Here is a 115,343-nt window from a genome sequence, read left to right as displayed (position 1 = left end):
TTTAATCTATTTTCGATCATTCCCTGCTCATCAGGAAGCAGGTCCGTACTGACCACATCATAGCCGGCGCCCTCCATAATTTCTTTAATTAAAGGGCCGCTTTCATCCATGCGCAGGCCGGCATACCCTTTATCACTCAGCGTAATTACCGCTGTCCTCCAGCTTTCAGGCATAATCATAGTTCCCGCTCTTTCCGCCGCTCTTGCGGCACAAATGAATATCTCCGATTTCCATGGATTTATCCATGGCCTTGCACATATCATAGATTGTCAGCAGAGCTGTACTGACCCCTGTCAGCGCTTCCATCTCCACTCCTGTCTTTCCTGTTACCTTCACTATACAGCGGCATAATACCGCATATTCCTGGGGCAGCAATTGAAAGGTAACTTTGCAATTTGTGAGCGGAAGTATATGGCACATGGGGATCAAGTCTGCAGTCCTCTTAGCTCCCATAACCCCCGCCGTAGCCGCCACTCCCAGTACATCCCCTTTTCCTGCCGTTCCCCTGCATACAGCCTCATAAGCCTTCCTGTGCAGGACTATTTTCCCTGTGGCCTCTGCCTCGCGGATTGTCTCTGCCTTATCAGTCACATCCACCATTCTGGCATTTCCATATTCATCAAAATGTGTCAAATCCATATTTCTGCCCCCTGAACCCTACAGCTATTTATAAAGCCGGCAGCCAGTTAAATCTACGGCATAGCCGCCTATATGCCTTCTTTTACTGTCTTTTATTCTAGCACACCCGCCGGCGGCCTGTAAATCAGGATTTCTCAGTCCTTGCCGATTATTTAACCCAGCGGCAGGTTTCTTGTATAACGATTTTCCTGAGCATCCATATGCACATAATATTGGGAATAACCATGAATAAATTAAAAAGATCCGATACCGTCCAAACAAAATCAAGTGACATAACCGCACCCAAATATACGGCGGCTATATAGAAGATTCTATATGGAATAATCTTTTTACTTCCCCAGAGATACTGCACGGCACACTCCCCATAATAACTCCATCCTATGATTGTGGCAAAGGCAAATAAGACCAGGGAAAGAGACAACATTTTGCTTCCATCTACCGGAAGCTCTGAAAAGGCAATAAAACAAAGGCGGTCCTCTGCAGCGTCTCTATAAAATGCAGGATTCTTCAACATACTGCTCACAATAGCAATTCCTGTAATTGCACACATAACCACTGTGTCCCAGAAAGGCCCTGTCATAGATATAAGTCCCTGCCTGACGGGGGAAAGGGTCCTGGCAGAGGCAGCGGCCATGGGAATTGAGCCTAGTCCTGCCTCATTGGTAAACAGCCCCTTGGATATCCCTGTCCGCATCCCCACCAGGACGGCAGTTCCTGTGATGCCGCCCACAACAGACTGGGAAGAGAACGCAGACTCGACGATCACCTTTACGGTCTCGCCTAAATAGGCCCTGTTTATCCATATGAGGGCCAGGCATCCCCCCAGATAAAATACACTCATCAGCGGCACCAGATATGTACAGACCTTGGCAATCTGCCTGGCTCCCCCAAGCATCACCAGGCCCGCCAGGACAGCCGCCGCCATGCCAGTCACTTGCGGGGGCACTGCATAATTTTCTGTCACTGCCGCATGGATAGAATGCGACTGGACACTGCTGCCCATGCCTAGAGATGCCAGAATTGTGCTTACCGCAAACAAAACTGCCCCGCTTTTTTGGTGCAGTACCTTATCCATCACATACATGGGGCCTCCCACATAAGTGCCATCTCCCCGCACCACCCTATATTTCACTGACAGGAAACACTCAGAATAACAGGTGGCAATGCCGAATACCCCTGTAATCCAGCACCAGAATACTGCCCCAGGCCCCCCTACAGCGATGGCCGCCGATATCCCCACAATATTCCCCGTCCCAATTGTCGCGGCCAGCGCTGTAGAGAGGGCAGAAAAAGGGGAAACACCTTCTCCCTGGCCTTCATCTCTGGAGAAACTCAGCCTAATCCCTTTTGGTATCTTTTTCTGTATAAACCCAAGCCTGAACGTAAAATATAAATGGGTACCCATAAGAACTGCCAGCATCGGCAGTCCCCAAAGGTACCCGTGGACCGATTTTATAAACTGCGCCAATAATTCCATGCCACACGCTCCGCCTACATTCTCCTTCTATGTATATGGCACGATACTGCTCTTTATACTCTCTCCCCAAATGTCCATCATGATCTATGGCCGTACATACGCCGGGCCTTATGTTAAACCCTGCAATGGTTTTTATTTTTCTGCAATCCTGCGGTATTCGGAAGGTGAAACACCAGTCTCCTTTTTAAAAATAGCTGAAAATGTATTTGCCCTCCTGAAGCCGCACTGTCTCGCAACCTCTGATATACTCTCCTCACCATATTCCAGCATGATCTTAGCATAAGAGATTCGCAGCTTAACAAGGTAGCTCAAAGGAGGCTCGCCCATGAACTTTTTAAAGGAGGAGATAAAGTAATTTTTAGATAATCCTGCCATTCCCGCCAGCGTCTCAATATTTAGCTTTTCACGGTAATGCTCATTCATATATGCGGCCACTGAGTAAAGTCCCTGCTGGTACTGCCACTGCTCCTCTTTGCGCATCCTGCTCTTACCAAAGACTGAGCTGACCAGCTCAAGGCAAATCAATTCCATCAGGCTCTGCAGCTTCCTGTCCCGGATTGTCTCAGCCTCTTTCTCTTTCTTTTTACATACTTCTTTAAATAACTTAATGTAAAGGCTCAGCTCCTGGGTTAATTCAGCTTTTCCGTCGAATTCCATCCCTGTATATGGGGTCATGGCTATTATGTCTTCCATATACTTCCTCTCTACCACTATACTGTCATGGGAAACCCCAGATATCCTAAGCTTGGAGGCATGCTCCTCCCCACTTTGGACAGGGTAGATATATCCAGGCTCTCCAAAATATACGGCCCCTTTATACATAAGCATTGGGAGAGGCCCATAGGGAATCAGGAATTCATACGCATCATGTGCGTGGCTGTAAGGCTCTGTTACATGGCCTGCCTCTGCCTGCATCTCCGCGATTGATACATACCTGTAAAAATAATGATTGCAATTGTTATGGATAAATTCTTTTTCTGTGTGATGTGCCATAAATAACTGGTTCATATATTCTTCCATGCTCTCCCTCCTTACTATTCTTTTATATTTTCAGCATACCATAGAACTACTTTATAGTTGTAAAAAAGTTCTTCCAGATATTCAGATTTCATCAATATATTACGATAACCAGCAAAATATACGTTTTACTTCTTTTTCTATTCCCTTCTCTACTTTATAATATATAAAAGATAATCTAATTTTTTAAAAACAGCAAATTTGGTTTTATGGCCGTTTATCTGCCAGGCATTGTGAGGATTCTCCGTATAGATTTTTGGTGCCCCCCCTTGCCCTGCATGTCTCATGCTCCCGGAAAGGCAAGTTTCTGGGAGAAATACATATACGGGAAGTGAGGGGCATGGTTATTATAACTCCATAATAAAAGGAACCGCTGTTCCACGGGCAATCGCCTATGGGACAGCGGTTTCTTTTATTTCTGCTGGCTGTATTTTTTCACTATGGATATTGATCAAAAATGCGTCCATGCCTAAAATACACCGTATTTTATACTATGCACAATCTGATGTTTTCTCAAACTGAGAGTTGTACAGATCTGCATAAAATCCACCTTTTTCTATCAGCGTTCTGTGATCCCCCATTTCCACGATATCCCCGTCTTTCATAACCAATATAAGATCCGCATCCCGTATTGTGGAAAGACGGTGAGCGATAATAAAACTGGTACGCCCTTTCATCAATGTATCCATTGCCTTCTGAATCTGGATCTCTGTCCTAGTGTCAACGGAACTAGTAGCTTCATCTAATATCAGAATCTTTGGGTCGGCCAGAATCGCCCTGGCAATTGTAAGGAGCTGTTTCTGACCCTGGGACACATTGCTGGCCTCTTCATTGAGCTCCATATCATACCCTCCGGGTAATGTCTGCACAAACCGGTGGACCCTGGCTGCTTTGGCGGCCTCTATAACTTCTTCATCCGTGGCATCCAGTTTTCCATAACGGATATTATCCCGGATACTGCCGTGGAACAGCCATGTGTCCTGGAGCACCATTCCGAACATCTCCCTGAGCTCGCTTCTGTTAAAGTCCTTCACATTGTGGCCGTCTATCAATATGGCGCCGTCATTCACATCATAAAAACGCATCAACAGCTTGATCATTGTCGTCTTACCCGCGCCTGTGGGGCCCACAATAGCAATCTTCTGCCCCTCTTTTACTTTGGCGGAAAAGTCATTGATAATAATTTTGTCCTGGCTATAGCCAAAGTGGACATGCTCAAACTCCACATTCCCCTTCAGCCCTTCTACAGAAACCGGGTTCGGCACAGTCTGGTCCTCTTCCTCCTCTTCCAAAAATTCAAACACTCTCTCAGATGCCGCTGCCGTAGACTGCAGCAGGTTTGCAACCTGGGCCACCTGCTGTATAGGCTGGGTGAAATTTCTCACATACTGGATAAAAGACTGAATATCCCCTACCTCTATCACATCTTTGATTGCCAGATAACCACCTAGAATAGCAACTGCAACATAGCCAAGATTTCCAACAAACTGCATGATTGGCATCATCATGCCAGATATAAACTGTGATTTCCACGCAGATTCGTACAGCTTATTATTCGTCTCCTCAAATTCGTTGATCACATCGTCTTCTTTATTGAATACTTTAACAATATTATGGCCTCCATAGACCTCCTCCACCTGCCCGTTGACATTTCCCAGGTATTCCCGCTGCCCGCGGAAATATTTCTGTGAACGCTTCATAATCACCGAGAGCAGCCCCACAGATATAGGCAGTATCAGAAGAGCCACGACTGTCATCAGGGGACTGATGGACAGCATCATCACAAGGACCCCTATTATCGTTGTAACAGAAGTAATCATCTGGGTAGCGCTCTGGTTCAGGCTCTGCCCAAGGGTGTCTATATCATTCGTCACCCTTGACAGCACTTCACCATGAGTCTTTGTATCAAAATAGTTCATTGGCATACGGTTGATTTTCTGGGAAATTTCTTTTCTCAGCCGGTAGGTCATCCGCTGGGATATACCTGTCATAATATACCCCTGTATAAATGAAAACAGTGCACTTATCAGGTAAAGCCCCAGGGTAAAAAGGAGAATCCTTCCAATCTTCCCAAAATCCATTCCACTGCCGCCAGAAACTTTATTCACTAGTCCGTTAAAAATTTCTGTCGTTGCTTTACCGAGTATCTTTGGCCCTACTATATTAAATATAGTTCCGCCTATAGCAAATATAATGACAAACAAAAGCTGGATCTTATATATGCTCATATAACCCATCAGCTTCTTCAGGGTGCCTTTTAAATCCTTAGGCTTCTCTCCAGGCGCCATGCCTCCCATGTTGCCCCGGCCTCCCATGATACGCTTCTCACTCTTACTCATGGCCTTCCTCCTCCTTTCCTTCCATACCAGCCTTTAATTCTGCCTCCGACATCTGGGAGGCTGCAATCTGCTGATATACTTCACAAGTCCTTAAAAGTTCTGCATGAGTTCCTATTCCAGCTACTTTGCCATCATCCAGCACGATAATCTGCTCTGCATGAAGAATCGTACTGATACGCTGGGCCACAATTAAAACTGTGCTTTTTGCGGTCCTTGCTTTCAATGCCTTTCTAAGCGTCACGTCTGTTTTATAATCCAGAGCAGAAAAACTGTCGTCAAAAATAAAAATATCTGGATGTTTCGCTATGGCCCTTGCAATAGAAAGTCTTTGTTTCTGCCCCCCGGAGACGTTGGCCCCTCCCTGGGAAATACCACTTTTATACTTTTTAGGTTTTGTATTTATAAACTCTGTTGCCTGTGCAATTTCTGCTGCTTCTTCCATCTCCTGCTGTGTACCCTCCGGGTTTCCATACATAATATTAGAGGAAATATCCCCGGAAAACAGTATCCCCTTCTGAGGCACATATCCCAGCTTGTTTCTCAGCTCATGCTGTGTAACACTGCGGATATCAAGGCCATCCAGAGTAATGGCGCCTTCTGTCACATCATAGAACCTGGGGATTAGGTTTACCAGCGTAGATTTGCCGCTTCCTGTACTTCCGATGATAGCTGTAGTCTCTCCCGGACGCGCCTCAAATGTAATATCACTTAGGACATCCTCATCTGCCCCTGGATATTTAAAGGACACATGCTCAAACCTCAGCACTCCTTTCGTTTCTTCCGGCAGTCTTTCTGGCTTTTCCGGGTCATGGATCATGGTCTCACTTGTCAGCACTTCATCCACCCGCTCCGCTGACACTGCAGCCCTGGGAAGCATAATAGAAATCATGCAGAGCAGCAGGAAGCTAAAGATAATCTGCATTGTATACTGGATAAATGCCATCATATCGCCTACCTGCATCTGGCCGCTCTCAATTCCATGCGCCCCCGTCCATACAATGAGTACGGAAATCCCATTCATAATCAGCATCATAACTGGCATCATAAACGTCATGGCCCTGTTGACAAATAAATTCGTCCTTGTCAGGTCCTGATTGGCCTTATCAAACCTTTCCTCCTCATGCTTCTCTGTGCTGAATGCCCGTATAACAGAGAGTCCCGTCAGGATTTCTCTTGTCACCAGGTTCAATTTATCTACTAATTTCTGTAGTATTTTAAATTTCGGCATAGCTACCACAAAGAGAAGGATTACAACCAGTGCAATCAAAATAACAGCAAGAGCGATAATCCAGGACATGGAGACATTGGTCTGGAATACTTTATATATGCCCCCCACAGCCATAATCGGTGCATAAAGCACCATCCTCAGCAGCATGACAATCAGTGTCTGGATCTGTTGGATATCATTGGTGCTTCTTGTAATCAAGGATGCTGTTGAGAAATGGTCGAATTCATTATTAGAGAAGCCTACAACTTTCCTGAATACCTGCTGCCTTAAGTCCCGGCCCGCGGATGCGCCCACCCTGGAAGCCGCAAAGCCAACCAGTACACTGGAGAGCATACCTAAAAATGCCAGTGCCAGCATCTTCCCTCCTGTCCTGAGCAGATACCCTGTCTGGATGCTGTCAGTATCTATGTTAAGCCTGCTGTATGCATCTTTAATGTAGAGCGTAGCTGCCTGCTCAACCATGGTTTCCGGCATATCAGACATCTCCTTATTCATGCTGTCTAAGATTTCTGTCCTCTGCTCCTTAGGCACCATTTCAAACAACTCATAAAGATTTGCCCCGTCAATTTCCTTGAGCTGGCCATCAATCTGGGCCTGAAGCTCTTCCTGTTGTTTTTGCGCCATTTCAGGCTGCGCTGCCATGGCAGCTTGCTGCTCTGGGGACATCTGGCTTTTGGCCTCTTCCATCTGCTTATCTGCCTGCTCCTGGATGGCTGCCTTCATGCTGTCTTTCATAGATGTCTCCATCTCTTTTGTTGTGTCGCTTCCTGAGTCAATACCCGTCACAAACAACATCGGTTTTCCCAGGATATCTGACAGTTCCTGAATCCGTCCCTCATCCTGACTTATACTGTCCTTCAGGATATAGACGCTTCCAGTGTAATTATAACCTGTATCTTTGTCTTTTAACTGATATGCATCCAGGATAGACTCTGCACTGCTGCTGTCCACAAAGAGCAGCAGCTTATCCATATCCTCCTGGGTAAGTGCTTTTGGAATAGATTCGTCTATCCCCCCCTGCTGTATCCCCACGTTTACAATGTCCGAGGTGTAGGCAGGCAGAGATAAATCACAATAAGCCTGCACAATGAGAACCGCAAGTATTAAAATCATCGCCTTCCAGTATGTTCCCATATACTTGAATAATTTTTTCATAGCTCCCGTCCTTTCATGTTATAATCCAAGTTGTCACGTATCTGAACCAGCATGCGCCTCAAAAGGAGTTTTTCCTCCTGGCTCATCCCACGAAATATAATATCATCCATTTCCTCTGCCACAGCCTTAATATCCTCCAGACAGGCCTTACCTCTGTCCGTCAGTCCCAGGCGCATAATTCTCTGGTCATTATCGTCTGGTTTCCGTTTGATGTAATCTAGTTTTTCCATCTTCTGTATAGCCGTTGTAATAGAGGAAGGGGTCACATTCAGCTGGCTTGCCAGCTCTCTCTGGGAAAGCTCCCCCATATGGCTTAGTATAAATAGAATTCCCGCCTGCCCTGCTTTCAAATCAAATCTGCCAAACAACATTTTAGCCTGATTCATACTTAAATGTGTAATCTGCGTTATAATCCCGATTGTGGGAATATGATTCATATCACATTTCATAGTTATCTCCTTTCTGCCCAGAGTGTATTTAAATATAGGGGAACCTGGCCGTCCACACCAAGGATAGGCATCTATCAGTACCAATTATCCCACCCGGATCCACAGCCATTAGTTAGATATCTAACGGTTATTTTAGTAGTATTATATAATTAAGTCAATATAAAGCTATATATTTCACAGTTTTTTAATATTTTTGTCCAAATATTAATTAACTATCTAATTATTAAGGCCAACCCCCAAAACAGGCGGCGCGCCCTTTTTGGCGCAGAACTAGCCGTCCCGATGCAGGCATAGGGGGCATCAAACCAGTATCACTGCAAGCATCAGAGTATTGCATCCTGGCAGCAGCCGCCAAATGGATACGTAAGCATGTCCCCTTGGCCCATTGCCTCCAGGTATAAAATTAGGAGGGCAAAAGCACTCTTGCTTTCACCCTCCTGACAGTTAAAGGCCCCGCTGCAAGCAGTGGGAGATTAGACCCTGGCGGCAGCCGCCAAATGGAGATGTAAACATGTCCCTTTGGCTCGTTGCCCGCAGGAATAAACCCGGAGATGTTCAAATATATTCTGCTATTTATAAAATGTATCTTAAATCTATATTTCCAATACAAATTATTTTAACTGAACACATATTTTTTCAGCCTGTCCATGGCCTCCTTTACAAGGGCAAAGGGCAGTGCCAGGTTGACCCGGATACAATACTCTCCGTAAAACGGCCTTCCATCCTGCCATATGACCCCAACCCGGATTCCTTCTTTTAGCACGTCGTCCAACGTCACGCCTTGCTCCGCGCACCAATTTCGGCAATCCAGGAAAAGCATATATGTGCCCTCTGGCTTAGCCAGAGAAACCCCCTGAAAATTTGAGGTTATAAACTCATATGCATAATCTATATTCCCCTTCAGCGTTTGGCACAGCTCATCCACCCATTCCCTGCCCTCGTCTTTGTAGGCTCCAACCAGGGCATGCATAGAAAGAACGTTGCATTTATTATAGTGGGTGGAGGCAGATACCTTCTCCATCCGATCCCGCAGGCACGGATTATAGATTACATGATAAGATCCTGTAAGGCCTGCCAGGTTAAAGGTTTTGGAGGGCGCGTACATACTGACTGTACGGTTTTTCGCATCTTCAGAAACTGTATGCAAAGGTATATGTGTAAATCCAGGCATAGTAAGGTCGGCCCATATCTCATCTGCTATGACAACACATTCATATTTCTGGTAAATCTCCAAAGCCTTTTCCAGCTCCCCCCTCTCCCAGACTCTCCCAGACGGATTATGGGGAGAGCAAAATACAGCACAATGGATGTGGTGCTCCCGAAGTTTCGTCTCCATGTCCTCATAATCCATGCGCCATATCCCCTGGCTGTCCTGTTTCAGGCCGCTGAGTATGATCTTCCTTCCCAGACCTTCTATTGTCTTTGTAAATCCTATATAGGCGGGTGCATGAATCAAGACTGCCTCCCCCGGGGCAGTAAACGCCTGGAGGGCCGAGGCCACTCCGCCCAGCACCCCGTTTTCATATCCTATCTCCTGGCGGGTCATATCTGTCACCCCAAACCTGTCCCTGTGCCAGCGTATAATGCTGTCATAGTATTCATCAGACAGATTAAAATATCCAAAATGGGGATGTGTAAGGCGTTCTCCTACTTCTTTCAGAATTGAAGGGAGGGTAGGGAAATTCATGTCTGCCACCCACATCGGTATTCTGGAAAACTCTTTATCAACCTCTGCTCCTGGTACAGGAATGTCCTCCACGGCAATGGCATCCTGGCCAGTCCTATCCATAATTGTAGTAAAATCATATTTCATTTTTTTCAGTTTCCTTTCATTAAAATTCATGCCCTTTGGGCATATGCTTTCAAAGAAGGACACAATACGCCAGATTTGGGAGCTGCAATATCTGCAGCTCCCAAATCTGTTGTGTGCCGGATAAGCCACTGCCCTTCCGTTTATTTATACCTCACGGGTATATTCTTTCAGCCACTTTCGCTCCTCTGCAGTCAGATGCGGGCCAATCACCTCATACACCTGCCTGTGGTAATCATTTAAATAATCTCTCTCCCGCTTTGTGAGCAATTCTGCATTGATTCCATCCAGGTCAATGGGAGACATCGTGATATTTTCGAAAACCATAAACTGTCCATTTTCATTCTTCTCAGCTTTCTTCACAAGAAGCTGGTTCTCCGTCCTGATTCCGTGGGAACCTTCTATATAAATCCCAGGCTCGTCTGTGATAACCATCCCTTCCTCAAAAGGATGTGTCTCATGCTTTTCCGGGACAATGTACCACCTGAATCCAGTGGGGCCTTCATGGACGCTGAGAATGTATCCGACTCCGTGGCCCGTCCCGCATTTAAAGTCCAGTCCCAAGTCCCATACAGGCTGCCTTGCAAGTATATCCAGGTTATACCCCCTGCATCCGTACAAGAACTTTGCCAGGGATAAATCAATCATAGACCTGACTACTGTTGTATAGTGTGTTTTGAGTTCGTCATCAAGCTCCCCCAACACATAGGTTCTTGTGATATCTGTTGTCCCTTCATAATAATGTCCGCCCGAATCTACCAGCAGCATCCCTTCCTGCTTCAGTTCATAATCCGTCTCGGGTGTTGCCGCATAGTGCATCATAGCTGCATGCTCTTTGTAACCGGCGATGGTTTCAAAACTTAAGTCAATAAATCCTTCCTGCTCCCGTCTGAGCCGCTCTAGCTCATCGGCCGCACTGATTTCAGTAATTTTTGTTTTGCCAACGTTGGTTTTAAGCCAATACATAAACTTTGTGCAGGCAATTCCATCTTTGATGTATGCATTTCTTGTGTTCTTAATTTCCACATCATTTTTCATGGCTTTCATTAATACAGCCGGATTTTCTGCCTCCACTTTTGCAACTTGTAATGGAATACTTTTATAGAGCATATAGTTCATCCTCTCAGGGTCCACCATAACTGTCTCCCCTGCCGGCAGGCCCTTCACATATTCATAGACCTCATTGTATGGATGAACCTCAACCTGTACATTCCCGAATGACTGTTTTATCTCACCATTTAATTTCTTTTCATCCATAAACAAGTATACTTTATCCATTGTGACAGCTGCATACCCCAATATGACCGGTGTATATACCACATCATTCCCTCGGATGTTAAACAGCCATGCCACCTCGTCCAGAGTTGCAATGACATGGATGCTTGCGCCATTCTCCCGCATCACTCCACGGATCCTCTCCAGTTTGGACTCAAAACTTTCTCCTGCATATTTGACATCCAGAAGAAATGCCTTCTCCTCAGACATGGCCGGCCGGCCCTCCCAGATAAGATCAATCAGGTCTTCTGAATCATGAATTTGGATATTCTTTTCTGCAAATGCCTTCTCTAAAGCTTTGCCCTCAACTACAGGGATCACCCTGCCGTCAAAACCTACCGTGCCCCCTGCCGGGACTTCAGCGGCAAGATACTCCTCCACTGTGGGGTATCCCTCCTCATTCATTTTAAATAGCCGGATTGGACTCCCCTTTAACTGTGCCTCAGCCTGTATAAAATACCGGCCGTCAGTCCATAAGCCAGCGTCGCTCTGGGTGATGACAACCGTCCCTGCAGACCCGGTAAATCCTGAAATATAACGTCTGGCCTTAAAATATTCCCCCACATACTCACTCTGATGGAAATCTGCTGAAGGTACGATATAGGCATCAATATTTTTTTCAGCCATTAATTTTCTTAGTTCCGCGACACGTTCAGTAACATTCATTTTAAATTCTTCCTCTCTTCTCAACTCTTATAAACCAGCTCACCGCTCATATAAACTTCTTCCAAATCGTTGACAGCTTTAATATCCTCCGCCACATTTCCCCTTACAATAATCATGTCTGCCTCAAGGCCTGGCTTTAACTGGCCCATAACATCTTCCATGCCCAGCACTTTTGCAGGATTAGAGGTGGCAGTCTCAATGGCCTGGATGGGCGTGATCCCATATTCAACCATCAGCTCCATCTCTCTGTTGATGGGAAGCGGGGGCGCCTCATAGAGCACCATATCACTTCCGGTACATACTGTCACACCAGTGTCATAGAATTTCTTAAAATTATCTTTATACGCATTATAAGCCGGGCCAAAGAATGCCATATCTTTAATTGCTTTTGCGGCGATCCTGTCTGCACTGTCAAATCCTGCCTCCAGTTTCTCCTTACAGAATTCATAGAGCACAGTATATGCTGTAATGGTTGGAACCCAGGCCTGCCCGTTTGCTGCCATCTGCTTTACCTGCTCATATGTAAGAAATGTTCCGTGCTCGATCGTGTCAAAGCCTGCATCAATGGCCATCTGGAGGGCCGGCTGGAGTCCTGCATGTACTGCACACTTTACGCCCACCCGGTGAGACTCATGTACGGCGGCATTTAATTCTTCCTGCGTAAACTCAGGGGTACTTGCCCTGCCGCTTGTCAGTATTTTCACCCAGTCAGCGCCGTCACGGAGCTGTTTCCTGATCTCCTTCCTGATCTCCCACTCTCCGTCCACCTCTTCAATCCCGTCGTCATGCCCATGCCCTCCGGTCATACACATGCCCGCATCAGAGTGGATAATCCTAGGCACCTTCACGTATCCCTTTTCTCCGGCCAGACGCAGCTGCTTTAACAGATTATGGGGTGAAGAAAGATCCCGAACTGTTGTAATCCCCAGGCTCAGCGCAATCTTTGCCTGCTCCTGCGCATAATATGCAATCATATAATCATCAAAATTGTACTGATCTGGCTGGCTGTAGTAATATCCAAAATGTACATGCATATCACAAAGTCCCGGAAGCAGTGTGGCGTCCCCGTATTCCTTTACCTCTTCCCCGGGATATTTCTTTGTCATCTCCGCCTTAGTCCCCACATCCTGGATCTTTCCGTTCTTCCCAACTACGGCTGCTGCATCCTTGATGTGTGTTTTTCCGTCCCCAGTAAGTAAATGCTTTCCACAATAAATCATTTTGCTTTCCATCCTTTCCGGACAATCCTGCCGGAACATCCCCAATGCCAGGCAGGTTTGATGATTGTATGCAACCTTTTGTCCATAATTTAACAATACCATATTTTATACAATATTTCAATCATAGTTAGGGTCTTAGTCTATAGAAAAAGGAGCTTTACAGCTCCTCCCCGCCTGCCTCATTTTTACCAGGTTTTCTCATAGTACGCACGTTCACCCCGTTTACCTCAATATGGTCGTCCACTGCGATAACCAGGCACTGCCTTCCATCAACCACCCGGGTAGTTACCAGGTCCATCCGTTCTGGATTGACTTTAATTACAACATCGGGGGTTTCAATGTTTAACTTCTTTGTCTCAGTAATATTAGCGGCCATCAAAGAGGCCCTCTCTCCTGCTGTCTCCTCGAAATTTTTATCGAACTCTTCCATTTTTTCGGAAGATACTCCGCTCTTTTCAAAAACCTTCCTCACATCTGTCTTGTCCAGGGCAAGAGGCTCCGGCTCTTCCTTGTGCTCTTCTATCATTTCATTGAGAGTCTCATGGATATTTCTGACCGTCTCATAGTCACCATCCTCGCCCAGGGTATCCTCTATGAGCATCTGGAAAGTCTCCTTCTGGCTATCGGCGGACATTGGCATACTGGCTCCCAGCACCTGCTCTATCATATCCTCCTGCAAGTCTGAAGTCTTTTTCGTATAGTAGAGCACTCCGTGGAGATCCATATTCCGGTCTGTGAAAGCCGGGAACAAGAATCCTTTATCCGGGGCATCTACAATCCAATCCCTGATCCGGTCCTGGATCCGGTTATCTTCCGCATTATAACAAAGTCCGGGTTTTGACAGGCTCACCGGGCAGATACTGCAGAGCAGATATTCATATACATTGTCCGACGCGTCAAACATCTCCATTCCGTCAGATGCCTTTCCTGGAATATCATACACCCCATGGATTAAGACGATATAGTAGTTTTCTTCATATATGTAGCTGTCTATAATCTTATCATAAAACTCTTCTAAAAGAACATCATCCTCCAGCCTGCTGCCCTTAAGTTTCATCAAAAATTCCTGGGTTCCCCCGGGCATCTCTGCATCCAGAGGAAATTCCATGCTCAGCATATTACGTCCCACTGTACCCGAAAGAGTCTTTTTAAAAATATCAAAATACTTGAAGGCTTCTTCCTCAGGCAGGGATAGAAAAGCATCTTTTGATTCCATCCTTTTGTTTTTCTCATGATCCACATAGCAGCCGCAAATCCTTGTAATGGCACAATTAGCCGGGGTAAATTGTTTTTTTATTTCTAGTATTTCTTTTTTATTCATTTATCTTCCTTCTTTCTTACATTTATAGATTCTATTATTTTACAACGAATCTTTCTTCCAAAAAAGCATTGATTTCTTTTTTAATCTGTGTTAGAGTACTTCCACATTTAGGAACTTAAGGGAGGGTTTTCCAATGGGTATATCTCAGATTTTACCAGCCTACGCCAAATATGTAACTGCCAATATTCTTGGGATGATAGGACTATCCCTCTATATTCTCGCCGACACCTTCTTCATAGCGCGGGGTATCGGGCCAGACGGCCTGACAGCGCTGAATCTGGCCATCCCTGTCTACAGCTTTATCAATGGACTTGGCCTGATGATAGGGATGGGAGGGGCTACCCGCTATTCCATCTCCAAAGGAAACCACGATACAGACTCTCGAAGGTTCATTTTTTCTCAGGCATTTTGCTTTATGGCTGTACTTGCTGCACTTTTCTTTCTGGGGGGACTGTTCCTGCCCGACCAGCTGTCCGCCCTCTTAGGCGCTGATGAGTCTGTACTGCCCCATACCTCTATATATCTCAGAATCATCTTACTTTTCGCCCCCCTGTTCATGTGCAATAACTTATTGCTGTGCTTTGTGCGCAATGACGGCAGTCCCAGCCTCTCCATGTGTGCCATGCTCACTGGAAGTTTTTCCAATATTATACTGGATTATATTTTTATTTTCCCCCTTCAGTGGGGCATGTTCGGGGCCGCCTTTGCCACAGGTCTGGCTCCGGCCATCAGTATGCTGGTTATTTCTGTCCATTTCTTAAAGAAAAGAAACCAGTTCCGCCTGTATCCCAGTCCCATCCGGCTGCGCCGCCTTATAGATATCTCCGCCCTGGGGGTTTCTTCACTGATCACTGAAGTTTCTTCCGGCGTGGTCATGATTATATTCAATATGCTCATATTAGATATTGGAGGGAACCTGGGCGTTGCGGCCTATGGGATCATCGCCAATATCGCCTTAGTACTGACCTCCATCTATACAGGGATCTCCCAAGGCATCCAACCGATTATCAGCGGCCTCTTCGGCAAAAAAGAAAGCCGGGGCATTCTTGCTGTCCGGCGCCTTGCACTGTGTACTTCCCTCCTGTTTTCCTTAGTCTCTTATCTATGTACTTATTTCTTCGCAGTCCCCATCGTGGATCTGTTCAACAAGGAACATGACCTGAGGCTGGAGGAGATTGCAGTGGATGGCATGCATATATATTTTCTTGCATTTTTCTTTATCGGGATTAATATCATGACTGCCGCGCTCTTAAGCTCCGTTGACAGGCCCCGCTCTGCGTTTATTTTGTCTGCCCTGCGGGGATTCCTCCTGGTAATACCTGCGGCCTTCCTTCTCTGTGCCCTGCTGGGACTTAAGGGCATCTGGCTGACTCTCCCCGTGACGGAGGGTATTGTGGCCCTCGCGGCTATATTTATGAACCGCCGCCTAACCCTGTTTCCTACAGCTTCGTAGTCCATTTAGAGCAGTCCCATACCTTCTGTACAATGTCCTGATAAAACTCTGGTTCGTGGCAGATAAGAAGCAAAGTCCCCCGGTATTCCTTGAGGGCTGCTTTTAATGCCCCTTTGGCGTCTACATCCAGGTGGTTAGTAGGCTCATCGAGCATCAGGACATTTGTTTTTCTATTCATGAGTTTGCACAGGCGCACTTTGGCCTGCTCTCCTCCACTGAGCACTCTCACTTGGCTCTCGATATGTTTTGTAGTCAATCCACATTTTGCCAGTGCAGAACGCACCTCATATTGGGTATAGGAGGGAAATTCATTCCAAATCTCCTCAATGCATGTGGCTCTGTTATCTCCGCCGGCTTCCTGCTCAAAATACCCAATCTCCAGATTTTCTCCCAATTCACAGGATCCTTTAAGTGGTTTAACAAGTCCCAGGATGCTTCTGATCAAGGTAGTCTTTCCGATTCCGTTGGCGCCGGTTAACGCCACCTTTTGCCCTCTCTCCAATGAAATACAAAGGGGCCGTGAAAGGGGTTCCTCGTATCCTACCACCAAATCTTCTGTCTCAAAAATATATTTTCCCGGGGTACGTGCCGGCAGGAAATGAAATTCCGGCTTAGGCCGCTCTGCCGTAAGTTCTATCACTTCCATTTTATCCAGCTTTTTCTGCCGGGACATTGCCATATTTCTGGTAGACACCCTAGCCTTATTTCTGGCCACAAAGTCTTTCAGCTGGCTTATTTCCTGCTGCTGCCTTTTATAAGCAGCCTCAAGCTGTGCCTTTTTCACCTCATAAACCCGCCGGAAATCCTCATAATTCCCTACATATCTGTCCAGTCTCTGGTTCTCCATATGGTAAATAATATTTACTGATTCATCCAGAAAAGGAATGTCATGAGAAATCAGTATAAATGCATTGTCATATTCTGTGAGATACCGCTTCAGCCAGGCAATATGTGCCTCATCCAAATAGTTGGTAGGTTCATCCAACAGAAGAATGTCTGGCTTTTCCAGCAGCAGCTTCCCCAGCAATATCCGGGTCCTCTGGCCTCCGCTTAACTCTGCCACATCCCTGTCAAGTCCCAGCTCCAGCAGTCCCAGCGCGCGTGCCACTTCTTCCACTTTTACGTCAATTACATAAAAATCATGGAGGGTCAATGTATCTTGTATCGTACCTAGCTCATCCATCAGGCATGGCAGTGAATCTTCATCGGCAGCGCCCAGCTGGTCGCAGATCTCATTCATTTTCTCCTCTAATTCATAAAGATAAGCAAATGCCGACTTCAGTACATCCCGGATAGACATCCCCCTCTCAAGCACCGTATGCTGGTCCAGATAGCCTACCCGCACGTCTTTTGCCCATTCAATTTTCCCTTCATCAGGTTTAACTTTCCCAGTCACTATATTAAAAAATGTGGACTTCCCCTCCCCGTTTGCCCCTATCAGCCCGATATGCTCACCCTTTAGCAAACGGAAAGAAACGTCCTCAAAAATTGCCCTGTCCCCAAACCCATGGGACAGATGTTCCACATTTAAAATACTCATAACGCAATAGCTCCTTTATCATTCCTGCAAAATGCATTATCAGTATAACAGTAAAGCCTCCTTGTGTACACCCTGAAAGCATATTAAATTACCTGCTCAAAGGATGCCTGGCTGGAGATAAAATCAAATATCTCTTTTCCGTTTTCCCAAAGCTGGTACCGCACTGGGCAGGCAGGATTCTCCTTAATCATCCGGCTCATCACCCCTCTGTGAGGTGCATGAAGGGCAAACCCCTTTTCCTCTGTCCTGCAGATCCTAAGCATATATTTATCTTGCCTGACCGTCATGACGCCTTTCCCGTAATCTAGGATCCGTCCGCCGCGGTATGTTGCCAGCCTGTATTCCCGGCCTCTGTAGTGGATAGCACAAATACACCCTTTTAGGGGAACCCCAAGAATTGGGACATCAGCCACAGCCGCCATAATGCTATTTTGGCAGGCAGCCCCAAACCCACACTGGCTCCATAAATATGTCCGGGGAAAGGATTCTCCCCAGTCTGACTCGACATACCCATATCCTCCGCTAAATACAGCTTTTTCCCCATTGATTTCCAGGCTGCCTGCCAGACTGTGGGACATACTTAAAATGCCATGGCTGCATTGAAGGAAGGGAAAAAATCTAAAAAATCCCATAATATCCCCATTGATTCCGTGGAATTCCCCAAAACGCAATTTTCCCCTAATCCTGGCTCCCTGGGAATGTCTGCTTCCAGATATAGGCTTTCCGCCTGACAGATCCACAGAAATTCCTTTTTCCGAAAATATATTTCCCCCTATATTTACATAAAAGTGGCTTCTGTTTATTTTGCACGCCTCTATAGGATACTCAAAATTCCATGCACCATGATCCTCAATGACCTGAATAGAGGCAGTCCACCTTCCCCGGGCATCTGCGTGTACAGCGGGAATAAATGCGATTGTCCTGCCTTTACTCTGATGCTTTAAATACCAGCCCTCAAAATAAGGGTAGTGCTTTCCTATGCCATGAAAATATTCTTTATTCATCTCCCTATCCTCTTTCTATACTATTTACCGCTTCAGTACCCTGCATGGAATATCCTCCTGGGAGGGTTCATCCAGCCGCCTGCCCCTGTAATCGAAACGGGAGCCATGGCAAGGGCAGTCCCAGCTTTTCTCTGCATTGTTCCACTTAAGCAGGCAGCCTAAATGTGGGCACCTGGCCGGCACCATATAAACATTTCCCGATGGCTCTTTGTACACTCCGTACTTTCTGCCCTTATATCCAACCACTGCACCTTGCCCTGGATGCAATGGCTTGATTTTGTCTCGTGGTATCCACATTGCCTGCCTGAAAAATCCTGCAGCTGCATATCCTATATTTTCAAAGAAATTTCCTACTGAGGCCGAAATATTAAGCCGTTGGGGAGAAAATACATCTCCATAGGTGCATTCCCTGCCACAAATATAACTGCTGATGATCATAGCCGAAACCATAGATCCTGTCATGCCCCATTTCCCAAATCCAGTTGCCACATACCAATTTGGCCGTATACGGCTGAAACGTCCAATATAAGGGATTCCATCCAGGGACATACAGTCTTGCGCAGACCAGCAGGCGGCTTCCTCACATCCAGGCCAGTACAAATCGGCCATACGCCCTAAATATTCATAAGGACTTTCTGCAGGCTGCTGTCCCGTCCTGCCTCCTCCGCCTCCAAGCAGCAAGTAGTCCCCCATATTCCGAAAGGAAAGTCCATCTCTATCTATCCCATAATACATGCCGTCCAGGGCCTCGGCATTTTTTACAGCCATGACATAGCTTCTCTCCTGGTGCATCCTCATAAAGTAGTAACCCGGCACATTTACAAAAGGATAATGGCATGCAAATACTATATTCTGTGCTTTGACCGTTCCTTTATCTGTCAGCACATGTTTGTTTTTCACATGCTTTACCTTTGTATGTTCATATACCTGCAAATCCTCCGCAATCTTGTAAAGAAATTTTAAAGGATGAAAACAAGCCTGCCCGCTAAACTCTAACACGCCCTTAACCGGAAAGGGGAGTCTGGCTGACTCCTTATATTTTACAGGCAGTCCAAGCCTTCTGGCCGCCTCATACTCCCTGCAAAGCGCCCTTGTATTTTCTGTTGTGTACAGACAGGCCGGGCAGTCCTGCCACTGGCAGTCTATACCATACTTTTCAGCCAGAATTCTGTATCTCTCTATGGCCTCCTGATTCGCCCCTGCATACTGCCCTGCCATCTTACTACCTACACTTTGGAGCAGCCTGTCATAAATCATGCCATGCTGGGAAGTAATCTTTGCTGTCGTATGGCCCGTCTGCCCTCCCCCGATTCTGCCTGCCTCCAGTACCACACAGGACACTCCCGCCTGCTCTAGCATATGGGCTGTCAGGATTCCTGCCATTCCAGCCCCTATCACCACAGTATTCACACTGATATCTCCCGCCAGAGGTTCCCTTTCCCTGGCAGAAGCAGTCATATCCCATAAGGATTTTCTCACCATTTTGCTCACCTCCCAGATAGGATGTGCTGGACTGGGAAAATTATGCAGAATCATGGCCGGAATACATTTTTCAGAATATTCTGAAAATGGATGACAAAAGGGTCAGTCCCTTTTACAAAAGGGACTGACCCCACTATTAACCCCGCACCCCCAGAATTCTTTCTGCATTGGTAATGCGTTCTTCTGTCGGCGGCTCTACTCCCTCCAATGGATACTCCATCCCCAGTTCTTTCCATTTATATGCCCCAAGGGTATGGTATGGGAGTACTTCCACTTTCTCAACATTATTTAATGTTTGGATAAAACGGCTAAGCCTAACCAGATATTCGTCTTTGTCACTTAAACCCGGAACCAGCACATGCCTTATCCATACCGGTTTCTTTATGTCTGACAGGTATTTGGCCATCTCTAAAATATTTGTATTACGGCACCCTGTCAATTCCCGGTGTTTTTCGTTATCAATATGCTTTATATCCAAAAGTATTAAATCTGTATATTTCATCAAGTTCTGAAACTTTCCCCAGAATGGTTCCTCATACGTAAATGGATTTCCACTTGTGTCCAACACTGTATGGATTCCTTCGGCCTTGGCCAAAGCAAAAAACTCTGTCAAAAAATCTATCTGCAGAAGCGGCTCGCCTCCGCTTACAGTAATGCCTCCTTTTGCCCCCCAATAGGCCCGGTATTTTTTCGCCTGGGCAAGCAGCTCTTCCGCCGTATATAGAGAGCCGGCCTTCATATTCCAGGTATCAGGATTATGGCAGAACTGGCACCTCATAGCACAGCCGCCCATAAAAACTAAAAACCGTACTCCGGGGCCGTCTACAGAACCAAAGCTTTCCAGAGAATGAATATACCCTCTCCTATCTTTTTCCTCCGTCATTATTTCCCTCCTAATTCACAGACCGCATGGAAAGGGGAACCCTTATCCCATACCTGGCTATCCGGCAGACATCCACTCCTGTTAAGAGATCATATCTGCCAGGAGAAGGTATACTTAAAGGATCCCCCTACTGCTCTTATCCGCTGTTATATCTCTGCTGCTTTCCCTGATTCCGGCTACATACTTGCATGGCAGGTTCTGGAAATCACATCCATCTGCTGCTCCCGGGTAAGGTCAATAAACTTAACTGCATAGCCAGAAACACGGATCGTAAAGTTTGCGTACTCCTCTTTCTCCGGGTGTTCCATTGCATCAATCAGCTTTTCTTTCCCAAAAACGTTCACATTCAGATGATGGGCCCCCTGATCAAAATAGCCGTCCAGCACATGAGTGAGATTATCAATACGCTCCTGCCCATCATGTCCCAGAGCTCCTGGATTAATTGTCTGGGTATTAGAAATACCGTCCAATGCCTCCTCATAGGGCAGCTTCGCAACAGAATTCAAAGATGCCAGCAAACCATTCTTTTCTGCGCCGTAGGATGGATTCGCTCCTGGCGCCAGCGGCTCCCCTGCCTTTCTTCCATCTGGAAGCGATCCCGTTGCTTTCCCATATACTACATTAGATGTGATTGTCAGGATAGATGTTGTAGGCTCAGAATTTCTATAAGTATGGCATTTCTTTAATTTTCCCATAAATGTTTTCAAAAGCCATACTGCAATCTCGTCGGCCCGGTCATCGTCATTGCCATATCTGGGGAAATCCCCTTCCGTCTCATAGTCCACGGCAAGCCCACTCTCATCGCGGATTACTTTTACCTTAGCATATTTTATAGCGCTCAGTGAGTCAACTACATGAGAAAATCCTGCGATCCCTGTTGCAAAGGTTCTTCTCACATCTGTGTCGATGAGAGCCATCTCTGCAGCCTCATAGTAATACTTGTCATGCATATAATGGATCATATTTAGCGTATCTACATATAATTTGGACAGCCAATCCATCATCTTGTCATATTTGTCCATCACCTCATCAAAGTCCAGATATTCAGAAGTAACTGGTTTATAAGCAGGCCCTACCTGCTCTCCTGTCCTGCTGTCCACACCGCCATTGACTGCATACAGCAGGCATTTTGCTAAATTGGCCCGGGCCCCAAAGAACTGGATTTCCTTACCTGTCTGGGTAGCAGACACACAGCAGCAGATAGAATAATCATCTCCCCAAACCGGGCGCATGACATCATCATTTTCATACTGAATGGAACTTGTGGTAATAGAAATATGTGAGGCATACTTCTTAAATGTCTCTGGCAGGCGGGAGGAATACAGAACTGTAAGGTTCGGTTCTGGAGACGGCCCCATATTCTCAAGGGTGTGAAGGAACCGGAAGTCATTCTTTGTCACCATAGACCGCCCATCCTGTCCCAGTCCAGCTACCTCTAATGTGGCCCAAACGGGATCGCCTGAAAAAAGTTCATTGTAAGAAGGTATTCTAGCAAATTTCACCATCCTGAACTTCATAACAATATGGTCAATCAACTCCTGTGCCTGTTCCTCTGTAAGGATACCCCTATCCATATCTCTCTGGATGTAAATATCCAGGAAAGTAGAAATCCGGCCCACACTCATGGCAGCCCCATTCTGTGTTTTAATTGCCGCCAAGTATCCAAAATACAGCCATTGAACTGCTTCTGCAGCATCTTTTGCTGGTTTTGAGATATCATATCCATAAACAGCTGCCATTTCCTTCATTCCATGGAGCGCTTTCAGCTGGTCGGCCACCTCTTCCCTGAGCCTAAAGTCCGTACCTTTCATCCCATGACGTTCTGTCTCATCGAAATCTTCCATCTTCTTTTCGATTAAATGGTCCACCCCATAAAGTGCCACACGGCGGTAATCTCCCACAATCCTTCCTCTTCCGTAAGTATCTGGAAGTCCTGTAATAATCTTATTATGCCGCGCACGCTTCATCTCAGGTGTATAAATATCAAAAACTCCCTGGTTATGGGTCTTGTGATATTTTGTAAAAATATCGTGCAGTTCTTTGCTGGGTTCATATCCGTAAGTCCTGCATGCCTGCTCCGCCATATTGATTCCGCCATATGGCATGAATGCTCTTTTCAAAGGTTTATCTGTCTGGAGTCCCACTACCTTTTCCAGGTCCTTCATCCCTTCGTCAATATAACCGGGGCCATACGCAGTCAGGCCGGATACAACCTCAGTCTCCATATCCAGGACTCCGCCTTTGGCCCGCTCCTCTTTCTGGAGTTCTTTTAGTCTCCCCCACAATTTCTTTGTAGCCTCAGAAGGTTCTGCCAGGAAACTTTCATTGCCGTCATATACTGTATAATTATTCTGGATAAAGTCCCGGACATTTACATCGTCTTTCCAGAGCCTGCCTTTAAAACCTTCCCATTGTTCATACTGTGCCATTTTATATCATCCTCCTTGTGGTGAAATCAGGTATATCTTTTTTACACGCACAGTATATCATCACATAATAGAAAAAACAAGATTTTAATTGATAATAGATATCATTACTCTCATTGTACCCAATTTTATACAATGCCGTATACTCCAAGGCCACACCTTAGATATTCTAATAGTGCATGACAACAGGGGTATCGGCTGAAATCATACTATACAGGGAGCCTGCCATATCCAGAGGCATATTGATACAGCCGTGGGATCCAATACTCCAATACAGGTCTCCCCCAAACGCAGGCTGCCATGTAGCATCGTGGAAACCTACCCCTCCCCAGGTCACCTGCATCCAGTAGGACACAGGCGTCCTGTATTCCGGCTTTCCTGTTTCCGGCACAATATTCCCCACTAAAGTTGTATCCAGTGACATAAGTAAAATATCATAAACCCCGGCAGGAGTAGAATGTTCATAAGGTTTCCCCGTGACAACCGGAGTCTCCAGCATCACATTCCCCTCAGAAATATACCACATATACTGTGCACTTAAATCCACCTCAATATACGTAGTCCCCCAGTCCTGCTCTCCATGCACAGCCGCTCTCTGCTCATATACAGGTTCCTTTGTGACAGTTTCCCCGGCTTTTATGGAAGCAATCAGGGCTTCCGCCTCTGTAGCTTCATCAATGGCCCAGCCATATGTCCCGCCGCTCACCTCCGCCACTTTCCCCGCAGGGGTTGTCAACGTCCTTGTTTTATTCAGGCTTTCATATTTTGCCGCAAATTCAGCCATATATGCACGCACCATATCCTCCTGAAATACAACATTCATGTTTTCGTCACAAGAAAGCCAAGTGGAGATCAGGCTCTTATCTACCACATCCTTCTGAGGGGGCATATCATATGTGATATTAGCATTACAATATTGGTTCATCACATCACATGCCGCTTTTACTTCACTGGACTCAGAAGTGAACGCAGGCCTCTGGTAGCACCCCTCGTCTTCCAGATCCAAATCTGCCTGAAGATTTTGAACCTTTTCTTTTACTTTAGCCTTCATTTGTTCCTGGTTTACTTTCGTCCCAAGTACTTCCGGCCGTACCACAAACCTGTCGCCGTCAAATTCAGGCCTCGCATTTTCGGGATCTGTTTTCCCTTCGTTTTTGTAACAGTCCAAAGCCTCTATCTTTTGATTCAGCAACACTTCATCTATGTCGACCCCTGTCTTGATTGTAATATTATTTTCCTTCCCGAACATAGACGGCCACAAAAAAGCATTCTGCTTTTCCAGCGCCCCCTTTAGCTCCCCGCTCTTTTTATATCTCATAGAAAGCTCTTTCCCCGCTATGTTCTCTTCCTACCCTTCCTTCGTGCGGATAGTCATCACATATTCCCCCACCTGCTCTTCAAAGTACCCCTCTGCCTCTTTTATCGTTTTCATAGAAAAATTAATCCCGTTTATTTCCGTTCCATAATAAAAGTGTGACATAAAGTAAACAGAAACCGCTAAGTAAATACATAGCAGAGAACCCGCCAGGATCCCCAGTACAAGTATCAGTATTTTTCTGCCTTTCATTGTCAGTGCCCTCCTCATAAGTAATCTATCCCTGCAATTCCCACCTGATTTCCCAGGATATACTTCTATCTTACATTAAATAGACGGATTTTCAAGCATAAAGGACTCATATTTTCATTATTTTATCTAATTGCCTAACGATTTATTTCCATATAAAATAGAAGTATACCCTCCTGCCAAACATATGCATACTTCTAACCCTCATAGTGGGTTTATTTACCAGGCAGATCGTTCTAATGCAGTCCACATTTACTTGAGAACACATCACGGGCACGGCATTTTCTTTTTCTCTGTTCTGCCTCCCTATGAATAAGGCGGGATATAACTACAAAATAATATTTATTATGTTGAAAGGTGATTTTAACTATGCAGATTAGAAAATCAACTCTGGCTGATCTGGACACGATTTTAAAAATGTACGAAGATGCCAGATCATTTATGGCAGTCCACGGCAATCCTTTACAGTGGGGTAATTCCTACCCTCCAAAAGCACTGGTGGCCCAGGATATTGAGGAAGGAAACAGCTATGTCTGCCAGGACAGCGGCAAGATTGCGGCAACTTTTTATTACAGAGAAGGCCGGGATGATACCTATGCAAAAATCTATGAAGGCCAATGGCTGGATGATTCCCCCTATGGAGCCGTACATAGAATCACCTCCAACGGCGCCCTAAAAGGAGCCGCCTCTTTCTGTATCGCCTGGGCACTCAGGCAATGCGGGAACTTAAGGATTGATACCCACAGAGATAATATAGTTATGCAGCACCTGCTGGATAAGAATGGATTTTCATATTGCGGGATTATTTATGTGGCAGACGGGAGCCAGCGGCTGGCCTATCAGAAGAAACTTTTGCAGAATTAAGAATACCTTTTTAAATGTATAAGGACTGATGCCAGATGTATTTTTACATTCTGCATCAGTCCTTTTTCCTGCGCGCCCAGCTCTATTATGCTATTTCCCTTTAAGGCCCCAGAATATTTTTTCTACTGTGGCAGGCAATTCACGGATCTGGACGCCTGTTGCATTCCAGATTGCATTTGTAATAGCAGGCGGGGGCGTATTAATCACAATCTCCCCTATAGATTTTGCTCCAAAGGGGCCTGTCGGTTCATAGCTGCTCTCAAATTCTACCCGGATAGCGCCTACATCCAGGCGGCTCGGAATTTTATACTGCATAAAGGAATTGCTGTAATTCTTTCCCTTTTTACTGTACACAATATCTTCATAGAGAGCCATGCCAATTCCCTGGGCAATCCCTCCTTCTGTCTGTACTCTGGCCAGGTTAGGATTTACAACAGTCCCGCAGTCAACCGCTGCCGCATAATCTATCAGTTCAATCCCTCCAGTCTCTGTATCTATCTCTACCTCTGCAATTCCCGCCATAAAAGGAGGAGGGGAAATAGGGGAGGTGAATGCCTCACTGGCATACAGTGCCTCCTCATTATTGCACATGGCCCGGTTCCCAATATCTGCCCTTGTAATACATTCCCCTGTTTTCAGGTTAATCACTTTGTCTCCGTCAAACTCCACATCCTCTGTATCACATCCCAGATACCTGGCCCCTGCCTGACAGATTTTCCCCCGCAATGTCTCACAGGTTTTCACCACAGCCATCCCTGTCACATAGGTGGTACTTGAAGCATAGGAGCCACAATCATAAGGGGAGGTATCTGTATCGACCCCATGCACCACAATATCCCCCATCTCACAGTCCAGGCATTCTGCAGCCATCTGGGCCAGAATCGTATCACAGCCTGTTCCCATGTCCGTGGCTCCGATCAAAAGGCTGTAAAATCCGTCATCATTGACTTTAAGGCTTACGGAAGCAGTATCCACTGCCGAAATCCCGGAACCCTGCATCGCCATGGCCACGCCGATGCCCCTGACTTTTCCATTCCCCATGTCCCTCCGGGGATATTTACTGTCCCAGCCAATCATCTCTTTGGCGCGTTTCAGGCAGCGGTCCAGGGCACAGCTATTAGCGGTCTCTCCGTAGTAAGCGGGCATCTGCTGGCCTTCCCTTACCATATTTTTCTCCCGGAGCACTGTAGGATCCATACCCAGCTTTCCCGCCAGTTCATTGACAGCCGACTCTACTGCAAAGATTCCCTGGGTTGCCCCATATCCCCGGTATGCCCCGGCAGACATTACATTGGTGTACACAACATCATATACAAACCTAAATGCCTCTGCCCTGCCATACAGAGGAATAGACTTATGCCCCGACAGGCCCACGGTTGTGGGGCCATGTTCCCCGAACGCCCCTGTATTGGACAGCGTATAGACATCGATTCCTTTAATAATCCCTTCACTGTCAGCGCCCACACGTACATGAACTTCCATTTCATGGCGTGGGGAAGAAGCAATAAAGGACTCTTCTCTTGTGTAGATAATCTTAGCCGGCTTGCCTGTCTTCCATGTCACCAGGGCCGGATACACTTCTGCCACCACAGTCTGTTTTGCGCCAAACCCCCCGCCGATTCTCGGTTTTAAAACCCGCACCTTGGACTTTGGTATATCCAGCGCCGTTGCCAGAATGCGCCGTACATGGAAGGGCACCTGTGTAGAAGAAACAATATTCAGCCGGCCATATGTGTCCAGATATGTAAAGGTACGGAACGTCTCCATCATCGCCTGCTGGTTCGCCTTTGTGTGGTAAACCCTGTCAACCACATGGGCACAGGCGGCAAGAACCGACTCAATGTCCCCTGAGGAATCCTCCTCATGGGCACAGAGGTTCCTCTTATTATCTGCGCCTACCGGGCACAGGCTCCTCCAATTATCCTCGGGATGTACAAGAATGGGATTATCCTTAGCTTTCCTGAAATCCAGCACCGGCTCAAGCACCTCGTACTTGACCTTAATCAATTTAAGCGCCCTGTCAACTGCTTCTTTGCTGGAACCCGCCACTACCGCGGCTGCATCCCCTGCAAACCGCATACGCTGATCCAGAATCAGCCTGTCATAAGGACTTGGCTCTGGATACGTCTGCCCTGCCATAGTAAAACGCTTATCAGGGCAGTCTTTATAAGTAAGGACACATTCAATTCCCGGCACTGCCTCAGCCCTGGACACTTGGATATCTTTTATCAGGGCGTGTGCATGGGGACTTCTGAGCACCTTTACGATCAGGCAGTCTGCAGGGGCAAGATCGTCTGTGTAAACGCCCTTCCCTGTCACCAGGGCTTCATAATCTACCTTTGGAACGGGTTGGTTCACAACTCTCATGCCTGCACCTCCTTCTTATGCTGGATATATTTCTCAATGGCACGCAGCTGCCCCATATAGCCTGTGCACCTACATAAATTGCCAGCCAGATAAGCCTTGATCTCTTCTTTGCCTGGACTCTCCAGCTCCCGCATCATGGCTAAGACATTCATAATGAATCCCGGAGAACAAAATCCACATTGTTCCGCCCCTTCATTTGCCAGAAACCTGCCAAACTCTTCCGCTTCCTCCTGTACGCCCTCCAGGGTGGTAATCTCTCTTCCCTCAGCGCTTGCCGCCAGGATGGAACAGGAAAGGCGGGATTTTCCGTCAATCCAGACAGTGCAAAGGCCGCAGTTTGTCGTTTCACAGCCACATTTCACACTATGGCACCCCAACTGGCGCAGTACATCCAGAAGAATTGTGTCTCCTTTTGCCTCAACTGATACTTGTTTCCCATTTAGAATAAATCCCACATCCATTTTACCGCCCCTCCTCTATCATAGAACGCATGGAGCGCAGAATCAAAATCTCTGCCAGTTCTCTGCGGTACTTCGCACTGCCACGCATGTTAGATCCATAATGAAAGCCGCCCGCCGCCTCTGCCGCATACGCCCTCAATTGCTGGTCTGTAATATCTCCGGGAATCTCCCACGGCTTTTCTAATATCTCCGCCTTCATCGGCCTGGCTCCTACGGAAAAATACCAGGTCTCCTTCCCATGGACAGGCCCGGCCACAACTGCACAGGCCAGCACCGGGAAATCTGTCTTTGTCTGCCGGATAGAGGAGTACCGGAGTTTCCTGTCACTCTTACGTATAATAATAGAAACAAGGATATCCTTATCCTTCTTCCGTTTTACAAATTCGGACAGGCGGATGGTCCCACCGTTATATAGTTCCACAAATGTATCCAGGGCCAGCAGGCAGGTCAGCACATCAGAAAACCCGAATCTCCCATAAATACTGCCTCCAACGGTAGCCTGGTTTCTGAACTGCACACCAACAATATGCCTTACCGATTCTGCCACCCCATCCCCATACATCATACGCAGGCCCTCATGAGCCTCCAGCTGCCTCAGAGTACACATAGCGCCTATTCTGAACACATGCTCTGTCTCTTCTATCTGATCCAGGCCCAGTCCAGATAAATCTATCACTGTATTAACCTTGGCATTTCCCAGCCTCATCCACATCATACCGCCCATAACCCTGGCATTTCTGGCCTGATTCAGTTCATAGGCTTCTTCCAGGGAATTGGCTCTCACATATTTATTTATCGTAAGCAAAATGCTTTCTCCTTCCTTTTCTTAAGTATGCCCGGAATATAAGCTATACGCCCTCCCCCAGACGCAGGCTTTCCAAAGATTCTGCAAGTTCTTCCCCGGCATAATCAAACAAATAATTTTTCCCCTCCTGGGTTCCCTGCAAGAACTCGCTCCTAATCTCCCTGAGCATAAGCTCTATCTCTTCCCTCAGCCCATCTGCAGAAACCCTCAGTGCTCCTTGGCCCAGAATAATCACCTGCTCCAGGGCATCTGATGTGGCTACAGTAACACTATACTTCCTGCCTATCCTGCGGACTGTTTTCTCAATATATTGATCCGCTGTCTCGGCCTCCTTTGTATAGACCACATGAATATTGTGATATTTCAACACTTCTCCTGGGTTCCCTTCTACCTTGTATGCATCGAACACAAGGATTACTGTACATTTTTTATATCCTTGGTAATTACATAAAATATCCATCAGTTTATCTCTGGCTGCCTCTATATTCGTATCGGCCAGCTGCTTAAGGTCATCCCACGCAAAAATAATATTATATCCGTCAACCAGAAGGTATTCCTCCTGGCCCTGCTTTCTCCGATCCCCAGTCCCACTTTTCATATTTCCATGCTCCCCATCCCCTGCGGCAGCCTGTACAGTGATTGGATGGGTATTCATATTCTTCTTCACTGGATCTGGAGTCCGCACATAGATGGCGTCCAACTCCTCCTGTGTCAGCTCTATCCTGGATACAGCGGCAGGCTGCCTGGCCTCAGGGCCCTGGCCGTCATACTCTGCACCTGCTAAAGGAAGACTGCTTTCCATATGCATGTATTCCTCTACCTGATCCCACTTTACAACAAATCCTGCCCCGTGGGCACAGAATACCGACCCTGTAGGATTCTCCAGGTCTGACTCTGAATCATATCCCATGATCTCTATAACTTCTTCCTGGTTATGGCAGGGTTCATACCCCTTCAGACTGCAGAACATCCTTCCCTGGCCTCCAGTATAAGAGAGTAATTCGGTCTGATAGCCGCTCATTTCTGATACAGGCGCCCTCCCATTGAGGATAGATAATTCCCCCTCCACAGAAGGCTGCCCAAAACTTCCCTGCATTTTCTGGATATCTGACATCGCTCTGCCTATATTGGCAGAAGGCACTTCCAGACGGAATTCATAATAAGGCTCCAGCACAATACTTTTTGCCTTTTTCAGTCCCTGCCTCACTGCCCGGTAGGTTGCCTGCCTGAAATCTCCGCCCTCCGTATGTTTCAGATGGGCCCTCCCGGAAACCAGTGTGATCTTCATATCCGTGACAGGCGAACCTGTCAGTACCCCTTTGTGTTCTTTTTCCTCCAAATGTGTAAGAATCAGATGCTGCCAGTTTCCATCCAGCATGTCTTCACTGCAGGCAGAGGTAAACTGCAGGCCTGTCCCAGGCTCCCCCGGCTCCAGCAGCAGATGCACCTCCGCATAATGGCGCAGAGGTTCAAAGTGCCCCACGCCTTCCACAGTATTTTGTATGGTTTCTTTATAAACAATATTACCAGGCCCAAACTCTACACGGATTCCAAACCTTTCCCATATGATTTCTTTTAAGATCTCAGTCTGTACCTCTCCCATCAACTGGGCATGTATCTCCCCCAACTTTTCTTCCCACACAATATGAAGCTGCGGCTCTTCCTCCTCCAGCTCCCTTAAATTCCCCAGCATTTTATGTACATCGCATCCTTCCGGCAGCTTAATCTGGTATGTAAGGACAGGCTCCAGCACAAACATATCCGTACTCTTTTCCCCTCCAAGGCCCTGTCCAGGATAGGTGGAGGCAGGCCCTGTCACAGCACAGATTCCCCCTGTCCCAACTTCCCTCACAGATTCATATTTGGCCCCAGAATAAATCCGGATCTCGTTTACCTTTTCCTCAATTCCAGGCAGGATATCCTTTACTTTAAGCATCCCGCCAGTTACCTTTAAATAAGTAAGCCTGATCCCATGCTCGTCCCTGGAAATTTTATATACCTTTGCCTTAAAGGGCCCTCTGCTTAAATCGAATACGCCCTCCTCTGTTTTACAGGCGCCCCCCTCACCCTTTATATAGGATTGATATGGAGTCCAGGTAAACTGCCTCATCCCTTCCAGCAGTTCTTCCACCCCTTCCGCCCGGAGTGCAGAGCCAAAGTAACAGGGGAATATTTTTCTCTCATAAATCCCGCTGGCTACAGATTCCCGGCATATATCCCCTGCCTCTAAATATTCCTCCAGCAGCCTCTCATCACACACTGCCAAGTTCTCCAACCACTCTGCATCCTTATAGTCCACATCCGAGGCTGAAGAAAAATCTATACACCCTTCATCCAGGCGCTTCTTCAGTTCCTTCATTATAGATTCCCGGCATGTTCCCTCCTGATCCATTTTATTAATAAAGAGGAATACCGGAATCCTGTACTGCCGTAAAAGCCTCCACAGAGTCACTGTATGTCCCTGTACACCGTCAGTGCCGCTGATTACAAGCACTGCATAATCCAACACCTGCAGGGTACGTTCCATTTCCGCCGAAAAATCAACGTGCCCGGGAGTATCTAACAAGGTTATTCCCAAATCCTTCCAGGAAAAAACCGCCTGTTTAGAAAATATGGTAATTCCCCGCGCACGCTCCAGCTCATAAGTATCCAGAAACGCATTTTTGTGATCCACCCGGCCGGGACTGCGGATACTCCCGCTTACATAAAGCATACCTTCTGACAATGTAGTTTTTCCTGCATCCACGTGGGCCAGAATGCCTATACATATATGTTTTGACGATTCTTCCTTCAATAGATTTTCTGTATTTTCAGACGTATCTTCCATAGAAAATACCCCTTTCTTTTCTATAATTATGTAAATATAATCATAGCACAGAAATGGACATAAGTCGACAAACCCTTATCTGCAAATCATATATAAAAATTTTTAGCTTCATTCTTGTGGATAAAATAATACCATTCATCACTCAGTATTTAAATAAAATATTCTCCATCTGTTTATGTGATTTGTGCTTAGGTATTTTGATATCCTTATATGTGATAGTAATTTCGGGGATTCCGTTTGCAAATACATTGTTTATCTGTGTTTCAATGCTTATATCTTCCAAAGTTTTATATGCATAGACTAATAAACCGTACATATATGATTTAATACTAATAGTCTTATTTGTATTTATAGAATTAATAGTAAGCTTCGTTTTTAGTATTTCAATTCAAGATTGATTAACTTAGTTCTCCTCCAATAAATGAACAATACTTATCTCGGATTTTCTTTTGTCTTTCATCACTAATTGGTAATACCTTTCCATTAAACAGCTCCAATTTTGTAAATCCCATACATTTTATATAAGTAAAGTTAACCAAATACGATTGATGGATTCTGAGAAAAACCATCTTAGAGTTGCGGAACCACTCCTCCACAACATTTAATTTTCCATAAAACCGATCTATTCTTGTCTCCATTACTAAATGAATAACCCTATTATCACTTTCAAAATACATAATCTCCTTAACTGGCACTCTATATATCTCTTTATTAAATTTGTATTGAAAAAAAATACTATTATCCATTATTTTTTGATATGCTTTTATAAAAGTGCTACAAAACCGTTCCCTATCTACAGGTTTATCTAAGAATCTGAACGGTTGTACCTCAAACAGTTGTTTTAAATAACTGTCATAACTAGACACATATATTAAAATTGTATCCAAATCTTTTTCTCTGATTTTTTTAGCTGCCGATATCCCATTAACTTCTTTCATCCGAATATCCAAATATATCATATCATATTTATTACCCAGTTCTATTGAATTACATAAGGTTTTCCCATCAAAAAAAATGTCTATGTCCATATCTATTTTATACAACGTTTCAATCTCTAATAATAATGCTTCTAGTTCAGCTGCCATATTAACATTGTCATCGCAAACGGCAATTTTAACCATTATAATCACCTAACCATCCCATGTTTCAAATTTTCAATTTTACTACACAATAGAAACATTTTGCTCTATTAAATAATAATCCTCACCTTTTCCTTGTCATTCAACACATTCCATTGGAATACCCCATTAATATTATAGAATAACTTTACTTGGCGCACTGATATACGTTGAAAATGTGCTTTTGCTCGTAACTTTTTATTTTCTCACGATTATAATAGAAAGAATAATACGTTTTTGTTTCAGTTTTTTCTTTCTTAACATATAACCCATATAATGAATTTTTTATGTATATATGTCATTTTATTGACAGGTTTTATTTTATCATATACAGTATATAGGGAGGTTATACGATGGAATATACAATCACAAAATTAGCAAAATTAGCTTGCATAAGTAGTCGGACATTGCGCTATTATGATGAAATAGGGTTATTAAAACCTTTAAATATCAATTCTTCTGGATATCGTATATACGGCGAGAAAGAACTCAAACGTTTACAGCAAATCCTTTTTCTGCGCCAATTTGGACTTGAACTAACTGCGATTTCTCAAATACTAAATTCTGATGGATTTAATATGATTGAAATGTTAAAAAGTCATTTATTATTACTAGAACAGCAAAAAAGAGAAATTGATACTATTATTGAAAATATACATAAAACCATTGAAAACGAGACTAATAACATTCCAATTCAGGATTATGAACGTTTTATAGGATTACAAAAGCGGTTTCGCGAAGGAGATTTTTCAAAATACCAAAATGAATTAGTCCGTTTATATTCAGCACAGCAATTAGATACATACAAAACCAAAACATCATCTATGACATTCTATGAAATATCTGAGATAAATGCTTTGGAAAGATATATTAAATATAATCTAGAAAAAATGATGAAAAATAAAACAGGGGTTCCTTCTCTATTAGCTCATGACACTTTTATCCGCCATAAAGAATGGTTGAGCTATATGCTTTCTCCCCTCACTCCCGAAATATACCTATCGATTGCCGAAAAATATGTTGCTGACACACGTTTCAAAGAATATTATGATATACATACTAATGGCTGTGCTCAGTTACTATTTGATATTATTACATATTATGTTAAAGAATCTATTTATAATTAAAATCATGAATTCACAAAAGGTAAAAGGACTGTAACACTACAGTCCTTTTACCTTTTTTACTTGAACAAATCCGCCTAATTAATCGTCTGTTACCTTAATCCCCATACTCTTTGCAGTTCCTTCTATCATAGACATTGCCGCCTCTAAACTCGCAGCCGTTAAATCTGGCATTTTAATTTCAGCAATGTCTTTTAATTGTGTCTTTGTGATGGTGCCGACAATATCTCTTTTAGTTGTTCCAGAACCTTTACTTATACGGGCTGCTTGCTTTAATAATGATGATGTGGGAGGGGTTTTTAATTGTATAGAATAAGTACAATCTTCATAAATCGTTAATTCCACTGGTATAATTGTTCCTACTTTATCTCTCGTCAAATCATTATATTCTTTACAAAATCCAGCTAAATTAATGCCTGTTGGACCTAACGACGTGCCCACCGGTGGAGCAGGTGTTGCCTTTCCTGCATTTAATTTTAATTTTACTACACGTTTAATTTTTTTTGCCATAACTAATTTCCTTTCTCTTTCCTCAATTTACTTATCCGCTTTTCCAAATCATTAATATATTAATTATTTTCTTTTTTCTGCTTTAATTGAGAAGGCAATTCATTTATCTAAGCATTAGATATAACAGACTTTTACAATTCAACTCTTGGTTTTTATCCTGTCTCTTATATATTAGAATCAGAACTACCTTTTTATATGTCTTTACTGAGAATTACAATAACCGGGTATATTCTTACTCCGATGATAGCACTCCCTGCTCCCCATAATATCTTAATGTTCTGGAATACACTCCTAGTAACTGGCAAATATCCTTATATAAATATACCATACACTGCCACATTCCTATTCATTGTAGTGTTTAGGACAACTCAACTATAAACCTTTACGCTACGTAAATGTCAATAGTGTTTTTATAATTTTATAAAATGTAATAGTTGATTCCCAATTGTAAGGTTAAATTTTTGTAACCGAACTAAATCTTACATGATATTCTGTGTGTGTTATGGATACCTCTATTCTAAAAACTAATTATGTAGTAATTTATGGCAAAGGTAAATTCTCTAAAACTGAAATAAGTCTTATAAATGCAGACATCAGGATATAAACAAAATTTACCTCTTCATTTAACGCTTCTAAATTCTTATTTTTCTCTAAATCCTTTCTTCTAATATATCGTATATCCACCATCAACCATTATATTTTCCCCAGTTATCATCTCATTACGTTCATCACATAAAAAGAGAACGGTTCTCGCTATATCAGATGATCTGGCATATCTATGTAAAGGTATGCGTGGCAAATAATCCATCTTTACAGAATGATTCAATAAAAAATCTTTGCTCTTTTCTGTCAATACGTAAGTCGGTGACACACAGTTAATTAATATATTATATTGAGCCAGTTCTAAAGCTGCTACTTTTGTAAGTCCTACCAGACCAAATTTACTTATGCAATATGGTGTCCTTAAGCCATTAGCTACTACGCCATGTTGTGACCCGATGCTCACGATCCGTCCATTCTTCCTATGTTCGATCATATTCTTCGCAATTCTCTGTGTTAAAAAAAACGTACCCTTTATATTGACATCAATCACATTATCCCAATCTTCTTCATTTATTTCTACTAAAGGCTTAAAAATATTATTCCCAGCACAATTAATTAAGATATCACATGTTTGTTTAACTCTTTGTATATCTTGTACACACATAAGGTCTAACTGCAAAATATCAATTATACCATCTCCTATCTTATCTAAACTACTCTTACTAATAAAAAGTTTCTCCTTTTTATCAGGATGATCACTCAATATCAGATCTGCCCCCCGCAAAAAAAATTCTTCAGCTATAGCAAATGCTATATCACTTGCCGCCCCTGAAATAAAAACTCTTCTTCCCAGAAAATTTCTATTGTTATCCATCATGCCCTACTTTCTCGCTATTACTTCACAATAACCTAATTTTTCCTGTGCTATCTCGACTAAATTCTGAATTTTAGTTGCCAATTTTGCATTTAAGCAGAATAAATATTCATCAGGCTTCCATACATCATATGTTGGTAAGACCTGAGCACTCCAATCCTCTATCTGTACTTCACTAAACCTACTTTCTGAAAGTATTTTTCTGTACTCTTCTATCCCAATATAATTACTCTGGATTAACTCAGCAATTAAATTTTTTTCGGCGGCGCTTAATATCTTATTTATATACCAATCAGTAAACACGAATTTCTTTTTGGGTTTAAGAGAGTTATAGACATTATTTATTACACATTTACGCTCCATATGCATAATACTCTCAATCGCATAAATACCATCAAAAAAAGAAGCTGGGAATTTCATCATACATGCATCCATTCTGTAAAATACTATTTTTCTATGAGATTTTTTCTGATATTCTATACAATCTGCCAGTTGCTTCTCTGATATATTAATTCCTATAACATTACAATTAATTATATTACCAATCTCATATGCAGCATTTCCTGAACCACACCCCACATCAAGTAATATATCGTTCTCCTTTACCTCTAAACTATTTGCTACCTTCTTTATGACTTTTTTCTGTGCTTGAATAATAGTATCATCATTTTTTTCATAATATCCAACATGATAGTCCTTAGTTGAATTTCTTTTCCATATATCATCTACGGAATTATAAAATCGCTCTACTTTCTTCATTTATTTTTCCCTCAAAATCCATAAATTGTATAATAACTAAATTTATATGTATCATTTAAAATTACTTATAATTTCTATAGCATTTAAACCATACATATCCTCTACTCCCCTGTAAATCAAATATGCGAGCAAATATCGATCAATATTTTTAACTCCTATTTTTTTGTTATACAAGTAGAAAAAAATTGTAAATAAACGGGAAGCTAAAAAGTCAAGATTTTCATTCATATATTTTCTAAATAGTAAATTATCATTAATAGTTAAATGAAATTTACTTCTAAGCAAAATATCTGGATTTCCTAAATTAGATTTATTGGGAAATTCTAATTTTCTTACCTCAAAACTTCTAATTGCCTGCATTTTCAATAAGGTTAATTCCTTTTCAATATTTTGCAAAATAGGCTTTTCATTGCCTTCTAAAATCTTTTTGACAATAGGCTTATAGATAGAATATCGTTCTTCAAACACCTCTTTTACTGATTTCATATCTACCCATCTAGTAAAAAATCCATTTACATGTGAAGCGAAGGATAGATATCCTCTTTCTATACAACCATAGTTCCACACAGCTGCTTCAATTAAAATATGTAATGCATGAACTAATTTCTCGGCATATGGTATTAAAACATTTTGTAATGCTATCCCGTTCATTATAAGATAGAAATTCATTAAAAATTTATTTCCTAATACCCCAAAATTATTTTCAGCTTCATTGAATTCACATTCAATAATTGTTCTTCCTAAATTATGTAAGTTAAAATTTTTTTCAAAATATATCACAGCTTCATTTTCGTTTTCAGAGATAACTCTATTAGTAAAAAAAAATTGATTATTTTTTATCCCACTTTCTCTTACTTTTTCTCCAATTCTGTATACTCCCTCATATATTTTAGCTTCATTTTCTTTTAATAATATTGCTTCCATTGTTCATCCTCCATGGTACATTACTTAACATTTTATATACTCCACATCCACTTTCTTTATAAGAGATACCAGTGTAACTGCACCTCCAAATCCCTTAGTAATTTATAATTTAACAATATCATGTCTCAAATCATCTCCATTAATTTATACACAATACTCTTTATCATTTTTTTGTAGATACTGCACCAAAAGTGCAACATATATTTCCTCATAAGGAGTAATTCCCAATCTATTATTATTAACATGAATGTAGTTAAAAATAATAGATAGATATTCACTAGAACAATTTATTAACCTTTTTTGCTGTTCTAATAACATAGATATTTTTAAATCCCATATGTCTTCATCAATATCTCTGTCATATCCCTCTATTTTTTCAAGAACCGATATAACCTTTTCACCTTCTATTACTATTTTATCTTCTAAATTTCTCCTAATTATATTAGACGATATACCGATATAGTCAGACCAAATTTTGATATAGACATTACATATATTTGTTTTATCATACTCTGTTACTAGTCGAATATATTTCATGAAACATATAATTGAATAAAAATATTTGAGCTCCTTAAATTTTCCTCTAGAAACTAGTCGTAAACTCATTTCACTCGATAAAACAAAAATCTTTTCTGAATTCTCAAGTACCAAACCAACTCCATACTTTAGTGTTTCTGGAATATAATTATCTTTTATAATACTTTTATTTACAAATATAGCATCTGGAATCTTTGCTTTTTCCCGCATTGCCAAAACTCGTTGTTGTTTTATAATCTCTTCCTTATCCCAAATTGTTATATTAATTTCTTCTACACTGTTAACTTGATCCTTGATTATTTTCTCAATACAAAACATTACTTCTTCTGGGCAATTAATTCTTAATCGAATATGTGGCCCACCTGACCAATAACGTATGAAAAACCATTCCAAATCATCGTCTATTTTTTTACAATTTTTTATAACTATTCTTAAATAGCTATTAATAAACTCATCCATATCACCATAATAATATATATTCCATTGATACCATTTTCTCATTAGATTCTCCCTATAAATGCCCTGATAATATGACTATATATCTCTGGCTGATCAATTTTAATCCAATGTTTACATTCATCAATATAGTGGCATTCACAACTATTACCAAGCCGCATAATAAAATCTTTTAGAATAGTAATATTTACCATTGTATCCTGCCTGCCAACTAATATTAAACACTTGTGTGATTTTAAATTTTCCACGTACTGCTGCCAAAAAAATGAATAATATTCTTTGCATAAGCGCTCACCTGTAATATAAGAATTTTTATGATATTTTTTGTAATTCCCATCCATACATTTTACATTATTTATTCTACTCATTGTTCCGGAATACATAATAAACGAATTTTTACTTTCGCCAACCTCTTCTTGTAACTCTAGCATAAACTTCTTTAAATCTCTTATAGTAGATATCTTCTTAATTTGTTCCAAATAGTTTTTACTTACTTTATATCCTTTTAATTCAGAAATTAGTTCTAACTGGTATTTAATAATACTTTTATTCGATTCCATTACATCGATTATAGGACTTTCAAAAATAACTTTTTTTACATAGCACCCATATCTTTGCACATATTTCATAGCGCAAAACGATCCGATGCAATGAGTCAGTATATTCCAAGACTTAATATTTAATTTTTTTCTGATTATCTCATAGTCTTCAATAATTTGTTCTATCCCCCACTGCTTCGTTTCCTCTATAGATTCAGAACGCCAAACACCATATTGCTCTGGTGCTATAATAAAAAACTCATTTTTGAAATATTCTTTTTGAAATTCCATTAAATCAATAACACCAATTCCTGGCTTCCCATGAATATAAAGTATAGGTTCTTTTTGGGGATCTCCAAATATTTCTACATATAGCTTATGCCCATTAATTAAATAATATTTTCCCATCATTGCACCTCTATTCAATAAGAAATTCCATTATCCTTCTTCCCTTACAAAAAGTATTATTTATATTGGGAAGTACTTCCTGAAGCATTACATTATGTTCACATTGACTTATTATTTTTATAAATGCTTTTTGATGAAAAAAACTTTTGAAATTAATATATTGTGGCTTTCTTAATTTTGTATTTTTAACTTCATTCATCCATTTTTCAAAATCAGATACTACATATTCTTCTTCAAATGAATCTAACACGCTAGATGCCTTAACAAATACTTCATTATTAATTCCTCTATGTCTCAATACATCTAAATTAGTAAAAAAATCCTCCATACTATCAATATTATTAAATTCCCCTGCTTTTACGCACCATGTTTTTCTGTCAATTATAATATTTTTATAAGATAGTCTAGGGAGAATACTTATATTTGTCTTTCCTTTTTGCTCACATATTACTTTACTCCAAAAAGAGTATTCCACACCATTTGCTCTAGAAAATAGTGATAAGAAAGAGTACATTTGGGGGGCAATCATGGAAAAAAGAAAACCAAGTGGCACTATTTCAATTCTCTTATCACTTTTCTTTTCATATAATCCAATTAAATTATCGTTTAGATTTCTATGAACAACTATGTCATTTAATCGAATTTGCCGCACCCCCACATTGGGGCAAGATCTTGGATATGTAAATTCCGATTTCAAGACATTAGTATGCACATTAATATTTAATCCAAAGATTGCGTTTATATCCATCAAAATAACGCTATTTTTCTTTTCAAATTCTTGATACTGCTTCTCTATATATCGCTTTAATCCTCCCATATTATAATCCTGAAATAAATTTAAATACCTCGAAAAATGTCTATACATTCCAGGCCCCATTTTATTAATTATAAAGCTAACTTTATCATTTTCATGGATAGGTTGTACATACATAGAATATTGACTTTCATTTAATAATTCTTTAGGGATTCTATCGATTAAATTTTTCATCCAGCTCTGGTCAATAGATACCTCCTCCTTTTGTCCAGATTCAATTAATTGGAATAAATAATCATAAATCTCTTGCCTTAATTGATGAATATTATGATATAAATTTGTAGATTTAATTTTCCTCCATAATTCTAATTTATCTTCCTGACAATATTTCTTATAAAAATCAAATATGGATATATATTCACCCTTTTCTTCTTCATAGATCAATTGCAAGGCAATTTTTTGTAATATGCTGTCATCAAAAACTGACATGAATAATTTTATCTCTGAAAAGGTATTATTGTTATTTAAAATAGCCTTCTCTTCAATAGTTAAATCTACATTTTGAAATGCCATATCTTCAAAAACTGGTGTATACTTTTGCATGCCTTCTATCGAAAAGACATTCCATACTCTATCAGTTATTTCTCTGATTTTTATCATTTGTTTTAAAGATAAACTATTTTTATTTTGTATCTCAAGTAATTCGCGAAAAATACTATGGCATTCCCTTGCCACCTTACTTTGCATACATTTTGTAACTTTATATAATCTATTTAAATAATAATAATCTTGGTTTGGTGTCACTAAGTAATTTTGCAGCAAGCCAACATCTACAAGTTGCTTTATTATTTTTAAAACATTTGGTTTAGAAGTATTCCATTTTTCAAAAAATGAGCAACAAATTTCTTTATATGTATAAATGGTCTTTTTTGAATAAAGAGAAACTATATGCTCTACCACAATTCCCATATCAAAAACGTTAATGTTTTCAAATTCTCTAGTCAATTCTAAGCATTCGATATTTCTATTTATTAAATATGCTTTTCCGTTTTGGGATATAAGTGTGCTATTAATTGAAAAATAACTATTTATAAATCCTTCCTCTGTTTGAAGTATTTTATTCTCTATATATTTTAACAAGGAAATATTACATCGAATTGATTTTTTTAAAATGAAATTGTCATTATAATGATTCATTGTCCCTGTACTTCCATATGATACACCAGCAAAACTAGCAAACGGACTTGGTTTATATGCCATACGGCTAATATAATTAGTTAGTGATATCTCAGTATTCTTAAGTTTTCTACTTGTTATTTCCTCCTGCTTTGTATACTCTAGCATTCTATTATATAAATCAAAATTAGCTACCAATAGTCCTTCTATAAACTCGTTATTAACAGTACAGAAACTTTTAATTTTTTTCCTTATACAACGAATTTCATTTTTAAAAATAATATTAAGCTTTTCTTTTTCAAGCTGCATATTATTTTGCATATCAATCCATTCGTTTATTAAGGATCCTATCTCCGATGGTAGTAACTGCAATAATTCATATTTTTTTACTTTTCGTGTACGTCTGTTGTGTATATCCCGCTTTATGTTTATGCATACTTTTTTTATATCTTGATCAGATATCTGTTGAATAAATAAGTATAATTTTTCTGTCAATTCATTCTCCAACAGCTGTAACTCCAATTCTTTTTGCTTATATTTTTTTCTGTATTCTAACGTTTTGAACATCGAGTAAAAATCCAATTCATCTAGTGTAATTCCAGCAATGCGAACCAAAAAAACCTTTCCCTTTTTATTATTCATAATTTCCTTTCTCTCATGAAATTCCGATTCCAATTAGTACTGACTCACTAGTTCCATCAATCTTTATAAAATCTTCTAACTCATAATCAGCGGTTCCGCCATGTGCCGTCGCATCGTAACCTAATGCAGTGGCTGCAAGAGATATATTTTGCACAATTTCCCCACTCTCTATCATTATAAATCTATATGCCCTCTCTCCATATTTAAAAAAGGCTCTATCAAATATAGCTGTAATCACAAAAACTATTGATGCGTGTTCTAACCCTATTGTTGATGTAAATAAGGTTTCTAAATTAATTTTTTCACTTCTCATTGTTTCTAGTTGATGTTTAAAGCTACTATAATGGTATAATCCATGTGGTATTTCTGAATCCACAGATAACATATAAATTTCACAAGGATACAAAGCACCAGCTGAAGGAACACTTCGACGTATATTTTTGCTATCTATAATTCCATAGGCGGCCCAGCATAATGTCGAAATATCATTTAAAGTCAATTTAATGTTATCAGTCTTGGTATTATGTGATTTTCTACGAATAATACAGTTATAAAGAGAATCCTCTATCTTCTCCACCTTTGGTAAACTTATCTTTTCACAAAGCGGATAATTTTTTTCCGAATTACGTATTGCTTGTGAAAATGTCTTATTCATTACTAGGGATGATGCTTGTATAATGCTCTCTTCTGTCAGCACTGTGGATAGCTTAGAATTTATATGGTATTGTTTTGCCAGAGATTGCTTATTACATTTTTTGTTTGCATAATAATTTGCCAATATGCGGACATTTGCTTCATTCATTAATTATCGCCTCCCTATTTACCCGACATAAATATAAATCTTGGATATACATTATAGGTTTCACGCTAGAATCAAACGCACATTTAACACTATATATACCACTTTCAAAATTATCACCGCATAACAAAAAATCTGCTTTAAAATTCTCACCCATATTAAAATAGAGACTTCTAATTACCTGATACTTAGCTTCAATACCATTATTAACTTCTTCTATAGATTTTCCCACATCTACAAGAAAATTCCTTTGTTTTCCTATATCTACTACAGCTATATTTACTATCCAATCATATTTTTTATATGTTGTATAACGTTCAAGTGTAATTTCTTGGTTCTTTATCGCACTTTCAATACATACTTTTTTGGCACTATATATTCCACTTTCTAGATCACAACCAACTGTCCAGAAATAATCTTTATCACAGCGTACTTGCTTTATATACATTTCCTGTGCAAAATATCGAGCCAAATATTGTTCTACCGCTTTATTTTTAGCAGCCTCTGCTGTTTCTCCATACCCAATTATGCCACAGATCTCGGGTGATGCACTTCCTATTGCGGAATAAATAAAAACATCACTTGCATAGTATGTATTCAGCGGTATCAGTTTTTGTATAATACCATATTGTTCATCTACTATTCTTTTATATATTTCCTTCATATTTTCCGCCCACATTCAACCAATTATTACTTTTATATTTTTCTTCTTTAGTTTGACATACTTGACAATTTAAATCCTTTGTAACAGGATGCCATTCTATTTCATCATTATAAAAATCATATTCTAAAATATTATTAATTATCTTTAAAGCGTTCTGATTTTTCTCTTTTCTAATTAAAAACTTTAAAATGTGTAATTGAGCTATCTTTACTCCAGTTTTGATTGTTATATCCGGTATCTTTTGTTGGGAAGCTGGAAAGTAAGAATTTATTTGTCTATATTCTGTATTATTTTGATTTCGTATCATACTTAAATAGATACAATTTAAGCACGGCGTCATATGAGGTATAACTAGTGGCCCCACAGAAATTTTAAATGGTTCCAAACGAATTATAAGAAAAGGAATTTTTTTAATAATTAGTTCAGTATTAAATGACAGCATTGACAACATATTATCCTCACGCCCGACAATAATTCCAAAATTTGCACCCTTTTCTTCTACGATAAAATTATCAGATAATTCTTTTTTTACAAACTCTTTTAAGTCGTAATCACTAAATAAAGTAATTTTCAAATTTTTAATAGCTTTATCTAAATTATTCACATTAAATCTGTATCTTTTTTCAAAGCATGTCCATTCATTACTTCCACTTTCCAAACCACCAATCATCCTAATAAAACAGAAAAACTTATTAAACTCGGTATCTGAATTAAACTTTTCTTGCAAAGCATCCAAATTCATCCTATTATGTTGAATGATATTCCAATACCGTTCTTGAGTATTTACGTCAAGATCACATACTTCAATTAATCGTCCATTAATCTTAAAAAACCCTCGCCCTTCAACATTTTTCCATTGTATATTACTATTTAATACCATATCTTCCTCCTAACTTTTACGGAAACGGGTGCGGAATAATTCTATTCTGCTCCGCTCCAAATATCTTGCCTATTGTATGAAGTCTTTCGATATTTTCAACTCTTCTATTAATATGACCAAATGTCATGGGTAAAAATCCAGGCACAAGTACTTTTACACAATATAGACCTCCCTTTTTTAGTTCCTCAGCCGTTTGATTTATAACAATCGTCTCAAAACCCTGATCTCGTAAAATCCCTACCAATTTTTCAAATACTTTATCTAAAGTGCTAATATTATCAAAGATTGTTTTCGGAATACATTCCCAAAGTAAGCGCAAAATATTAATGCGGTCGGATACAAAATTACTCCAGCCCTTTGCGAGTTGGAGTAATTCACTATAATTCACATGCGATTTTTGATAGATTGGAGTTTTTCACTCCAAGGTGCCAGCTCTGCCAGCTGTTCATCGGTCATATCTTTACTTGGCCGGTGCTCCAGTAAAAATTTAAGATATCCATAAATATTCAGATCGTATGCTTTTGCCATCTCAACCATTGTGTAGACTACCGCACTGGCATTCGCTCCGTCAACGGAATTGCTGAAGAGCCAGTTCTTCCGGCCTACTGCGAATGGACGAATTGCATTCTCACTGAGATTATTGGTAAAGCTGCACCGTCCGTCTTCCAGATAAGTCTCCGCTGTATCACGTCGGTTAAGAACGTAATTCACGGCTTTATCCATCCGGGTATTCCGGACGGGCTTCTGCTGATCGAGCCACGACCAGAAAGCCTCCAGAACGGGTTTTTCCTTCTCGAGACGCAGCTGCTTCCGCTTTTCATAATCACCGGGATACTTTTTGTTAATGGAGTCCTCAATGGCGAACAACCGGTTGCAGTACTGGACGCCCTGCACTGCCGGCTGGCTGTAGTCATACTGTTTTCCTTTGGGAACGGCGTCGATAAAGTATCGACGGATATGCGCCCAACAAGAGCAGCGTCTGATCCTCGGAAGATTGTTGTATCCCTGATATCCATCCGTTTCCAGGTATCCGCTGTAGCCTTCCAGAAACTCCCTTGCATGGCTGCCACTCCTGGTAGGGGAATAGCCATACAGGATGATCGCCGGAAGTCCATCCTCGCCGCTTCGGAACAGCCACATGAACGACTGGGTCTGGGCCTGGCGCCCTTCCTCTTTTAACACCTGGACCCGTGTCTCATCTGCCATTGCAAAACTGCGCTTCAGCAGCTCCCGATGAAAGTAATCATACATCGGCTGGAAATAGTTCTGCGAACAGTAGATGATCCAGTTGGCAAGGGTGGTCCGGCTGATCTGAGCCCCATACTGCTTCCAGTCTTTTTCCTGCCGGTAAAGGGGAAGCCCGTTGGCATACTTCTGGTACATGGTCCATGCAACAGTGGATGCTGAGGCAGGACCTTTCCCAACCAGAGCCGCCGGAACCTGAGACTTTATGATCACAGGCTTTTCCGTATCGCCGAGTCCTTCCTTGCAGGATGGACATCCGTAACTCTGGCTGTAGTATTCGATCACTTTACAGGTGGCAGGAATGAATTCCAGTTCCCGGCGGACATACTCCTCACCGATCAGGACCATCTGTGTGCCGCATACCGGACAGATCTGTTCTTCTTCGGGAAGAGGGATCACTACTTTTTCAACCTTCAGGCCTTTGAAGAGATCCTCGTGGGTTGCCTTCTTTTTACGGGTATGTTCCTTGATCACAGTTTCTACTTCCAGCAGGGATGGATCCTCTTCCACTTCCGCTTCATCGAAAAGGTTCTGTTGTCCCGGAATATCATCGGATCTTTTTTCGCTGGATGAGCCGAAAAGCTTTTTGGTCAGATAATCTACCTGTTCCTGAAGCGCTTTCTCGTGACTGGATTTTTCGTCAATGATAAGACGGAGAGATCGGATCAGTTCAGTCTGTTCGGATACCATTGTTTTCAGTTGTGATACCGTATCTTTCAGCTCTCTGAGCTGGATATCTTTTGCACTGGAAGCCATCGTTTCCCTCCTCGGTTCTGATACCTTTATTATATCAGAAACGGGGCTTTTACTAAAGGAAAATAGCTCCTGAAAAATGCCGAATCTACAGGGGATTTCCGTATTTTTCTGTGCAGGATTTCTGCTAAGATCCAGATGATTTTTTACTCTGCTTTGAGGGCTTTGGGCTGGTCAATATCGATCCCGGACATCAGCCAGTCAAACTCCCGCCAGGAAAGGTTCCGGACTTCCGACTGCTTCCTGGGCCATTGATAGCCGCCGCGGACAGACAGCCGCTTATAGATCAGAACGAAGCCGTCCGGTTCACGGAACAAGGCTTTGATCCTGTCCCGTCTTCTTCCGCAGAAAAGGAAGAGAGCACTGGACGAGGGATCCATCTTAAGCTGGTCCTCGATAACGGCACAGAGTCCGTCAATGGACTTCCGCATATCGGTGTAGCCGCAGACAATGTAGATCTTTTCAAGTCCGGAGATATCCCCTAACATGAGATCTCCTGAATCAGGCGGAATATCCTGGTGAGCAGGACCGGATCTGCATCATTGCTGATGTGGACTGTGATATCCTTCATGGCAACTTCGATCGTATGTGAATTGTCAAGGTGCGAGTTTAGCATCTGTGATGCTGTATGCTGTTCCGGGATGTGATCCGGAACAATGTCAATGGGGACCACGTCCTGTTTCGGGCGGGGAACCGGAGAATGACCATAATTCGCTGCTGGGATCTGATCCGCTGCCGCTTTCCGGCAACGGCTGACCCAGTTGTAAAAGGTGCTTACTGCAATGTCGTTTTCACGGCACCAGTCAGCATCTGTCATGCCGCTCTGGCGGCATTCATTGATAAGCCTGATCTGTTCCGCCATCGGAACACGGGCTTTGCGAGTACCTGCCATAACCTATCCTCCATAATTGTAGTGAAATAGTCTAAATATCTTTCGACTCTACAATTATAGGCAAAACTTGAGGATCAGGAAATCCGCAGGAATATTTGGCGCTTACTTCCCAAACATATCTATTTTCTCTCAAAAGAAATGAGAAATGCTGTTCCATTTTTTTCAGTCCGTAAAGCAAACTATGATCTTCCATAGTTCTTACCAACATAAAATCTGAACTCATTCTCTCCAATTCATCTCTTCTTACTTTAAATTTTTGGTTCAATGCAGGATAAATGTCACATAATTCATGTAACGCATTCATGATTGCTTGTTTCCATGTTATTGCTATTCCTGCAGCACACATAAGATTCATATTACTTTCATCCGATTCTTTCAGACTTTTAGCAACGACAAGCACCAAAGGAATATTTATATCTAATCGCATATCAAACACATGTAGCTCATATGAGAAAAGATATTCAAATTTCAATTTCATCAAAAGAATTTCCTGACTTTTCAGCGCCGCAAAATCTAGCTCTTTCAATGATATTTGGTTATACCATACATTTAAAAAGGCATCTCTCTCTATAACCTCCAGCAAACCACTTAAACTTGCTTCCTTTAACGTCCCACCTACGGCACACCCATTAGATATTTCATATACAAAATTACTATAATCATTATCTCTCAATCGTAATCCATAATAAGCTATCTTTTCTGGAACAAGCCTTACTTTTAAAAACGTTGCAGAAACTCCATATACCCATTTTAATTTTTCTTTTTTATCAAACTTTTTAAATACGCAGTTCAAATTCTCATATTGCTCATCTGTATGCATTCCCAGCTTTAATGGATCAATCGCAATTAACGGATCAATTTCATCATAGCTACTTACTATACATGTCCTCTTCCCCCTCGGCTCTAAACCACAATATCTTTCTAATGCCTCTAAAATTGCTATTGCTCTACTTTTTGAATAATCATTAGTACGCCCTACTCCAACCTCATCTTTTCCCATAATAGACGGTAAATTTGCAACCGCTACAGCAAATGGTGCTTCTACATCATCCAAGACATAATTAATAACCCCGATTTCTTCATCTACATATAATTCCATTAATTTAGGTAATACTTCGTCCAAAGAATATTTTCTAAACTTTTTTTGCTCCTTCTTTAATTCCTCTAAATCCTTATTCGCATTAACTCTATCATCATTTTCAAGACTTCCACAATGTTGGCAAGTTGAAACAGGCAATAATTGTTTTTCCGTAATAACCATCTTATTCTTTTCTATGACCAATATTTTATTTTCAAGTATAGTAATATATTTTTGTATAAACTTCGTAATATACTCATGCACAGCCAATGGTATCTCAAATTCGCTACTGACATTACTTATTGTGGACATGTGCATTAATTCCTTACTATCTTTCTTGGTTGTAATCCACCTTTTAAATAAGCAATTTATACATCCTTTATCATTTTTGTACCTAAAGTTTGATACAAAAATGTAATTAAAAATGCTCCATATATACATATATTTTTGTTTATTATCCAAATTTTTTTCTATTTCATTAAACTCCTCTAAATTTAAACCTTTATAAAATATGATAAGCAAAGAAGAATTATCAAGTGTGCTTAGTTCCTTTTTTGTTACTTTTTTGTATTTTTTTAAGTCATTGTTTCTAATTAAATCATCAACCTCTTTATATTCCCCATAAATATAAATTACATTAATCAATATATTCTCCCTACCTTTGTAATTACATATAGATTATTTTTTTCTATACATTCTTCATATATTTTATTGTTAAAATACTTTGTTATATTTTCATTTTTACACTCTTGAATCATCCAACTATAAAATGGAACTTTACTTATCTTCCGGTTTAAACAACTCATAAATAAACTATTGTAAGCGCATATTATTGCAGATTCAAATGAGAGGCCAATTCCCACTTGATAATTCTTATTCCACTTTATTTGAGCTAAAACTACTCCGGAATTTAGAATTAAAGACGCATATCTTATATTGATACTATGATTAATCAAAATGTTTTCGTAGTATTTTACTCTAGGATTTTTTATAAAAGATATTTTACTTTCCTTAAATGTCAAATCCAGAGGCAATGTTTTATATATTTTCTTTAACACTCCATAAATGGAAATATCTATAGTAACATTATTTTTTTCCTCATCGATTAAAGTACAGACTATTTCTTCATTATCTTTTAACAAATACGAATATTTCTCCTCAAAAAAAGTGATAACAGCATTTTTTTGTGCTTGCAAATGCGTTTCTCCACAAATAGTTAATTTAATCTCATTAATAAAGATATTCCATTTTGATAATCCTATTTGACATAGATTACTCCTATCTAAAATACGTCTGGAGTACCATTTTTCATTGTTCTCAAAATAGTTCAATATACTTCTAGAATCTTCGATATATGGTTTACTTACACTTGATACTTCTATAAGATTATCACTAATTTTTAAAAACTTATTCTCAAAAAACTCACTGTTATTTGATGCCCAAGCCACTGTTTTAAATATTGTTTGAGGAATATCAATTATATTTTCTGCTTCGATTTTAACCTTATACCTATTTAATTCAAAAAACTCCTTAGGATTTTTAACCGGAACAATAATATATGATTGATCTTTTTTACTGATAGCATAGACCTTACTATTCACTAAGCACAACCAAATATGGTCATATATATCTTTCTTTTCTTCTTCCCTTTTAATCCATATATGGTAAAGTTCTGTATTTTTTTCTATCTCAAACTTCATAGAGTCTTCCTTAACTTTTTTGAATCTAGCAAACTTTCTATTTATCATCAACGAAATTACCGCTAGTAATTGCTTTCCATATAGAGTGTTTTGGCACATATTTATATCTATTAAACTTATTTTTCTTCTTTCTAAATAAGCAAAAACCTTTCTAGCTTCTGTGAGTTCTATCTCAAAATATCCTTTATTATTTCTTAAAATTATTTTCTTACCATCTAAAAAAGCATATGTATCTATATTTAAAATAATTTTATTTTCTTTATCCATATTATCTCCTTATTGCAAAAAGACTGCAGATATTTGAAAAGCAATTTGCTTCTTCCAATATCCGCAGCCTCTTGCTACTAATTTCTCCTCAATTAGCTATGTCGTACAGCAGCTACATGTGCAAGTACATGTGGTACAAGAAGCGCCCATAATTTGCTTAGCATCTTCCTCCGTCATGCTTTCCGATACCATCATATCGGATACTTTAAGTTCTTCAATCTCTAATCCTTCAATTGCCTTTTCAAATTCTGACATTGCTGTTCACCTCCTTAAAAATTATATTTATTTAGAAGTAGTTAAACTACATCTAAAACGCATTCATTTTTATAAAACCACTATATCATCCAAATTTATTTTTTATTTACCTTATTAAAGATCATCTTTATTATGTACTAAATAACAAAAGGATTGTTTGAATTACAAATATTACGAACCAAAACTTTTTCATTTTCTATGAATTCAATTGTTTCTTCAACTTTACATTTTTCATTATGTAAAAACACACGTCCGCCATTCAGATCCCCTAAATTCTTCATATTATAAACCCTTACATAACCCAATTTATAAGAAGCGAAATAACCTGTAGTACATTCAGGATCATCAGAAATACAAATTTCTCCAATTATTCCTGGCGCATATGCTACTTTGCTGGCTAATACAATTGCTTCTGCAAAATGATCTTTGGGAGCTGCTATTGGTACTTCACTATCCAGATATGTTGCCCGTATCCCCCTCGTACGATCTTTTTCCAATTTTGTGCCTGTCTTTATCCCTAATAATGTAGCTCCTCTTAATTCATAACTCTCTCTCATACTTTTCCACACCATCTGAGTATTAAAAACACCTATAAAATGCAAAATTTTATTTATATATTTTCTAGCTTCTTCAGTATCATTTGCTTTAATTTCATATACGGGCAATGCATCTATTCTTTTTATAATGTTATCTTCAATTTTTTCAACTTTAATACTTATAAAATCAGCTTTTCCTCTTGTATGCGTTAATGCACGTCTTACTAAAATAGAAAGATTTGATTCTAAATCTTTTTCATTTACTATTTTTTCTGCACCTGATATATGTTTAGACTTATTCTCAATAACCGCACTACTTCTCATTTTTATGCTATACATATTGCCCCTCCTTATATATACATATATACCACTATTTCTTTTATTTTTTTTTAATATGATGAATTTACTCTTTTAAAAGTTGAATTTTATCTTCAAGCCAACGCTAATATTCATCCTCTTTTACTAGATAAAGTTTTAGAGCATTCTACTCTTTGATTTTAATTTTATAAATAAAATCAGGACTTAAAAATTTATATAACAAAAAATGACCTGCTCTTGAAATGTACTTCCAATGCGGGTCATTAACAACTTCTCTATATACTTTATACACATATTTTCCTATCAGTTGTGTTCTCTGTACCTATATTCTCCTTTTCTCTCTTTGTATATATTATACACACATTGATACTATACTGCATTGTAGGAAACCTAAAATCATTCCATATCTGAATACTTGAACTGGAGGATATATCCCCCTTCCGGCAGTACGCCAAACACCATCGGATCCGATGTTACTTTCCCAATGTGAATACCCTCAATGGTCAGTAGAAGCTGATCTCCTGTGCAAGTACCGTATCCTAAATGACTCTTTACAACATCTCATTTCCAACAGTAATTTGAAATGGCGACACCGCTCTGATCCTCACTTCCATTTTTACCAAAACCTAAAATGCCCATTTCGTCAAGCCACTGTATAACTGTATCCGCCGCTCCAAGAACATCTTCGGCTTCTATGGCAAGTTCTGGGACGACCTCCGTCCCCAACGCTGCTCTCCCTTTATTTTCATGTTTTCCCAACCTTCCAGTTCCTTTTGAGATTAAATGCATCCAAATAGTAAAATTAACAGAAAACAGCGCCTGGCGACATATAGTAGACGTAATACTGCCCAAATCTGCCTCTTATATCTGTGTATGCTCAACACTCGAAAGCGCTCCATTGTCATATGCCAAAACACTTTCCTTCAAACGCAGTAAACCATCTTGTACCATACTTTTGGGACAGGCAATATTCATTCTCAGGAAACCCTCACCATTTCGGTAGTTATTTCCATCTGAAAGATAAAGTCCTGTTTCCCTGCGTATGAAATCACAGAATTCTGTGGAGTTTCCCATGATTCTTCTTATGTCCAGCCACAGCAGGTAGGTTGCCTCTGCTGAAAAAACTTTAATCTGTGGAATCTCCGCATGGATATAGTCCTTAGCAAATCTTCTGTTCACCCACAAATATTCCCTTAGCGCATCCAGCCACGGTGCGCCCTGCTCAAAAGCTGCTATTGCCGCATCTATTGCAAATACATTTGGTTCTGCCACTTCGTCCGTATTCAATCCACGGTTTACTTTGTGCCGGATTGCCTCATTTGGAACCATTACAGCGGCTGTCTGCAGTCCAGCCAGATTAAATGCTTTGGTGGGCGCCAGACAAGTTATGCTGTTCAGCCTACATACCTCAGATACCGATGCAAAGGGAATATAACTGCTTCCCGGTTTTGTCAGATCACAATGAACCTCATCGGATATTACAAGTACATGATATTTCTCACACAACTCCCCGATCTTCTTCAATGTCTCTTTATTCCATATCTTCCCAATAGGATTATGGGGATTACATACAATCATAAGGGTAGTTTGGGGATCAGCCAGTTTCATCTCCAAATCTGCAAAATCAATCTGGTATTCCTCTCCATCCAGACGCAATTTATTCTCCAGAATATTCCGTCCGTTATTTACGATAGAATTGAAAAAGATATTATAGACTGGCGTCTGTACTATTATATTTTCACCGGCTGTTGTCATCTTCCGTACAATACTCGAGATTGCCGGCACAACACCGGTGCAGAAAATCAGCCATTCTTTTTCCATCTGGAAATCATGGCGTTTTTTCCACCAGCCGCTGACTGCCCGATACCATTCCTTGGGCACCACTGTATATCCAAAAATGCCATGCTCTGCTCTTTCCTTTATGGCAGATACAATTTCGGGGGCTGTCCTAAAGTCCATGTCTGCCACCCACATGGGCAATTCTCCCTCCAGAACATCCCATTTCATAGAATTTGTTGTTCTCCTGTCCCAAATGGTGTCAAAATCATACGGCATCTCTCATTCCCTCCCTTAATACAATAGACGTATTTTGGGGGTTGACTTTTGTCCGCTCTATAATTAATTCCCCTATATTATCTGCCTGGATCACTCCGGCAGATGGATTCATAACACTGCCAATGTTTCCATTAATCTGTACATCTACAGTTGAATATTCAAAGGCAAGTGTAGTATTCATCAGCCTGCAGTTCTTCATAACAAGATTTTCAATATAACACATCCCCTGCAGACTTTCTACCGTACAGTTGACCAGTGTCAGGTTTTTTGCATTCCACCCCAAATATTCCCCGGAAATAAAAGAATCATAAATGGTTACATTCTCGCTGTTCCAAAAAGCATCTTTGGACAACATTTTTGCATGATGGATTTCCACATTTTTTGCCCCGTCAAAAGGATAATTTCCATTCAGTGTAAAGTCCTGTATTTTCATATCATGGCTGTTCATGGCAAAATAATCACCCTTAGCAGACACCTGTTCCATATATACTGTATTACAGTTCCACAGTGTCTCAGCAGCATTTGGCATTGTTACATTTTTCAGGGTGACTCCCTTTCCCCTTCGAAATGTCTTTGGCGCTTCAATTACAGTATCTTCTACTGTAATATTGTCAGTATACCAGATACCGGCTCTCCCCATTTCAAATAGAGCGCAATCCTTCATATAAATATTTTTACTATACCAAAGCGGATATTTCCACTTGAACATGCTCCCATATAACCGAATGTTACAGCTCTCTTTCAGAGGTGATTCACCATCTGCAAAAATAGTATCCCTGATTTCCAAATCCCTTCCCTGGAAAAGCGCCCTTTCACCGGTTAAGTATTGCTGTATGATTTGCTTCATTGCTATCCATCCTCTCATGCTTTCTTTGATAATATTTTAAAATATTCCGTAGATTTCATCATACTTTTTTCATTCAGTGGGTGACGGGCCCTGTCCTCTTTCCCGGACTCTTTTTATTTCACCTTGTCTATCCTGAGCCTCCCCTTCAGGCTGCTGATATCATCCAGGCCCGAAACAATCTGTCCCAGCTCATACAAATCCCCGTTGGGACTATAGGCATCATAAAACATAACAACATTACCCCATGGAGCATAATAAGCAAGTGTTCCCAGATTCATTTCTGCAATAGGCGTATCCGACACATCCAGCTTCCCAGGGGGATAAAATATCTTTTCATTGGTGCTGAAATCATCCACATCTACTGTCAGCGGTAACTGTTCATATAATGCTGATGCAGCAGGACTGCCGTTTAATTCAAAAACAAGTGTTTCACCACTCTCTGTCTCCACTGAAATTTGTTGGTTCATATTCCCCTTCCCCTCCCTATGCTGCTTCCTATAACCAATATCTGAAATCCACTCAGAAACCCGGTTCTGTGAACTTGTCACTTCCTGGCGGTACACTCCCAGCACATTTTCTTCTACCTCACAGTCCTCTGGCAGGGACTCTTCTATATCCTCTGCGCTTCGGGCGATTCCCCCAGTCCCATGGGTACAAAACAGAACAATCTTTTTTCCAGACAAATCATACTCTTCGATAAAGCTATGGATTGCCATGGGACAGCTGTACCACCAGTTTGGATAACCGATAAACACTGTATCATACTGCGATATATCGTTAATATGGTTTTTTAACCCCGGACGTGCCTCCTCTGTCAATTCATCTGATGCCCGCTCCATACATTGGCCGTAGTCACTGGGATAAGATTCCTCCACCTGAATGGAAAACATATCCCCGCCAACTTCTTCCTGAATCCATGAAGCGATTCTCGCGGCATTGCCAGGCGGTACAAGACTTGCGGAAGCAATGGCATCCATCTCATCATACGCGCCAGAATCCCCCACCGATTCATAATGGTCCAAGGCCGCACTAAGTGCCCCCTCAGGATCCTCTACAACCGTGTTATCTGCCCATGTAAAATAAGCAATCAGAATATTTGCGTCCTCACTTTGCACAAAGGCTCCACTCTCCGAGGCAGCATCCAGATTCTCCTCCAGTGACGTTTTCACTGAGTCAGAAATCTTTACCTGCGGCTGTTCAGACGAAGAACGGCCGGAGCACGCAGCAAGTGTCAAGAGCAAAGAGCATACCAGACATAAAGCCATATATTTCCTCAAATCATGTCCCTCCCTTCCTCCCATTTTTTATTGTTTCGTCACCCCATCTATGCAGGAGATAGCATTCAATGTCCGAGGAAAACCGATCAATGGCAGGCACTGCGTCATAGCCGCAATGAGCATCTCCCGAGTATTCCCCACACTAATATTTGCTTTGGCATGTGCTTTTGCCTGAGGCTCACATCCCCCCAGGCAGCAGATTGCACAGAAGGTAATTAGTTCCCGCATTTTAAGGTCTAATGTTCCTCTAGTATAAAAATCCCCAAAACACCATGCAGACAGGTAATCCTGAATATGCTTTAATTCCTCCGGCGCTGCGCTGCGCATAGCATTAATGTTTTCTTCCCCGAAAATTTTCTGCTGCACGGCAAGTCCTTTTTCCAACCTGCTCTCCTCTGTAACCGTCCCCTGTTTTTCTGTCATATCAGATACACCTGCCTGGCGAAATGCACGGTTCACTTCCACCAGCGCACACCGGACCTTTTCCATTCCAATATAGGGGGCACATTGATATACAGTTTCCTTGATTTCTTCCGAAGCTGCGCCTGACTGTAGTGCAGCCAGTGTATATGCGGCGATAGACGAATACGTCTGGCAGGTAATCAAAGCGGTCAGCATTACCAATAATTTCTGTTTATCTGAAAGGCAGTTTTGTTCCAGTACATCACCACACACAAAATTTCTTGCTATCTCCTGAAATTCGGGATCAGATACACAATCTTCAAAATATTTCCCCTGAAACCATTTTTCATTGTTCTGTTCTGCGTCTATCTTTCTACTCATGTCTTTAATCCTCCTAATATTCTTTCACAAACATAACCTTATCCTGCATTTTGTCCATATGCTCTGACCACTTTTCTTTCGGTACATCCTCAACGGATACAGACACATATTTTTCTTCTATTTTTAACTCTTCTGCCAAAAATTTCTGTACTTTCTGTGCAATTATAAGCTTCGCCCCTTCATCCCGCCCAGGGATCATGGTAATATCCACATGTGGCATTATTTTCCCTCCTTCAAATTGTCTGATTTCGTATTTTGTATCTCAAATAATCCATCCGGTCTAACTGTTTCTCCCGGAAATGAATTTCATCCAAAGCCTTATTTCTTTTTTCCTCTAACATTCTGAGTCTCTCTGTCCCAGAATTTTCATGTTCCAAAAGCAGCCTCATATAAATTTCAATCTCTTCTGTATCAAACCCAATATCATGCAGTGTCATTATCAAGCTAAGTTTTTCCAAATCAGAATCATCGTACTGCCATGTACCCATAACATTTTTCACTGCCCCGCACAATCCCCAGTTTTCATATTCTCTCAGAATTTCAATTGGAATCTTATACTGTCTGCTTGCTTCATCAATGGTCATATCTTCACCTCTTTCCATAAAAAATGTACTGTTATATAGAAAATAGCAAGTGCTTTCTTTACACTTGCTATTTTATACCTCTGACACACGGGTGTCTAATGCCTATATTAAACTTTGAAATATGCCTATTTTGTATTTCTCAAAAATCCCAATTTTTCGTGGTTTATAAATATCCTCTTTTTTCTAATGTATAAAGAATATTTCTTCCCTCATCAGTCCCCTCGATAATTCTTCTGGCCCTGATGCTGTCGCCTATGCTGAGTATTTCCACCTCATTTTTATCAGAAAATATCTCCTGGATTTTCGGAAGCACCGGAGATTTCGATTTCATCCCCAGACAGACAAATCCATAGTCAAAGGGAAGAACCTCTTCCCCTCCAGGCGTGTTTACCAGAAAAGAATCCTCTCGCACTTCTCTCAAGGCAGTTTCCGGCATCTGACGGACCCCGTATTTCTTAAGCAGCGCAAAGGTTCCGGTCTTTGACACCGGATCGATCCCGCTGCCAATTTCGGGAAGCATTTCCACAATAGACACTTCTGCACCTCTCGGGGCGAAAAATTCTGCCACGTCAAGTCCCACCGCTCCGCCGCCAACTATAGCCACTTTCTTTCCTTTCATATTTGAGGGATAATTCTGAATATTCTCAATCATATCCAGAATCGAATACACCCTGCCGCCCTCTTTTCCCAGATTTTCATGCAAACCGGGAATCGGAGGCAAAAGCGGCTCGGAACCTGTGGCATTTACGATAATGTTCGGTTTTAAATTCTGTACAAATCCAGCATCCGCCTCCATATTTGTAAATACAAACAGATTCTTCAGTTTCTCTGCACGGTGGATTAGATACGCCGGAAAATCGGCAAGCCGCTTTTTATCCGGAATCCGGGATATTTCTGTGGCAAGTCCGCCAAGATACGGTTTTTTCTCAATTAAAAATGTGGTGCAGCCTACCTCGGCCGATGTGCAGGCCGCTTCCAGCCCCGCTGTTCCTCCGCCGATCACGACCACATTACACGGTTTACTGATTTTGCTTCTTTTATATCCATCTCCCTGGGTGACAGACGGATTGACCGTACAGCGGATAGGCCTGTTGATGCCAATCCGGTTTCCCGCACAGCCGATATTACACGAAATACATTTGCGGATGTCGCATACATCTCCAAAATCCACCTTATTTACCCATTCCGGATCTGCAATCAGTCCCCGTCCCATTCCGATAATATCCGCGTCTTCCTTTTCCAGAATTGCTTCTGCCACCTTGGGATCCCGGATATTTCCGGTAGTTACGCAGATTTTATGGTATTTGTCCCTGACAGCCTTTGCCATATAGGAACGCCATCCGTCCGGAAAATAATTGGCGTCAATCTGATATTGGATTGAACTGTTCAGTCCGCAGGATACGTCAAATACATCCACTTCTTTTTCAAAATACTGCAGATACTCCAGTGTGTCTTCCAGTGTATTTCCTCCCTCTGCTTTCTCATCCGCGCTGATCCGTACAAAAATTGGAAAAAAAGGCCCCACCTGAGAACGCACCTCTTCCACCACCAGTTTTGCAAACCTGGCCCTGTTTTCGGCGCTTCCGCCATATGCGTCTGTCCTTTTGTTCGTAACTGGAGAAAGGAACTGGCTTAAAAGATACGAATGTCCAGCATGGATCTCCACACAGTCAAATCCCGCAATCTGCGCTCTTTTTGCCGCCTCTCCATATTTTTTCACAATTCTTAGGATCTCTTCTTCCGACAGGGGCCTTGGAATGTCACCGCCTGTTTTCGACGGAATGTCAGAGGCTGAAACGGGCTGCATATTCGTTCTCGCCGACTGGGCGGAAGCACCCGCATGATTGATCTGGATCCCAATGCACACCCCATGCTTATGTACTGTTTCCGTTAATTTAAATAACCGCGGGATAAAGTTATCATGGTCAATTCTAAGCTGCGTCGTTCCGTTGGATCCCTCCGGTGAATCCACGCTGGCATTCTCCACTATAATCAGGCCAGTGCCGCCTTTTGCCCTCTGTTCATAATAATTGATATGCAGAAAACTCATTTCTCCGCTTTCTTCCCCGTAATTTGTGCCCATCGGAGTCATCATAATCCTATTCTTTATGGTCATCCTCCTGATTGTTAGTGGCTCAAAAATCTTTTTATATTTGTTTCTCACAATATCACCTGTTCCCATACAGTCCTGTGTATTTTTTCTATTTTATGCTATCCATTCAGTCCAAACAAAGTTTTACATACACTATCCGTTTTACTTCATAATTTATTTTGTTTATTGGAAAAATTTTTCATAGACTTCCTGCGCAGGCATATCCTCACCTGTGAAAATGTTAAATGCAGCTTCTCCCTGCCGAAGAAGCATTCCAATTCCTCCCAGTACAGTCTTACAACCCTTTTCCATTGCTTCCCTAAGCAGCTTGGTCTCCCTTGGATTGTAAACTGCATCTGCCACCACAAGATCCGGGCGAAATACTGAAAGATCTTGAATCAGGGATTCTTCTTCCATGGGTTTCATCCCTACTTTTGTAGCATTTACCAGAATATGGCTTTTTTGTACTTTTTCGTATAAAACGCGGCTGTCCTCTAACGGATATACTTCTACATCCACCTCTGGAAGCTTCTCACTGATTTTTTTTGCAGTACTTTCAGCATTAGGATAAAACTCATCCCTTCGGTTGAAAATATATATTTTTTTGGCCCCTTCCAGTGCAGACTGCACCTGGATAGCAGTCGCCGCCCCGCCTGCCCCCATAACAGCCATAACCTTATCTTTTACATCTACGCCATGCTCTTTCAGATTTTTCACAAATCCTATGCCATCCGTATTATGGCCGTAAAGCCGTCCGTCTTTTATCACCACTGTGTTGCATGCTCCAATCAGGGCGGCTGCATCTGATAACTCATCTGCAAGCTCTGCTACCCTTGTTTTACACGGCATAGTCACATTAAACCCTCTGCATCCAAGTGCCTTCAGGCTGTCGACTACCTCTTTTGTCTTCGCAAGCTCCACATCAAATGCCAAATAAGCACAATTCATATTCGTTCTGTGAAAACTATAATTATACATCGCCGGTGAACCGGAATGCCCTACCGGTGATCCTATGAGGCAAAAAAGCTCTGTTTTTCCATTTATATCCATATCCTTTCTCCTTTCGTCTGCCCTTTAGATCTTCATAGCCGTATCCAGGGCTTCTTTTGTTGCATCCAGCGCCCTGCGTGCGCGTACGGCATCTCCTATCACATACACCTCTTTGGTAAATTCCTTAATTTCCTGGCTCATTGTATCCAGATTCCGGTACCCCATGGCAAGCACCACGCTGTCCATCTGGTTCACACGGCCTTCGGTTCCATCTTCCAGAAGATAAGATACGCCGTCTTCAAAAAATCCGGTCACTTTTGCACCCGTAATTTCTTCCACCTGATATTCCCGCAGCGCTTTCATCAGAAATTTTCTATGTTCCGGGATTACATCCGCCCCCAGTTCCCTGCGCAGTTCTATTATGGATACCTGATGCCCCAGTTCTCCCAGGAAATCCGCCACTTCACATCCTACCATTCCCCCGCCTACAACCAGCACACGTTTTCCGGGTTTCACATTTCCGTCCAGTACATCTGCTGCATGGATTGCTTTTTCAATTCCCGGAATCGGAAGCACAAGGGGAATGGATCCGGAAGCCAGGATCACAGCATCTGGATTCTCTTCTCTGACAAGATCTGGCGTCACTGTTGTATTCACTTTTATTTTTACACCCTTGGCCCTGCAGTTATTGATATAACTGCAGATCATGGAATTGATGCACCCTTTTCCCGGTGGATAGGCCGCCAGACGCATATTTCCGCCTAACAGTTCCTTTTCTTCATACAGGGTCACATCATGTCCCCTAAGTGCACAGATATATGCCGCATACAGGCCGCCTGGTCCTCCGCCGATCACCATCACCTGTTTTTTGTGTTCCGCCAAAAGAAGTTCCAGCTCTCTGCCCACAAGAGGATTGACCAGGCAGGTGATTGCTTCCCCTTTAAACATATTTGGCACGCAGCCCTGAAGGCATCCGATACACGGCTGCAGCAGCTCCAGTTCCCCGTTTTGTGCCTTTTTGGGAAGCTCCGGGTCTGCAATACTCTGACGTCCGAATGCGACCAGATCTGCTTTTCCCTCCTCTACCATCAGTTCCGCATATTGTGGTTCCGTATACCGTCCAACTGTAATCACCGGAATCTGGACTGCCTGTTTGATTTCTGTCACACAGCTGGAACTAAAACCCTCGTGGATCACGCTGGGCGCCCACATATATTCGTCATGCAGATGAACCGCCCTGGAAACATGCAGGGCATCCACACCGCACTCCTTTTCCAGATAAGCGGCCGCCGCGGCCGCATCCTGGGGTGTCTGGCCCCCCAATATATCATCCGAGCCATTAATCCTGCAGATCACAGCCAGTGTTTTTCCTGTCTTTTCCCGGATATTTTCAACAATCAGACGCGGCAGACGCATACGGTTTTCAAAGCATCCGCCGAATTCATCCTGACGCTTATTTGTTCTTTCAGAAATAAAAGAACTGACAAGATACCCATGGGCACAATGTACTTCCACTGCATCTGCGCCCGCCTTTTTAGCCCTCAGGGCCGCATCCCCGTATGCTTCAATCAGCCGGTACACTTCCTCTGTGGAAATGGCTTCAGGCACTTCTGTTTTCGCAGAAGCCGGAATGGCGCTTGCCGATTTCAGCGGATATCCTGTGACTTTTGAATTTCCCTCCGGCCCTGCATGCTGAAGCTGTATGGAAACCTTCGCTCCTGCCTGATGGCATGCTGCAATCGCCGCCTGAAAACTGCCGATAGTCTCATCGGAAAACAAACATGGTTTCCTGGGGCCCCCTTTTGCCTGTTCATATACAACAGTCGCTTCAAATGTGATCAGGCCAAACCCGCCCTTGGCCCTTGCTCCGTAATATGCGGCAGAACGTTCGCTCAGCCTCCCATCGGTCTCGGCAAAATTATTTCCCATGGGACACATCACAAAACGGTTCGGAATGGTCACTCTTCCAATTTTAACCGGCTGAAACATCGCTTCAAACTTCATATCCTCGCCTCCTCTTCTTTCGTATCACTCAGATAATATTTCCGGCCATGCATGCTCCAGCACTTTTTTTGTATTTTCATAATTGTATGCTGCCGCCTCTGCCACGCCACAAGACAAAATTTTATCGCTGATCACCTCTACGCCAAACGCAAGCGGTTTTACCCCTTTTTCTTTCAGCATCCGGCAGAAGGCCTCCGTATTCCCACATCCCGTCCCCGGCGCCAGCCTGTCGTGCATGGACTCGTCTCTCAACACATTTTGGGCATAGGCTCTCTCATAGACATCATTGATCTGCACAGACACAATCTTCTCTGCCGGAATCCCCTCCAGCACACTGAGTTCAACCGGCTGACAGGCTCTGAGCCAATGCCAGGAATCCAGTATGATTTTTGCATTTTCACAGTTGCTTGCATCTACGATTTCCCAGGCTCTCTTTACGTTGGGAATCCCGCTGTAGGGCATCGGCTCCACTCCGATGATCAGATGTCCGGCTCTTGCACACAGCTCTTTTAACTTCTGTGCAGTATACTCCACGGAATACGCCTCCATCAAACCGCAATTGATATGGGCTACGCCAAATAACTCACACATATGGAAACACATCTGCTCTTTATATTTCTGTTCATAGCTTCTGTTCTCTTCCGCCCACTGGACAATATACTCTACCTCTGTCACACGCATGCCATACTCTTTAAGAATGCCCAAGATCCCACTGTCCGAAAGTCCCTCATTTAAGGCGTCCACATACGTTTCCGCCCTAAGTCCGATCCCCTCAAATCCCGCGTCTTTCGCCGCTTTCACCCTTTCCTCAAATGTACATTTGTCTCCCAGTGTCCAGGAACTGATTGTTATTGGATATTGTTTTGACATGTTTGTTTCCTCCTTTTCCTTTCTCTTTTTATTTATTCTGCACGGCAGAAAGCTTCTGCAGCAGTTCTTCACATATTACGCCAATTCCTTTTCCTGTTGTATCAATCATTAGATCAGCGGCAGCGCTGTATTTATCCTTTCTGCTTTCCATCATGCCGTCAATAAAAGGTATATTCATATTGCCGTTCAGCAGCGGCCTGTCTGTGCCGTCTTTTACACGTTCCAAAATTTCTTCTGGCTTTGCTGTCAGCCAGACCACATACCCATTCTTTTTCATTAGTTCCACATTTTGAGGCCGGAGGGGAACGCCCCCACCGCATGAGATAACCGCATGGTCTTTATTTTGCAGCTCAATTAAAGTATTACTTTCACAATTTCTGAAGTACTCTTCTCCATAGGCGTCAAAAATCTGGCTGATTTTCATACCTTCCTTTTCTTCTATGTATCCATCCATTTCTATGGTTTCCATTGCCAGCATTTTCCCCAGATATGCCGAAACTGTTGATTTTCCAGCTCCCATGAACCCTATTAGAAGGATGTTCCTGTCAAACAGCGCCTTTGCCTGGATTTTTCTGCTATTTTCCATGATTCTTTCAAAAATATGGACAATCTCTTCTCCAAATATTGTTTCCCCTATCTCTTCCTGAACCTGCAGCAGCTGTTTCCTCTCCTGTTCTGGCTGCAGGACCGGCATGCCATGTTTTCTTTTATATTGAATAATTCCTCCAATACATTCCATCCGCGTCTTTAATGCCTGTACGATTTCTCTGTCACAATCACCGATGATTTCCCTAAAGTTTAATAATTCTCTTTCCATTTCTCTCCTGTTATCGTTTCATTTCATTTCCATATCTAATATTCAATACAACAGCAAATAAAACCCCTATACATGTTACCGACATATTAAAAAGCAAAATATTTCTCGGGCCATTAACGCCCCCTGTTTTGGCCAGTACGCCGGCAGCATTTATTACAACATAGTTTGAAACTGAAGATGCAAACATAACCATTGCTGTAATAGTGCCTTTATGTTCTGGATACATTTCATTTGCAGTGGATGTTGTAAGCTGAAGAACTCCCCCTGCTGCAAAAAAACCTATCAGGTAACCTCCTATCAGACAGACCTGAGGAGCTTTTATCATATACATCAGCAGCAGGACCAGCAGCGCTGCCATCGGATACACAACCAGGATACGGATAGGTTTGACCCCTTTATTTACTAAAAGGGAAGTGACTAGTATAGCTGATACAATTCCCACAGAATAAAATGATTGTATGAGCTGGGGATTTGTCATTCCATATAAGACACCCAGCTCTTGGTTGCAGTTCATAAAAATCATGAAGGTAGCCGATGAAGTAAACCCTATGCCGATTAACAGGAGCAATGCCGGAGAAAATCTGATCTTGCTTCTCTTCTCCTTATTTTTTACCGCCCCTCCCCCGCTTGCAGGAAGAGGGAGTATAAAAATTGCAGCAGCATCTATTACTACAAGTCCTGCCGCCATGAAAAACAAAATATGGTACGTCATTCCCATTCTGCTGAAGAAAATGATTAGGATGGGTAGAAGGAACTGCCCAATAGACATTGAAAATTTTGTAAACAGATTAGCCACTGCACCGTTTTCACTGAAAATCTCCATACAGGAAGGGGTGACGCTGGTGTCCAGAAAAGAATTTCCCATTCCGCTGCACATAAGCAGGACATACGCGGCAGCAGTACTTGTTGTAAACGGCAGGCCGGCAAAAAATACTGTAAAGAATGCCATTCCCACCAATGCACTCTTCTTCCTCCCAAACCGGTCAGAAAAAGGGCCTGCTACCGGAAAAGCTATCAGCCTTCCAAGTCCTATCGCCGCAATCACAGTCATAACACTGCTGATTTCGAAAGTTCCGTCTGCCAGCCTTCCTGCCCCCCATGCTGCGGCAAATTCCTGCTTATACTGTCCCACAATGGTAGCAGCGATTCCAAGTATAAAATATGTAATATACAACGCCACTGCCGCAGGGTAATATTTTCTTTGGTTCATATATCCCGTCTCCTTATGATTCAGATTTAAAGAAGTGTTCTTTTATTTCATCCACAGGCATATCCATGCCTGTATAGAGCTTTGCTGCTGCGGCTCCCTGATAGATGAGCATTCCCAATCCATCCGCAATTTGGCTGCCGCTTTCTTCCGCTGCGGCCAGAAGTTTCGTTTTTATGGGATTGTATACACAATCTGTTACCAGCAGACGCTCCCCAAACACCGAGGTATCCTGTATCAAACTCACATCTTTTAGAGGTGCCATGCCTACCCTTGTAGCATTAGTCAGGACATCGCTCTTTTGTATTTTTTCCTGTAAAAGCTCTTGATTGTCCAGATCATATAGAGAAATCCTCTGATTTGGAAACGAATCCTGCAACTTTTGTATTTTCTCCTCTGCTAAGTTCCAGAAACCATCCTTTTTGTTAAAAACATTGATTTCAGCAGCACCGTCCAGCAGCACCTGGACTTGTATTGCCGTTGCAGCGCCTCCGGCCCCGAGAATTGTAATCCTTTTCTCCTGTATATCCATACCATGGCTCTGCAAATTCATCACATACCCCTCTCCGTCTGTAATATAACCTTTGAGGAACCCATTGTCATTCACAATCGTATTGCATGCACCAGATAATTTTACGGCAGGCGAAACCCAGTCAAGATAGGGGATGACAGCCTGCTTGCAGGGCATGGTAATGTTTGCGCCCCTCATTCTAAGTACACGAAATGCTTTGATTGCCTCTTCTGTATCCTCCCGGCTAATATTAAAGGCCAGATACCTCCAGTCAATCTTCCATTTTTTAAAACAGTAATTATACATAGCCGGCGACATAGAGTGTTTCACTGGAGAGCCAAACAAACCCAAAAGTCTTGTTGTACCTGTTATCATTATTTTCCTCCGCCTCATTTTTTTATATATCCTTCTGTTTCTATATTATTAACATGTGAAAAAATTATCAAATGCATTATTTCCCATCAATTAATAGTTTATATCTATCATTTATGATATACTATGTATAAGATATAGCTAAAAAATAAGCGGAGGAGAATTTGTATGAATCTATACCAGCTTCGATATTTTGCACTATTGGCTAGGATTGGCCACTTCCGGAAAACTGCTGAACAGTTATGTATTGCACAGCCAAGCCTCAGCCACTCCATTGCCCTTTTGGAGCAGGAACTAGGTGTTTCTTTATTTGAAAAGCAAGGAAGGCGTTCTGTTCTCACTTCGGAGGGTTTACAATTTTTAACATATGTAGAAAAATCACTGGAAATTCTAGATGAAGGGATCCTGGATATGCAGCATATTGCAATGGGGGAAGGTATTATTGAACTGGGTTTTCTCCGGACTCTGGGAGTAGAATTTATACCGGAAATGGCACGCAGATTTTTAGAGAGCCAGAAGGATAAGAACATCTATTTCAAATTTCACACAGGCATTACTGCGTCTTTGATTGATGGCCTTAAAGATGAAAAATATGATCTTGTATTTTGTACCAAGAGGGAAAGCGAGCCAAATATTGAGTTTTTTCCTGTCTCCCGGCAAGACCTTGTGGTAATTGTCCCTCGAAACCACCCTCTGTCTAAACGTTATACTATAAGCCTGGAAGAATTGGGCCCCTATCCCCAGGTATGCTTTTCTCACTCCTCAGGCCTAAGAAGCATTATAGACAATTTATTTAAAAAGATTCATGTAACACCCCAGGTCGCCTATGAAATAGAGGAGGACATCGTAATTGCCGGCCTTGTGTCAAAAGGTTTTGGCGTGGCAGTAGTGCCCTATATGGCAGATTTGCTCCGGATGGATGTAAAAATTATTCAAATTGCTTCCCCATATTGGGAGCGTAACTTTTATATGGCAACGCTAAAAACCCATCATCTGACACCTGTTGTCCAGAATTTCCATAACTATGTAATCCATCAATATTCAGACAATCTCTAATATCTGCCCCAAACTGCCATGTTTCTATTACAGTGGCCCCTCCTAATAAGTCGCTGAAAGTCAGGTTTAGGTCCTGCTGGCTTCAAAAAAACAAGTACAATGGACAAACTGTATATCATAAAAAATACTGGCCAATTATGGAGAATTTTGTTATAATAATGTATATATGCAGCAGTGGTCGAGTGGCTGATGGCATCTGCCTCGAAAGCAGAAGAGCGGAGACGCTCCGGGGGTTCAAATCCCTCCTGCTGCGCTTATCTGAGAACCAGGTATTTAACCTGGTTCCTTTTCCTTCTGTGGGGACTTCTGTCTCCGGGCATTTTTACTTTCCCATGTCATACCCCCCTGGTTCCTTGACAATCACTCTTTTATTCCTCTATACTACACATAGCAGAGCAGCGTATATTTAAAAAGGATAAAGGAGGCTATTATATATGATCATTAAAGGCGGTACAATCGCAGATCCATCCACCCATTCATCTTACAAGGCAGATATAAAAATCCAGAACGGAAACATCAGCCAGATTGCTGACCAGCTTATCCCCGATAAAGGGGAGGAAGTCATTCCCGCTGAGGGCCTGGTCGTTGCCCCCGGCCTGATTGATTCCCACGTGCACTTCCGGGATCCTGGCTATACTTACAAAGAGACGCTTCATACAGGCGCTCTCTCTGCCGCAAGGGGAGGTTTTACCACTGTCATCTGTATGGCAAATACCTCCCCCGCCGTAGATTCCCCCTCTGTCTTAAAAGATATTCTCTCACGGGCCGATACAGAGAAGATCCGCATATATCAGGCTGCTTCTGTCTCCCGCTCTTTAAAGGGAGCCGAACTTACGGATATGGAGTCTCTGTCCGAGGCAGGGGCCTGTGGGTTTACTGACGACGGGATTCCCATCCGGGATGCCGCCCTTTGCTATCAGGCCATGCAAAAGGCAGCGTCTCTGAATCTGCCGGTAAGCCTGCACGAGGAGGACCCCTCCTTTATCCAGAATAACGGAATCAACCATGGAGAAGTCTCCAGCAGGCTGGGCATTTACGGCTCTCCATCTATAGCGGAAGAATCACTTGTTGCAAGGGACTGTATGCTGGCCCTGCGGGCTAAGGCACATGTTGTAATCCAACATATCAGCTCCCGGTATTCCGTAGAATTGGTACGGGTTTTTAAGGCTTTGGGAGCCAGTATCCATGCCGAGGCAACCCCCCATCATTTTACATTGACAGAGGAGGCAGTGGCAGCACACGGCACGCTGGCCAAAATGAACCCTCCCCTTAGGACAGAGAAAGACCGCCAGGCTATTATCCAGGGACTTGCGGATGGGACTATCGATTTAATATCTACGGATCATGCCCCCCACAGTGCAGCAGAAAAACAAAAACCTTTCACGGAAGCACCAAGCGGGATCATAGGACTGGAAACCTCCCTGAGCCTGGGGATTACTTCCCTGGTGCGCCCGGGCCACCTGACCCTTATACAGCTTTTAGAGAAAATGACAATCAACCCTGCCAGGCTTTATCATCTTCCCTACGGGAAAGTGGCCCCCAGGGAAGCCGCAGACCTTGTTATTTTTTCACCCGATGAACAATGGGTTCCTAATGAATACCAGTCTCTTTCATCAAATACTCCTTTTACGGGAGAACCCCTTTGGGGAAAAGTAAAATATACAATCTGCCGGGGCCAGGTAGTATATGCAGATCATATTTAAAAAATAAGTACCTTCAGCAGGAGGCTAATCTGAGCCTGGCCTGCTGAAGGTACTTTTATATTGTTATATCTATTCACATCTTAAGCATTTTTTTCCTGTGCCAGGAACGAGGCCCCAAGGGCGCCTGCATACCTCCCAAAATCTGTCGTGCGGACAGTGCGCCCAAGTTTTTTACTCAGCGCATCAGTAAAATATACACTATGGCTTAGTCCCCCCGTCAATATAATAATATCCGGCAGGGTTTTCCGCTGAACCAATTGAGAGACTTTTACAGCCACTGAATCTATGACTCCAGCGGCAATGTCCTCCCGCCTTCTGCCTTCGCCTATATAATTAATGATCTCTGACTCTGCAAAAACAGTGCACAAAGAACTTATAGGCAGAACCGTCCCATCTGCCGCCATATGGAACATATCGTCGATTGTAACGCCCAGCCGGTTTGCCATGATTTCCAGAAATTTTCCGGTTCCCGCAGAACATTTATCATTCATGAGGAAATCGTTTACCATTCCCCCTTCTACGAGAATAATTTTTGTATCCTGGCCGCCCACATCAATGACTGCACAGTCACCCCCCGCCAATTCCTTTCCTCCCCTGGCATGGCAAGTGATCTCGGTAATAATATGGTCTGCAAACTCTACTGCCACACGCCCATATCCGGTCGCCACTACTTTTGTATCCTCCGACCTGACATCCACGCTGTTTTCTCTAAGCTTATCCTCTATCGCTTTTGCAGTCTCCTTGCTGCTCCAGCCTGTAGGGAGGACAAAATGCATCTCTTTATCACCTCTGACAACCACCTTGGATGCAGTTGAACCAATATCAATTCCCACATAATTCATAACTGTCAATCTCCTTGCTGCCCAATCTTACCTTTCAAGTTTTATGTATACTCATTAAGCTGCTAATGTTCAATTAGTATAACTTTATCGGGCAAAGTCCACCCGTCCGAAGGACATGTATTAGGGGATGCCCTTTAGGTATACTCTAACAGTACTTATCCCGGTTCGGATTTATGTCTCTCTGGATCTCAACGATATCAAGTATATGAATTTTCTCATCCTCAATACATTTTTGTATCATCGGGATCTCTTCTTTTTTGACAACCAGCGAAATCCCACAGCACTTGCTCGCCTGCCTGGGGGTAGGAGAAATCTGTGATCTCAAACCTGCCTTCTTCAATGCACGGTGGAGCCTCATTCCATTATCATGATTCGGAAACAGAACATAATACTGTATCTCTTTCATTCCAAATCCGCACCTTAATTATTCAGCATTTCTATGAATGCACTGATCCTTGTCCTGAGCTGCTGGGCATCACTGTCTGTATAATCCGTCTCAATTCCAAGTACAGGGATTCCTGCCTCTTTCATGGCCCTCTCTACAAGGTAGCCTTCTGTATCGTAGAGATTACAGAACTTTAGGTTCACATCAATAATTCCATCTACTTTATACTCTCTTGCAAGACGTAGTATATCATCGGTACGCGCATGGTTAGGGGTAAAGCACGCACAATTAATATGCATGTAACGGCTGGCAATGGCTTCAATCTGACCTTCTATTGTCTGCTGCGTCTCGTCCACAAGATTTTCAAAATAGCGTGTACCTGTACACATTTCTTCGCATACGACAGCTCCCCCGCTTGTCTCAATCAAATTATGGAGCTTCCAGTTTGGTATAGCAAGGGGTGTACCAGTCAGCATAATTCTCTTTGTCCCTGCTGGGAAGACGCTAATGCCTTCTTCCACACGCTTGTCCAGTTCGTCACAGAGCTTGTTGGTCATCTCTGCAAACCTAGTAGGATCATCGTAAAATGCGATCTGTGATATCAGCAGCACATCCTTCCCACTGATTGGAATCCTTTCATTCTTTCTAAATTCATAGAGCCTTGAGAGCGCCCTTCTCTTATTATTAATCAATTGAATTGCAGCGGCAAGGCTGTCTTTCGTAACCTGGTTGCCGGTCTCTTTCTCAACTACTCCCTTAAATATATTTATTTCCTCTCCCCAGGCTTTTACGTCCTTTGCCCGCTTCATCTGAGGAAGGTCCATCACATGTACCGGAACATCCTCAGACAGGATCTCCCATGCTTTCTTCTTTCCGTCACAGGTTGTCTCCCCCACATACATGTCCGCAATACGGAAGAATGGACATGTGCGGTCCAGCCTCGCCCCCACAGAAGCTTTGATCAGTGGACATGTATTCGTTGGAAGTACTTTTTCCCCTCCTGGCACCCAGAATTGGGAACCTCCGCAAAGTCCTGTTGCGATTCCATCTGCTGCAAATACAATCTCATCTGGGACATATATACAAAATGTCCCGAATACCTTGCCGCCCTTCTTCTGGTGCTCGATCAGTTCTGCCGGCCTCACCCCGTGGATCTCTGCAACAACAAAGTCATAATAGTCCATAGCCTCAGGCCTGTTCTCCTGGGATAGATATACATCCCCAAATGCCTGGGGGAGTACTTCACACAGTTGGTCATGAGTCTCCAGATCCATCCCTAGTTCTTCCCACATTTTGTGATAATCTGCCATTTTAATTTCCTCCTTACGTATAAAAATGGAAGATAATCTGCACTTTCCGCCAAACTATCTCCCTTTTAATTATGGTACTATTAGAGTATCACTATTTTCTTTTATCAGCAATTCAAGAACCAGATTTCATCATTGATTTTTCCCATAAACCCCTATCATTTATCGTATTTTTCTATATCCATAGGCCTCTCTTAATCTATGCCCAAAAGCTCCCCTTTTGCTTAGGGGCCTGGGGCGGACGGGTTCCTTCCAACAAAACCGGGAAGATGCCTCCCTGACTTTAGATTCCGTCCCTTCGGCAGATTTTTGCTATAGCCTGCAGGCACGTTTCTATTTCCTTTACCGTATTAAATCCGCTGAATGAAAACCGTACAGTACCCTGAGGAAATGTGCCCAAACTTTTATGTGCCTCAGGGGCGCATTGAAGGCCAACCCGCGTCATGATACCGTACTCCTGCTCCAGCTCAAAAGCCAGCAGTGCATTGTCCATTCCCTCAAAGTCAACCGCCACCACTGCCGTACGGCCCTGGCATTCCAACCGGCCAGCCACCTTAGCCTGGGGGATCTCCTTTAGGCCATCTAAAAACCGCATGGTCAACTCCATTTTCTTCTGATGGATAGCTTCAGGCCCCCGCTCCTCCAAGTAAGCCAGGGATGCATGCAGTCCAATTATGCCCGGCAAGTTCATGGTCCCGCTCTCATACTTATCTGGAAGTGTTTCCGGCTGTTCCAGCTTATCAGAACTACTGCCCGTCCCACCCTCGATCACAGGCCTCATGCAATGATCCAGCCTTTCCGTTATAAGAAACCCGCCAATCCCCTGGGGGCCCAGCAATCCCTTATGTCCCGTAAATGCCAAAAAGTCAATGGCACACTTTTTCATATCTATATCCAGGGATCCAGCGCTCTGGGCGGTATCAACTGCAAAAAATATCCCTTTCCTGCGGCATATGGGGCCAATCTCTTCAATGGGAAGAACGGTGCCGCATACATTGGATGCATGAACCATCAGTACAAGCCTGGTATTAGGATGCTTGTGGATTTCTTCCTCCACATCCCGGGGAGTTATAGTCCCCTCATAATCAGCCGGTACCTGAGAATATGTAACCCGATTATCCGCCAGTCCTGCCAGGGGACGCATCACTGCATTATGCTCCATTCCTGACACGATCACATGATCTCCCTTTTTTAACAGGCCCTTAAGCAGGTAATTGACAGAATACGTAATTCCGGGCGTAAAAACAACCTGGCGGGAACTTTCTGCGTGAAACATCCTGGCCAGCATTTCCCTTGTCTCCAGTACTTTATCAGCCACTTCGTAGGCCCCCTCATAGCCGCCCCTGTTAATATTAAAGGCGCCATTCTGGAGAAGGGCGTATACTGCCTCCGCCATCCCCGGCGCCTTCGGAAATGACGTACTTCCATTATCAAAATATATCTGTTCCATCCTGCTTTCCCTCCACTTCCTATGTAATAAAAAACCACCGGATTCCCTGAGAAAAATCAAGGTTTCCGGTGGTTCTAGGTACAGGGGATGAGAGAATCGAACTCCCACCAAAGGTTTTGGAGACCCCTATCATACCATTTGACCAATCCCCTTTACAAAATGACTATTTATCAGTCACTTTGTAATTATACTTAAAACATACAAGAATGTCAAGATATTTTTCTTTTAATTTCTCTCTCCCCTTTGCCGGAAAGCCTCTATCCGCGCACTGCCTCCAGCGCCTTTTCCAGCTGGTTATCAGCCGTTTCATCGGCCGGATCCGCCTCATATTCCACTTCTATATCCGGTGTAATCCCTGTCCCATGAATATTCCGCCCATTGGGGGTAAAGTATTCCTGGGAAGTAATCTTCATGCTCGTTCCATCCTCCAGATCCATCAAAAATTGTACAACCCCTTTTCCATAACTTGTAGTCCCAACCAGCTGCCCTACGCCATAGTCTTGGATTGCGCCGGCAAAAACCTCCGAAGCACTTGCGCTGCTGCCATTAATCAGCACAGCCAAAGGTTTTTGAAATGTATGGTCCTCCTCATTTACTTCTTCCTCCACATTACCATCCCTATCCTTCGTAGAAACGATAACTCCTTTAGGGAGCAGAAGCCTTAACATATCTGTAACTGTATCCAGATCCCCACCAGGATTCCCCCTCAGGTCAATGACCAGGCCTTGCATCCCATTGGCTTCCAGATCGTCAAGAGCCGTCTTAAACTGTTCATATGTCACTGTCTCAAATTCTGAAACACGAATATAGCCGATCTGCCCTTCTTTCATTTCATATGACACTGTTTGGGCTTCAATCTCGGCCCGGACCGCTGTACAGGACACCTCTTCACCTTCATCTCCCCTGTAGACGTGAAGTGTCACTTCAGTCCCCTCTTCCCCTTTAACCCAGGATACAACCTCATTGAGGTCTTCACTGCCTATTTCACGGTCATCTACCTGGTACAAAATATCGCCGACCTTTAATCCCGCCTTCTCCGCCGGTGAATCCTCATACATTTCCGAGATAGTTATAATGCCAGTGTCCAAATCTTGTGTGAGGGAGGCGCCAATTCCGGAAAACTCCCCCGAAATGCTCTCCATTAGCTCCTTAGTCTGCTCCTCATTATAATACTCTGTGTATGGGTCTCCCAACCCACTCACATACCCTGCGTAAATACCATCAAGAAGAGCCTCTTTATCTATATCATCCTGGTAAAGATAGTCGCTGTCTATTATATCAGATAATACTTTCAGTTTACTCTCTGCCTCACTGAAAGAAACAGCCGAGGCCGAACCATCCGTATCCCTCTTTCCATACACAGCCCTCCATCCCAAGGAAACAATAACTGAAATTAATAACATAATAAGGGCGCCAAGAAGTGCCCCCTTTATAAAACTCTTTTTATTCTCCATATTTAACCAACCTTTTGGATTATTATAGTCAGGGTGCACTGAAAAATTCAATGCACCCTGAAATCATAAAAACTTTTATCTATTCTACAGATACGCCTGTGGATCCACTGGTGAATCATTTAGTTCCACTTGAAAATGCAGATGGGCCCCAAAGGAATTCCCAGTATTTCCCACATAACCAATCTGCTGGCCCTTTGATACTGTCTGGCCCGCACTTACACAGATGGCCGAATGATGCATATACTTAGTCACAAAACCATTGCCATGGTTGATGACTACCCAGTTACCTGCGCTGTCGCTCCATCCTGCGATGACCACCGTCCCTGCATCTGCAGCATATGTAGGCGTCCCCTCCCCGGCAGCCAAATCCAGGCCGTTATGGAAAGAACTGTCAAAATCTCTGTAACCAAAAGTACTGGAAACCGATGCTCCCGGACAAGGGTTTGTAAACTGGCCATTTCCAGTGACAACTGTATTTTCACTGCTGGGAGGCACATATGTATCTCCCGCACTCCCACTGCTGGCTGCCTGCTGCGCGGCCTCCTCTGCCGCTTTACGCGCTGCTTCGGCTGCCGCCTGCTGCTGAAGCTGTTTCTGCCTCTCAGCCTCGGCCTGCTCAATTAGTTTCTTCAAAGTGGCTGCATTGTCGCCAATTTCCTTCTCAAGATTGGAAATCTGCAGCTTTTTATCTTCAAGCAGCGTATTAACCTCATTTTGTTTTGTAATCAGTTCATCCTGCAGCTCTGTGAGTACAGAATATTCTTCCTGGAGCGCAGCCTCTTTGTCCTCCACATCCTTGACTACATTCTGGAACTCAGTAAGCATATCTCTATCATATGCAGAAATCTGAGAAACATACTCAGCTTTATTCAGGAAGTCACCAATATTTTCGCTGGATATCAGTATTTCAATCAATTGGGAATTTCCATTCTCGTACATGAACTTTATTCTTTTCTTCATGCTCTCATACTGATTATTTTCATCCACCTTGGCTTTGACAAGCTCATCCTCTGCCTTTTGTATCTCTTCCTGTTTTTTCTCCAGCTTATTCTGTGTCTCGTTCATCTCATCCACAATTGAATTAAGCTGTGATACAAGAGAATCCTTCTCCTTCTGGGCACTATTCTTCTTAGACTCCAGATCATCTGCTTTTTTCTGGGCTTCCTCCACAGTCGTTGCACTGACATGAAGCACCATGCCTGCACTCAAAGCCACAACCAGGACTGCACTGAGTAACCCTTTCTTTCGTCTATTGTTCATAAGCGCCCCCTATACCTTCAGATGTTTACGCACTGTAAAGTAGCTGCCTATGAAACCGATCCCCACACCCAGCAGAATTCCAATTGGAAGTAAATACCGGTAAACACTTGTGACCGGGAGGAAATCAATAATGTTGTTCAAAATTTTAAACTTAGTCAGCACATATTCTACGGCTTTCCCGTAAAGCACATACAACAATGCCAGAGGTATAATGGCGCCAAATATCCCCATAATCAGGCCCTCTATGACAAAGGGCGACCGCACCACGAAGTCCTTTGCACCGATATACTTCATAATCGCAATCTCCTCTTTCCGCACCGTAATGCCCATGGTTACAGTATTACTGATCAGGAAAATAGATACGCCAAACAAGATCGCGATAATCGCAATAGATACATATCCTACCAGCACATTCACACTAGAAAGCGTATTGGCAACCACATCTGATTTATTTACCTTGCGCACGCCATCCAGGCCTTTTGCAAACTTTACAAGATCCTGCTGTGTGGAAGCCAAAGACTTACTCCTGACTGAAAGGCTTGCCCCATCATCCTCAATGGTTTTCATATACACCTCGTAATGATCTGAGCCAGCCAGGGGGTTGTCATTCTTAAATCCATCAGCGAGTTCCTCATTATCACTAAAATATTCTTTTTTAAATTTATCCCAGGCATCGTCAGCCGAAACATAATTCACCTCCGACACATCATCCCGGCTCTGCAAAGACTCGCCAATATCATCAACCTGCCGCTGTGTCACATCGTCATCGAAAAAGACTGTGATAGCCACACCCTCCTCTGCTGTCTTAACTATATACTGAAAATTCAGCAGTATAGAAAAGAACAGGCCAAACAGGAAAATACAAGCTGACATGGTTGCAACAGATGCAATTGAAAACATCTTGTTTCTTCCAATATTCTTAACCCCTTGTTTCCCTACATATCCTAACGTACTAATTTTCATCTATATACCCACCTTTTTGTTCATCACTGACGATAACGCCCTGTTTCATCGTTATAACGCGTTCATTCATCTCATTTACGATTTCCTGGTTGTGAGTAACAACCAATACTGTTGTCCCTCTCTCATTCGCTTCCTTCAACAAACTCATTATCTCCCATGAATTTGTTGGATCCAGGTTACCAGTCGGCTCGTCGGCCAACAAAATTGCAGGTTCATTTACAATCGCTCTTGCAATCGCCACGCGCTGCTGCTCTCCCCCTGACAGCTCTTTGGGAAATGACTTATACTTCTGGGCCAGTCCCACAAGAGAAAGCGCCGCGGGTACCTTCCTTTTTATAACACGGGTGGAAGTCTCTGTCACCCGCAGTGCAAATGCGATATTTTCATAAATATTCCGGTCTTTCAGCAGACGGAAATCCTGGAAAACCACTCCCAGTCCTCTCCTGTACTTTGCAATGTGACGATGTCTCATTCTGTTCAAATTCTGCCCATTGACTATGATAGTCCCGTCTGTCGGATCTAATTCCTTCATGATCAGGCGGATTAAAGTAGACTTTCCTGAACCGCTGTCCCCTACAATGAAAACGAACTCCCCCTGTTCGATCTTCACCGTTACACCATTCAAGGCAGCATTGCCCTTTGAGTACTCCTTCGTAACATTTTTTAATTCAATCATATGTTCCTCCTAATTATTTATACCATGATTCGCAGCATAAGCTGCGAACCCGCCCATTAGGGCATGTATTATGGGTACCCTTTAGTATTCCAGTGATTCCATATATTTCATATATTTCACCACCATCAAGGCGATCTTAAATGTAATAGCATCTTCAAATACACGCAGATCTAACCCTGTACTCTTCTGCAGCTTATCCAACCGGTATACCAGGGTATTCCTATGGATATACAGCTGCCTGGACGTTTCTGATACATTCAGACTGTTTTCAAAAAATTTATTGATTGTCGTCAATGTCTCCTCATCAAAATCGTCCGGAGATTTCCCCTCAAATATTTCCTTTATAAACATCTTGCACAGTGGTATCGGCAGTTGGTAAATCAAACGTCCTATGCCCAGCGTACTGTAAGCTACAATATCTTTCTCATCAAAGAATATCTTCCCCACATCCAGTGCTAATTTAGCCTCTTTATAAGATTTGGAGACTTCCTTTATATCATTGACAACCGTACCGTATGCAATATGGATATGCTCTTCCCCGCTGTCATTCTTCAGAATCTCCAGCATATCCCTGGCCATCTTCTCGAGCTCTTTTCCTCCGTCTTTGTCGGAAAGCTCCTTTACAACGATGATATTCCTCTCATCAACGGCGGTTATAAAATCCTTTGACTTCCCTCCCAGAAGGTTCCTCACATTGTCCAACGCCACACTATCTTTTTCATGAGATGTTTCAATAATAAAGATAACACGTTTTACTTCTGTGTCAATATGTAATTTTTTAGCTCTGTTGTAAATATCCACTAACAGAAGGTTGTCCAACAGGAGGTTTTTGATAAAATTATCCTTATCAAATCTTTCTTTATAGGCAATGAGAAGACTCTGCACCTGAAAGGCTGCAATCTTGCCCACCATATATACATCCTCGCTCTCACCCCCGGCAAGCAGCACATACTCCAGCTGCTGCTCATCAAAGATCTTAAAAAACTGACACCCCTGGATTACCTGGCTGTCAGCAGGAGATTCCACAAAAGATAAAACAGAACTCTCGTAATCTTTCATGTCGTCAAATGTTGCAGCAAGCACCTTACCTTCTGTATCCAGCACGCAAAAATCAATTCTGGAAATACCCTTCAAGCCTTCGATCGTGTTTTGCAGTATCTGATTTGAAATCATACTTTATCTCCTCCGCTCATTTCCATGTGCATTTTTCACAAAATTCTTATTCAAAAAAAATGCGGACACACATATACAAACTCTATATTAATGCATAACGTCAAAAAAATAAAGAGGAAATCCACAATATTTATGCATTTCCTCATATTTTTAACAAAAAATTTATATTTTATGCCTATACATAGTTCACAAATTTTATTCCACTGGAAAAAATCCTTCCCCCATAACTTCCCTTGCGTCACTGACAATAATGAACGCATTCTCATCTATTTTCCCGACCAGTTCCTTAAGATGTACCAGTTCTTTTTTCGTGACAACGCAGAATAGCAGGCACCGGTCCTTCCTCGTATACATGCCCTTTGCGTATATCCCGGTAAGTCCCCTGTCAATCTCATGCATAATTACCTCAGAGACCTCTTCATACTTATCCGTAATAATATAGGCCGCCTTTGCAAACTTTAATCCCTCTATAATGGCATCTGCAATCCGGTTCACCACCACAATAGTAATGATCGCATACAATGCACGTTCAAGTCCAAATATATAACCTCCTGCAATCACAATGGCGGCATCAATGACCATCATAATACGGGCCACAGAAAAATGCCTCAGATAATTCTGGATAATCGCGCCAACCATATCTGTCCCCCCAGTGGTGGCCCTGGCAGAAAACACAATTCCCATGCCCACTCCCTGAAGCGCGCCGCCAAACAGGGCTGCCAGCAATAAATTGTCTTTTATAAATGAAAACTCTGGCAGGGCACCCAGCCACACAGAGACCATGGCCGTGGCAAATAGGGTCTTTCCAATGAATCCCTTTCCCTTCACTTTCAGTGCGGCCAGAAAAACCGGCACATTCAGGACGATATTAGTCATCCAAAGAGGTATCCCGCCTTTAACCAACCCTTCAGTGAGGCTTTTTATGATAATTGCAAGTCCTGAAAACCCTCCTACTACCAAGCTGTTCGGCTCATAAATACATTTTATGGCAAATGAAACAATCCCTGTGCCTACAGCAATGTAAATATACTGCATGTATACAGATTTCTCCCGATACCTGCCCATGGGTTAAATCTCCTTTTTTTGTTTTCCAACTTGGTAGCGAAACACACGTTTCAGAAAGAACCTGCGGACGCCCCCTTTGTTTTTCTTATTGTAGTTGACAATCATTGCTTTCCCGCACCCCAGCCATACTCTTGCATTGAGCAGGGCGCTGCTGCGCACAATAAACTCTTCCTGCTGCGGTGAAGGCAGTACAGAAAGTATACAGTCTGTCTCTGCCCCGTTTACATCATTAATAATATCTTCCTCTGACCTTCCATTATCTGCAAGAATGCCCTGTCCCACAATCCCTATATTCCTGCCATACTTCCCCATCACCCCTGTGAGGGTCGTAAGCTCCTGCTCTGACTGTGCGATGAGGAATACCCTCTTACGGTTTCTTTGAAGATATTTGAGGAACATCTTCAGAAACACCTCATTGGCCACGTCCCTGAGCAGGTTCCTGTCTGTTATCTCAGCTGCTTCCAGTATCTCTATTTCCCCTGGAAGCACCATATCCATGGCTTTCGTGTTTTCTTTCCACTCAGGATTATCCTGTCCCTGCATAAGCATATCCAGCGTAACAACTTCTATCGTATTGATAGATTCACTCTGCATATACTGCATAGCGGCCTGCATGGCGGCCTTTGCCGTGAACCCGTCAATTTCCACATCAAAGATATTAATCTTTTCTTCCATTCACATCACCTGTGCTTCTTCTCCCCAGTCGTACAATTGTATCAAAAAATGTCAGATATTTCAACTCTTTCGCTTTCTTTTTGTAATCATCCCTCCAATTCTTCCTGTTTCCTTGGATGATAAAGAACGCCACCCCTGTTCCATTACCTTATCCAGAAGTCCCAATTCCTCTGCAATTTCATATTTCAGTTTTTCCTCTGGTTCCAGATTTTTCAGATCAATTGGCTTTGCTTTTTTTTCTGACATAATTATACCTGCCTTCCTTTTTTTGTAAAAGTATTGCCTGAAAACAAGAATACATTCAATGTACTCCGAGAAAACTCCAGACAAATTAGATATACACCTCCATTTCCATAACAAAAAAGCCGGGACCAGAAGCCTTCCCTGTACCTGCGGGCCGTCCTTGCATATCCCCGCATATAAACAGTAAAAGTCCTAATACCGGCTTTAACAGCTGCTTTTTTATTAGATTCTTATGAGGCTACCTCTCATCTGGTATGATCACCGCTGCAATAAAGTAGGCCACAATCCCTGTGCCTGTGCAGCCGAACAGTACAAAGGCCAGGCGTATGATTGTGGGGTCCACATTAAAATACTCGCCAATCCCTCCACACACGCCACATAGCATTCGGTTTCCACGTGAACGGTATAATCTTTTATCTGACATGTTTCTCCTCCTTACTCTTTCTTTTATATTATTCCTCACCGAAATTTATATTTATTGTCCCAATACCACATTTAATATCCATCTCTCCCGCAGCACTATTATCTACATAGCTTTCTCCTGAAAAACCGCTGTAGTCTCTGTTTCCTACAGAAACAGCCCCTATCCCACAATTAACTTTATAATTATAATTCTCTTCGCTCCCCACAACATCCCAGTTGACCTCGCCGATACCGCAATCTATATCTGCCGTACTCCTTGCCTCCCCTTTAAGGGTCAGTATTCCGGTACCGCATTCCACCTCCAATTCTTCTGACTCAAAACTAGTAATGTCCGCTGTGCCCGTGCCCACGCTGATCTTCAGATTATTGGCCAGGATATTGTCTGCGGACAGTTCACCTGCCCCTATACCCATAGACACCTCTTCAAACTGAGTGCCCGCCGGCACTTTAATTAAAAGCCGCCCTGCATTATTTTTCCCAATCTGTTTCCAGAGTCCTTTATCCGTATAATTTATCTCCAATTTACCATCTTCCTGCTTACAGATCAGCCTATCCTGCAGCTTACTGCTTATATCGCTTGCATCTACTTCCACGCTGTCCCCCTCATACTCCTCCAATATGACAGTGAGATAGGTCAGCTCTGCTTCAAGCTCATGTATATCCCTATATTTGGTTATGTCCTCCGGATTTTTGCCCGATTGCCCACCGCCATCCTCAGATGCTGCCAAATGCTCCATCTCTTCACTGTTATATCCAGTACTGAAAAATCTGCCTGATTCATATACTCTGTTTATTTCTGTAAGGCTGCCTCCCATCCCCACGCCGATAATGCATAGAATAATCCCCACTCCAGCAGCAGACGCACACACTGCCCAGAAAATCTTCCATCCTTTTTTCATGGTCTATGACACCACCTTTCTGTGAAACGGCCATCTGCATATATTCACAAGGATCCGGAACATGGCAGGCCATATAACCATGCAGAGCTTGACAGACGCCACAGTGGCAATCAGGCCAATCACAAATATAATCAGCCCAGACCCACTTGTCAGCAGGGCCACCGGCAGAGCCACTAAAAGCTTGCACAACCCCAGGACAAAAATACTGATCCCCACAACCATCAAAGCAACCGCTCCAATGACAAAGCCTGCAAATAACCCAAACGCTGCGCAGACAATGCCCAAGACAGCACATAGGATTCCAATTGCAGCCGGTATCGCAAATGGGACAGCTGCCAGGACAATTAAAATAACCAGAAGAATCTTCAGCATCCTGCTCGTTCTGGGCGGTTCACTGCTTCCATACTCCTCATAGGAATCCCCCCCGTTCGCTTTCTTGGCCTCCGGGTCCCTATAAGTATATCCGCTTTCTGCTTTTTTATATGCATAGCCACGGCGGGCGGGATTCTCCTTCTTCTCGAACCTTGCATCTCTGTATCCATTCTCCGTAAACTCACCACTGTCATTGCTGCCGCCCTTTAAATCTGCCCAAATAGTGGATGCAACCTTTTCTGGACTGCCCAGCTCACGGATGACTTGTTCCTCATTCTCACTGCCCGCATCCTCAAAATAGTCTGTATAGTACTGGAGTGCCTCGCCTCTTTCATCTGCCGGAATCCCTGCAAGCAATCCTTCAAGTTTCTCCATAAATTCCTTTCGGTTCATGCGGTCACACCTCCCTCAAAAATCTCATTTATCTTCTTCGAATAGTTCTTCCACTCTACCCTGTACAGATTCAACTGTGCCATCCCTTTCTCTGTCACCTTATAGTATCTTCTGTTCCGGCCGTCAAACTGCCTGTCATATACTTCCAGGCATTCGTCTTTCTGGAGCCGCCTGAGGACAGGATATAATGTAGATTCCGACACATCAATTGCCCTGCGGACATCCTGGGTAATCTTGTAACCATAGGTTCCTTCGTTCTCCACAGACACAACCGCAAGTACTATTGCATCCAGCAGAGCTGCTCCGGTATTGAACACCATATTACCACTCCTTTTTATAATATTATGAAACCATCAATATTATGATACTGTTAATATTACAGAATACTTAATATTATTTATTTTTCTATATTATATATCAAATAGTATTAGATGTCAATTATGATTTTAGTTTTTATCCTCTATTTTTTGAGGCCTATAGCCTATAACAGAACGGTTATGACACGCCTCCTGATAAAAATATAATGTACGTACTTCTTATACAGAAACCAGTAGATAAAGCTTTCCCGCCGCCCCTGTCAAATCTGGTTAAAATACACAAGCACAGCAAAAACATGCAGTATAATGAATATAGGTATTCCTGCCCTAAACAGCCTTTTCTTTGTCTTATGATGAAAAATCCTCATCCCTGCCGCCGCTCCTATGGAACCACCTGCAGCGGCCAGAAGCATGAGGGTTTTCTCAGAAATTCTCCACAGCTGTTTCCTGGCTCTGTGTTTATCCTCCCCGAAAGCCAGAAATGTAATAAAATTTATTATTAGAATATAACTTAATATATACATATCTTTCATTAATTCTCCGCCGCGTCCTTTCCTCCCGCCGATGCCCCTAGTAACAGTATCGCGCCATCCCCCCTGCGAATAACGCTGGTAGGGGATATGCAAGGCACTTTTATTTTCTGCCTGATTATACATATATCTCTTCTTCCAGAGTAAACGAATAAATAATTTTTTCTTTTACCTTTTTCCCAGTGAGCTGTTCCATTGCCTGTGCATAATAATCTAACTGAGCATGGTACTTCTCTTTCAGTTCAGAGGCAAAACGGACCTTATCCGTCTTGTAATCCAACACGGTCAGTTCCCCATCTTCTTCGAAATATGCATCAATAATTCCCTGTACTAAAATCATTTCATTCAGATTTTCTTCTACATAGATTTCCTTCGCATCTACTCCCAGCACAAAAGGCTGCTCCTTGCCAAGCAGTCCCTTTACAGCAGCCAGATGCATCCTTGTCCCGCTTGGGCTATGCAGAAACTTCAATATATCCCGGGCCTGGATACACTCTGCCATATCTGCCGATAGTTTTCTATCCTGTAAAAACTGGTTTATCTCCTGGATCAGCGATGCCTCGTCATATTTTTTAGAAAAGTCTAAAATCTCCAACAGTTTATGGTAGGCGCTTCCCCTTGATGCCCCTGTCAGTTTATTTTCCTCTTTTATAAATGACGGGATCAGAGGTACGACCTCTGGTTCTGCATATAGTTCTTCACTGTCACCATCCTGCAGATAGGCTCTTTTCTTAAGCTCTGAGACCGTGAATTTCAGCTTGAGCCTGCCCTCCTGCATATAGGGGTATGAATACTCCAACTGACCTGCCAGCCTGTCCCGGAGAGCCTCATGGTATACCTGCCCTGTATCCCAGTGCTCCAGCACATCCCTTGCCAGGCTCTCCCCCCTTCTCTCTATTTCAGCATATTCTGATGCCTCACGGCGCCCCACAACGAAAAATTCCATGGGAACGCTCCCGGATAAACCGGGCAGAAGGGGCATAATCCAATCCAGATAGCGCCTGGCGCCTGAAAGTACATACATAGGGAGAGGCATACTCTTTGAGGTACAGATCCGCCCTGCCTTGCCTCTGCCCTGTACCATACTTTTAATCTGCTCCGCCGCCTCTCCTGCCCCAGGCAGGGCCGCCGTCATAATTAGCTTCTCTTTCGCTCTTGTCAGGGCAACATAGAGGACACGCAGCTCTTCCCCAAGATTCTCCCTGATCATTTCTTCCTGTATAACCTTTTTTAGGATGGTAGGTATCTTTGTCCGCCTTTCAAGATCAACGGCATCTATGCCAATCCCCCAATCTGGATGGATCACTATACTGCCGGCAGTATCCTGCATATTGAACTTTTTCCCCATGCCAGCCACAAATACAATAGGAAATTCCAGTCCCTTGCTTTTATGGATTGTCATAATACGGACTGTATCTGACTGTTCATCCTCTACATCAGCCTCCCCGTAATCCACGTCATACTTCTGGAGCTGTTCGATATAACGCACAAAATTAAACAGTCCTTTGTAGCTTGTACTTTCAAAAGCAGAAGCTTTTTCCACCAGCATTTCCAGGTTTGCCATTCTCTGCGTGCCTCCCGGCATAGAATACATATAAACCCCATACCCTGTGTTTTCAATAATATCCCACAGAAGCTCATGGATAGCCGTATACGGTACTTTCCGCCTATATTGCCTGTATGTGCCCAGAAATTTTATAAGTAAATCTTTTGTCTCTCCCTCTAAATCCACGCTTTCAGAATACTGAACCACCGCCTCAAAAAATGGCAGTCCTGGGAACGCATTTCTGATATTTGCCATCTGCCCGGCATTTAAGCCTGCCAGGGGAGACGCAAGGACTGCTGCCAGGGGAAGCTCTTGCCTGAAATTGTCCAGGATTTTAAGGTAGTCCAACAGAATACTGATCTCATATGTCTCAAAGTATCCCTCCTTGCTTCCTGTATAGGCTGGTATCCCTTCCTCGGCAAGCACCTCTGCAAATACATCCGCCCATCCCTTTACACTCCTTGTCAATATTACAATATCACTGTAGCGGGGAGTCCGGCAGCTTCCTGTAGCCTTATCCACCACCTTTCCCGTCCTCATAAGTTCCTTAATACGCCAGGCCACGGCCTGTGCCTCCTGCTCCCTGTCTGTTCCCTCCCATGGCTTGCCAATCTGTGTTCCTTCCTCCTCTTCACCCACATTCTCCGATGTGTCTACAAGCAAAAGTTCTGTAAAGTTGAAGGACTTCCCCCGGGCATCTGTCTGCGGTTCATAAGCAGCCCCCGGATACAGTGCAGCCTGTTCGTCATAACAAATGCCTCCCAGAGGCTTCTGCATAATATGTTCAAATATAAAGTTTATACTCTCCAACACCTCTGTTCTGCTTCTGAAATTTTTGTGAAGGTCAATCCGCTGTGTTTTACTGTCCTCCTGGCTGTAACTGTCATATTTCTCCATAAACAGTTCAGGCCTGGAGAGCCGGAACCGGTAAATACTCTGCTTGACATCGCCTACCATAAAAATATTATTCCTGTCCCTGCTCACTGTAGATACACTGGTCAGTATTGCTTCCTGAATCAGGTTGCTGTCCTGGTATTCGTCAATCATAACCTCCACGAACTGCTCCTGGTACTCTGCGGCTACAATAGATGGAACCAGCCTCCCCTCCTCCTCATGGGTCAGTATCTTTAACGCGAACTGCTCCATATCGCCGAAATCAATCATATTGCGGTCCTGCTTTTTCTCTGAGAATAACCTGGAAAACTTCCCCACAAGCCCAGTCAGTGCTTCTATTGTTTCTCTGGAATCATTCATATCCTTCCACATTTCTTCAGGTTCCTCAAAAAAACAGGCTGCTATTGTGTCCTTCAGCATCTTTTTAGCCTTCTCCCTCAGGCCCTTTACCTGTTCTTTCTTTTCTGGGTCTACAGACTCGTCCTTCTTTGCCGATAGGCGTTTCCACGTGATCTGACGGACAGATTGATATATATCATCAAAGGACTCTGCCTTAAGTGCAGCCATAACAGCCTCCTTGTCTGATGCAAGCATATCTGCATACATGTAAGGGCCGTCCGACAGTTCACATATCCCCGCCCCCTCCTCCAGGACGGCCAGAATATCCTCCATTTTAAGCCGGGCCAGCTCCTTTACACGGCTGGCACATTCTGATTCCTCTGGATTGCCTGGGTCTATGTAGTATGCCTCCCCACAGGCCTCAAGCCACTTTTCAGGCTGGGGATAACTTCTGGAATAGTCGTAAAGGCTTAAAATAAGCTCTTCTATTTTTTTATCGTTCCGGCCACGCCCAAACTTTTCTACGAATGCAAGAAATACAGGCTCCCCTTCCCTGTAACACTCTTCCAGCAATTCATCCAGCACATCCTGGCGCAGCAGCTTCAGCTCGCCTTCCTCTGCAATACGAAAGCCTGGGTCCAGATCCAGCACATGAAAATGCTCCCGTATTACAGACAGGCAAAAACTATGTATAGTCGTAATAGGCGCATTGTGTATCAGAGTAGACTGTCTCTGCAGATGCACATCTCCAGGCCGCCTCTCAAGGGCATCCTCAATTGCAGCTCTGATACGTTCCTTCATCTCCGCTGCCGCAGCCTCTGTAAAAGTTACAATTAAAAGCCTGTCCACGTCCACAGGCTTGTCACGGTCTGTAAGCATACGGATAATACGCTCTACCAACACGGCCGTCTTGCCTGAGCCTGCTGCTGCCGAGACAAGGATATTTCTTTCCCTTAGTTCAATCACCTTTTGCTGTTCCTCAGTCCACTGCATCCGTATCTTCTCCCCCTGTTTCTTTTATTTTTCTCATCAGCCCAACCACTTCTTCCCTGGTGAGCTTTACCAAGCTCTTATAGCTATACCCGTCAAGCCTGGGGTCAAAACCACATATATCTCTGTATGCACAGTAATCACATCCTGTCTGCCCGTTCAGTTCATAGGGTGCAGCCTGCACCTGTCCATCTGTAATCTGTTCCCCCAGTTCTTTTTCTTTTTCCCTCGTGTAGGCGAGAAAACTGTCAAAATCATCTGGTTCAAGGGTTTTCGAATAACGGCTCAGGCTTCCATCTTTATTTCTCCCCACTGGTATCAGATTAGAAGTGCCAGTTAAATCTCTTTCCAGATGGCTGATAATCTGCTCATCCCCATTGACCAGTCCATCCAGCTTAAGCTCTCTGAGCAGCTTTTCCTTAAGCAGGGCATCATCCTTTTCCTTCTCTACAATTGGATCCTGCATCCGATAATAAAAAATACCGGCAGGAACGATATCTTTGCCCGGATGCTTCTTTTTCTCTATCTCCATGGCTGCATTGAGATAGACTGGCAGCTGGAGCTGAAGGCCATAGTAAAACGCGGTTATATCAAAGGCCTTTGCCCCCGTTTTATAGTCTGTAACTTTCACATAAACCTGACGTCCATCCTCGCACAGGTCGATTCTGTCAATTTTTCCCCTTCCAAACTCGATCTCGTAGCCTCCCGGGACAAAATCTCCTTTCCTTAATTGCTCGGTAAGGGCCCAGACAGAACGGTGGATCAGCTTCTTAATGCGGGTGATCATATACTCATTGCGGGCATTGCTGTAAAGCACCGTGTTTCCATAATCCAGAATACTTTCCTCCACGCTCTGCTCAATCAGGCCATCCCTCTCTTCCTCTGTGAGCATCGGCCACGTTGTTTTACAGGCGTCGGCCTTTCTGGCAAACCTCTCCATAGATTGATGTGCAATGTTCCCTAAATCCATGGCCTCAAACTGATATTGTTCTCTGTCCGACAGCTTAAGTCCATAGGTCAGGAAATGGGCATATGCGCATGCCGCAAACCGCTCCAGCCTGGTAACACTAAACCGCCCCCCCTCCCCATATAAGGCAGTTGCAGTTTCCTTCGTCAGGCGGTCCGCCTCCTTTTTAAAAAATGCGGCTTCCAGCATCCGTCCAGTATCCCCTGCTTCTGGATTCTTAGCATACCACGTGTAGAGTTCTTTCCATTCGGTGGAAAGCCCCCCAGCCTTATTTTGTATACCCTGTATTAAATACTCCATCCCTGTTTTTGCCGTCAGCTCACGCTCTGCCAGTGCCTGTTCTTCCTCCTCCACAATCTTAAGAGCCGGGAACAGCTTTCTGATATCCTGGATAAGATAAGCCGGGCGCAGCGTTTTTCCATCCCCTGAAACCTTGCAGAATGATAAAGATAAATATTCTGTAGGCTTTGTCAGGTTCATATATAAATAGAATTTCTGTATATAAGTCTTTTCCTTTGCCCCTGGGGAAAGAGACAATTTCCTCTGTTTAAACTGCTCCCTGTCCCTCTCTGACAATAACCCGCCCTGCCCCAGCTTTCCCGGAAGCAGCGTATCATTTGCCCCCACAAAAAAGAGCGCCTTAATATCCTTCAGCCGTGTCCTTTCCACATCCCCGATAACTACCTGGTCCAAGCTGGGCGGAATTACCCCCACTTTCGCCTCCTCCAGGCCGGCGTCCAGCAGGTCACAGTATTCCCTGAGAGAAATTTTCTCATCTCCTAAAAGCTCTGCAAACTTGTCAAACAGTTCTATAACAATCCTGTAGACCTGGGCGTACTCTTTTGCCAGGGCAAGCTCGCCGGTTTCCATAAATGTATCTTCCATCTCTTTGAGCCGGATTTGGCAATTCTGTCCTTCCAGATATTCATAGACAGCTTCCGTAATATCCCGTACAGTCTTACTGCGCTGTCTCAAAATATACATGAGAGAATCCACACCTTCCACGAACCGTACCCTATATCCGTTTAATGTCTCCAGCTCCTTTAAACCTGTTTCCCTTGTCTGCCTCACCCAGGCCCTCTGCCAGTTTTTATACCCCTTTATCCCCAGCGCCAGCACATAGTTTTCCATACAGTCTGTTTCTTCCGCCGTAAAGTCCGTCATCTGAGTCCTCAAAAAACGGAACACGCTCTCGTAGGAAAAATTCTGTTCTGCCATAACCAGAAGGCTGCGCAGATATTCTACAAAAGCATTTTGGAGGATGCTTTTTTTATGGTCCATAAAAGCTGGTATCCCACAATTTTCAAAAGCCTTTTCCAGGTGCGCGGCATATACGTTCAGGTCACTGGCTATGACCCCAATATCTCTGTAGCGAAGTCCCTTCTCCCTGACAAGGAAACGGACCCGTAAGGCAACCGCCTCTGCCTCCTTCTTTGGATTTCTGGCCACATGTATGGTAAGTCTGTCCTGGTCCTTAGTATACTGGTTCCTGGAATATCTAAACAGCTCCTCTTCCAGAAAGCCTAGAACGGCATTATCCCGGAATCTATAGGAAGGCTTTTGATATAACATGACCGCATCCTCCAGGCCAGCCTTACATTCACCGGCAGTCTTTATCAGGCCGGAGAGCATCTGCTTGCTTAGGCCAAATAACTGGTAGGGATGCCTGTATACATACGGATCCTCCCTTCTGTCCATAACTGCAGTGACAAAAACCTTGCTGCACACTTTCATCAGTTCGCCCAGTAGCTTATTCTGCACAGGCGTAAAACCTGTAAATCCGTCCAGTGCCACCACACTCTTTTTTAAAAGGCCGGAACGTGGCACCGCGTCGCTCAGCACATCCAGAAGTTCCTCCTTTGTAATATATTTGTCCGCAAGATATTTCTCAAACCCTTCATATATCTTGCGTATATCTTCCAGTTTATAATATAAGTAGCTTCCCGCCCCCAACTCTCCCATCAATTGATCCAGCTCATCAAACCCTATCCCATATTGGGTGAACTCAGAAATTACAGATTTTACCTCACTGATATATCCCTGCTTCTTCAGATTCCCCCCCAGTACTTTTAAATCCTGCCCATAGTTTCCCGCAATCTTCCTCAGAATCAGGTTTTTCCCCTCATCATCCAGGACATGCTTTGCATCCCCCCCTGTTTCCTCAAAGATACGGTGTGCAAGACGGCCAAAACTCAGCACATCAATATTCATGATCCCACGTCTTGGATGCATAGCACATAAATCCTTCTGCGTCTGCATGGTAAACTGCTCAGGCACAATGACCAGATAATTCATGCCGGGATTTTCCATAGATTCCTTTATGATTTTTTGATACAGATAATAAGATTTCCCTGCCCCTGAATTTCCCAAAATAAATTGTAGTGACATATAAGCCTCCATTTAAAATCTATATTCTGCCTGCTTACCTTAACCCCATGAAAAAAATGAGGGCTGCTTTTGGCAGGCTTTTTGAAACTATTTTTTAATTCTAACACATTTTTCATAGATTAGCATTTTTTCGTACTTTAGAATAACCCTATGGAATTTATTCCTGCACTGGAATATACCTTATTGAACATTAGTAGTTCAATAAGTATTCCTTATTGAATATTAGTAGTTCAATAAGTATTCCTTATTGAATATTAGTAGTTCAATAAGTATTCCTTATTGAATATTAGTAGTTCAATAAGCATACCCAAAGGGCATGGATTAAGGGGTGCCCTCTGGGCATACTTTTTCAAATTAATTTAGAAAAATTCCTGGCGTTACATAATTGACATAGGGCCATGCATCTGTTACCATATCAGCAGACAAGTCTAAAGCATCCCCTTAAGGATGTATCCTTTTTAGATCAAAGATTGGAGATGAAAGAATGAAGAATTTTTCCTGTTAATTTTACATGCACAGCAAATTACTGGCAAAAGCAAAGGACATTGTACACTTATATTGTCCGTTTTTTGTTGTGCAGGCACAGGAAAGTTCATTCATCTTCTTCTCGTAACGTGGCATGGTGTCTTCTATAATCATGTGGGCATTGTATATACCATTATTTAATGTTACAGAGGCCGCAGGAATCAACTTTCCTGCGGCCTTTTTATAATATGGGCAGATACGGTCTGCCTGTCCCGTTAAAATCAGGAGGTACATTTATGTCAAGAATACAAATATCCAACCTAACATTTTCCTATGACAGCAGCTTTGACTATATATTCCAGGACGTCTCCTTCCAGATAGATACAGACTGGAAGCTTGGCTTTATCGGCAGAAATGGCCGGGGCAAAACTACCTTTCTAAATCTGCTTATGGACAAATACGAGTATAGGGGAGCCATCCATTCCAATGTATGCTTTGAATACTTCCCATATCCTGTGGATACACCTAATGAAATCACACTTTCTATAGTAGAAAGAATATCACCCCAGGCAGAAGACTGGCAGATATTCAGAGAATTAAACTTGTTAGGCACTGATCCCGGGGTACTTTACCGTCCTTTTCGGACACTCAGCAATGGCGAGCAGACAAAGACTCTGCTTGCAGCCCTCTTTCTCAGGGACAATGCATTTCTGTTAATTGACGAACCCACCAATCATCTGGATGAACATGCCAGAAAACTAGTAGCTGAATATCTGCTCTCTAAAAAAGGATTTATCCTGGTTTCCCACGACCGGTTCTTTCTGGATAAGTGTGTTGACCATATACTTTCAATAAACAAGGCGAATATAGAGCTCCAAAAGGGAAACTTCACTTCCTGGTATGAGAATAAAAAGGCGCTAGACAAAATGGAAGAAGAACGCAGCATCCAATTAAAGGGAGAGATCCGCCGGCTTAAAGAATCCTCCCGGCAGAACGCGGCATGGTCCAACAAAATTGAAAAAACTAAGACCGGAACCCGTGTTGGCGGACTTAAGCCGGACAGAGGGCATATTGGACATCAGGCAGCCAAAATGATGAAACGTGCAAAATCCATCCAGAACAGAGAAGAACATGCACTTTGCGAAAAGGAAAAGCTGCTTAAAAATATTGAGACGGCTGAGAACCTGAAACTAAACTCCCTGCCCTGGCACTCAAGCCTGCTTTTATCCGCAGATAATATCAGCATCTCCTATGGGGATATATCCGTATGCCAAAATATCAGCTTTTCTGTACACAAGGGGGACCGTATATGCCTGAAAGGAAAAAATGGCTGCGGAAAGACCAGTCTGATGAGGCTTTTGCTGGGAGACCCCGTTCCTCACAAAGGTTCCTTCTATATAGGAACTGGTATCAAAATATCCTATATCCCTCAAGATACCACCTGGATGCAGGGTACTTTGACTGAGTTTTCCAGGACCTATGGGTTAAATGAAAGTACTTTTAAGACAGTACTTAGAAAATTAGGGATCGAACGGATACAGTTTGAGAAACCCATCCAAAATTTCAGCCAGGGGCAGAAAAAGAAAGTACTTTTAGCGAAAAGTCTCTGCGAACCTGCCCACCTGTTTTTCTGGGATGAACCCTTAAATTTTATAGATGTATTCTCCCGCATGCAGATAGAGGCACTTCTTACAGAATATGCCCCGGCCATGATCTTCATAGAGCATGACAAAGCCTTTCAGGAAAGGATTGCAACCCACACTATAACCTTCTAAATTCAGCACAAACAACGCCTGGGCGCCTGAGTATAAAAGCAGGACACTTTCAGATATATTCATAGGGCGGATTGCCGCCCATATTATACCTGAAAATGTCCTGCTTAAAACACCCTGCCGTACAGTCCTGTATACCCGCCAGAAATTGGCGCAAAATAGGCAATGCCTACTCAAACATGGAGATCACTTCACTTTTTGGCTTTGCCCCCATATCTCTTTTTACTGCCTCCCCTCCTTTAAATACCATAAATGTAGGGATGCTCATAACCTTATATTTCTGGGCAATTTCCATTTCTTCATCAATATTTAACTTTCCTACCTTCACATCTTCCTTCTCTGCAGCAATCTCCTCTACCACCGGAGCCATCATTTTACACGGGCCGCACCAATCTGCATAAAAATCAACCAGTACTGGTTTATCTGAATGAATCACTTCCTGCTCAAAATTTTCTGTTGTAAGTTTGACAACTGACATTTTATTTCCTCCTTTGATTCTATATAATATTGTTTATTCCCGCGGGCAACGAACCCGGCGGACATGTTTACATATCCATCTGCCGGCTGCCGCAGGGGTCTAATCCCCCGATGCCTGCATCGTGGTCTTTGACTTCTCTGTCACTGGTTATAGTATACCACATATCCAGTATTTTTCTGTGACAAAATCACAAAACAATCTATATTATACTTTACCCAGCTTCACAGCATCTAATACCTCCACATGGCCTCTGGTGAGCCTCACCAGTCCGTCAGTCTGGAACTGCTTTAAAAGTCTTGTTACAACTTCCCTTGCTGTCCCAATGTCCCTTGCCAGGGCATCATGGGTAATAGTGAGATTATCTGTCCCGCCCAGTGCCCTGTGCTCCAAAATCGAATCTGCCAGGCGGGAGGCCACATTGGAAAATACATACTGATTGAACAGCCACATAATATCTGAAAACCTTTCTGATATCATCTCCAGAGTATAATCTTTTACCTTTGCATTTTTGTCACTAATCTCTTTATAAAGTATTTTAGGTATTGTACATATGACTGAATCCTCTTCTATCTCCATATCCAGCTCTATATCCAAACCTCTCATCATACATGCTGCGCTTAATATACTTACATCGCCGCCCAGCAGGCGGAACAAAGTAATCTCTCCCCCTGCCGGGGAAGTCACAAAAACTCTTGCCTGGCCCTTTCTGATAATCTGGACCCCGGCACATTCCCGCCCTCCATAATGAAGCACACTGCCCTTCTCATAGGAGCTTTCCATCACCTGTAATGCTAACCTGTTCTTTTCTTCCTCTGTAAGGTCATTCCAAAAAGGAAGGGTATTTTTCAATAACTCTTTCATTTTACGCCCTGTCTGTACCTCCTTTCATTCAATAGCAATCACTGTTCATAGGCAGCCACAATTTCTCTCACCTTATCGGTCACATAATTGCTCCCGCCTTTCTCCTTCACATCTTCCACCATGCCTGCTGCCACAATTGGCTTCTCTATATCCTCTGTTGTCTCACATATAAACCAGCCTCTCTCTATGCCAGCCGTATCATCCTGGCTTTCCTTGATCTCCGCAGTCCCCGTCTTTCCCAACATGGTGATCCCTTCAATCCTGGCGCCTGCCCCCGTGCCCGAGGGGTTTTCAATGACCTGTATCAGATCATTTTTCACAGTCTCCGCGGTCTGGGGGGAAATAACCTGCTTTTTCCACATTACCGGCTGTGGTGACTCTTGGTAAATAAGCGTAGGCTGTACCATATCCCCACTATTTACAAACATGGTGTACATAGAGAGCATATGGACAGGATTCACAAGAAGCTGGCCCTGGCCATAACCTGTATCTGCCAGCTGGATATCAGAATCTATATTGTCATCATCATCATAAGTAGAGACTGCCAACTCCAGTTCAAACGGAATCTCCTCCTCAAAACCCATAGTCTTAAATTTCTGGATCAGATCATCCTGCCCTATATCCAAAGCTGCCCTTGCAAAATATATATTGTCAGAGTAGACAAGGGCATTTTCCAAATTCACTGTCTCCCCATAATCAGTCAGCGTGGTGACAAAATAATCTCCCCAGCTTCCATCCTTCTGCCATTTCAGTCCCACATACCCCATGTTAGCTTCCGGATCCAGTTTTCCACTCTCAAGTCCTATAGCAGCAGTCACAGCCTTAAAAGTAGAGCCGGGAACCCATGTGTTGTAAAAACGGTTCATCAGCGGCTTATTTTCATCATTGCTCAGTTCATTCCACCGCTTATCAGACATTCCCATGACAAACTCATTGGGGTCAAACCCAGGAGTGCTCACCAGGGCAAGTACTTCTCCTGTCTTTGGATTCATGGCCGCCGCCACACCAGGGTCTGATGCGAACTGTTCATAAGCCTTGTTCTGCACATCCGCATCCACCGTAAGCTGGATATCCTTTCCGTTTTGTGCCGGCAAAAGAGCCACTGTTTCTATATTTACGCCATCCGCATCCACAATATTAATGCTATATCCATCAATGGCCCTCAGCTCTTCCTCATATGCCAGTTCAAGTCCAGATTTACCTATAACACTATTCTCATGGTATCCTTTTCCTTCCAGTTCCTCCAAATCCTCCGCTGTGACAGACTGTACATAGCCTGTAAGATGTCCGGCCGCCGCCCCAAAGGGATACACCCTTTCCTCCTGGTCATTGATCATGATGCCAGGAATTTTCAGCAGCTCCTCCTCCACATCTGTACTGTTCTTTGCCACAGCCTTCAGTGGGACAAAGGAATCCTCCTGTACATAGGAGGCGTCCAGCCTCTGCCGTATCTCGTCCTCCGTCATATCCAGAATCTCTCCTGCTTTTCGAATAGCCCCGTCTGCATCCTCCCCCAGCTTCCCCGGAACTATCCCTACCTCTGAGACTAACCCCTGCCCGGCCAGCATCTGCCCATTCCTGTCCAATATGGAACCCCGCACTGCTGATTCCGTATTAATCTGTATTTTATATTCATTTTTTAAGGCTGGAAAAATCAAGGTGGAATCCCACACAATACAGTACTGCCCATCTTCTTTTACCAGCTGCATTTTATTGTCAAAAGTTATCTTCCCAGCCAATGTATCCATATCTGATGTATAAGTCAATGATACGCGCTTTTTGCCGTCCTGGTATTTCGGCTCCCCTTTTGCCTGGACTTTTATATTGGCTGCACGGATGCCTTCATAAATATTCTGGTTTCGGTTAATAAAATCCTCCTGGGATACACTCTGCTTCGTCCCTGCATCCAGCATGTTATACATATCTTCATACTCTCCCTTTTCTAAAAGGGAAAAATACTGCTTAAGGCTGTCCTCCGGCGCCGGGCGCATCTTCAGTATCGTCCGCACTGAAAATGCCCCTATGGCTGCAAGTACGATGAGCACAGCCAGAACTACGGGCAAAACCCATTTAAACTTTTTGCCGCCCTGACGGCCTTTTTGTTTTTTATATTCTTTTCTGGATGGCATAAAAATCCCCCCTTCTTTATATATGCAAACTGACTGCTGATTACATGCATTATACTTTCTCATTCATACTCAGGCTTGGTAAGATAAATGATAAAGTACAACTTGCTGCTTTTAATATTACATATGTAGTTTTTATCTGTCAATCCCTCATTTATCTTGTATAGCTGCATTGGACTGACTGTGGGTATTGGAAAAACCGATAACATTGCATCCAATGCTACCGGTTCCCTGTCATCCGTTCTTCCGCCTGATTCTGCCTAAGCCTCATCGATGGCCTTGCCGATATCATGGCGCATATATTTATTTTCAAACTTGACCCAGTCTGTGGCGGCATAAGCGTTTGCCCTGGCCTCTTTCAGATCCTGCCCTTTTGCAGTGACGCCCAGCACACGCCCTCCATTTGTCACAATCTGGCCATCTTTAAATGCTGTCCCGGCATGAAAGCAGTAGTATCCATCCTGTTTATCAAACTCCTCAAGCCCTGATATGGGAAAACCTTTCTGATACTGAACCGGATATCCCTGCGAGGCCAATACCACACAGACTGCAGCATTATCCTCGAACTGCAGGTCTATCTCGTCTAAGGTACCGTCAATACAGGCTTCTATTACTTCAATCAGGTCATTCTTCATCCGGGGCAGAACCACTTGTGCCTCTGGATCCCCAAACCGCGCATTATATTCCAACACCTTTGGCCCGTCTTTGGTGAGCATCAGCCCAAAGAATATTACGCCTTTAAATTCTCTTCCTTCTGCAGCCATGGCATCCACTGTAGCTTGGTAAACATATTTGCTGCAGAACTCCTCCACCTCTTTTGTGTAAAACGGACTGGGTGAGAAAGTACCCATCCCGCCTGTATTAAGTCCTGTATCCCCGTCCCCGGCGCGCTTATGGTCCTGGGCCGATGTCATGGTTTTTATGGTCTTTCCATCTACAAATGAAAGCACAGATACTTCCCGTCCAGTCATAAACTCTTCAATAACCATCTCATTTCCTGCAGAGCCGAATTTTTTATCCAACATAATGGTTTTTACCCCATCCCTGGCTTCTTCCAGTGTGTTACAGATTAACACTCCTTTTCCCAGGGCAAGGCCGTCAGCCTTCAGTACAATAGGAAACGAAACATTTTCCAGATAGGCAAGGGCCGCATCCGGATCCGTAAAATTTTCATAAGCTGCTGTAGGAATATGGTATTTTTTCATCAGATCCTTGGAAAATGCCTTTGACCCTTCCAAAATAGCGGCATTCTTCCTAGGTCCAAATGTGCGTATTCCAGCCGCCTCCATCTCGTCTACAAGGCCGCCCACAAGAGGATCATCCATCCCAACAATAACAAGGTCAATTTCCTTCTCCCGGGCAAATGCAACCAGGCGGCCAAATTCCATGGCCCCTATATCCACGCACTCTGCATATGCTGCTATGCCGGCGTTTCCCGGCGCACAGTACATCTTTTCTACTTTGACACTTTTTGCAGCACTTGCCGCAATGGCATGTTCTCTTCCGCCGCTCCCAACAATCAATACTTTCATGGCCGCCTCCTCTATTTCGCAATCACTGTCTTCCCATCTGTCACTGTCACCTTCCCATTGGCAATCAAATCAATAGCCTGGGGAAGTATCTTCCACTCAGCCTGTTCCATCACCCTGCGCTGCAGGCACTCAGGCGTGTCCCCCTGCTCCACGTCCACGGCTTTCTGCAGGATAATGGGGCCAGTATCCGTCCCTTCATCTACAAAATGTACAGTGGCCCCCGCCACGCGCACGCCTCTCGCCAGCGCCGCTTCATGGACTTTCAGCCCATAATAGCCTTTTCCACAAAAGGACGGAATCAGGGAAGGGTGGATATTGATCATCCGGTTTCGATATTTCTCAATCATCACCGGAGGGATGACGACCAAAAAGCCGGCCAGTACAATCAAATCGGGAGTATACATATCCACTGCCTTAAGAAGCCTATCATTAAATGCTTCCCTGGAGCTAAAATCCCTGGGCGAGACACAGCAGCAGGGAATCTGGTTTTTAGCCGCCCGCTCCAATGCATAGGCATTCTTATTGTTGCTGATAACCCCTGCAATCTCTGTATTAGTAATCGTACGATTCTTTACACCGTCAATGACTGCCTGCAGATTCGTTCCCCCGCCTGAAACAAGAACGACTATTTTTAGCATAGAGTAACTCCTTTTTCTCCGTCTTCAATACGCCCAACAATATAAGGTGACTCTCCCGCAGCCTTTACCGCTTCAAGAGTTGTCTCCACATCCGCCTTATCCACGGCCAGAATCATGCCCAGTCCCATATTAAAAGTATTGTACATCATCTTTTCTTCAATATTCCCGTCCACGGACAGCATTCTGAAAATAGGAGGTATGGGATAGCTGTCCTTTTCGATTACAGCATGTGTGCCATCTCTGAGCATACGGGGCACATTCTCATAAAAACCACCGCCTGTAATATGGCTGCATGCCTTGATTGTGACGCCTGCATCTTTTATGCCGCGAAGAGCGCTGACATATATTTTTGTGGGGGCCAGAAGCGCCTCTCCCAATGTACATCTCAGGCTGTCATAATATGTATCCAGCGCCTCACGCTTCATATTAAATACTTTCCTGACAAGTGAAAAGCCGTTGCTGTGGACCCCGGAAGACGCCATGCCAATCAGTACATCCCCCGCTTTTAAATCCTTACCTGTAATTAAGTCCTTCTCATCCACCACTCCCACAGCAAAACCTGCCAGGTCATACTCGTCCTCTGGATAAAAACCTGGCATCTCTGCTGTCTCTCCGCCTATCAGCGCCGCATAAGACTGCTTACACCCTTTGGCCACGCCGCTTACAATCGTAGCTATCTTCTCTGGCTCATTCTTCCCACATGCAATATAATCCAGGAAAAACAGAGGTTCTCCCCCTGCACAGGCAATATCATTTACACACATTGCAACACAGTCAATCCCTATGGTATCATGCTTGTCCAAAATAAAAGCCAGCTTCAGCTTAGTGCCTACCCCATCCGTCCCTGATACCAGCGTAGGCTTTTCCATATTTTTAAATTTCTCTATAGAAAAGGCCCCTGAAAACCCGCCCAGGTTTGTCAGCACCTCCGGCCGCATAGTCTCCCTGACATGCTTTTTCATAAGCTCCACCGACCTGTAGCCGGCCTCAATATCAACACCTGCATTCTTATAATCCATTCCTCTGCTCCCATCTGCCTGTTATGCGTTTAAATATGCTTCGTATCCAATTTCCTTAAGCTTTGCTGCCTTGCCCTGGACAGTCTCCTTCATCTCTTTTGAGTAGGCCTTGAGCTTCTCTAAGAGGCCAGGATCTGACACAGCAAGAATTTTAGCTGCAAGAATAGCCGCATTCATGCCGCCGTCAATGGCCACTGTGGCAACCGGAATCCCCGGGGGCATCTGTACAATAGAATACAGCGCGTCTTCCCCTGCCAGATTCTTTCCCGACATGGGAACCCCCACCACTGGCATGGGAAATAATGCTGCGCACATCCCCGGCAAATGAGCCGCCATGCCTGCGCCTGCAATAATTACTTTGATCCCCTTTCCCTCTGCCGCCTTTGCCCAATCGAAAAATACATCCGGCTCCCGGTGGGCGGAGATAATTGTCATCTCATACTCAATGTCCAGCTTTTCCAGCATGGCTGCAGCCTTACTCATGACCTTCAGGTCAGAGTCACTTCCCATTACAATTCCTACTTTTGGCATTTCTGTACCACCTTCCATTCTTCCTGCAGACAGCAGCTGACGCCTCTGCAATATTCAGTATTATCATACGTATCTAGTCCAGAAAGGGGGCGTTTAATGCTTCTGTTCCCTTCAGGACAAACCTTCCATCTTTCAATAGTATAATATTTTTTCCTTCTTTTGTCACTACACTTATTTCTTCTAACTCTTCATAAGGTATGGTAATATCTGTATGGCATTGGAAGTACGCCTTTGAGACATCCTCCCTGCGAAGCAGTGATATGGAATTATCTTTGGCTATAATTTCTTTCCCATTGGGGTTGTAGACACGGATATCCTCACTCCAGCTGTAGCAAGTATCCCCTACTGCAAAATGAGGGCCCATTTTTTCTGCAATCAATATAGGCATTTTATCCTCAATGCCATACTTCTTTGCCGCCACGTATGCTGTCGTGTTCGTCCCCACAGCAAATTCTCCAAGGGGAAGGGACTTATGGCTGTGCAATATATTCTCATAAATATATTTTTTGTTCTCCTCTTCCTCCTCAAAATTAGAACACATATACTCTTCAATCATCCCGTCCTTGAAAGTAATTTTAAGATTTTTATATAAAAGCTCATTCAGATATACTTTGCTGACATGGAGTATGCCGTTTGTCCCTTCCAGCACCGGCGAGGTAAACACTTCCCCCACAGGGATATTTACATCTGCCACACAGTTTTCAAAGATAGTTTCCTTTTCTGGATCCTGAAGTGTATGCAGCTGTACCCTAAGATCTGTTTCATTTCCATTCCTCCCCAAAATATGCACATACTCTCCCTGGTCAAGGGCGTCGATCATCATCTGCTGCACCCTTTCATAGAGAGCCGCGTCCAATGTATTGATACGGATCACTTCATCAAATATGGCCGGATAGTCCTCCCCTATTTCCGGTATTGGGTATGCTACTATGGTAAAGCTGCGCTCCTCCCCTTTGATATACTGGTTCGTAATCTGTCCGGATTTGCTGTCATATAGAAGTGACAAACCACGCTGCTCCTCCGTATAGGTAACGGCTTCCGGCTTTGCCTCAGGAGAAAAAGGAGTCTCGCCGAAGATCTCCATCACAGCGGGCCCTGCAAACATGGCGGCCTGGTCTTTATGCTTTTCATATACATTTTTCAGGACATCCAATTTGCGCTCAATATACCCCTTGTCCATAAACAAAGCCTGATCCAACCTGTGATCATATTCATACTGCTTATTTGCAATGGCGCCGCAATAACCTATCTTATACTGCTCTTTCTTTGTGATTACACTGGAAGAGGCCCTGTAGATAACCGGAGAAAGTCCCATTTTACGGAAATTCTGGATCGCCAATCTCACAACCTTCTCAAAACCAAGGCTGTACCGGATATTAACCACTGTTTTTTTGGACAGATCCTTGCCAGTATTTATAAACCCTATCCGGTATCCCTCTGTATATACATCGGCCATCTTCTGAAGCGTCTCTATGGGAAGCGTCCGCAGGTGCCTTGCCGTCTCCAGCTCATTCTCTGTAATATACTCTCCAAACCGGTATAGATATCGGTCGTCCTCTAAATCCATTTCCTGTATGATTTCTGCAGCAAAGGAATATTTAGGGTAAAGCTGTTCTTCGATCCGGTCAGCCAGGAATACATCACAGTAATCGCTTGCATACCAGTACACGATATCCTTCAACACCTTATACTCTGGCTCTGATTCAGCCTCAAAGCAATTGTAAATTTCAATAAACAGCTCCTGAAGGATCGTTATATAGTCCAGCCGGTCCTCAAAGGTATAAGCAATGCCGCCTCTTATTTCTGTATACAAAAAGCTCAATAGCTGCCCTGGCTTTCTCCCGAAAGCCTCCACGGCCCTGGCTGGATTGGCAAAGCTGTCCCTATACTGCGGCCCCAGAATATCTCTATATAACCCCCTGTTGATATTTTGCATTTCCCCAATGCCCATCTCATCCCACTGCCCGCTAACTAGCTTGTCCCTGACTGCTGAAAGCTCCAGAAGAAAAGACGCTGTCTCCCGGAAAAAAGGCCGGTACTTTTCCCCAGCCGTCTCCTCCTTTAATACCTGCCTAATCCTATCTATGGAAAGATTATACCTCTCAGCATACTGCCTGTTTTTCTCTGTCTGCCAATCATTCTCTGTCATTTACATCAGACCTCCCACAAAAATCGATATGAGCCCAAGCAGGATAAGAATATTTCCCGCTATCCCCAATTTACAAGTTATATACCGCTTTTCTCTCTCCCGCATCCCTTTAACAGAGGCCCGTATCCCAAAGATCGCCAGAACCATGGATACGATTCCCAGTCCTCCTATAAAACTAAATGTATTCCCCTTCATGACAAATGCAATTAAAATACATATAAGAAGAAGAGAAAGGGACAGGCCTGCATATATAAGAGAATGTACTCCCATACGGGAATGCTTCTGCTTTGCCTGTCCGTATTTTCTGGAACCTCTTTTTTTACGGCCGTGTTCTTTTTCACGCTGCTTCTCCTTAGCATCTTTTCTGCCTGCCATAGTGTCTTCTCCTTATCATATTGCAGATTACGAATAAAATATACCCCAAAACACCCCCGACTGTATTAAGAAGGAGGTCATCCACATCAAAACTGCCCACCTTTGTGAACAATTGGAATATTTCAACACAGAAGCTCAGGCTAAAACTATAAAATAATGTCATGAAAAAACCCCTGGCCCTGCTTGCCATAGAGATGAAAAATCCATAAGGCATAAAAATCAAAATATTTCCGAATAAATTAGTGAATACCGCGAAGGCTCCCAATTCTTCCCGGTATTCAATAAATCTCTTTATTTCTTTAAACAACACCAAATTATACCGGTACTCAGAAGAAATACCAGTCCTCCCATACCAATCCGAAAAAATCAGGAAATACAAAAGGAAGAAGATATAAAGGACAAACAATACCTTCCCCATGGCACGGAATTTTTTTACTTGCTTATGGCTCAAATTCATACCCCTTTTTACTCACTGCACTCTCCCGGTTAAAATGTGATTCCATTTTTATTCTTCAGCAGGCGGGCGCCGTTTACAATCGTAATCACGCCTGCCGCCACGCCCGTCACAACAAGGAGAATCCCCAGGACAATATTACCAGTCCCCGCGCTAAGCATCGTCTTATAAGCCTTTTCCATACAAAATCCCTCCTATTTCACACCATATTTTTCATAATATGCATCTATTGCCTTCTTTAACGTGTCGTCAATAACAATTTTTCCTTTGTATGGTCTGTTATACAGATGCTCTACAACTTCCGCCATTGTTACAATTGCCGTTGTCTCCAATCCGTAGGCCTGTTGTATCTCTTCCAGCGCACTTTTACTGCCCTGTCCCCGTTCCATCCGGTCCACCGATACAACAAGGCCAATAGGAGAGACATCTCCCTGGGCTTTTATAATCGGCAGCGTTTCCTGGATGGAAGTACCCGCAGTGGTCACATCCTCGATTATGACAACTTTGTCTTTGTCCTGTATGGGACTCCCCAGCAGAATCCCCTTATCTCCGTGGTCTTTAACTTCTTTTCTGTTGGAACAGTATCTGATATCCTTCCCGTATAGTTCACTGATTGCCATGGTCGCAGCCACTGTCAGGGGGATCCCCTTATATGCCGGCCCGAACAATATGTCAAAATCAAATCCAAACTTCTGTTCTATGGCCTTGGCATAATATTCCCCCAATTTTCTTAGCTGTGCTCCTGTGCGGTAAAAGCCTGTGTTTACAAAAAACGGGGTGTTCCTTCCGCTCTTAGTAACAAAATCTCCAAACTTTAATACCTGGCAGTCTATCATAAATTCGATAAACTCTTCTTTGTATGCTTCCATCTCTTCTTAACCCTCCATATCTGCAGGCTTTTCCAAACCCTTACTTTGTATTTCTCACTGTACTTCTATTTAAGTTCTTTATCCTTACCTGTCAGGAAATTCTTCCATGGCCCGCTCCTCTCTTGGCAAAACCAGGAAAATAACTTTTCAATCTTTTCAATTTTACCACAGTTTTGGGTGTATTTCAATCAAAGATAGTCCCCTGATATTCCATAAAAACGGGGGCGCCGACAGTACTATTATACTGCCGGCACCCCCGCAAATCAACGGTGGGCCTGAAACTCTTTTTCTAAACTTTTACGCTCAAAGGCATGTATTACGAATCTTGGATTGCTTTATAAATCAGCTCCGCCGCCTCCTTTTGATCCTCCGCATTCATAATACCGCCCCCCACAATAATATTATCTGGCCTTTCCTTCACTATATCTCTAATTGCGGCAAGATGTATCCCTCCTGAGATGGATGTTTTTGCCGTTTTTACACATTTCTTTAATTTTTTTAAATCATCCAGCGGCGCGGCCACAGAGGTGCGAAGGTCATAAGATGTATGTACGCCAATATAATCTACCCCAAGGGCATCTATTTCTGCGGCCCGTCCTGAAATATCGCTGACACAAATTAAATCTACAAAAGACTGTCCGCCATATTCCTTTGCAATGTCCGCGACTCCTTTGATTGTATTGTCTGCCGCTGCCCCCAGCACTGTCACAATATCGGCGCCAGCATCCAGTACAATCTGGGCCAGAGGGGCGCCTCCGTCCATAAGCTTGATATCTGACAGTAATATTAGGTCAGGATATTCCTTCCTAAGTTCTCTGACGGCTCTCGCCCCCTCACTGATCATCAGTCCTGTCCCCAGCTCTGCCACATCTATATAAGGAGAAATTTTCTCCAGGACTTTAAGTGCTGTATATACGTCATTACAATCTAGCGCAGCCTGCAGTGTTATTTTATTCAGCTTTGGCATCTTCTAACTCCCCCTTCCAACCATAACCCCTTTTATGCTTAGATGCATCCCATATTCTTCGAAGCAGATAAATAATATCTATATTTCTTTTCATAAATCTCCTTTTTATTTTGATCTGGATAAATAGTTTGCTCCACATGTACGCAGTGTCCGACAGCGGCCTGATAGTCTGCATATTCCCCCAAGGCGATCTGTGAGGCAATGGCAAGCCCACACCCGCCAATATCTTCCCTGCCTACGATTTCTACCGGCATCTGCAGAATATCCGCGAACATCTGCACCCAGGTTTTTGAAGCCGTAATCCCTCCCGCCAGCCTGACCGCCTTTGTATTCCTCTTATTTCTTAGGAGCCTGTCTATATGCCATTTATGGGTAAAAATAATCCCCTCATAGCAGGACAGCAGCATCTCCGGCCTGCCATCCGCCGGCGTCAGCCCGACCCACGCCCCCCTGCTTCTGCTGTTCATTGCAGATCCATATAAAAATGGGAGAAAACATACTTCCATCTCAGCGCCGGTATGTTTCTGGACAATTTTATCCAGGTAAGAATAAATCTCATTTCCCATTGACTTCTTTTCCTCTTTAAACAATGTGTCAATCACCCATTCCATTGTCCCTGTAGATGTATTGGATCCCTCTTCAATATAATAGTACCCTGGGATACAGAAATAGGAATTCATCAGCACACTGTGGTCACGGACGGGTTCCTTTGAAATATATGCATTGACCCCACATGTGCCTGCAATCACGCCAATCCGGTCTTCTGTCACCAAACCCATGCCAACAGCACTGGCATCTACATCAAACATGCCTGCAATTACCTTAGTCCCCGGCAGGCATCCCAGCTTTTTTGCCGCATCCGCCGTAACTGAACCACATATATCTGCAGCATGATACAGTCTGGGAAGCTTGCCATATATTTCTTCGATTCCAAGCATACGGAAAATTTCAGGTTCATATTCCCCCGTATTCAGATTCATATAGCTATTCCCGGATTGATTACAGTAATCAGAAACCACACAATCTGTCATTTTATAGACAAGAAAATCTTTCATGGAAAAAACCCACTGTATTTTCTGATAGTTTTCAGGCTCCTCTTCTTTGAGCCATCTTAAAATAGAAACTGGGTGAGAAGCAAAAAGGCCCTGATATGTATATTGGTAAATTTTCTCCGGGATCCCCTCCTCCTCCCACTTCTTTACAACCTCCCACGCCCTGCTGTCCGCGGAGGTAACTGCATTGCGGACCGGCCGTCCTTCTTCATCTACGATATACAGACCTTTCCCCTGCCCAGCTATTGCAATACTTTGAATTCTCTCAGCCCCAACCTGGCTGTTTTTAATCAGCCTGGCAACACAGCTGCAGTTCAAGTCCCACAAAGATTCCGGATCCAGCTCTACCTTTCCGTCCCTTAATACATTGATAGTATTCCTGACCTTTTCACACCAGATCTGATTTCCCTCTATATCAAATAATGAGGCTTTTATAAAGGTACCTCCATTGTCGATCCCAATAAAATATTTTTTCATATCCACCCCTCTTTTTTCTAGTACCGCATATTTTTTTCCTCAAAGTATTTTTTAAATTCCAGCATTGCTTTCTCCGGCTCATATTCATATGGCGCAAAAACCTCACATCCAAAATGGCCTTTAAATCCAGCTTCGTCTAATACCGACAGCGCGTGGCCTAAGTCGAGCACGCCGTCATCCGGTACCCGGTGCTCATATCTTCCCGGTGTAAGCTCTGCACAGTTATGGAAATGCACATGGCATATCCTGTCAATTCCCAGCTTCCCAACGGCCCCTTCCACAGTCTCGCCAATATAAAATAAACAGGATAGGTCAATCATACCTGTCAAGGCCTTAGAGCCTACTTCCTCCATCATTTGAATCTGCTTCTCTGTAGAAGAGAGGATAGAAGAACACGCCGGGGCAGATTCTAAGATAATTTTCACTCCATAGCTTTCTGCAATCCCTGCCAGATATCCCATAGTTTCTACACCTCTGTCCCATGCTTCTTCCTGATCCTCATCAAAATGGCACCAGCCAGGAAAAAACAGGCAGTAAGGGGATTCAAATTCATTGGCTGCCTGCAATCCTTTTACATAGTGGTCAATAGAGCGGGCCCTTGTATGAATATTGGAGGAAATTGCATTTACCGGGTATGTACAGTTTTCAGGGCATAGGTTAATAACCTGCAGATGGCGTTCTCTTAACATCCGCGCCACAGCCTTAATATCATGGCATGTCACATCCCCCAAATAAAAATGTGGATATGCCCCATAAAATTCAATATTATGCGCGCCAATCCTCTCTAAGGAGTCCAGCGTATATTTTAGTGAGTATTTAAAATACGGAAAATTTGTATAAGCGACCTGATTCCATGTTAGATTTTTCATAAATAATTCCCTTTCTCCGTCTCAGTTTTACGTTCATAAGCGCTCCTTGCCTGTTATCATACAGCAGGCCTCATCCTTTGACCGATCCCGCAACCCCGTTTACAAATGATTTCTGCAGGCTCAGGAAAATAAAAATTGTTGGCAGCGTGCAGCAAGTCACACACAACAGGATGGCCCCATAATCCATCTTATATCCGGTCATCAAGTATGCCAGCATAATGGGCATAGTAAATTCATCATCTTTAATCAGTACAATATTGGGCCACAAATAGGCATTCCAGGCGTTCATAAACGTAATAGTCATACCCGTGGCATAAGTGGGTTTCATAATAGGTACATACATTTTCAAAAAAATCTGCAGTTCATTTAACCCCTCAATCCTCGCAGACTGTATTATCTCTTTTGGAAAAGAACCCGTATTCTGCCTGAACAAGAAAATCAGAAACGGTGTTGACAAGGTTGGCAGAATACATGCCCACATTGTGTTCAGCATCCCAACACTTGAAAACATCCTGTACAGAGGGATTACAATTGATATCATTGGAACCATCATGCCTACCAATACAAACCGCATAACTAAATCCTTTTTCTTATCCCTGTATATTTCAAATCCATATCCCGCCATTGAGCATATGATAAGAGAAATAATCGTCAAAACCGCCGCATTCCTAAAAGAATGCCATAGCGCCCCCGGCAAGTTATATTTGTCTGCAATTGTATGGATGTTCTGTAAAAGCGCAGTTCCTGGCAGCAGCCTCCCCTTTAATATGTCCGCCCCTGTATTTGTCGCCGATACCAACATCCAGAAAATTGGGAATATTGAAAATAGGCATAATATAGTCAGCATTACGTATGTAAAGCCTCTCCTTATTCTTTTAGTCATCAGAATCCCCCACTTTCATCTGTATAATGACCAGCACTGCAATGACGACCATCAAAGTAAAACCAATAGCACATGCGTATCCGAAATTTGGCACTGATTTGAAGGCAGCCTCATAAATGTACTGGGAAATAGAAATTGTTGCATTACCGGGCCCGCCTGCCGTTAGATTATATGGTTCGTCAAATAATTGAAGGTTCCCATTGGTAGCCATGATAACTGTAAGCAATAGCACTGGTTTTAAAAGAGGGACCGTAATATACCTGAATGCCTGCACCGGCGACGCGCCGTCAATCTGGGCCGCTTCATAGAGGCTCTGGTCTATATTCGTCAATCCTGTCACATAAAAAATCATATTATATCCCACCCAGCGCCAGATCAAAGATAGAATCAAAACCACCTTAGCCCAGAATGCATCCCCCAAAAAGTTTATCGCCTGGTCAATAACTCCTATTTTTAATAAAAGATCATTGATAATTCCATTCGTAGCAAACATCAGCTTAAAAACAATTGCATATGCAACTAAGCTCATTGTACAAGGCAAGAATAAAAGCGTCCTGAATACTGGTTTAAAGCGGAGCCTGCTGCTATTTAAAACTGCTGCCAGAAACAACGCCATTCCCAGCATAATGGGCACCTGCCATAGGGCAAATATGAATGTGTTTATAATTGCTTTCTTCAGTTTAGGATCTAAGAACATCCTCTTATAGTTTGCCACGCCCGCCCAGCTCATCCCCTCCCCTATCCCACTTTGGAATGAAGATACAAAGGATTGTATAATCGGATAAAACATAAATATAATTATTAAGATGACTGCAGGAGCCAGGAATAGCCAGCCTGCCCTGCTATGCTTTTGGCTTAAGGTCATTTTCTTTTTCATAAAGTCTACCCCTCCCAGCGTAAGGATACCCCCAAAGACAGAGGGCATCCTTATGTTCTATGGCAATGCCAGGAGTTTGCTTCTGCTGTTTCACGCCTGTACTAATTACTCATTGCAAACTCCAAATTGCTCTGTGCATCCTGCATTTCTGTATCAATATCAGAACCATTTACAACATTTACCACAGCATTGATCAGCGCATCCTGGGCATCCATATAATATGGGCTAGAATTCAGGGCAGGCGCGCCATCCACAAGCTCCGCCACGTCGCTGAAAAAAGTCTCCCCAAAATAATCATTATCCACATTACGATACAATTCACTGTTTAATACTGGTTTATATGTTGTAAGATAGCCTGCAAAGTCAGCCAGGTAGTCCCAGTAGTCCTGGGCGCCGTCCCCACACAGTTCATAGGAGAGAAAGTCAGCCAGCTCCTCTGTATTTTCTCCGGCATGCCTCGTAATAACCCAGCTCGCTCCGCCGGAATTGGTCATATGGGTTGCCCCATCGATATTCAGCGCAGGCATATCTGTCACAGCCCAGACCCCCTTCTGGTCAGGGGCATTGGATATATTCCCGTTTATCCACATACCATTGACCACGCCGCCCCCTGTCCCCTCGTTTAAACAGGAGTTGTACTCATCCCAGGATCCCGCAATGTACATTGTCTTGCTGTCTACCAATTCCTTTGTTATTTCCAATGTCATCTTCATAATGTCATTGTCTATATCAGCATTTCCATCTTTGTCAAAGAACTGGCCGCCGCTGGATGTATAAATCTGCTTTGGCACAAAGCAGGATGTGGCATCGTCCAGGAGCAGATAGTGCCCTGTCCTGTCATAGACGTCCGCCCCTATTTTTATGACTTCATCCCAAGTGACATTTGTCAGGTCATCCAGCGTATACCCCGCCTCTTCCAGATAATCCGTCCTGTACATTGCGATTGAGGCCCCGCTGTCCATAGGCAGGGCATAATGTTTCCCTCCAACAGTGTATAACGACTTCTTTGACTCAACCAGCTCCTCCCATGGGATATCATAATCTGTCAAGTCGGCCAGCATACCAGGATATGATGTTACAAACTGGGCCACCGCTGTATCCTCCATGAGCAGGAAATCCGGCAGTGAGTCCCAATCCTCAGATCCTCCTATTGTCACCAGCTTATTTCTGGAATCTTCATTGACAACTGTGACGACATCTAGTTTTATATTTCCTCCGGTGGCCTCATTATACCGATTTGCCGCTTCCTGGATTGCTTCTACGTTTGCGTCCCATGCCCACACAGTATATGCGTCATCTGCCCCTGTCCCACTAGATTCTTTTGTCTCTCCGCCGCTGCCCTGCTCCGCTGAATCTGCCGATGCACACCCCGGTATCCCAATGACCATCATAGATGCCAGTAAAACTGCCAACACTCTCTTTTTCATTGAACTTCCTCCTTTTAGTTTTTCTTTCTTTTTCGTGGTACCGTTCCCATAACCAAATACTATCAGTTCATCATTATTTTTTCAATATTAATTTTTACTAAATAAAATAAATTATTTTTAGTCATTATAACTAATTTTTTTATTTATTTTACATTTTATATATACTTTTTTCTCAATATATTGTAAACTATTTTTAGTATAAAAAAGTTCCTTCTATTTTGTGGGAACGGTTCTACAATCGGAGGTATTTTATATGACAATCAAAGATATTGCCCAGCTTGCCGGTGTGTCAAAGTCCACTGTATCAAGAGTACTCAACAACGCCTCAAACGTCGAAGAGGCGACACGAGAAATTGTGCTGAAGGTTATGGAAGAAAATAATTATATCCCCTCTGCCACGGCCAGGAGCTTGTCACGGCAGGAAACTACCTTTATCGGCGTGATCCTCCCTGATCTGGATAACTCCTTTTTTGGGCAGATCGTACAGGGCATCAATCATACTTTGGCAGAAACTGAATATACTATGCTTTTTTGCTGTACAGACAACAATGCAGCCAGAGAACTAAAGGCTCTGAATCTTTTAAACCAGCAGAAAATATGTGGTCTCCTGATTAGTTCTTCCGTGAATTACTGCGACACAACCACTGGGGGACTTATCAAAAAGGCTCTCACTGATATTAATGCCCCCATAGTGCTCATAGACCGTTCCATCCCCAATACGCCTTGGGACGGCGTGTATTCTGACAACATAAATGGCGGATATATTGCAGCTTCTTCCCTGATCACAAAAGGGTATCAGCATATAGGGGCATTTGTCAGTGATACAAAGCTGCTAATAGGCCAGGAGAGGCTCCTCGGGTTCACACGCGCCATGCAGGAGCACCATCTGGCAATTACAGACGACTACATCTACACCCAGGAGTCTCCTGCTTCATTATTAGAAATATATGAGTATACCTGCCGCCTTATTGATTCAGGAAAACTTCCTGAGGCAATCTTTTTAAGCAATTCTATTATTGCCAATGGTTTCTATAAGGCATTATTTTATAAAGGGGTAAAACCTGGGGAGGATATTGAATGTGTGGGGTTTGATTACAGTGAAGCATTAGATATCATGCATATTCCATATAACTATTTAGAAAGAAATTCCAGATTATTTGGCCAGACTGCCGCTCAGATGTTATTGGATTCATTTCAATATAAAAATAAAGGGAAACACGTCCGGCGTGAACATATTATCCCGGCCACCCTCCATGAGTAAAAAGGGCTGCTATATATAATGTCTGCGGCAGACAAGAGGTATAAAATCACCCTTCCGTTATAAATTGGCTTGAACGGCCTCATTATAACGGAAGGGTGATTTTTTGATATAACCAGCACCGCGCACCCGCATAGTGAGTGATTGATTTTTCACACGCTTCGCGGGCCCAACAGGGCCATGCCCCATAATGCAGGAGGACTTGCAAGCTCCAATATGGACTTACAAATCCTCCCTTTCTCGCTAAAGGCTATTTTACAATTCCAACCATGTCCCGTACATTCTCAATATGCCGCTCTTCCATGTACCGCCCAATACCTTCTACAATTTCCATTGTGGCAGCCGGATTATAGAAGTTAGCCGTACCCACAGAAACAGCGGAGGCTCCGGCAAGGATAAACTCGACAGCATCCTCATATGAAGCGATGCCTCCCATCCCAATGACGGGGATGCTCACGGCATTTGAGGCCTGATATACCATCCTAAGGGCGATAGGCTTCACAGCAGGGCCAGATACCCCTCCAGTCTTATTGGCAAGTGCAAAAGCCTGCCTGTGAATGTCAATCTTCATGCCCGTCAGCGTATTAATCAGGGAAAGCACATCGGCGCCGCCTGCCTCTGCCGCCCGTGCTGTCTCTGTGATATCTGTCACATTAGGACTAAGCTTCATAATCACAGGCTGTTTCGCACGTTTTTTTATCTCTTCTGTAATTGCCTCCACAGCTTTTGGATTTTGTCCAAAGGCAATGCCGCCTTCCTTTACATTAGGGCAGGAAATATTAATTTCCAGCATATCTACAGGCTCATCCGCCAGACGTTCCACCACCTCACAATATTCTTCCGTTGTTTTCCCACAGACATTCACAATAATTTTTGTGTCATATTCCCTCAGGAATGGAATGTCACGGCTGCAGAACACATCTATCCCCGGATTCTGCAATCCGATGGCATTCATCATGCCGCCGTGAGTCTCTGCTATTCTTGGCGTGGGATTACCAGGCCAGGGTACATTGGCAACTCCTTTCGTCACTATTGCGCCAAGGCGGTTTAAATCTACAAATTCGCTGTACTCTTGGCCAGATCCAAAAGTACCTGAGGCTGTCATCACAGGATTTTTTAATTCCACCCCTGCCAGATTTACTGTCATATTCATCAGATCACCACCTCCGAAGCCAAGAATACCGGGCCATCCTTGCAAATGCGCTTATTGTTCACATGGCTGTGCCCATCTATCTCCTTTGACTGGCAGACGCAGGCTAGGCACGCCCCAATTCCACAGGCCATCCTCTCCTCCATAGATATATAACATGGAATCCGTTTTTCTTCCCCAAACTGCTTTATTGCCCGCAGCATTGGTGTAGGGCCGCAGGCAAATATCACGTCGGCCTCCAGGCCTTTTGCCTCAATGGCATCCATCACATTCCCCAGGGTACCCGCGCTTCCATCCTCAGTGGCAATAAAAAGACTGCCCTGCCTGCCCAGCTCCTCAGCCAAAAACTGCTGGTCCTTATACCCCATGACAAGCAGATTTTGTCCCTCAAGCTGCTTAGCCAACTCCAGCATTGGAGGAATGCCAATGCCGCCTCCAATCAAAAGTGCCCTTTTGCCCTCTGCCTCCCGGAGGGGAAACCCGTTTCCCAGAGGCCCTAATATGTCAATCATATCCCCTTTTTTCAGGACAGAAAACTGCTCTGTACCAGTATTCCTCCCTGTCACACGATATACTATACGCAGCGCCCCATTCTTTCTGTCGATCTCACACAAACTGATGGGGCGTGGTAAAAGTTTGCCCCCATCTGCTGTATACATTGAGATAAATTGTCCTGGAACCGCCTTTGCCGCAGCGGACTCTGCCCGTATCCACATGCTGTAAATATTTGTTGCAATACATTCCTGGGAAAGAATAACCGCAGATTCTTTATGTCTCTTGGACATGCTCCTTCTCCTCTCTGAAATTATTTTTGGGCCAGCGCATTGTTGATATCCTCTGCCATGGCTTTCACGGCCGCCCTGGATGCATCCCCAAAATTCTCGGGCCCAAATGCCCCATAAGCCTCCTGCTTATATGCTGCAATAATCCCTCTTGAAGAATTTACAACCGCACCCAGGCCATCCTCATTGAAGAAATGTACCAAATCCTTTCCCTGGCCGCCCTGGGCCCCATAACCTGGCACAAGAATATAGGTTTTCGGCATAATCTTCCTGAGTGCTTTCCCCATTTCTGGATAAGTGGCACCTACAACGGCACCTATGTAACTATAGTCATCTCCCATACACTGGGCGCCCCACTGTGCCACCTTCTCGCCCACCAGCTCATAGAGGGGCCTGCCATCAATCAGCCGGTCCTGGAATTCCCCACTGGAGGGATTGGATGTCTTAACAAGAATGAATAACCCTTTCTTCTCCTCCCTGCAGACATCGATAAATGGATTGACGCCATCAGAGCCAAGATAGGGATTCACTGTGGCAAAGTCCTCATCAAAAGGAAGGTACTCCCTGCCTCCTATCTTTACTCTGCCCAGATGGCCCACTGCATAGGCTGCAGAAGTAGAACCAATATCCCCACGTTTTATATCTCCAATAACAACCAGATCCTTTTGCTTGCAATAATCAACTGTCTTTTTGAAGGCTGCCATCCCCGGCACGCCAAACTGCTCATACATAGCGATCTGAGGCTTGACTGCAGGAATTAAATCGTAGGTCTTGTCCACAATTTCCTTGTTAAACTGCCAGATTGCCTCTGCGGCCCCCTCCAGAGTCTCGCCAAATTCCCCAAAAGCCTTCTTTTGTATATGCTCAGGAATATAGCTGAGCATAGGATCCAGTCCTACGACGATAGGCGCGCCTGTTTTTTTTATCTTGCCAACCAACTTGTTAATCATAAAAACCTCCCAAATTATCTGAATATTCTGAAAACGGTGAGCAAAGGGGACAGTCCCTTTTGCAAAAGGGACTGTCCCCTTTGCTCACCGCAATCCTCATATACTTATTTTTATCATATCATACCCCACACTCTAAATCCACTGTATCTCTTTATCCCACGGCCTCAGACATGGAATTTCTTATGCATCTCCTCCCTGAATTCTTTTCCTCTGAACATAACCAAAGCTGCCAGCAATAAAAAGCAAATAAGGATACACAATATACTCAATTTCTGAAATTTCACTACCCCGGCCAGAAGCAGGGCCAAGGGCATAAGGATGCCGTATCCGCCTGCCATGACAAGGTAAATCATATATTCACGGGCGGTATACTTCTGAACCTTGGCGATAATCAGCATGGAAATAGGTATTGTAATTCCAACCGACGGCAGCACAAAATCTACTGACCAGCCATGCCATCCTGTAAAGACATCCCAGAGTATACAGCATATGGTTACAATAATCAGCTGCCACATGGCATTTTTTAGAAGATTGTACCTTTTCACAAAGCCTATGGCCGAGGCCAGCCACATACTCCCTATTCCAGCCGCGGTAAACAATGTCCACCTGACGGATGGATGAAAGCTAAAATCCGCGGCAG

103 protein-coding genes and 2 tRNA genes (2 of these 105 running past the window's edge) are annotated in these 115,343 nt (G+C 43.2%); 8 read left to right on the top strand and 97 right to left on the bottom strand.

Going from position 1 to position 115,343, the window contains the following annotated elements; all coding sequences use genetic code 11:
- The 11 genes from EFA47_RS03110 to EFA47_RS03060 form a co-directional block, all read right to left on the bottom strand.
- Window positions 1-179, bottom strand: partial view of a MogA/MoaB family molybdenum cofactor biosynthesis protein gene (locus EFA47_RS03110; RefSeq protein WP_330511828.1) — the start only. It extends 343 nt beyond the left edge of the window; 179 of the gene's 522 nt are visible here — the first part of the coding sequence; it begins with the start codon at window positions 177-179; its stop codon lies beyond the left edge, outside the window.
- Complete coding sequence (gene moaC, locus EFA47_RS03105; protein WP_122641967.1) at window positions 166-639, bottom strand: cyclic pyranopterin monophosphate synthase MoaC; 474 nt, start codon at window positions 637-639, stop codon at window positions 166-168. Before moaC ends, EFA47_RS03110 begins: the two co-directional genes overlap by 14 nt.
- Window positions 640-787: 148 nt before the next feature.
- The gene (locus tag EFA47_RS03100) at window positions 788-2,116 is read right to left on the bottom strand and encodes an alanine/glycine:cation symporter family protein (protein ID WP_122641966.1); all 1,329 of its coding nucleotides are present in this window, start codon (window positions 2,114-2,116) and stop codon (window positions 788-790) included.
- A gap of 132 nt (window positions 2,117-2,248) precedes the next feature.
- Window positions 2,249-3,136 (bottom strand): helix-turn-helix domain-containing protein, encoded by an 888-nt coding sequence (locus EFA47_RS03095; protein ID WP_122641965.1) that lies wholly within the window; start codon window positions 3,134-3,136, stop codon window positions 2,249-2,251.
- A gap of 488 nt (window positions 3,137-3,624) precedes the next feature.
- Window positions 3,625-5,448 carry an ABC transporter ATP-binding protein gene (locus EFA47_RS03090; RefSeq protein ID WP_408631204.1) on the bottom strand — a complete coding sequence of 608 codons (1,824 nt, stop codon included), beginning with the start codon at window positions 5,446-5,448 and terminating at the stop codon, window positions 3,625-3,627.
- A gap of 16 nt (window positions 5,449-5,464) precedes the next feature.
- A complete protein-coding gene (locus EFA47_RS03085; RefSeq protein WP_122641963.1) occupies window positions 5,465-7,855 on the bottom strand; it encodes an ABC transporter ATP-binding protein in 2,391 nt (796 codons plus the stop codon).
- Window positions 7,852-8,304, bottom strand: a complete 453-nt coding sequence (locus EFA47_RS03080) for a MarR family winged helix-turn-helix transcriptional regulator (protein WP_122641962.1) — start codon at window positions 8,302-8,304, stop codon at window positions 7,852-7,854. Before EFA47_RS03080 ends, EFA47_RS03085 begins: the two co-directional genes overlap by 4 nt.
- 616 nt (window positions 8,305-8,920) lie before the next feature.
- Window positions 8,921-10,117 (bottom strand): MalY/PatB family protein, encoded by a 1,197-nt coding sequence (locus tag EFA47_RS03075; protein WP_122644385.1) that lies wholly within the window; start codon window positions 10,115-10,117, stop codon window positions 8,921-8,923.
- 144 nt (window positions 10,118-10,261) lie between these two features.
- The gene (locus EFA47_RS03070; RefSeq protein ID WP_122641961.1) at window positions 10,262-12,055 is read right to left on the bottom strand and encodes an aminopeptidase P family protein; all 1,794 of its coding nucleotides are present in this window, start codon (window positions 12,053-12,055) and stop codon (window positions 10,262-10,264) included.
- Window positions 12,056-12,075: 20 nt separating this feature from the next.
- A complete protein-coding gene (locus tag EFA47_RS03065) occupies window positions 12,076-13,275 on the bottom strand; it encodes an amidohydrolase family protein (RefSeq protein WP_122641960.1) in 1,200 nt (399 codons plus the stop codon).
- A 157-nt stretch (window positions 13,276-13,432) separates the two neighbouring features.
- Window positions 13,433-14,596 carry a DUF4317 domain-containing protein gene (locus tag EFA47_RS03060; protein WP_122641959.1) on the bottom strand — a complete coding sequence of 388 codons (1,164 nt, stop codon included), beginning with the start codon at window positions 14,594-14,596 and terminating at the stop codon, window positions 13,433-13,435.
- A gap of 133 nt (window positions 14,597-14,729) precedes the next feature.
- Between EFA47_RS03060 and EFA47_RS03055 the strand changes: the two genes are divergently transcribed.
- Window positions 14,730-16,049, top strand: coding sequence for an MATE family efflux transporter (locus EFA47_RS03055; RefSeq protein ID WP_122641958.1), 1,320 nt, complete (start codon window positions 14,730-14,732; stop codon window positions 16,047-16,049).
- On the opposite strand, the gene EFA47_RS03050 is transcribed toward EFA47_RS03055, so the two are convergent.
- The 7 genes from EFA47_RS03050 to EFA47_RS20110 form a co-directional block, all read right to left on the bottom strand.
- On the bottom strand, window positions 16,036-17,589 hold the full coding sequence (locus EFA47_RS03050; protein WP_122641957.1) for an ABC-F family ATP-binding cassette domain-containing protein: 1,554 nt from the start codon (window positions 17,587-17,589) through the stop codon (window positions 16,036-16,038). The genes EFA47_RS03055 and EFA47_RS03050 overlap by 14 nt on opposite strands.
- Before the next feature lie 83 nt (window positions 17,590-17,672).
- Complete coding sequence (locus EFA47_RS03045) at window positions 17,673-18,593, bottom strand: tocopherol cyclase family protein (RefSeq protein WP_122641956.1); 921 nt, start codon at window positions 18,591-18,593, stop codon at window positions 17,673-17,675.
- Between the two features lie 24 nt (window positions 18,594-18,617).
- Entirely contained in the window at window positions 18,618-20,075 is a 1,458-nt protein-coding gene (locus EFA47_RS03040) for an FAD-dependent oxidoreductase (protein ID WP_122641955.1), read from the bottom strand.
- Between the two features lie 136 nt (window positions 20,076-20,211).
- Window positions 20,212-20,958, bottom strand: a complete 747-nt coding sequence (gene pflA, locus EFA47_RS03035) for a pyruvate formate-lyase-activating protein (RefSeq protein WP_122641954.1) — start codon at window positions 20,956-20,958, stop codon at window positions 20,212-20,214.
- A gap of 176 nt (window positions 20,959-21,134) precedes the next feature.
- The gene (pflB, locus tag EFA47_RS03030) at window positions 21,135-23,387 is read right to left on the bottom strand and encodes a formate C-acetyltransferase (protein WP_122641953.1); all 2,253 of its coding nucleotides are present in this window, start codon (window positions 23,385-23,387) and stop codon (window positions 21,135-21,137) included.
- Window positions 23,388-23,553: 166 nt separating this feature from the next.
- A complete protein-coding gene (locus EFA47_RS03025; RefSeq protein ID WP_235853198.1) occupies window positions 23,554-24,702 on the bottom strand; it encodes a L,D-transpeptidase family protein in 1,149 nt (382 codons plus the stop codon).
- A gap of 30 nt (window positions 24,703-24,732) precedes the next feature.
- Window positions 24,733-24,951: a hypothetical protein gene (locus EFA47_RS20110; RefSeq protein WP_235853197.1), complete on the bottom strand. Its 219-nt coding sequence runs from the start codon at window positions 24,949-24,951 to the stop codon at window positions 24,733-24,735.
- Between the two features lie 366 nt (window positions 24,952-25,317).
- Here EFA47_RS20110 and EFA47_RS03020 point away from each other — a divergent pair, with 366 nt between their 5' ends.
- Window positions 25,318-25,812, top strand: coding sequence for a GNAT family N-acetyltransferase (locus EFA47_RS03020; protein WP_122641952.1), 495 nt, complete (start codon window positions 25,318-25,320; stop codon window positions 25,810-25,812).
- A 90-nt stretch (window positions 25,813-25,902) separates the two neighbouring features.
- Here the strand turns inward: EFA47_RS03020 and EFA47_RS03015 are convergent, their stop codons facing one another.
- The 5 genes from EFA47_RS03015 to EFA47_RS02995 all read right to left on the bottom strand — a co-directional run bounded on the left by EFA47_RS03015 (window position 25,903) and on the right by EFA47_RS02995 (window position 33,393).
- The gene (locus EFA47_RS03015; RefSeq protein WP_122641951.1) at window positions 25,903-28,179 is read right to left on the bottom strand and encodes a xanthine dehydrogenase family protein molybdopterin-binding subunit; all 2,277 of its coding nucleotides are present in this window, start codon (window positions 28,177-28,179) and stop codon (window positions 25,903-25,905) included.
- Complete coding sequence (locus EFA47_RS03010) at window positions 28,176-28,640, bottom strand: (2Fe-2S)-binding protein (RefSeq protein ID WP_122641950.1); 465 nt, start codon at window positions 28,638-28,640, stop codon at window positions 28,176-28,178. Before EFA47_RS03010 ends, EFA47_RS03015 begins: the two co-directional genes overlap by 4 nt.
- Window position 28,641: 1 nt before the next feature.
- Window positions 28,642-29,445, bottom strand: coding sequence for an FAD binding domain-containing protein (locus EFA47_RS03005; protein ID WP_122641949.1), 804 nt, complete (start codon window positions 29,443-29,445; stop codon window positions 28,642-28,644).
- A gap of 43 nt (window positions 29,446-29,488) precedes the next feature.
- Window positions 29,489-32,272 carry a translation factor GTPase family protein gene (locus EFA47_RS03000; RefSeq protein WP_122641948.1) on the bottom strand — a complete coding sequence of 928 codons (2,784 nt, stop codon included), beginning with the start codon at window positions 32,270-32,272 and terminating at the stop codon, window positions 29,489-29,491.
- Between the two features lie 398 nt (window positions 32,273-32,670).
- On the bottom strand, window positions 32,671-33,393 hold the full coding sequence (locus EFA47_RS02995; RefSeq protein WP_122641947.1) for a LytR/AlgR family response regulator transcription factor: 723 nt from the start codon (window positions 33,391-33,393) through the stop codon (window positions 32,671-32,673).
- Window positions 33,394-33,743: 350 nt separating this feature from the next.
- Between EFA47_RS02995 and EFA47_RS02990 the strand changes: the two genes are divergently transcribed.
- Window positions 33,744-34,517 carry a MerR family transcriptional regulator gene (locus tag EFA47_RS02990; protein WP_122641946.1) on the top strand — a complete coding sequence of 258 codons (774 nt, stop codon included), beginning with the start codon at window positions 33,744-33,746 and terminating at the stop codon, window positions 34,515-34,517.
- A 78-nt stretch (window positions 34,518-34,595) separates the two neighbouring features.
- Here the strand turns inward: EFA47_RS02990 and rplK are convergent, their stop codons facing one another.
- The 32 genes from rplK to aroE (EFA47_RS02830) form a co-directional block, all read right to left on the bottom strand.
- A complete protein-coding gene (rplK, locus tag EFA47_RS02985) occupies window positions 34,596-35,024 on the bottom strand; it encodes a 50S ribosomal protein L11 (protein ID WP_122641945.1) in 429 nt (142 codons plus the stop codon).
- Window positions 35,025-35,688: 664 nt separating this feature from the next.
- The gene (locus EFA47_RS02980; protein WP_206215507.1) at window positions 35,689-36,444 is read right to left on the bottom strand and encodes an SDR family NAD(P)-dependent oxidoreductase; all 756 of its coding nucleotides are present in this window, start codon (window positions 36,442-36,444) and stop codon (window positions 35,689-35,691) included.
- Between the two features lie 3 nt (window positions 36,445-36,447).
- Window positions 36,448-37,200 (bottom strand): SAM-dependent methyltransferase, encoded by a 753-nt coding sequence (locus EFA47_RS02975; protein WP_122641944.1) that lies wholly within the window; start codon window positions 37,198-37,200, stop codon window positions 36,448-36,450.
- A gap of 51 nt (window positions 37,201-37,251) precedes the next feature.
- Window positions 37,252-38,124 carry a hypothetical protein gene (locus EFA47_RS02970; RefSeq protein WP_122641943.1) on the bottom strand — a complete coding sequence of 291 codons (873 nt, stop codon included), beginning with the start codon at window positions 38,122-38,124 and terminating at the stop codon, window positions 37,252-37,254.
- 144 nt (window positions 38,125-38,268) lie between these two features.
- Window positions 38,269-39,162, bottom strand: a complete 894-nt coding sequence (locus EFA47_RS02965) for a lantibiotic dehydratase C-terminal domain-containing protein (protein WP_122641942.1) — start codon at window positions 39,160-39,162, stop codon at window positions 38,269-38,271.
- Window positions 39,162-40,064: an alpha/beta fold hydrolase gene (locus EFA47_RS02960; protein ID WP_164689909.1), complete on the bottom strand. Its 903-nt coding sequence runs from the start codon at window positions 40,062-40,064 to the stop codon at window positions 39,162-39,164. The genes EFA47_RS02965 and EFA47_RS02960 overlap by 1 nt, the downstream gene beginning before the upstream one ends.
- A gap of 10 nt (window positions 40,065-40,074) precedes the next feature.
- A complete protein-coding gene (locus EFA47_RS02955; protein WP_122641940.1) occupies window positions 40,075-42,636 on the bottom strand; it encodes a lantibiotic dehydratase in 2,562 nt (853 codons plus the stop codon).
- A 13-nt stretch (window positions 42,637-42,649) separates the two neighbouring features.
- Complete coding sequence (locus EFA47_RS02950) at window positions 42,650-43,438, bottom strand: SagB/ThcOx family dehydrogenase (protein ID WP_122641939.1); 789 nt, start codon at window positions 43,436-43,438, stop codon at window positions 42,650-42,652.
- Window positions 43,431-44,099 carry a hypothetical protein gene (locus EFA47_RS02945; protein WP_122641938.1) on the bottom strand — a complete coding sequence of 223 codons (669 nt, stop codon included), beginning with the start codon at window positions 44,097-44,099 and terminating at the stop codon, window positions 43,431-43,433. The genes EFA47_RS02950 and EFA47_RS02945 overlap by 8 nt, the downstream gene beginning before the upstream one ends.
- Window positions 44,083-44,979 carry a TOMM precursor leader peptide-binding protein gene (locus tag EFA47_RS02940; RefSeq protein WP_122641937.1) on the bottom strand — a complete coding sequence of 299 codons (897 nt, stop codon included), beginning with the start codon at window positions 44,977-44,979 and terminating at the stop codon, window positions 44,083-44,085. Before EFA47_RS02940 ends, EFA47_RS02945 begins: the two co-directional genes overlap by 17 nt.
- A 16-nt stretch (window positions 44,980-44,995) precedes the next feature.
- On the bottom strand, window positions 44,996-45,367 hold the full coding sequence (locus EFA47_RS02935; protein WP_164689908.1) for a YcaO-like family protein: 372 nt from the start codon (window positions 45,365-45,367) through the stop codon (window positions 44,996-44,998).
- A complete protein-coding gene (gene tnpC, locus EFA47_RS02930; RefSeq protein WP_122641480.1) occupies window positions 45,364-46,980 on the bottom strand; it encodes an IS66 family transposase in 1,617 nt (538 codons plus the stop codon). Before tnpC ends, EFA47_RS02935 begins: the two co-directional genes overlap by 4 nt.
- Before the next feature lie 143 nt (window positions 46,981-47,123).
- On the bottom strand, window positions 47,124-47,465 hold the full coding sequence (gene tnpB, locus EFA47_RS02925; protein ID WP_072524981.1) for an IS66 family insertion sequence element accessory protein TnpB: 342 nt from the start codon (window positions 47,463-47,465) through the stop codon (window positions 47,124-47,126).
- On the bottom strand, window positions 47,459-47,869 hold the full coding sequence (gene tnpA / locus EFA47_RS02920) for an IS66 family insertion sequence element accessory protein TnpA (RefSeq protein ID WP_122641481.1): 411 nt from the start codon (window positions 47,867-47,869) through the stop codon (window positions 47,459-47,461). The genes tnpB and tnpA overlap by 7 nt, the downstream gene beginning before the upstream one ends.
- 31 nt (window positions 47,870-47,900) lie before the next feature.
- Complete coding sequence (locus tag EFA47_RS02915; protein WP_122641935.1) at window positions 47,901-49,592, bottom strand: TOMM precursor leader peptide-binding protein; 1,692 nt, start codon at window positions 49,590-49,592, stop codon at window positions 47,901-47,903.
- Window positions 49,589-50,914 carry a hypothetical protein gene (locus EFA47_RS02910; protein WP_122641934.1) on the bottom strand — a complete coding sequence of 442 codons (1,326 nt, stop codon included), beginning with the start codon at window positions 50,912-50,914 and terminating at the stop codon, window positions 49,589-49,591. The genes EFA47_RS02915 and EFA47_RS02910 overlap by 4 nt, the downstream gene beginning before the upstream one ends.
- Before the next feature lie 96 nt (window positions 50,915-51,010).
- Window positions 51,011-51,169 (bottom strand): thiocillin/thiostrepton family thiazolyl peptide, encoded by a 159-nt coding sequence (locus EFA47_RS02905; protein WP_122641933.1) that lies wholly within the window; start codon window positions 51,167-51,169, stop codon window positions 51,011-51,013.
- 137 nt (window positions 51,170-51,306) lie between these two features.
- Window positions 51,307-52,044, bottom strand: a complete 738-nt coding sequence (locus EFA47_RS02900) for a 6-carboxyhexanoate--CoA ligase (protein WP_122641932.1) — start codon at window positions 52,042-52,044, stop codon at window positions 51,307-51,309.
- A gap of 540 nt (window positions 52,045-52,584) precedes the next feature.
- On the bottom strand, window positions 52,585-52,782 hold the full coding sequence (locus EFA47_RS02895) for a hypothetical protein (protein ID WP_164689907.1): 198 nt from the start codon (window positions 52,780-52,782) through the stop codon (window positions 52,585-52,587).
- A gap of 102 nt (window positions 52,783-52,884) precedes the next feature.
- On the bottom strand, window positions 52,885-54,078 hold the full coding sequence (locus EFA47_RS02890) for a MalY/PatB family protein (protein ID WP_122641930.1): 1,194 nt from the start codon (window positions 54,076-54,078) through the stop codon (window positions 52,885-52,887).
- Window positions 54,068-54,925: a DUF3737 family protein gene (locus EFA47_RS02885; protein WP_122641929.1), complete on the bottom strand. Its 858-nt coding sequence runs from the start codon at window positions 54,923-54,925 to the stop codon at window positions 54,068-54,070. Before EFA47_RS02885 ends, EFA47_RS02890 begins: the two co-directional genes overlap by 11 nt.
- Window positions 54,926-55,038: 113 nt before the next feature.
- On the bottom strand, window positions 55,039-56,202 hold the full coding sequence (locus tag EFA47_RS02880) for a flavodoxin (protein WP_164689906.1): 1,164 nt from the start codon (window positions 56,200-56,202) through the stop codon (window positions 55,039-55,041).
- A gap of 27 nt (window positions 56,203-56,229) precedes the next feature.
- Window positions 56,230-56,985 carry a carboxymuconolactone decarboxylase family protein gene (locus EFA47_RS02875; protein WP_122641927.1) on the bottom strand — a complete coding sequence of 252 codons (756 nt, stop codon included), beginning with the start codon at window positions 56,983-56,985 and terminating at the stop codon, window positions 56,230-56,232.
- Window positions 56,986-56,998: 13 nt separating this feature from the next.
- Window positions 56,999-57,205, bottom strand: a complete 207-nt coding sequence (locus EFA47_RS02870) for a tautomerase family protein (protein WP_122641926.1) — start codon at window positions 57,203-57,205, stop codon at window positions 56,999-57,001.
- A 13-nt stretch (window positions 57,206-57,218) separates the two neighbouring features.
- Window positions 57,219-57,569 carry a MerR family transcriptional regulator gene (locus EFA47_RS02865; RefSeq protein WP_122641925.1) on the bottom strand — a complete coding sequence of 117 codons (351 nt, stop codon included), beginning with the start codon at window positions 57,567-57,569 and terminating at the stop codon, window positions 57,219-57,221.
- A 163-nt stretch (window positions 57,570-57,732) separates the two neighbouring features.
- Window positions 57,733-59,733, bottom strand: coding sequence for an oxidoreductase (locus EFA47_RS02860; protein ID WP_122644383.1), 2,001 nt, complete (start codon window positions 59,731-59,733; stop codon window positions 57,733-57,735).
- Between the two features lie 111 nt (window positions 59,734-59,844).
- Entirely contained in the window at window positions 59,845-60,711 is an 867-nt protein-coding gene (gene aroE, locus EFA47_RS02855; protein ID WP_122641924.1) for a shikimate dehydrogenase, read from the bottom strand.
- 24 nt (window positions 60,712-60,735) lie between these two features.
- On the bottom strand, window positions 60,736-62,655 hold the full coding sequence (locus EFA47_RS02850; RefSeq protein WP_122641923.1) for an oxidoreductase: 1,920 nt from the start codon (window positions 62,653-62,655) through the stop codon (window positions 60,736-60,738).
- Between the two features lie 24 nt (window positions 62,656-62,679).
- Window positions 62,680-63,525: a sugar phosphate isomerase/epimerase family protein gene (locus EFA47_RS02845; RefSeq protein ID WP_122641922.1), complete on the bottom strand. Its 846-nt coding sequence runs from the start codon at window positions 63,523-63,525 to the stop codon at window positions 62,680-62,682.
- A 28-nt stretch (window positions 63,526-63,553) separates the two neighbouring features.
- A complete protein-coding gene (locus tag EFA47_RS02840) occupies window positions 63,554-64,342 on the bottom strand; it encodes a shikimate kinase (RefSeq protein ID WP_122641921.1) in 789 nt (262 codons plus the stop codon).
- Between the two features lie 10 nt (window positions 64,343-64,352).
- Window positions 64,353-65,552, bottom strand: coding sequence for an MFS transporter (locus tag EFA47_RS02835; protein WP_122641920.1), 1,200 nt, complete (start codon window positions 65,550-65,552; stop codon window positions 64,353-64,355).
- A gap of 13 nt (window positions 65,553-65,565) precedes the next feature.
- The gene (gene aroE / locus EFA47_RS02830) at window positions 65,566-66,435 is read right to left on the bottom strand and encodes a shikimate dehydrogenase (protein ID WP_330511817.1); all 870 of its coding nucleotides are present in this window, start codon (window positions 66,433-66,435) and stop codon (window positions 65,566-65,568) included.
- 165 nt (window positions 66,436-66,600) lie between these two features.
- Here aroE (EFA47_RS02830) and EFA47_RS02825 point away from each other — a divergent pair, with 165 nt between their 5' ends.
- The 3 genes from EFA47_RS02825 to EFA47_RS02815 all read left to right on the top strand — a co-directional run bounded on the left by EFA47_RS02825 (window position 66,601) and on the right by EFA47_RS02815 (window position 69,191).
- A complete protein-coding gene (locus EFA47_RS02825; protein WP_122641918.1) occupies window positions 66,601-67,488 on the top strand; it encodes a LysR family transcriptional regulator in 888 nt (295 codons plus the stop codon).
- Between the two features lie 168 nt (window positions 67,489-67,656).
- Window positions 67,657-67,741 (top strand) — tRNA-Ser (locus tag EFA47_RS02820).
- 181 nt (window positions 67,742-67,922) lie between these two features.
- Window positions 67,923-69,191: a dihydroorotase gene (locus EFA47_RS02815; protein WP_122641917.1), complete on the top strand. Its 1,269-nt coding sequence runs from the start codon at window positions 67,923-67,925 to the stop codon at window positions 69,189-69,191.
- Between the two features lie 80 nt (window positions 69,192-69,271).
- Here EFA47_RS02815 and EFA47_RS02810 read toward each other — a convergent pair whose 3' ends face one another.
- The 20 genes from EFA47_RS02810 to EFA47_RS02715 all read right to left on the bottom strand — a co-directional run bounded on the left by EFA47_RS02810 (window position 69,272) and on the right by EFA47_RS02715 (window position 90,742).
- Window positions 69,272-70,033 carry an acyl-CoA dehydratase activase gene (locus tag EFA47_RS02810; RefSeq protein ID WP_122641916.1) on the bottom strand — a complete coding sequence of 254 codons (762 nt, stop codon included), beginning with the start codon at window positions 70,031-70,033 and terminating at the stop codon, window positions 69,272-69,274.
- A gap of 145 nt (window positions 70,034-70,178) precedes the next feature.
- Window positions 70,179-70,439: a DUF3343 domain-containing protein gene (locus EFA47_RS02805; RefSeq protein ID WP_122641915.1), complete on the bottom strand. Its 261-nt coding sequence runs from the start codon at window positions 70,437-70,439 to the stop codon at window positions 70,179-70,181.
- Between the two features lie 14 nt (window positions 70,440-70,453).
- A complete protein-coding gene (locus tag EFA47_RS02800) occupies window positions 70,454-71,728 on the bottom strand; it encodes a double-cubane-cluster-containing anaerobic reductase (RefSeq protein WP_122641914.1) in 1,275 nt (424 codons plus the stop codon).
- A 280-nt stretch (window positions 71,729-72,008) separates the two neighbouring features.
- Entirely contained in the window at window positions 72,009-73,175 is a 1,167-nt protein-coding gene (locus EFA47_RS02795) for an aminotransferase class V-fold PLP-dependent enzyme (RefSeq protein ID WP_122641913.1), read from the bottom strand.
- A gap of 81 nt (window positions 73,176-73,256) precedes the next feature.
- Window positions 73,257-73,327 (bottom strand) — tRNA-Trp (locus tag EFA47_RS02790).
- A 105-nt stretch (window positions 73,328-73,432) separates the two neighbouring features.
- The gene (locus EFA47_RS02785; protein WP_122641912.1) at window positions 73,433-74,629 is read right to left on the bottom strand and encodes a S41 family peptidase; all 1,197 of its coding nucleotides are present in this window, start codon (window positions 74,627-74,629) and stop codon (window positions 73,433-73,435) included.
- An 84-nt stretch (window positions 74,630-74,713) separates the two neighbouring features.
- On the bottom strand, window positions 74,714-75,889 hold the full coding sequence (locus tag EFA47_RS02780) for a murein hydrolase activator EnvC family protein (RefSeq protein WP_122641911.1): 1,176 nt from the start codon (window positions 75,887-75,889) through the stop codon (window positions 74,714-74,716).
- 9 nt (window positions 75,890-75,898) lie between these two features.
- Entirely contained in the window at window positions 75,899-76,852 is a 954-nt protein-coding gene (gene ftsX, locus EFA47_RS02775; protein ID WP_122641910.1) for a permease-like cell division protein FtsX, read from the bottom strand.
- Entirely contained in the window at window positions 76,842-77,528 is a 687-nt protein-coding gene (ftsE, locus tag EFA47_RS02770; RefSeq protein ID WP_122641909.1) for a cell division ATP-binding protein FtsE, read from the bottom strand. Before ftsE ends, ftsX begins: the two co-directional genes overlap by 11 nt.
- A gap of 81 nt (window positions 77,529-77,609) precedes the next feature.
- Window positions 77,610-78,701, bottom strand: a complete 1,092-nt coding sequence (locus EFA47_RS02765) for a PucR family transcriptional regulator (RefSeq protein ID WP_122641908.1) — start codon at window positions 78,699-78,701, stop codon at window positions 77,610-77,612.
- Window positions 78,702-78,896: 195 nt separating this feature from the next.
- A complete protein-coding gene (locus EFA47_RS02760; protein ID WP_122641907.1) occupies window positions 78,897-79,766 on the bottom strand; it encodes a YitT family protein in 870 nt (289 codons plus the stop codon).
- Between the two features lie 3 nt (window positions 79,767-79,769).
- Window positions 79,770-80,441 (bottom strand): WecB/TagA/CpsF family glycosyltransferase, encoded by a 672-nt coding sequence (locus tag EFA47_RS02755; protein ID WP_122641906.1) that lies wholly within the window; start codon window positions 80,439-80,441, stop codon window positions 79,770-79,772.
- Between the two features lie 60 nt (window positions 80,442-80,501).
- Window positions 80,502-80,687 (bottom strand): small, acid-soluble spore protein, alpha/beta type, encoded by a 186-nt coding sequence (locus tag EFA47_RS02750; RefSeq protein WP_122641905.1) that lies wholly within the window; start codon window positions 80,685-80,687, stop codon window positions 80,502-80,504.
- A gap of 235 nt (window positions 80,688-80,922) precedes the next feature.
- Window positions 80,923-81,108, bottom strand: coding sequence for a PspC domain-containing protein (locus EFA47_RS02745; protein WP_122641904.1), 186 nt, complete (start codon window positions 81,106-81,108; stop codon window positions 80,923-80,925).
- A gap of 28 nt (window positions 81,109-81,136) precedes the next feature.
- Entirely contained in the window at window positions 81,137-82,006 is an 870-nt protein-coding gene (locus tag EFA47_RS02740; protein WP_122641903.1) for a DUF4097 family beta strand repeat-containing protein, read from the bottom strand.
- Between the two features lie 3 nt (window positions 82,007-82,009).
- Window positions 82,010-82,771, bottom strand: coding sequence for a DUF1700 domain-containing protein (locus tag EFA47_RS02735; protein WP_122641902.1), 762 nt, complete (start codon window positions 82,769-82,771; stop codon window positions 82,010-82,012).
- Window positions 82,768-83,091, bottom strand: a complete 324-nt coding sequence (locus EFA47_RS02730) for a PadR family transcriptional regulator (protein WP_122641901.1) — start codon at window positions 83,089-83,091, stop codon at window positions 82,768-82,770. Before EFA47_RS02730 ends, EFA47_RS02735 begins: the two co-directional genes overlap by 4 nt.
- Before the next feature lie 257 nt (window positions 83,092-83,348).
- A complete protein-coding gene (locus EFA47_RS02725; RefSeq protein WP_306438855.1) occupies window positions 83,349-83,744 on the bottom strand; it encodes a DUF1294 domain-containing protein in 396 nt (131 codons plus the stop codon).
- On the bottom strand, window positions 83,737-87,396 hold the full coding sequence (gene addA / locus EFA47_RS02720) for a helicase-exonuclease AddAB subunit AddA (protein ID WP_122641900.1): 3,660 nt from the start codon (window positions 87,394-87,396) through the stop codon (window positions 83,737-83,739). The genes EFA47_RS02725 and addA overlap by 8 nt, the downstream gene beginning before the upstream one ends.
- Window positions 87,377-90,742 (bottom strand): PD-(D/E)XK nuclease family protein, encoded by a 3,366-nt coding sequence (locus EFA47_RS02715; RefSeq protein ID WP_122641899.1) that lies wholly within the window; start codon window positions 90,740-90,742, stop codon window positions 87,377-87,379. The genes addA and EFA47_RS02715 overlap by 20 nt, the downstream gene beginning before the upstream one ends.
- A gap of 761 nt (window positions 90,743-91,503) precedes the next feature.
- Here EFA47_RS02715 and abc-f point away from each other — a divergent pair.
- Window positions 91,504-92,982, top strand: a complete 1,479-nt coding sequence (gene abc-f, locus EFA47_RS02705) for a ribosomal protection-like ABC-F family protein (RefSeq protein WP_122641897.1) — start codon at window positions 91,504-91,506, stop codon at window positions 92,980-92,982.
- A 166-nt stretch (window positions 92,983-93,148) separates the two neighbouring features.
- On the opposite strand, the gene trxA is transcribed toward abc-f, so the two are convergent.
- The 18 genes from trxA to EFA47_RS02620 form a co-directional block, all read right to left on the bottom strand.
- Window positions 93,149-93,457: a thioredoxin gene (gene trxA, locus EFA47_RS02700; RefSeq protein ID WP_122641896.1), complete on the bottom strand. Its 309-nt coding sequence runs from the start codon at window positions 93,455-93,457 to the stop codon at window positions 93,149-93,151.
- A gap of 204 nt (window positions 93,458-93,661) precedes the next feature.
- On the bottom strand, window positions 93,662-94,318 hold the full coding sequence (locus tag EFA47_RS02695; protein WP_122641895.1) for a Crp/Fnr family transcriptional regulator: 657 nt from the start codon (window positions 94,316-94,318) through the stop codon (window positions 93,662-93,664).
- A 38-nt stretch (window positions 94,319-94,356) separates the two neighbouring features.
- Entirely contained in the window at window positions 94,357-96,447 is a 2,091-nt protein-coding gene (locus EFA47_RS02690; protein ID WP_122641894.1) for a penicillin-binding transpeptidase domain-containing protein, read from the bottom strand.
- 257 nt (window positions 96,448-96,704) lie between these two features.
- Complete coding sequence (purD, locus tag EFA47_RS02685) at window positions 96,705-97,976, bottom strand: phosphoribosylamine--glycine ligase (RefSeq protein WP_122641893.1); 1,272 nt, start codon at window positions 97,974-97,976, stop codon at window positions 96,705-96,707.
- Window positions 97,977-97,987: 11 nt separating this feature from the next.
- Window positions 97,988-98,614: a phosphoribosylglycinamide formyltransferase gene (purN, locus tag EFA47_RS02680; RefSeq protein ID WP_122641892.1), complete on the bottom strand. Its 627-nt coding sequence runs from the start codon at window positions 98,612-98,614 to the stop codon at window positions 97,988-97,990.
- The gene (gene purM / locus EFA47_RS02675) at window positions 98,608-99,633 is read right to left on the bottom strand and encodes a phosphoribosylformylglycinamidine cyclo-ligase (protein WP_122641891.1); all 1,026 of its coding nucleotides are present in this window, start codon (window positions 99,631-99,633) and stop codon (window positions 98,608-98,610) included. Before purM ends, purN begins: the two co-directional genes overlap by 7 nt.
- Before the next feature lie 21 nt (window positions 99,634-99,654).
- Entirely contained in the window at window positions 99,655-100,164 is a 510-nt protein-coding gene (gene purE / locus EFA47_RS02670) for a 5-(carboxyamino)imidazole ribonucleotide mutase (protein WP_122641890.1), read from the bottom strand.
- Between the two features lie 73 nt (window positions 100,165-100,237).
- Entirely contained in the window at window positions 100,238-102,313 is a 2,076-nt protein-coding gene (locus tag EFA47_RS02665; RefSeq protein ID WP_122641889.1) for an aminopeptidase, read from the bottom strand.
- A complete protein-coding gene (locus EFA47_RS02660; protein WP_122641888.1) occupies window positions 102,314-102,688 on the bottom strand; it encodes a DUF6142 family protein in 375 nt (124 codons plus the stop codon).
- Entirely contained in the window at window positions 102,666-103,106 is a 441-nt protein-coding gene (locus EFA47_RS02655) for a VanZ family protein (protein WP_408631203.1), read from the bottom strand. The genes EFA47_RS02660 and EFA47_RS02655 overlap by 23 nt, the downstream gene beginning before the upstream one ends.
- A gap of 68 nt (window positions 103,107-103,174) precedes the next feature.
- Window positions 103,175-103,324, bottom strand: a complete 150-nt coding sequence (locus EFA47_RS19760) for a hypothetical protein (protein WP_164689905.1) — start codon at window positions 103,322-103,324, stop codon at window positions 103,175-103,177.
- Window positions 103,325-103,336: 12 nt separating this feature from the next.
- Window positions 103,337-104,011, bottom strand: coding sequence for an orotate phosphoribosyltransferase (pyrE, locus tag EFA47_RS02650; protein WP_122641886.1), 675 nt, complete (start codon window positions 104,009-104,011; stop codon window positions 103,337-103,339).
- A 316-nt stretch (window positions 104,012-104,327) separates the two neighbouring features.
- Complete coding sequence (gene hxlA / locus EFA47_RS02645) at window positions 104,328-104,978, bottom strand: 3-hexulose-6-phosphate synthase (RefSeq protein WP_122641885.1); 651 nt, start codon at window positions 104,976-104,978, stop codon at window positions 104,328-104,330.
- 38 nt (window positions 104,979-105,016) lie between these two features.
- Complete coding sequence (locus tag EFA47_RS02640) at window positions 105,017-106,507, bottom strand: FGGY-family carbohydrate kinase (RefSeq protein WP_122641884.1); 1,491 nt, start codon at window positions 106,505-106,507, stop codon at window positions 105,017-105,019.
- Between the two features lie 17 nt (window positions 106,508-106,524).
- Window positions 106,525-107,376, bottom strand: a complete 852-nt coding sequence (locus tag EFA47_RS02635; RefSeq protein ID WP_122641883.1) for a sugar phosphate isomerase/epimerase family protein — start codon at window positions 107,374-107,376, stop codon at window positions 106,525-106,527.
- A gap of 70 nt (window positions 107,377-107,446) precedes the next feature.
- A complete protein-coding gene (locus EFA47_RS02630; RefSeq protein ID WP_122641882.1) occupies window positions 107,447-108,259 on the bottom strand; it encodes a carbohydrate ABC transporter permease in 813 nt (270 codons plus the stop codon).
- The gene (locus EFA47_RS02625; RefSeq protein WP_235853196.1) at window positions 108,252-109,136 is read right to left on the bottom strand and encodes a carbohydrate ABC transporter permease; all 885 of its coding nucleotides are present in this window, start codon (window positions 109,134-109,136) and stop codon (window positions 108,252-108,254) included. Before EFA47_RS02625 ends, EFA47_RS02630 begins: the two co-directional genes overlap by 8 nt.
- Before the next feature lie 101 nt (window positions 109,137-109,237).
- Complete coding sequence (locus EFA47_RS02620) at window positions 109,238-110,563, bottom strand: ABC transporter substrate-binding protein (protein WP_122641881.1); 1,326 nt, start codon at window positions 110,561-110,563, stop codon at window positions 109,238-109,240.
- A 253-nt stretch (window positions 110,564-110,816) separates the two neighbouring features.
- Here EFA47_RS02620 and EFA47_RS02615 point away from each other — a divergent pair, with 253 nt between their 5' ends.
- A complete protein-coding gene (locus tag EFA47_RS02615) occupies window positions 110,817-111,824 on the top strand; it encodes a LacI family DNA-binding transcriptional regulator (RefSeq protein ID WP_122641880.1) in 1,008 nt (335 codons plus the stop codon).
- Window positions 111,825-112,071: 247 nt separating this feature from the next.
- On the opposite strand, the gene EFA47_RS02610 is transcribed toward EFA47_RS02615, so the two are convergent.
- From EFA47_RS02610 to EFA47_RS02595, 4 genes are all read right to left on the bottom strand, one after another.
- Window positions 112,072-112,974 carry a dihydroorotate dehydrogenase gene (locus EFA47_RS02610; protein ID WP_122641879.1) on the bottom strand — a complete coding sequence of 301 codons (903 nt, stop codon included), beginning with the start codon at window positions 112,972-112,974 and terminating at the stop codon, window positions 112,072-112,074.
- Entirely contained in the window at window positions 112,974-113,756 is a 783-nt protein-coding gene (locus EFA47_RS02605; protein ID WP_122641878.1) for a dihydroorotate dehydrogenase electron transfer subunit, read from the bottom strand. The genes EFA47_RS02610 and EFA47_RS02605 overlap by 1 nt, the downstream gene beginning before the upstream one ends.
- Window positions 113,757-113,776: 20 nt before the next feature.
- Window positions 113,777-114,703, bottom strand: coding sequence for an orotidine-5'-phosphate decarboxylase (gene pyrF / locus EFA47_RS02600; protein ID WP_122641877.1), 927 nt, complete (start codon window positions 114,701-114,703; stop codon window positions 113,777-113,779).
- Window positions 114,704-114,867: 164 nt separating this feature from the next.
- Window positions 114,868-115,343: the 3' end of a DUF6320 domain-containing protein gene (locus EFA47_RS02595; RefSeq protein WP_122641876.1), read on the bottom strand. 1,339 nt of this gene lie beyond the right edge of the window; 476 of the gene's 1,815 nt are visible here — the last part of the coding sequence; the start codon falls outside the window, past its right edge — the gene reads right to left on this strand; the stop codon is at window positions 114,868-114,870.

Origin of the sequence: Luxibacter massiliensis (assembly GCF_900604355.1) — a bacterium.
Taxonomy (GTDB): domain Bacteria; phylum Bacillota; class Clostridia; order Lachnospirales; family Lachnospiraceae; genus Luxibacter; species Luxibacter massiliensis.
The sequence above is the reverse complement of the archived record's forward strand: the minus strand, read 5'-3'. Positions and strand labels throughout refer to the sequence as shown.

Coding starts and splice junctions, on each gene's coding strand:
- EFA47_RS02625 (WP_235853196.1), bottom strand. CDS start 109,136: ATGAAAAAGAAAATGACCTTAAGCCAAAAGCATAGCAGGGCAGGCTGG.
- EFA47_RS02840 (WP_122641921.1), bottom strand. CDS start 64,342: ATGGAAAGAGAATTATTAAACTTTAGGGAAATCATCGGTGATTGTGAC.
- EFA47_RS02745 (WP_122641904.1), bottom strand. CDS start 81,108: ATGTCAGATAAAAGATTATACCGTTCACGTGGAAACCGAATGCTATGT.
- EFA47_RS02610 (WP_122641879.1), bottom strand. CDS start 112,974: ATGAATATGACAGTAAATCTGGCAGGGGTGGAATTAAAAAATCCTGTG.
- EFA47_RS02615 (WP_122641880.1), top strand. CDS start 110,817: ATGACAATCAAAGATATTGCCCAGCTTGCCGGTGTGTCAAAGTCCACT.
- EFA47_RS02640 (WP_122641884.1), bottom strand. CDS start 106,507: ATGAAAAAATATTTTATTGGGATCGACAATGGAGGTACCTTTATAAAA.
- EFA47_RS02805 (WP_122641915.1), bottom strand. CDS start 70,439: ATGAAAGAGATACAGTATTATGTTCTGTTTCCGAATCATGATAATGGA.
- pflB (WP_122641953.1), bottom strand. CDS start 23,387: ATGGCACAGTATGAACAATGGGAAGGTTTTAAAGGCAGGCTCTGGAAA.
- EFA47_RS02690 (WP_122641894.1), bottom strand. CDS start 96,447: ATGCCATCCAGAAAAGAATATAAAAAACAAAAAGGCCGTCAGGGCGGC.
- EFA47_RS02845 (WP_122641922.1), bottom strand. CDS start 63,525: ATGTCAAAACAATATCCAATAACAATCAGTTCCTGGACACTGGGAGAC.
- EFA47_RS02910 (WP_122641934.1), bottom strand. CDS start 50,914: ATGGATAAAGAAAATAAAATTATTTTAAATATAGATACATATGCTTTT.
- EFA47_RS03070 (WP_122641961.1), bottom strand. CDS start 12,055: ATGAATGTTACTGAACGTGTCGCGGAACTAAGAAAATTAATGGCTGAA.
- EFA47_RS02955 (WP_122641940.1), bottom strand. CDS start 42,636: ATGAATAATAAAAAGGGAAAGGTTTTTTTGGTTCGCATTGCTGGAATT.
- EFA47_RS02755 (WP_122641906.1), bottom strand. CDS start 80,441: ATGGAAGAAAAGATTAATATCTTTGATGTGGAAATTGACGGGTTCACG.
- EFA47_RS19760 (WP_164689905.1), bottom strand. CDS start 103,324: ATGGAAAAGGCTTATAAGACGATGCTTAGCGCGGGGACTGGTAATATT.
- EFA47_RS02885 (WP_122641929.1), bottom strand. CDS start 54,925: ATGAAGCAAATCATACAGCAATACTTAACCGGTGAAAGGGCGCTTTTC.
- EFA47_RS03045 (WP_122641956.1), bottom strand. CDS start 18,593: ATGAATAAAGAATATTTTCATGGCATAGGAAAGCACTACCCTTATTTT.
- EFA47_RS03050 (WP_122641957.1), bottom strand. CDS start 17,589: ATGAGTATTTTAAATGTGGAACATCTGTCCCATGGGTTTGGGGACAGG.
- purD (WP_122641893.1), bottom strand. CDS start 97,976: ATGAAAGTATTGATTGTTGGGAGCGGCGGAAGAGAACATGCCATTGCG.
- EFA47_RS03060 (WP_122641959.1), bottom strand. CDS start 14,596: ATGAATAAAAAAGAAATACTAGAAATAAAAAAACAATTTACCCCGGCT.
- EFA47_RS02780 (WP_122641911.1), bottom strand. CDS start 75,889: ATGAACAATAGACGAAAGAAAGGGTTACTCAGTGCAGTCCTGGTTGTG.
- trxA (WP_122641896.1), bottom strand. CDS start 93,457: ATGTCAGTTGTCAAACTTACAACAGAAAATTTTGAGCAGGAAGTGATT.
- EFA47_RS02635 (WP_122641883.1), bottom strand. CDS start 107,376: ATGAAAAATCTAACATGGAATCAGGTCGCTTATACAAATTTTCCGTAT.
- ftsX (WP_122641910.1), bottom strand. CDS start 76,852: ATGAAAATTAGTACGTTAGGATATGTAGGGAAACAAGGGGTTAAGAAT.
- tnpA (WP_122641481.1), bottom strand. CDS start 47,869: ATGGCAGGTACTCGCAAAGCCCGTGTTCCGATGGCGGAACAGATCAGG.
- EFA47_RS03000 (WP_122641948.1), bottom strand. CDS start 32,272: ATGGAAGATACGTCTGAAAATACAGAAAATCTATTGAAGGAAGAATCG.
- ftsE (WP_122641909.1), bottom strand. CDS start 77,528: ATGATTGAATTAAAAAATGTTACGAAGGAGTACTCAAAGGGCAATGCT.
- purN (WP_122641892.1), bottom strand. CDS start 98,614: ATGCTAAAAATAGTCGTTCTTGTTTCAGGCGGGGGAACGAATCTGCAG.
- EFA47_RS02825 (WP_122641918.1), top strand. CDS start 66,601: ATGAATCTATACCAGCTTCGATATTTTGCACTATTGGCTAGGATTGGC.
- purM (WP_122641891.1), bottom strand. CDS start 99,633: ATGGATTATAAGAATGCAGGTGTTGATATTGAGGCCGGCTACAGGTCG.
- EFA47_RS03055 (WP_122641958.1), top strand. CDS start 14,730: ATGGGTATATCTCAGATTTTACCAGCCTACGCCAAATATGTAACTGCC.
- EFA47_RS02730 (WP_122641901.1), bottom strand. CDS start 83,091: ATGGTGTTCAATACCGGAGCAGCTCTGCTGGATGCAATAGTACTTGCG.
- EFA47_RS02630 (WP_122641882.1), bottom strand. CDS start 108,259: ATGACTAAAAGAATAAGGAGAGGCTTTACATACGTAATGCTGACTATA.
- EFA47_RS02750 (WP_122641905.1), bottom strand. CDS start 80,687: ATGTCAGAAAAAAAAGCAAAGCCAATTGATCTGAAAAATCTGGAACCA.
- EFA47_RS02695 (WP_122641895.1), bottom strand. CDS start 94,318: ATGAAAGAGTTATTGAAAAATACCCTTCCTTTTTGGAATGACCTTACA.
- EFA47_RS20110 (WP_235853197.1), bottom strand. CDS start 24,951: ATGAAAGGCAGAAAAATACTGATACTTGTACTGGGGATCCTGGCGGGT.
- EFA47_RS02665 (WP_122641889.1), bottom strand. CDS start 102,313: ATGACAGAGAATGATTGGCAGACAGAGAAAAACAGGCAGTATGCTGAG.
- pyrE (WP_122641886.1), bottom strand. CDS start 104,011: ATGGAAGCATACAAAGAAGAGTTTATCGAATTTATGATAGACTGCCAG.
- EFA47_RS03020 (WP_122641952.1), top strand. CDS start 25,318: ATGCAGATTAGAAAATCAACTCTGGCTGATCTGGACACGATTTTAAAA.
- EFA47_RS03015 (WP_122641951.1), bottom strand. CDS start 28,179: ATGAGAGTTGTGAACCAACCCGTTCCAAAGGTAGATTATGAAGCCCTG.
- pyrF (WP_122641877.1), bottom strand. CDS start 114,703: ATGATTAACAAGTTGGTTGGCAAGATAAAAAAAACAGGCGCGCCTATC.
- EFA47_RS02900 (WP_122641932.1), bottom strand. CDS start 52,044: ATGTATAGCATAAAAATGAGAAGTAGTGCGGTTATTGAGAATAAGTCT.
- EFA47_RS02970 (WP_122641943.1), bottom strand. CDS start 38,124: ATGGAAGCAATATTATTAAAAGAAAATGAAGCTAAAATATATGAGGGA.
- EFA47_RS02785 (WP_122641912.1), bottom strand. CDS start 74,629: ATGGAGAATAAAAAGAGTTTTATAAAGGGGGCACTTCTTGGCGCCCTT.
- EFA47_RS02725 (WP_306438855.1), bottom strand. CDS start 83,744: ATGTATAATCAGGCAGAAAATAAAAGTGCCTTGCATATCCCCTACCAG.
- tnpB (WP_072524981.1), bottom strand. CDS start 47,465: ATGTTAGGGGATATCTCCGGACTTGAAAAGATCTACATTGTCTGCGGC.
- EFA47_RS02890 (WP_122641930.1), bottom strand. CDS start 54,078: ATGCCGTATGATTTTGACACCATTTGGGACAGGAGAACAACAAATTCT.
- EFA47_RS02800 (WP_122641914.1), bottom strand. CDS start 71,728: ATGGCAGATTATCACAAAATGTGGGAAGAACTAGGGATGGATCTGGAG.
- EFA47_RS02965 (WP_122641942.1), bottom strand. CDS start 39,162: ATGAGAAAATGGTATCAATGGAATATATATTATTATGGTGATATGGAT.
- EFA47_RS02940 (WP_122641937.1), bottom strand. CDS start 44,979: ATGGTATTAAATAGTAATATACAATGGAAAAATGTTGAAGGGCGAGGG.
- EFA47_RS02815 (WP_122641917.1), top strand. CDS start 67,923: ATGATCATTAAAGGCGGTACAATCGCAGATCCATCCACCCATTCATCT.
- EFA47_RS02865 (WP_122641925.1), bottom strand. CDS start 57,569: ATGACCATTGATGAAGCAAGCAGACAGTATAAGATTCCAATTGAAATT.
- EFA47_RS02905 (WP_122641933.1), bottom strand. CDS start 51,169: ATGTCAGAATTTGAAAAGGCAATTGAAGGATTAGAGATTGAAGAACTT.
- tnpC (WP_122641480.1), bottom strand. CDS start 46,980: ATGGCTTCCAGTGCAAAAGATATCCAGCTCAGAGAGCTGAAAGATACG.
- EFA47_RS02810 (WP_122641916.1), bottom strand. CDS start 70,033: ATGAATTATGTGGGAATTGATATTGGTTCAACTGCATCCAAGGTGGTT.
- EFA47_RS02735 (WP_122641902.1), bottom strand. CDS start 82,771: ATGAACCGAAAGGAATTTATGGAGAAACTTGAAGGATTGCTTGCAGGG.
- EFA47_RS03080 (WP_122641962.1), bottom strand. CDS start 8,304: ATGAAATGTGATATGAATCATATTCCCACAATCGGGATTATAACGCAG.
- EFA47_RS02605 (WP_122641878.1), bottom strand. CDS start 113,756: ATGTCCAAGAGACATAAAGAATCTGCGGTTATTCTTTCCCAGGAATGT.
- EFA47_RS03010 (WP_122641950.1), bottom strand. CDS start 28,640: ATGGATGTGGGATTTATTCTAAATGGGAAACAAGTATCAGTTGAGGCA.
- EFA47_RS02950 (WP_122641939.1), bottom strand. CDS start 43,438: ATGAATGAAGCAAATGTCCGCATATTGGCAAATTATTATGCAAACAAA.
- EFA47_RS02795 (WP_122641913.1), bottom strand. CDS start 73,175: ATGGAACAGATATATTTTGATAATGGAAGTACGTCATTTCCGAAGGCG.
- EFA47_RS02960 (WP_164689909.1), bottom strand. CDS start 40,064: ATGGGAAAATATTATTTAATTAATGGGCATAAGCTATATGTAGAAATA.
- abc-f (WP_122641897.1), top strand. CDS start 91,504: ATGTCAAGAATACAAATATCCAACCTAACATTTTCCTATGACAGCAGC.
- EFA47_RS02875 (WP_122641927.1), bottom strand. CDS start 56,985: ATGAGTAGAAAGATAGACGCAGAACAGAACAATGAAAAATGGTTTCAG.
- aroE (WP_330511817.1), bottom strand. CDS start 66,435: ATGATAACAGGTACAACAAGACTTTTGGGTTTGTTTGGCTCTCCAGTG.
- EFA47_RS02715 (WP_122641899.1), bottom strand. CDS start 90,742: ATGTCACTACAATTTATTTTGGGAAATTCAGGGGCAGGGAAATCTTAT.
- EFA47_RS02760 (WP_122641907.1), bottom strand. CDS start 79,766: ATGGGCAGGTATCGGGAGAAATCTGTATACATGCAGTATATTTACATT.
- EFA47_RS02655 (WP_408631203.1), bottom strand. CDS start 103,106: ATGGGGAAGGTATTGTTTGTCCTTTATATCTTCTTCCTTTTGTATTTC.
- EFA47_RS03065 (WP_122641960.1), bottom strand. CDS start 13,275: ATGATTTATTGTGGAAAGCATTTACTTACTGGGGACGGAAAAACACAC.
- pflA (WP_122641954.1), bottom strand. CDS start 20,958: ATGACGGAGGAAAAAGATAGGAGAGGGTATATTCATTCTCTGGAAAGC.
- hxlA (WP_122641885.1), bottom strand. CDS start 104,978: ATGCCAAAGCTGAATAAAATAACACTGCAGGCTGCGCTAGATTGTAAT.
- EFA47_RS02660 (WP_122641888.1), bottom strand. CDS start 102,688: ATGGCAGGCAGAAAAGATGCTAAGGAGAAGCAGCGTGAAAAAGAACAC.
- EFA47_RS02870 (WP_122641926.1), bottom strand. CDS start 57,205: ATGCCACATGTGGATATTACCATGATCCCTGGGCGGGATGAAGGGGCG.
- purE (WP_122641890.1), bottom strand. CDS start 100,164: ATGCCAAAAGTAGGAATTGTAATGGGAAGTGACTCTGACCTGAAGGTC.
- EFA47_RS03075 (WP_122644385.1), bottom strand. CDS start 10,117: ATGAAATATGATTTTACTACAATTATGGATAGGACTGGCCAGGATGCC.
- EFA47_RS03095 (WP_122641965.1), bottom strand. CDS start 3,136: ATGGAAGAATATATGAACCAGTTATTTATGGCACATCACACAGAAAAA.
- EFA47_RS02765 (WP_122641908.1), bottom strand. CDS start 78,701: ATGATTTCAAATCAGATACTGCAAAACACGATCGAAGGCTTGAAGGGT.
- EFA47_RS03100 (WP_122641966.1), bottom strand. CDS start 2,116: ATGGAATTATTGGCGCAGTTTATAAAATCGGTCCACGGGTACCTTTGG.
- aroE (WP_122641924.1), bottom strand. CDS start 60,711: ATGGATATAAATGGAAAAACAGAGCTTTTTTGCCTCATAGGATCACCG.
- EFA47_RS02945 (WP_122641938.1), bottom strand. CDS start 44,099: ATGAAGGAAATATATAAAAGAATAGTAGATGAACAATATGGTATTATA.
- EFA47_RS03090 (WP_408631204.1), bottom strand. CDS start 5,448: ATGGGAGGCCGGGGCAACATGGGAGGCATGGCGCCTGGAGAGAAGCCT.
- EFA47_RS03040 (WP_122641955.1), bottom strand. CDS start 20,075: ATGGTGAGAAAATCCTTATGGGATATGACTGCTTCTGCCAGGGAAAGG.
- EFA47_RS02995 (WP_122641947.1), bottom strand. CDS start 33,393: ATGGTTAAAATTGCCGTTTGCGATGACAATGTTAATATGGCAGCTGAA.
- EFA47_RS02850 (WP_122641923.1), bottom strand. CDS start 62,655: ATGAAGTTTGAAGCGATGTTTCAGCCGGTTAAAATTGGAAGAGTGACC.
- EFA47_RS03085 (WP_122641963.1), bottom strand. CDS start 7,855: ATGAAAAAATTATTCAAGTATATGGGAACATACTGGAAGGCGATGATT.
- moaC (WP_122641967.1), bottom strand. CDS start 639: ATGGATTTGACACATTTTGATGAATATGGAAATGCCAGAATGGTGGAT.
- EFA47_RS03025 (WP_235853198.1), bottom strand. CDS start 24,702: ATGAGATATAAAAAGAGCGGGGAGCTAAAGGGGGCGCTGGAAAAGCAG.
- EFA47_RS02620 (WP_122641881.1), bottom strand. CDS start 110,563: ATGAAAAAGAGAGTGTTGGCAGTTTTACTGGCATCTATGATGGTCATT.
- EFA47_RS02835 (WP_122641920.1), bottom strand. CDS start 65,552: ATGAACCAAAGAAAATATTACCCTGCGGCAGTGGCGTTGTATATTACA.
- EFA47_RS02980 (WP_206215507.1), bottom strand. CDS start 36,444: ATGATGGATAACAATAGAAATTTTCTGGGAAGAAGAGTTTTTATTTCA.
- EFA47_RS02990 (WP_122641946.1), top strand. CDS start 33,744: ATGGAATATACAATCACAAAATTAGCAAAATTAGCTTGCATAAGTAGT.
- rplK (WP_122641945.1), bottom strand. CDS start 35,024: ATGGCAAAAAAAATTAAACGTGTAGTAAAATTAAAATTAAATGCAGGA.
- EFA47_RS02975 (WP_122641944.1), bottom strand. CDS start 37,200: ATGAAGAAAGTAGAGCGATTTTATAATTCCGTAGATGATATATGGAAA.
- EFA47_RS02740 (WP_122641903.1), bottom strand. CDS start 82,006: ATGAAAAAAGGATGGAAGATTTTCTGGGCAGTGTGTGCGTCTGCTGCT.